Genomic DNA, 104460 nt, shown 5'->3' on the forward strand with positions numbered 1-104460 from the left:
GTTCAATGACAGATGGTTATGACTGCTATCAAAATGCACTGGCTGAGAGAGTAAACGGTATTCTTAAAAACGAATACTTGTTAATGAAACCAAATAACCTAAATGAGGCAAGGGAAATGGTAAAACAATCAGTCGATTTATATAATCAACAAAGGCCACATTCGGCCTTAAAATACAAAACGCCCGATGAAATTCATCAGGCGTTTTAATCAAAAAAGTGTCAACCCATACTAGGATGGGTCACTTTGATAAGCTTTCAACTTAATGGAAGCTATATTTACTCGAAAATTTAAATGAAAAACTTTGAATACTCGTACAGGTTGAGTTGTTATCCGAAGCTTTCACTGTAACGAGGTACTCTCCAAGGTACGGTACTTCTAATGTTATATTACCCACTGTAGCTCCAATTGCTGCACTTGAATCGCCTACAGCTAATGGAAATGCTTCATTTTTTAGTAACCCATCAAAGTTTTTATACCAAGTAGTTTTCAATATTTCGTAGGTATAAGTCGATGTACCCGTTGAAGAGATACTACTCGTACTGACAGTGTAAGGAAACACTTTCTCAAGGTCATTGTATTCTGTTTTACCTACCAAATCGATATCAAACTCATTACCGGCAGGACAGCCTGCAGAAGAGATACTTCCACTAAAGCCTGAACTAGATGCCGTTGCATTACCTTTTAAAGTGTCAACGATAATTGGGCCTGTTGCATTACCAGATGTTAGGTCTACCTTGGCAGCCGGTGCTAGTAACATACCGTGCATGGCAGGTGATTTAATGGATTTTGCACCAGTAAAGTTCAAAATAACTCTAGATGCGAAAGTTGGAGACGTCTCAATTACAGTGTAGCCACCGGAAGTGACTGGGGGTTTACAGTCATGGTAGTCTAAAAAGCCAGAGCCAAAAGTAAAGCCAGCTCTCTCTGAACAATCGGTAGGGTTTGTAGCACCTGTCATGAAAGGCAGCGATGATTGATTCGTTATATCTATATCTTGTCCAGCAGCATCAATTACGTTAATGATGATTGAAACACCATCTGGTTGCCCATCAGTATTGACATCCATAGACTGTATTTCAGTTTTAGTAAAACCGTTTGGCTCTATACTCCAGTTGCTTTGAGTAAGTTGTGCAAGGGTAACATAAGCAACTTGAATGCCTGATTTTTGACCATCATCATTTAGTGTTAGTTGACAACCCCAGCCAAAACAATCTAAAGCAGTATTTGATGGGTAAGCAGTAGGGTCGTTTAAGGTTGAACCTAGATCGAATAAATTTAATCTATCGCTATCTTTAATTCTAAATTTATAAGTCAATCTGTCAGGGTCATTGATACAGTCTGTATCCGATACTTCGGTACCTGTATTACTATCAAAACAGGCCATAAAATAAGGCTTAGTTTGATGATAGGGCGTTGATAGGCTGTTTTCCCAATCAATTGAATAACAATTGGCTTGATCATCAGATGGGCGACCACAAATATTGAGCTTACCTTGATCAATATAGGGCTTACCGACGATACCAATATCAGATACAAGGGTTAACTTTCCACCCTGCCATAAATGCCCTCTGTTAAGCAAAATCGGAGCTGAGCCTTGAACTTCTACATCACCACCTGCAACTAACACCCAAGGCTTGGTTTTGAGAGGATCATAAGGGACGTTACCGCCAATTGTGTTTTTGGTAATGACGTCACCGTTTATTAATGTACTACTATGAAGAGCATTAGTTGTTGCCGACTCAACTGTATCGTCATAATCACCTAACACAATTACACCAAATTCAGAAGTTAGGCCAAGATCAGCAGCAAAAGGGACTGAGGGAACGAATAAAAGGCTTGATGTTATTATTGTATTGAGAGCTGTTTTTTTCATACTGAACTTATTAGTTAAAATTGTCTTAAACACAATCTATATCTTGAGCTTGGGCAGTCATACCATTTGACCAAAACTCGTGTTTGCCATCATCATTGATATCTGCGGACGATCTGGGGCGACCACCCAAATTGATTATCACAGCCCTTGAATGATTAGCTACATTATTAGCATTCGTGCTATGCGGACAGAATTCAAAACGGTAAGGTAAGCCATTTAATTCTTGGTTACTATACGTGCCATCCATGGTGTAACTGAAACTTGTTGCAGGGAAAAATAAATTACCAAATTCAACCAGTTCATTTCGAACAAATAAAAGTTTGTCGTTATCTTGGGTAAATGCACCATCAGCATTACCATCTAAGAAAACCATATAGCCCTCATTCCAGTCATTACCACATTCTGAAGAGTCATTTCTTGCTGCAAGGGGACAAATTGAGGCGGTAGTCTCGTAATTTATTGCGTGGTTACGCGTCGCGATGACATCTTTACTAATTCTGAGGATTTGCTCTTTGACAATGCTATCACGCATTGCGTCTTGCATGCTTGGGATACCGATAGCTAGAGCCACCCCCATAATTGCTATCACGACCATTAGTTCTAATAGAGTAAAACCTTTATTCGCTTGCATGCAAAGCCCCCTGATTGATACAACTGTTCAAAATTTAATTAAGCATTATTACAAACTTGTAAAAATATGTCACTAGGTTAAAGGTAATTTTAGTTTGTTTTTTGTACAATTTGCTGTCCGTTAGCTGCAGGTCAGATCACTTTTCTTATTGGAATAGTACTTTTCATCTACACCATCACCATCAATATCATATGAAGAACGAACTCTGCCTGCTAGAGAAACGATAAGCGCACGGCTCCAAATTGCTTTAGTATCTGTGGGTAAACAAAATTGAAATGTACCAGAGCCACTATCGAGCGTGCCAATACTATCAAATACTATTTTTTTGCCGCCGTTGTATTTCAAACTGAGGTTATTTGAAAGCTGATTCTTTACTAGTAATAGATCTGATTCCTCTGTAAATAACCCCATTTTTTGATTATCAACAAAAATACTATAGCCATTTTTCCAATTACTCTGACATTTACCGAATTTGTCTAGTGGGCAAACCGTAACCCTTGTTCCTAGATGTATAGCTTGAAAGCGAGCATAGTTTAGTTGCTTTTTTAATGTGATGACCTGTTTATCAACCATATAGGTGTTTTGCATGTTTAGTAAGCTGGGCACACCAAGCGATAAACAGACAAAGAGAATTGCTAGTGAAATCAATACTTCTAGTAGTGTAAATCCTTTCATTAAATTTAACCCTTTATTTTTGTTGTTATAAATTTAGAACAAGAAATGGGCAAATGAGCTAGCTTTGGTAGATCTTTATTTTATATAGGAAGGATTTTTTATAACGTCCAAATCAAAGGTGAACTTGGACGTTACAAAATAAATAGCAATTGTAGTTAGGTATTAATCGTAGATTGTTGCGATGGCTTGGCGCTTGTGTTGCGTTTTCATGTATATGTTGATTAATTTTTCAGCTGCATCTTTACTGATGGTTTTACCTTCGAGGAAATCATCAATTTGATCATAAGTAATACCCAGTGCATCTTCATCTTTTTTCTGTGGGCTCAAGCTTTCTAAATCGGCTGTCGGTGCCTTAAACACTAACTTCTCCGGTGCGCCTAAATGGCTTGCTATTTGTCTAACCTGACGTTTGTTCAAGCCAAATAACGGTGCAAGGTCACAAGCTCCATCCCCAAATTTCGTATAAAACCCCGTAATATTTTCTGCAGAGTGGTCAGTGCCCAGTACTAAACCTCTCACTAGGCCTGCGACTTCGTATTGAGCAACCATGCGTGCTCTCGCTTTGACATTACCTTTGACAAAATCAACATGGCTTTCAGACTCAGGCATTAGACCAATTGCTTGCATCGCTGTCGTTGCCTCTTGGTGAATCGCATCACTGCCTGGTTTTACATTAATGGTGATCGTATGAGATGGCTGAATAAAAGTTAAAGCTTGTTGAGCATCGTCTTCGTCGGCTTGCACGTCGTAAGGTAACCTGACTGCTATAAATTGATAACTCTGGCTATTAGTTTCTTGGTTAAGCTCATTAATTGCAATTTGGGCTAAGCGACCAAGTGTTGATGAATCGATACCACCACTAATACCTAATACTAAGCTCTTTAAACCAGATTGGGTTAGTTGATTTTTAATAAAATTAACACGCCTTTGGATTTCAAGTTTGACGTCAATTTCAGGTAAAACTCGCATTTCGGCAACGATTTGATCTTGGTTCATCCGATTATAATTCTCAAGGCTATCAATAAAGGCCTAATTATAACAAAATTTGGAAAATAAACGCAGAAAAGACACATTTTTTCATTGCACTCCTTTGACTATGCTTTAAGCTAAATCTGTAGTTGAATTTCGATGATGGAGATAGAAATGAAGCGCGTAACAGCGGTAATTAAGCCTTTCAAACTAGATGACGTAAGAGAATCTCTTGCCGATTTAGGTATTACGGGTATGACAGTAACTGAAGTTAAAGGTTTTGGACGCCAAAAAGGACATACAGAGCTTTATCGAGGTGCGGAATACAATGTTGACTTTTTGCCTAAAGTTAAATTAGAAATTGTATTAAGTGATGACCAAGTTGATCGCTGTATCGAAGCTATTGTTGAATCGGCTGGCAGTGGCAAAATTGGTGACGGCAAAATATTTGTAACACCTGTCGAGCGCGTAATCCGTATTCGTACTGGGGAAGAGAACGACGAGGCGATTTAATTCGCTAAGTGATATGTGGTTAGCAAACCGTGCTAGCCACTTGTATCGTACTCGAATGGAAGTAGGTGAGTATGACGCCACAACATAGAAGTGTCTAGCACCTCTACTATCCCCATTAACTGTTTCGCAAAATTTTCAATTTCAATTGCTTTGTGCGGGTTAAAAGCCTGAATGTATTTAAAGGCATCTGCTACACAATCTAAATTCATTTCATTGATACTTTGGATATTCATATAAAGACTCGCAAACTCTCCCGTTTTTAACGCGCCTCTGACATAATCAAGGGTTAATTTGGGGTTACCTCCTGCACGGGCATGTTTGGGGATATCAATTCTATTGGGGAGTTTATTAAAGATAAGCTCATCGGATAACGCTTCTGCATTTTTACTAAAACGCGTCAGTGAGCGAATAAACGTTGGGTTGCGTTTAGGGTCATATATTAATTGAAAAACTGAGATTTGATTGTCGCTAATCGGGGATTGTAACTCACTGAGTACTTGCAGCTCATTAACGGATTTACTCGATACTAAAATTCGATTAAACCCAAGTAAGGCTTTATTATCTCGTAAAACGCCAAAAGCAATAGCTGGGTAAAAAGTAACAAATACAGTGCGTAGTGCTTTTTGCAAAAGGATAAACTTGTCATATTTATCATTCACTTTTAATTTAGCTGCATTGGCTTTTAGCACTTTTTTTACAAAATCTGCCGTGGCGTGTTGGTTATTGTCATTCAATAAGCAAAGATGAGCTTGTTTAAGGGCTGGGTTTAAGCCGACAACTCGAAATTTAGCTTTACTAAGCATGTTTGCTCGGCCAAAGCGTTCAAAGCTGGGAATACTGATCTCAACAATATCACCTTGTTCTAGCTGCTCTGTTGCTTTTAACTGTACTCGCATTCCATGACATGACAAATCCAGTGTCGAAGCTGCAAGCTTGGGTTGGTTGGGCTTATTTAAAACGGCTTGCGTTTGGAAAAAATACCTTACTTCGGCGCGTGCACAGCCTGGTTCAACATTGAGCGCTGAAAAGTTAATCGCTTTTAATTTAGGGCATGCAAATTCTGCTAAGTTATTTGCATCAATAGGGGTAGATGAAGGTTTTAACTTCATTAAACTCTCATGCTCAGACATTCTGTGAAGTAACACTAGATGATTGATACGTCCAAGAGGAGATAACGCGATATCTGCTTCTACTGCGGTTTTAAACCAATTGTGTTTTACTTGTTCTAATTGTGCTTCTGTAATTGCTAACTTTTGACAGGTAAACAATCCCAACTCGCCATTTGATTGGGCAAATTGGAAGAAACTTTCTAGTTTGCCTTTATTTGCCAAATTTTGTACTGATCTTGCATAAAAGCTAATTTTTCCTGCTTGTTTGATTTTTGCAACAGCGATGCACTCAGACCGATTTAGTGCTAACTCGGACCAAACTTTGACTAAAAACGTGTGAATGCGTTGAGCTTTAGTTTCATCGGCAAAGAAGTTCAAATCTTTTCTATTGAGTTGGTTGCATAAACCATGCCCCGCTTGACTGAGTTTGTCATCTTGGGCTGAGACATAAATAGAAAACCAGCCTGTCTTTTTGAGCAAATGATCTTCAATTAACCGAGATTCAACCATTTGACTTGCGTTAGTAATATCAACTTGAAATCGGGTTCGGTGCTCTTTGATAAATTTATCGAGAAATTGCGACCACTCAAAGTCGTTATCAACAAGTTGCAGACCTATTTTTTGAGTGCCGTCTTTTTCCGCTTTCGAGGCACAAAAAACTACTCTATATTTGTACTTAGCCGTTTGATTAAAAACGTAATCACGGGTTAAAGCGTGGAAGTTGACTTCGACAATACTGTCTTTTTGTACGCTACCAAAAGGCTCTACTTTTATTAGTAAGCCACTTCTTGAAATATTAGAGCTGAAAACTTGTAACTCATAACCGTTAGGCAGGAATAAACTCACAGGTTTTGAAAGGTAGATACGCTCTTCTAAACGACGAGTTGTCAGGCCAAGTTCTGTGATAGGTACTTCATACTGCTTGATTTTTTGCTCGTAAACGAATTGCTTTTCGAAAGCTTGATAATTAGCTTTGTCCTTAATACGTTCATACACACCTTCTGTGTATTGATCGCCAAAGCGTTCAACTTCGATTAAAAATATTCGCTTAGCAATATCATCAAAGTAAAAGCGTTTGCCGTTCCATTCAAACTCTTCAACTCGGTAATCACTCTCATCTGTTAAATCGATGGTTCGTTCGAAAGGTTTAAATAATCGAGCAAGCTCAGACTTGATTTTAAACTGTTGGCCGCGATCAAGTTTAGCTGTTGATTTTGCAAACACTTGCTCGAACTTTTCAGTTTTGTAAGCAGTCACTAGTGAATCGGCAATTTTCTTTAAATTACCATCCAGTTGGTAAGCCTGACTCTGCATCTCTTTCTTTTATAAGTATTTATTTAATAACTTAACAGTATAGGGTAATAAATCAACAGTTGAAAAGAGGGAGAAAAGTTTTACCAAGGAGTAAATACAATAAAAGCGCCATTAGGCGCTTTTATTTGAATCAATCAGTATGTACTGATTAGTGTAATACGCGGGCGCGAATCGTACCTTCAATTTGCTTTAATTCAGCTAATGCAGCTTGAGAGTCAGCAGTGTCAACTTCAACTACTACATAACCAATATCCGCATTGGTTTGTAAGAACTGAGCAGAGATATTAATACCTTTGTCAGCAAATGCTAAGTTGATTTGTGTTAATACACCAGGCTTGTTTTTGTGAACGTGCAGTAAGCGGCTGCGGCCTTCATGTGCTGGTAAAGATACTTCAGGGAAGTTAACCGCAGAAAGTGTAGAGCCATTATCGCTGTATTTTGCTAATTTCCCCGCTACTTCTAAACCGATATTTTCTTGTGCTTCTTGTGTAGAACCACCGATATGCGGCGTAAGAATAACATTGTCAAGGCCACGTAAAGGCGATTGGAACTCTTCGTCGTTACCTTTGGGCTCAACAGGGAATACGTCAATCGCGGCACCAGAAAGTTTATCCGATTGGATTGCTTCTGCTAATGCATCGATATCTACAACGGTACCACGAGATGCATTAATTAGGATTGAGCTGTGTTTCATCGCATCAATTTCAGCTGGACCAAACATGTTTTGCGTTGATGCTGTTTCAGGCACGTGCAACGAAACGACGTCTGATTGTGCTAACATCTCATTTAACTTCTTAACTTGCTTTGCATTACCAAGCGGTAACTTATCTTCGATATCGTAGAAAATAACATTCATACCGATTGTCTCAGCTAAGATACCAAGCTGAGTACCAATATGGCCGTAGCCGATAATGCCTAATGTCTTACCACGCGCTTCGAAAGAGCCTACTGCTGACTTATCCCAACCACCGCGGTGTGCTTGAGCGTTTTTAGCAGGAATGCGACGAAGTAATAATAAGATCTCACCTAAAACTAATTCAGCGACAGAGCGTGTATTTGAGAAAGGTGCATTGAAAACTGGGATGCCTAAGTTTTGTGCTGCTTGCAAGTCAACTTGGTTAGTACCAATACAGAAACAACCCACTGCTGTTAATTTTTCAGCTGTTGCTAATACTTTCTCTGTTAAGTGTGTACGTGAACGAATACCGATAAAGTGAACGTCTTTGATTTTCTCAATTAGCTCATCTTCTGGTAATGACGTTTTAAGGTACTCAATGTTCGAGTAGCCATTACTGCGTAAGCTTTCTAATGCAGTTTGGTGAACGCCTTCTAATAAAAGGATTTTAATTTTATCTTTCGCTAATGAAAAATTGCTCATAATTCTCTTTGCCGTTATTCGTTTTTATACAGTTAAAAACAAGAGTTAAAATAATAAAATGGGTTTGATTATTCGACGGTATTAACGCCGTTATCATCGGCTACCAATACAACATCTGCGCCACGGTGGGCGAATAAGCCGTTGGTTACGACACCAACCACTTGATTTAATGCTTTCTCTAAAACCATAGGTGCATCAATACGCATGTTGTAAACATCTAATATCACATTGCCGTTGTCAGTGACGACGCCTTCACGATAAACAGGGTCCCCACCAAGTTTAACGATTTCACGTGCAACATAGCTGCGCGCCATCGGAATAACTTCAACGGGTAATGGAAACTCACCTAAAGTTTCGACTTGCTTTGTGTCATCGACGATACAAATGAATTTTTTTGCTACCGCAGCAACAATTTTTTCACGTGTTAAGGCCGCACCACCGCCTTTAATCATGCATTTATCTGCGTCAATTTCATCAGCACCATCAACATAGATATCCATCATATCGACAGAATTCAGATCAAAAACGGGAATTCCCATTGCCTTTAATCGCTTCGTTGATGCTTCTGAGCTTGATACTGCACCTTCAATGTCCAGTTTTATCGGCTCTAATGCATCGATAAAATAATTGACCGTTGAACCTGTACCCACACCAATAATAGTGCCGGGTTCAACATATTTGATCGCAGCTTCAGCTGCAGCGCGCTTTTTATCGTCTTGAGTCATACGCAAATGCCCGTCTTTTTTGGAGCGCGGAGTATAGCAAAAAATGTGCAAATAGCCTACGACAAATATGTATTTTTGTTGAATAAAATTTGAATCAAAGTTAAATCTTATTCACTTAAAATAAATAATTATTCACTGGTGTAATGATTTGTTTCAAAGGTACATCCCAAGTTTCTATCGGTAACTTATCTACTTTTTGACATTCATGGGCAAGCCCAATTAATTGAGTTTTATGGCTTTTTTTTGTTTTCGTCAGGAAGTTAAAGGTTCTGTCATAATAGCCGCCTCCCATTCCAAGCCTATTTCCTGCCAGGTCAAATGCAACAAGGGGAGTAAAAGCAATATCAAGCTCAGCTACAGGGCAGATATTTCTGACATCGAGTACAGGCTCACAAATACCATATTTGTTGTTCTGAAGCTTGTCATTTTCTTGATAGCGCAAAAAGAGTAAATGACCTTTTGCAAAAGGGTGAAGAACAGGCAGGTATACTTCAGCAGATTGCTGCCAGCAAAGTTTAATTGCTTCTGTTACATCTAGCTCTCCATCGTTAGAGAGGTACAAAGCCACTTTTTTATGTTTTAGTTCAACTGCAAAGCGATTTTCTTTGATTACTGAAACCAGCCTACTAGCTGCTTCTTGTTGAAACTCAGGAGTCAGGCTTTGTCTTTTTTGGCGGATGAGTTGCCTGATTTGTTGGCGAGAAGTAGACATATCACTATAGGTTTAGGGCATGATATATCTAGGATAAAAGAAAACTTGCCCAGACAAAAGCAAGATTATGCCTACCACTCATTGTTATTTGGGAGCAGAAAAGCGTTTAGTCTGTCGGGCACTTTTTTTAAATGTCACATAGTCGTCATACAAGCTGCAACTAACAAATACAGTAATTACTGCAACAATAACTATCAATGTTATGAAAAAGTCCATTTTGGCTGTCCATCATTAACTTTTTAACTTTGATGTAAGTTTGGTCAATTGTTACCTTTCTGACAATCGAGGATATCAGCAACAAGCTTGAGACATTTGCTATAGCTAAAGTAGGTCGTTGGCAAATATAGACATGGCTTTTGACTAGGGTTAGTGATTGATAATCAACTACGCCTGTTTGAAAAAACAGAAGGTGTGTTGCGAGTCGCCAAGGAAAATACAGCGATTTAGCTTGAAGTCGAATTACACTTGAAAAGGTTCAACCTAAAGAATAGCTAGATGGATAAGCGTTACTTGTTGCTTTAAAGTCAAAGCGGAATAGAGCACGCTTTAACAAATCAGTCATACGCAAAAAGGGGCAAGTGATATTGCCCCTTTTTCAGTTACCTAGCAGAACAATTAAATTAATTAAAAGTTAACGATTAACTTTGCGTTAAATGAACGGCCAGGCTTTTGTACACCTATGTAATCATATAATTTTTCATCAGTTAAGTTTTGTACTTCAGCACTAATACTAACGTCAAAATCAGCAATATCTGTCGAATATGTTGTTCCTAAAGTATGACTCGTTTGCGATTCAACAGAGGTATCGAGAGATGTCGAGTTATTATTACCTAGCCCACTGAATAGTAGACTGTATTCATCAACAAAGCGCAAATTCCATGTGACACTTAACTCGTCTATATCTCTAAATAAATCCTGCCAATTAGCTCGTAGAGAGGCATTTAGATATTTGTATGGTTCGTTAGGAATTCGTCTATCTTCAAATGGGCTGCCATCAGTAGTATTAGTGAAATCCATTGAAGTAAAATTGACATCAAAATCAACAAAGCCTTCTGGAGACGTCCAACCTAATCCGCCTTGTACACCTTCTGATTTAGCACTGCCTATATTTTGATAGATTGCCGTTCTATCACCTGGCAAAAATCGAATTAAATCATCGATATCTCGTAAGAATAAATTTAACTCGCCTCGCCAATTACCCCATTTTGATTCAAGCTCGGTGATGTTATAGCCTAAATTGAAATTGTGGCTGACTTCCTCTGATAAATCGAGATTCTCAAGAATTAAGACCCCATCACCAAAAATCTCTTTTGGTGTCGGCAAACGTGTAGCATGCTCGTAAGATGCCTTTGCATAAGACCAATCATTTATATTGTAGCGAAAAGCGTTACCCCACCCAGTAAAGTTACTAGTGCGATCTTTTTTATTAATTCGATTGCCAATAAGAGGTTCTTCTGCGCTGACATCTAAATGATAGTGTTTAATGAATAAAATATTTTGAATGCGATCATCGAGTAAGTCTGCAGTGTGTTCGATACCCGAAACAATTGACAACATTTCTTGAGTTGGCGATTTTGCATTGCTTTCGTCATCGGTTAACAACAGATCTCTGTTTGAACGTTCGTTTAAGGTAGGTGCAACTAAAAACTTGATATTGTGGTTGCCATTTATTTGCCAAGCCAGTGATATTCGGGCAAAGCTATCATCACCACTAAAAATAGTGTTGTTAGGCTGGTTGCTGACTTCACCTGGGTTAGGAGCTGGGGTGATAATTTGTTCACCAAACCAGTTGTAATTGTAATCTGCTACATCGATATAATGGGTATCCGTTTCGGCTATGCCCATTGCCAAATTGAAGTTTAGAGCTTCCGATAAGGCATATTCGTAACGAAGATTCACCCCTTTGCTCTCTCTGCTATATTCAACTTCACCGTAAGGCACTGACATATTGATATTGTGTTGAACATCACTTTCAAATTCACTGTTATACAGAGAAATTTGCAAGTGATCTGCCCACTTTTGATCAGTGATACCTAAGTCTAATGTAATACCGTCAGCTGAGTAATCATCGTGAAAACGTTCTACGGTAGCATTGACTGGTCTTGCTTTTTCATCAGGAACAGTTACATCGATTTCATAGTCATTATCTGCGGCATCTGAATAGGCATTAAAGCGAACAAAAAAGCCATTATCGCTTTTGTGATTCAGTGATAAAGTTGTGCGACGGGTCCCAAAATCGCCAAACTGGAGTGAGAAACCACCGTTACTATCCAGTTTTTGGTCGGTAACAACATTAATGGCCCCACCGAGGGCATCAGCGCCAAAATCTATCGGTACTACACCGTGATACACTTCTATTCGTTCAACAAGATTGACCGGGATATTATTAATACCTAGCGAATAACCTGACATTTCAATCGGTACACCATCGACAAAAAAGCGAATTTGGTCATCTGTTAAACCATTTAGTGAAAAACGCGTTCTTGAACCTAAACCACCACTGCGGCGAACAGTTACCCCTGGGGTTCTCGCCATTATTTCAGCAATATCAACGGTGAGCTTTTGATCTTTAGTGGTATCAATTAAATCAACGGCTTTTGCTGAGTCTTTAAGTGTCTGAAATTCGGTTTTTTTTCCGACAACAGAAACACGTTCTAGTTCTGAATCATCAGTTTTAGGCTCGTTAACATTTTGGGCTAAAGCCTGTGTAGAAAAGCTAAAAAGAGCTGGCAATAAAGCCAAGCATGCTGAATGAGATTTACTTAAAGAGAGAGGTTTTTTACTGAACATAGCTGGATTACTCAAAATCTTAGGTTTTGTGATTGAGAAAAAGGGAGGTGAGTGGCTAAATTAAAGTTGATTAATTAAGGTATTATGAAGTTGGAATGCTACCTAAGGTATTCATTACGAATACAAAGGTAACACCCCAAAACATGAGTATCTAAATTAACGTAATCTCGACACTGTTTCTGCATCACCTGGAATTGTTGTTAAAACATTCCAGCTTTCTGTATTTGTTGCATTGTAAAGTGTTGATTCACTCCAATCTGCGCTGATGCGATGTACCCATGGCGTCGTACCATCAGCTTCATTTTTGAAAGAACCAGTTTTGATTCTATGGTTAGTCGGCTGAGTACCTTCGACTTTAGTTGCTGTTGCTAGTGCGTTATCTAACTCAAAACTATTGAATTCCCAGTTGTTAGTCCATGCTGTCGCTTCATAATTAGCAAGCGTAATTGGCTCTGCATCATCCGAGTAAATAAGGGTATAGGCTTTGTTACCATCAGCTGCAATAAGACCATAAGCTGGACGGTTATTGTCTGTTAACTGTGTTAAATCTAAGTAGTAGCTGTCATCCCAACCGTTTGCACCTGATTCCATACGGATGATACAAGGCGTTGGAATACCTGGTAGGCCAACTGTGTAAGCTACAGATTGCTGATGGTGAGTGGCAAAATAAACATTTCCTTCATCATCTTTAGCAGAAGAAGATACACCACCACATGCTGTGTGGCCGTCAACCGTAACACTATTATCATTAGTATCAATAACTAGTAAGTGGCTAACTGGCGCTGGGAATGAAATACCTTGAGCGTTAGTAATAGAGTGAGTCATAGCTGCTACAACGCGATCGCCATCAACAACTGGATAAATAGACCAACGCTCAGGATAACCTTCAACAGCATAATCAGAGATGTCGATCGTCTCAGTTAGCGTCATTTCAGTTGGGTTAAAAACAACGATTTGAAGTGAAGCAAAGTCGACGAAGTAACCTTTTTCAGCATTGAAGATAACTCCGGCACGCATCGCGTTACGCATGTCTGTAACACCTTGCTGAGTAAAATCCATTTCGCCATCTTGGTAAACATCACCATCTTCATCAACAACGTAACGTTGAAGTGTTGGCGTATTATCTACTGCTAAATGGAATGCTGTTTCTTCACCATCTGCTGACTCATTAACAGACACATAGTGGTAGCCTGGTAATACTAATTTTGCTTCAGCAGGGTTGAATACTGTTTCACTGTCTAATGAGTCTGTTACGAAAACCACACTTGTACCTTCGTCAGTTGACCAGTCAGTCGTTTTTACTAAATATAGTGGGCTTTGTTCTACTTCTGTTGCGGTATCAGTAGCTGTTGCCGTTGATGTACGGGCCGAGCTAGATGAGCCGCCACTACCGCCGCCACAGGCTGTTAAAACTGCTGTAATAGATGCGACTAACATGGTTCTTTTGAATGAAGTATTAATGTTCATTTTCCTTGCTCCTTAATCCAATTTATAAATTGTGTATAACGCTTAATAGACTGAACTTGTCCGCAAAATGAACACAGACCCACTAAAGTGTTAGTTGCAATTGAGTCGGCTTCGTTATAGAAGAGAACAGTCATGACTTTAAAAGTGTTAACACAAATGATAACAGTTATCATTTAATGAAACAACAAGTTATAGAGTGTGTCTAAATATTACTGATAATCAGTTACTTAGCCCTACCTAAGGTTTTCAAGGAAAAAACCAAAGGGTTGAAAGTGCAAAAAAGAGCAAAGTTATTTCTTAACCGCACGTAAATTAATGAGGTATTTTGTAATCTCTACTTTCCGTTTTTACACTTGGGTTTTGTACTGGGTTCATTGGTATTAATAGCAACACTTGCTAGCATGCGTGAGTTAAATTGACGATAACTATAAGTGTGTGTAGTGACTTAATGGGCATGGTGCAGTCAGCCAATTACCCGCGTTAATTTTTGCTGAATAACAATTAAAAGCGAGCGTTCAAAAGAGCGCAGCGCTAGTTACTCAACCTACTTGATTAGGTGGCGAGTTAACAATCCAGAAGAGAATACAATGACAATACGAAACTTTAAATTAAAAGCGTCTGCATTATTGTGTGCCAGTGCACTAAGCTTTGCTGCTTTTGCAGCACCTGTTCAAGCTGAAACTACAAGTAACAAACAAGTTGATGAGCAGCACATTTGGGATCTAACGGACTTTTACCCAAACAAGCAAGCTTGGGAAGATGAGCTAAAACGCTTACGCAGCGAAATTGATTCAATCGATGCGTACAAGGGCAAGCTTGGTAAAAGTGCTAAAACGCTGTTAGCTGCACTCGATGCAAAATCGACCTACACAAAAGAAGTGATGCGCGTTTGGACGTATGCATCAAATATGCGTAACACCAATTTAGGTGATGCGACTGGTCAAGAGATGGTTGGTCGCTTACAAGCTCTTTTTCAAGATGCCAGTGCAAAAGCAAGTTTCATGTCACCTGAGATTGTGGCTATTGGCCAAAAGCGCATTGAAAAGTTTATCAAAAGTGAACCAGGCTTAGAAAAGCACGCTTTTTATTTACGCAATGTGATTCGCAAAGGCGCACATGTTTTATCTCCTGAAACTGAAAAAGTACTATCTATGATGGGTACTGCACTTTCTGCTTCACAAAATGCACGTGACTTTTTAGCTAATGCTGAAATTGAGTGGCCACGCATTACTTTAAGCGATGGTACAGAAGCACACTTAACAAACGCTGGTTACTCATTGCACAGAGCTGCGGCTAATCGCGACGATCGCGTTGCGGTATTTGATGCGTTTTGGGGCACATATAAAGACTTCGAAAGTACATTAGGTGCAACACTTAATGGTGAAGTTCAAGCAAACGTTGCTATGGGTAAAGCCCGCAAATATGACAACACGCTACAATATTTCTTGTCAGGCGATAATATTCCTGAAGAGGTTTATCGCACCTTAGTTAAAGTAACGAATGAAAGAATTGATGTATTACACCGTTACTTTGAATTACGCGCTCGTATGTTGGGTGTCGACGATTTAGGTTATCACGATATTTACCCTGATTTAGTCGAAACAGACCTTACTTTCCCTATTGATAAAACGCGTGAATACATGTTGGCGTCTTTAGATATCATGGGTCAAGACTACAAAGACAAATTCGCTAAAGCGTCGGTTGATCGCTGGATGCACGTATACCCTCAACCAGGTAAGCGTTCTGGTGCTTATATGTCGGGCAGTGCTTATGATGTGCATCCACTGGTTTTATTAAACCATTTAGACAATTACAACAGTGCTTCAACTTATGCTCATGAGTGGGGACACGCACTTCACCAAGTGCTGACTAACGAAAACCAACCATACGAGTTATCGGGTTTTTCTATTTTTACCACTGAAATCGCAGCAATTGCCAAAGAAATTATCTTACAAGAGCACTTGTTAGAACAGGCAAAAACCGAAGAAGAAAAGCTATTTTATTTAGGTTACGCATTAGAGCAAATGCGCGGTACTTTCTTCCGTCAGGTCATGTTCTCTGAGTTTGAATTAGCAACGCATGAAGCTGTTGAGCGAGGTGAAGCATTAACGGGTGCTCGCATGACTCAAATCTACGGTGAGATCTTAAAGCGTTATCACGGTCATGATAAAGGTGTGATGAAAATAGAAGAAAGAGATATGATTGAATGGGCTTACATTCCTCATTTCTACTATAACTTCTATGTTTATCAGTATGCGACTTCAATTGCAGGTGCTGCCTATTTTGTTGATCAGTTAAAAACGGGTGGTGATGAAGCGCGTGAAACTTACCTTAATTTCTTAAAAGCTGGTGGTTCAGATTATCCTGTTGAAATCTTAAAAGATGCAGGCTTGGATATGACAAGCGCAGCACCATACAATTCTGTTATTAATCGTATGGATGCCGTAATGGATGAAATCGAAGCGATTCTAAACAAACGTGAAAAATAAACGCTGATTATTAATGCGTGTTAATTTAAAAGCCACATCCGTTGATGTGGCTTTTTTGTATCTATCAACGATTGCTTTTAGCGAACAATCAGCCAAGTGGTTACATTGTCAGTTCGGTAGTGACAGGTTATTTGATATTGGGTTCCTTTTTTTATCTCTGAAGTCAAAGATTGCAGCAAGATTAAAGTGACGGTATTGCTGTCAATACTTACTACTTGGGCATTTAAAAAATCAAAGTAGCGATTGACGCTTGGAAATAGGGCTTTAAATAAACTTTCTTTAGCTGAAAATACACAGGTGAGCAGTTCAGTAAAAGGAATTGATGATTGTTTGATTAATTTCTTTTCCTCTTCGTTAATAATAAGGTCTGTCATTTCTTCAGCTTGCTCATCATTGACATAGCTTTCTATATCGACACCTATTCCCCTTACGGTCGAACTATCTGTAATAACGCATATTGCACAACTTTCGTTGTGAGTGATAGAACCCTTAATGCCTTCAGGCCAGAGTGGCTCTCGCTGCTCACCAATATTGATTTGATGGTTGATGACCCCTAATTTTTTCAGGGCCAATTGGGCACAATATCGTCCGGCCAAAAACTCTGCTTTGCGCTTGGTTACCGCGTTAGATAGCGATAAAGGTTGGCTGATTACTAATTGCTGAAAAAAAGAGTCTTGGTAGTGTGCAGGGTTAAATTGACAGGTAAAAGCAATCGTATCATTCGCTATTTTCTGGTAGGGCTCTGTACTATGAATATAATCCGTTAATTGAAACATAAAATCCGCTTGGTAATGTATTCTCACTGTGCAAACTTAGCTTCTAGTTGAGTCTTAAGTTTGAATAAGTGTCTGCATCTTGTATGCAAGGGTATCAAATTTACGCCGCTTAATCGTAAAGCTTGTTAAGCTAAATATTGATTTTTTCTAAACCACTTGTAGCTGATTCATCAGTACTAAAATCGGCGCTGCAAGGTAGTGAATTTCAATTTTGCTGAAGTCTAACACTGTCCTATTAGTAACCCCTTTTTATATCTGTTTTTGCACTCTTCATCTTTTCATTAATTGAAAAAAGATATCTGCCAGAGCGCACTGATTTTAAGCGAAAAAAGAGAGCTTTTTAGTCTAGTTTTGTGAAATAAGACTCAGGTTATCAAAAAACATTCTGATAGAATAAGCCCAAAGTCACATATAAATCGTTGATTTGTATATGGATAAAATAATAAAAACCTAGGGTTCAAGGGTAGTAAGGAGACTTTGATGAAGAATGGTTACGCAGTAAATAGTCGCAGTGAAGAGCAGCAATTGGGAGAGCACTTTAAGCTACATCCCGCCCAAGAAAATATTCATCTCGAACAGTTACTGAATCCAAATAACCCATTATTTAATTTAGCTTGGTGTCAACGTGTCGAAAGCCATATTGATCCAGCGTTATTTCAGCAAGCTTGGCACTTATTGTTCCAGCATCTAGACGTACTGCGCACCCAATTCACTGCATCTGATGCCGCATTACCACTGCAATCATTTGATAGACAAGCTCTACCTGAACCTGCGTTACAATTTTTAGATTTTTCAGCAAAAAATAACCCTGAGCAAAGTATTCATCAATGGATGAAAGAGGACCTTCACCAAGTTAGGGACTATTTATCGGAATGTGTTTTCCAGATCACCTTATTTAAACAAAGTGACAGCGTTAGCATTATTTATTTTCGCTTTCATCACATTATTAACGACGGTGTTGGCATTTATGAACTATCAGAACTGTTTCATAAACTCTATGATTGCCTCGCTAATCAAAAATCAACAAGTTGGTTAGCAGACTTACCACAGTACCGAGAAGAGATCGATCTGGCACAGCGCTACATGCATTCACCTCGGTTCACCAAAGACCAAGCCTACTGGCAACAATTTGTTGAACAACATACCTTTTCGCGCTTACCTGTTCGCTATGAATCTAAGATTTCTGATATTCATAGCTTTGATTTATCAGCCCAGCTCGATAGCGAGTTAACCGCATTTTGTCAGCAGTACAGTCTCAGTCCACTTGCGGTCATTATCAGTATCGTTAGCCTGTATTTTAGCCGCACCACAGATCAAAATCAGTTTGCTGTCGGCACAGTAGTGCATGGGCGTAGGAGAAAAGGGAAAGTACCCGCTTTAGGTATGTGCTCAAATGGTATTCCAGTGTCATGTGAGCGATTAGAAGCGATGAGTTTTCTTGAGCACGCTCAATTAATCGCTAAATCGATCAGACAGGCTTGGCGTCATAGTCAATTTCCTGCTAGCCATATCGCGCGTTTGAGTAACGAAGAGCAAAATAATTTATGTGACATTCAGGTTTTATATGATGCATTTTCATCTTCGTTAAATGCCACCAATGTTAAATCTGTTCACCTTAATAACAATGCCGATATTCAACCTCTGCAAATTCGATTGCTCAATTATGAAGTTGATCCAGGGTTTAAGCTGAGAATTACTTACTCAACTCAATATTTTAATAAACAAGATATTACTCAACTCAGTGAACGACTCGTTTATTTATTACAAAGTGCTCTGGCTAAACCTGAGTTAGCTATTGAATCATTGCCTCTCATGCTAGAAAGAGAAGCCGATCTTTTATTAACTTCCCAAACCCGGTTAGCTAAAGTTTCTAACCAAAGTACAACGGTACATCAATGTTTTGCTGAACAAGCGCAAAACACACCAGATGCGATAGCGCTTACTTATCAAGATGAGTCTTTGACGTATCAAGCGTTAGATGAAAAAGCCAATAAGCTTGCTCAGGTGATTCGGGATACCTTTGAGCAAGGTCCAAAAGCCGATTCACTTATCGCGCTTTATTTAGATCGCAGTATAGATATGGTCGTCAGCATGTTGGCGATAATGAAAGCAGGCGCTGCTTATGTGCCTATTGACCCTAGCTTTCCAAGTGAACGTGTCGCATTTATCTTAAATGATACTAAGACTGAAATGGTATTAACTCAGCGTCACTTATTAACTGAACTGGAAGCTATCGCTGAAGATATACCAAGAAATATTCACCTCAATGCTCTTGATACGTTGGATTTATCTAATATTCAGTACCGTGATTTTGATGATAGTGATAACGCGGCAAGCGATCTGGCTTATGTCATTTACACCTCGGGCACAACGGGACAGCCCAAAGGGGTAATGGTAGAGCATCGAAATCTGTGCCATTTAGTTGATGCGCAATCTAAAGCGTTTAATGCCAATCAGTGTCAAAGTGCTTTGGCTTTTGCTTCTTATGTTTTTGATGCCAGCGTGTCAGAAATCTTTGTTAGTTTATTGCAAGGCCACCAGCTTTATATCTGTGATGAAGCGCAGCGCCAAGACCCTTATTTATTGGGACAACTCATCGTATCAGAACAAATCGAACTGGCCACGATACCACCTATCTTTTTAGCTCAAATGCAGCTGAACGACTTATCTTCGCTAAAAACTTTAGTCAGTGCGGGTGAATCGCCATCATTAGGGTTACTCGAAAAGTTAAGTCAGGTTTGCAGTGTAATTAATGCGTATGGACCAACAGAGATAACCGTATGTGCCAGTGCGCATTCGTTTAAACCGGGTGACATTGCAAACAACATAGGTTTGGCATTAGATAATGTCGATCTTTATATCTTAAATGCACAAGGTCAATTACAACCACCAGGCGAAGTCGGAGAGCTTTATATTGGTGGTGCCGGTGTTGCTAGGGGGTATTTAAATCGCGATGATTTAACTTCGCGCAATTTTATTGCTAACCCTTTTTCAGCTGATTCAAAAACGGGTGCTCGCCTATACCGCACTGGCGACTTAGTTCGTTGGTTGATGGATGAAACAGGGGTACTAATCGGCTTGGAATACTTAGGGCGTAATGACCAGCAAGTTAAGATAAGAGGTCATCGCATCGAGCTAAGTGAGATTGTTCATGCGCTTGATAAGTATCAGGGAATTGAGCAATCAGCTGTTATTGATCTGGATGAAAAGGGCAATAAATCGCTTGCTGCTTATTATGTTGCACAAGCTAATATCGAGATTGATATTAATCAGCTAAATCAATATTTAACGACCTTTTTACCTGATTATATGTTGCCCGCAAGCTTCACCCAAGTTGCGGTTATTCCCCGTACTTTAAATGGTAAGTTAGACAGAGCCGCTTTACCTAAAGTAAACAAAAAAATTACGACTAGCTATCAAGCACCACAATCATCGACAGAAAAACAACTGTGCTCTATTTGGCAGTCCTTGCTCGCAATAGAACCAATCAGCGTTAATGATAACTTCTTCCGAATTGGTGGTGACTCAATTATTGCTATCCAATTAACCTCAAAGTTGCGAAAAGAGGGGCTTGATGTTCGGGTAAAAGATATTTTTGATAACCCAACTGTTTCACAGCTGAGCCGATTTGTAGCTGATGCGTCTGAGAAAGTGAGTATCGATGCAGAGCAAGGTACATTAAAGGGCGACTTTTCTTTATTACCAGTACAGCAATGGTTTTTTGATAAAGCACTTGATAACCCGCATCATTGGAATCAGGCCTTTAGATTAACATTGCCAAGTACTGTTACTGAGCACGCACTAGAGCGTGCACTTAGTGAGTTAGCACTGCAGCACGATATGCTGCGTTGTACCTTTACCCAAACAGCAACGGGTCAGGTTATTCAACGTTACTCGGCTGATAGTCAAGCTAGCATGGGCGAGTTTCTCAAATTTGATGTATCTGGACTCGATAAAAACAGCTTATTTGAACAGTTGTCATCATGGCAAAGCAGCTTTGACATTTTTGATGGTCCCCTTTGGCGAGCTATTCACTTAACAGGAGCTGGTTCAAACCAGCTGTTATTTATATTCCATCACTTAGTGATTGATGCCGTCTCTTGGCGCATTATTAGCGAAGATCTTCAGCGTTTATTAGCAGGTGAGAAGCTAGAACGCAAAACGACGAGCTATCGTCAATGGGTCGATGCTGTTGAGCATTACGCCAAGCGCAATCTAACGGATGTGCAATATTGGCAAGCTGTTTTAGATGATTACAAGCTTAACGCTCCGTTAAATTTGAACAAAACGGGGGCAGAACAAAGTGAATGTTTGACGCTAGATAGCTCAAACACAGCATCGCTTATCAATCAATCAAACAGCGCTTTTAATACTGAAATTAATGACTTGTTGTTAAGTGCTTTGAGTGTGGCTTGTGCGCGCTGTTTTGATACTGAAGTGAATCATATTACTTTGGAAGGACACGGCCGAGAGACCATTGCCGATGAAATTGATGTATCCAATACCTTAGGTTGGTTTACTACGTTGTACCCGGTTAGGCTTAAACACTACACAAATTTAGATGACCTAATTGTCCACACCAAAGAAATGCTCCGAGCTATTCCGAGTAAAGGTTTAACGTATGGCGCATTAAAACAAAGTGGACATTTAGATAAGGCCGTATTACCCAACATTAGTTTCAACTACCTTGGTCAATTGGATGCGGGAAGTCGAGGTGATTGGCAAATTAATGCCCAAGATTGCGGCCCGTTATACGCCGAATCGAGCAGTGAGTTATTGTTGAACATCAATGCCTTTATTCAAGATGGCCAGTTACAGCTTCACCTAGACTCGAAATTACCTGCTGCAACAACAGAGCACTTTATTTCAGCTTATCAAACCGCAATTAATGAGATTATCGAACATACGCTTAAAGTGGCGCAACAAGGTGGCATTTCTACACCAAGTGATTATAAGCTTGATGGCTTATCAGTAGAGGTCTTGCGAAAGTTACAGCAGCAATATCAAATCGAGGCGATTTATCCAGCCACTAGTTTACAGCAAGGTTTTATTTTCCATCACCTAAGTCAACCGAATGATGATGCGTATAGTGTGCAGCTGTTGATGGACTACCATCAAGCACTCGACTTATCGCTTTATCAACAAGCTTGGGAGTTAGCATCTTTGCGTTTCCCAAGTTTGCGTATTGCTTTTGATTGGCAAAGTGACGGCTCTGCACTGCAAATTATAACCGCTGGCGCTAGCATCAAAGATCAACATTTTAGTTTCATTGATATTAGCGATAAACAAGAGTGTGAAAGAGCACGTTTAATTGCTGAAATTGAGCAAAAAGACAGAGCGTTAGGTTTTGATTTAAGTCAACCTGGTTTGTTGCGCATTACTGTTATTAAACAATCTGAGTACTTATTTACCGTTCTAAAAACGGAGCATCACAGTATTGGTGATGGTTGGAGTAGTTCCATTTTAATGCAGGCAGTGCATGATAATTACAACCAACTCAAAAAACAGCAAACGCCTGAACTACTCATTGATAATGCTTATCTTCTGAGCCAAGAGTATAACCAAGAACAAAGTGGCATCAGTGATGCTTTTTGGCAAGAAAATAGTCAGAGTTGGTCGACGGTTAACGATTTAAACGCCTTGTTTACCAATCGCATCGACCTTAATCAAACTAAGGTTTTACATAACCCTGCAGAGCAAGAGTTGTGTTTAGCCGGAGAGCAATATCAACAACTAAAAACGAAATGTCGCCAATTAGGTGTGACAGTCAATGTGGCCTTACAATTTGCCTGGCATAAATTAATACAGGTCTACACTCAAGATACACAAACTATCGTCGGGACAACGGTATCTGGTCGAGATATTCCTGTATTAGATGTAGAGACCAGTGTCGGTTTGTATATCAATACGCTACCACTTGCACTTGAGTGGGACGATAATCAAACGGTTGAGGCCTTACTTAAAACGATTCATCAGAAAATTGCTGACATCAATAGCCACAGTGCGAGTGAGCTTGGTCGCTTACAGCAAAATGGCGAGCGCTTGTTCCACAGCTTATTTGTTTTTGAAAACTATCCACTTGCAAAAGAAAACTCAACTGGGATTGAAACCGATTACCAACTAAAAGCGGCAAGAGAGAAGCTCGACTACCCAATAGCAGTCGTTGCTTTTGAAAAGTCTGATGCCTTAGTCATTAAACTAAAATACGACTTAGATTGGTTGGATGCCTCACATAGCTCGGTGTTATTAAACCAGCTCAATCGCATTTTATCTGTTGTCGTTGAACAATCTGACATTGAGCATCAGCTGATAAGTTTATCGCAGCTTGAACAATATCAAACGTTGGTAAAAGCTGCCGTTAAACCTTGCGAGCAGCAAGATGTAATCAAGCGGTTCGAACACTTTGCAATAGCGCAACCTAACAGCGTAGCGCTGACTTATGAAAATGAAGATATTACTTATCAGGCGTTAAATCAAAAAGCCAACCAGCTAGCAAGAGCCATTAAAAAAGCACAAGGGCAAACTAGTGGTGAGCAATTAGTGGGTTTATATCTAGATTCAAGTCCTGAGCTCATCATCAGTATACTTGCTGTGCTAAAGGCGGGCGCGGCTTATGTGCCTATTTCACCGAGCCAACCGCAAGCTCGTACCCAGTTTATACTTGAAGATACCCAGGCCTGCCTAGTTATCAGCCAAACTAAATACCTTTCTTTACTGAATGACTGTACAAGTAATTTAGTGACACAACCTCAAATAATCGAACTTGAACAGTTTAAATTAAGCACTGATGTCAGTACTGATAATTTAGATGTGCCTATTTCGAGTTCAAACCTTGCTTATATTATTTATACATCGGGGACAACTGGTCGCCCTAAAGGCGTCATGATTGAACGCCGTGCATTGAGTGATCATATTAATGCGATGACTCCACTGTATGGTATTGATGGCGCTGAACGATTATTACTCTTTTCTAATATCGTGTTTGATTGGGCACAAGAGCAAATATTTATAGCATTACTCAACGGTGTGCAATTATCTGTCTTGAAAGATAATCGCTTAACTTGTGAAGCCTTTATCGACCTTATTATTGAGCGAAAACTGACGGGTATTAATATTCCGCCAGTATTTGCTAAGGCAGTATTACCGACTTTATTTGCTGATGCCCAATTACTTGAACGCACTGAATTAAAGCGCATTATTATTGGCGGTGAAGCTTTCCCTAAAACGGTTTTACACCATTGGCAAGCTTCACAAGCGCACCAAAAAATTAAATTATTCAATGCATATGGCCCAACTGAAGCCACGGTAACGAGCCATATTTATCAATTCGATGTTGAAAAAACGCTGCAGACAAATACGCTTGGCTCGCATATTGGAGATGGCTTTAGTTTAGTCTTAGATAAAAACCAAAATATTCAACCAGTTGGTGCAGTAGGGGAACTCTATATCACAGGGTCTCGACTGGCTCGTGGCTACTTAAATAAGCCTGATTTAACCGAACAATTTTTTATTGCTAACCCATTTGAGTCAGGTTCTTCTGTTTATCCCAAAATGTATAAAACAGGGGACTTGGTTCGTCAGTTGCCAAAAGGAAATAAGACTGGCGGTTGCTTTGAATACATTGGACGTATTGATAATCAAGTTAAGATCCGCGGCTATCGTATTGAGCTTGCAGAAATAGAAAGTGTAATTGCTGAGTTAACGTCAGTGAAGCAAGTGGCCGTTATCGATTACACCAAAAATGATAATAAGTATTTGGTTGCCTACTTGGTGCCAGAATTGAGTACTCAACTTGATTTAGCCGCTTGTCAGTCATTACTAGCTGAACGCTTACCAGACTATATGTTGCCGTCTTATTTTGTTGAGTTAGCCCATATTCCGGTCAATAACAGTGGTAAATTAGACCGTTCAAAATTACCTGAACCTGAGTTGTCCCAAAATTCGCAATATGTTGCGCCAACAGGTCAATTAGAGAGCGCGTTATGTGATATTTGGCAGCATTTATTGGGGATAGAAAAAGTCGGTGTCGTTGATAACTTTTTTGCCCTAGGTGGTAACTCCATGGCTGCTTTGAAGTTGATCTCTAAAGTACGTCAAGCATTGTCGATAGATATTGGTTTAAACCTCATTTTTGAATACAAAACGATTAGGGGGATTGCGAACCATATCGATACTGAGCAAGTGATTAATATTCCGCGCTCGGAAAGTAGCCAATACCCGCTGTCTTTTGCTCAGCAAAGGCTGCGTTTTATCGAAGCGTTCGAACAAGGCTCAAGTGCTTATCACATTCCATATTTAGTCAGATTAGATGACGATGTGCAATTGGACGTTTTACGCGATGCAATTAACTATATCGCCGATCGTCATCCAATACTTAAAACCATTTACTCAGATACCCATCAGCAAGTGTTAGATGACCAGGTTAACTTCAAAGCGTGCCAATTTACGGATCAAACATCATTACTGGTTTTATTAAAATCCGAAATAGAACAGGTTTTTGATTTAGGATCTGAACTGCCATTTCGCGTTGTTCACTATCAGGGCATAAATGAGCGCTATTTACTATTGCTTTGGCATCACATTGCTTTTGACGGTTGGTCGATGAACATTTTTGTCGATGAGTTAGCCTGTATTTACCCTGCGATATGTAAACAGCAACCAATCGATTTACCTAAGTTGCCAATCAGCTATGGCGATTACGCAAGTTGGCAGCATGACTATATTCAGGGAGAGGTATTAAATACCCAGATAGAATATTGGCAAAAAACCTTGCTCGATTTTGAGAGCTTGGCACTACCGACTGATAAACCTCGCTTAAAAGAGATGGACTACCAAGGCGCCGATCTTCACTTTGAATTGCCAGAGGTGTTATCAGAACAGCTTCGCGAATTAGCAAAAGAGCAGCAAACAACCTTGTATACGGTTTTACTCAGTGCTTTTTATATTATGATTGGCAGGTTATCTGGTCAGAGTGATTTAATTATAGGGACCCCATCTGACAATCGTGAATTTGCCCAAACCCAGTCTATCATAGGCTTTTTTGTTAACTCATTGGCATTAAGAGCTCAATTTGATGGGGCGGTTTCAGTTGTCGATTTTATTGCTCAAGTACACGATGTTGTCAGACAAGCAAAAGCGCATCAACAGTTGCCATTTGAAAAGCTTCTCGATGTATTAAGCATTGATCGCGATCCATCAAGACACCCTGTTTTTCAAGTTTTGTTCAGCTTACAAGCATCCGCTTCAGTTGATGACGCTGCACTGCCGTTTAAGTCAACCTCATTACTTGAGGATGTGTATAGCCCAGCTAAATTTGATCTGAGTTTGATTCTAGATGACAGTAACGCGACGATAAAAGCTGCATTTAACTATGCGATTAGCTTGTTTGACGAAACTAGTATTGCTCGAATGGCGACTATGTATCAGCTGATCGTACAGAGTTTTGTCGAAGATGCTCGTCAGCCGATAGGTACAATTTCACTGCTATGTGAACAAGACCGTCAGTTACTTCTGCAGATAAACAAACAAGCTTTACCGTATCCCGATAGTAAAAGTTTGGTGCAATTGTTTTCCGAACAAGCGCTCGCAACACCTGATAACACGGCGTTAATTTTGAACGGTAACAAGTTAAGTTATGCCGAACTTGAGCAAAGATCTAACCAATTAGCGCATTACATTGGCCATGTATACCAACAGCAAAAAGCGCAGCCTCTTACGAAAGGAAGTTTGATTGCTACCTACCTAGATCGCAGTTTTGAGCTCGTTATTAGTATGTTAGCAATATTGAAATCAGGTGCGGCCTATGTACCTATATCATCTGATTACCCTGCAGAGCGTTGCCAGTTTATGCTCGAAGATACAGCTGCATCTATGGTGCTCACCGAAGCTGCATTTAACCAACGATTAACTTTGTGGTTAGAGCAAAGCAGTAGTGAAAGTATCTTAATTGATGTTGATCATGTACAGGTTTCGATGCAAGAAAAAACGCCACTAGCGATCCCTGTTACGTCTACTGATCTTGCTTATGTTATGTATACCTCGGGAACAACGGGTAAACCTAAAGGGGTCAAAGTCCCTCATCGCGCGGTTGTTTCGCTTGTTTGCAACAATAATTTCGCTGAGCTTGATGCAAGCGATGTGTTTTTACAATTATCTAACCCTAATTTTGATGCGGCTACTTTTGAAATTTGGGCGCCGCTTTGCCATGGTGCTAGTTTAGTTCTGCCACAAATAGAGGGTACGGTTAGTGTGGCGCAATTGGCGCATTACCTTGAGCATGAAAAGGTCAGTGTGCTTTGGTTGACGCGTGCTTTATTTGATCACTTATACAACCAAGATCATGATTTATTTGCCTCTTTACAATACTTATTAGTGGGTGGCGAAGCGCTAACGGCTAATTTAATTGACCAGCTCATTAAACAGCCAAATCGACCGCATAAGATACTCAATGGCTATGGACCTACAGAAAGTACTACTTTCACTACAATTTATGATTGCGATCAATTTAATTTAGATATATCAGCCAACAACTCGGTACCAATTGGCCAAGCGATCAATACTCGCCAGCTCTATGTTTTATCTCCTGAGCAACAGTTATTACCAATTGGCGCTAAAGGTGAGTTGTATATATCTGGTGCTGGTTTAGCCACAGGTTACCTCAACCGAGAAACACTGACAGCTGAGCGATTTATTGAGAATGTTTTTGCTAGTGAAGACGATCTCGAAAAAGGTTACACGCGTTTGTATAAAACTGGCGATTTGGTCCGTTGGTTAACCGATGAAGAGGGTAAGCCCAACGTTCTTGAGTACTTAGGGCGAAATGATTGCCAAGTGAAAATTCGCGGTTATCGAATCGAACTAGGCGAAGCTGAAGTAGCGCTATGTCAGTTAGACGGAGTAGAACAAGCTATTGCGCTGGATTATCAAAGAGCAGGCAATAACACACTTGTTGCTTATATTTGTGCTCAAGCCGGTGTTAATTTAGATCTAAACAACTTACGCATGGCGCTATCTGAGTCTTTACCCGATTACATGGTACCGGCGAGTTTCACGTTAATTGATGCAATACCGCTGACATTAAATGGCAAATTAGATCGAGCCAAGTTGCCTGAGCCGGTATTTACTAACAGCGATGATTATGTTGCACCAAGAAATGAATTAGAAACCTTACTGTGTCAGGTATGGCAAGAAGTGTTGGGTATAGAAAAAGTGGGTATTCAAGATAACTTTTTCCGTATCGGTGGCGATTCAATTATCAGTATTCAACTGACTTCATCACTTAGAAAGCACGACTTAAATGTCCAGGTTAAGGATATCTTTAATGCATCCACTGTTGAGAAGTTAGCGGTGTTACTCGCTAAACCTACTGACAGTGTTTCGATTGAAGCAGAGCAAGGTGAGTTAACTGGCGAATTTAGCTTATTGCCAATTCAGCAATGGTTTTTCGATAAATCATTGTCAAATCAACAGCACTGGAATCAGGCGTTCATGTTACAGATTCCGGCTGATATTAAAGTAGATGATATCCATAGTGCTATTGCGTCTTTAACTGAGCAGCACGATATATTGCGCTGTGTATTCAATGGCAGCGATAGACAAGAATATCTACCGACAGATTCTCAATTGAACGCACCGCTAGTCGAAGTGGATGTGTCGTCATTAGATAGTGAACAGTTTCAGCAAAAATTAACCCAGTTACAAAGTCACTTTGATATTGAGCGTGGCCCATTATGGCAAATTGCCCATTTAACTGGCTTTGATGATGGTAGCTGCCGATTGTTTTTTGCATTTCATCACTTAATTATTGATGCTGTTTCTTGGCGTATTATTGCTGATGACATGCAAAGTTTATTGACGGGTCAGTCGTTGCCAGAAAAAACCAGCAGCTATCGTCAATGGGTCGATGCGATTAATTCATATGCTAAAAAATACGATAATGAATTAGATTATTGGGAAAGTGTAATAAGCGAAGCTGATTGCAATGTGGTTGCTGAACCTGCAAAGAGCGCTATTACTCTTGACGTAAAACTCGATAGTGAGAAAACAGACCAGTTATTACAACAATCAAATAATACCTACAACACGGAAATTAATGACTTGTTGTTAAGTGCTCTTTGTCTCGCAGCAGAGCGCACATTTAAACAAGATAGTTACCTTGTAAAACTCGAAGGCCATGGTCGAGAAGCGATTGACGAGCGCTTAGATGTATCGAGAACCGTGGGTTGGTTTACTTCACTTTTCCCTGTGAAGCTAACGACTCAGAGCGCGTTATCCGACTTAATTATTCACACCAAAGAAATGCTAAGAGCCATTCCAAATAAAGGGATAGGTTTTGGCGCAATGCAAAATAAAGCGCTTAATTGCGCTGTTGAATCATTGCAAATTAGCTTCAATTACCTTGGGCAGTTAGATGCAAATCAAACGGCTGATTGGCAAATCAATGCGGGGAATTGTGGTCAGCAAATTATCGATAGTACCAGTGATGATGTTTTACTGAATATTAACGGTGCGGTGCAGCTTGGTTGTTTATCTTTCCGTTTAGATTGCCGATTTGATCGTGAACTAAGTCAGCATTTTGCAACCCATTTTGAGCAAGCATTAATTGATGTTATTCAACATACCTGTGATGTTTCTGTTGATGGTGGGCAAGCAACTCCAAGTGATTATCAGGTTGAAAACTTATCGATACCTTTATTAAAGCAGTTGCAACAAACGTATCAAATAGAAGCGATTTATCCTGCTACGAGTTTGCAACAAGGTTTTATTTATCATCATTTAAGTCAGCCTAATGATGATGCATATCGCGTCCAGCTATTAATTGATTATCATCAAGACCTTGATATCCAAGCCTATAAAAAAGCTTGGAGTATGGCATCAATGCGCTTCCCAATTTTGCGTACTGCTTTTAACTGGCAGCAAGATGTTATTCAAATTATCAGCTCACAAAATAGCATTGGTGAAAGCCAGTTCAATTATCTTGATATCAGTGATTTTAGTGAACACGAGCGCGAACAGAAGATTGCTGAGATCCAAGAAAAAGACAGGCTCATTCCATTCGATTTGAGTCAACCTGGGTTAATTCGATTTACCATTATTAAACAAGCTGAGTCGTATTACACGTTACTAAAAACAGAGCACCACAGTATTACTGATGGCTGGAGCACACCTGTTTTAATGCAGGCTGTCCATGATAACTACAATGAGCTGGTAAATGGCCGACTTCCTCAGTTCCAAGAGGATAAGGCTTACACTGCGACACAAGCTTACCTATTTGAACAAAAAGAGACGGCACAAACTTATTGGCAACAAGCCCAACTTGGTTTTGAGCAAGCGAATGATATTAACGGTTTGCTCAGTCAAACCATTGATTTAACGCAAGTTAGAGCGGTTGAGCAACCTGCGGCTGAACAACTTCGTATCGAAGGAGATGACTACGCCAAGCTTAAATCAATGTGTTTATCTGAAGGGGTAACCATAAACGTGGCGTTGCAATTTGCTTGGCACAAGTTGTTGCAAACATATTGTCGCGATTCACAAACGATTGTGGGTACAACAGTATCGGGTCGAGATATTCCTGTTGAAGGCATCGATACGAGTGTTGGTCTTTACATTAATACTTTGCCGCTTTGGGTTAACTGGCAAGATGAAGCAAATGTGTTAACTGTTCTACAGCAAATCCAGAAAAATATTGCTGATATTAATACATATTCAGGCATGTCTCTGGGGCAAATCCAGCAAAATGGTGAGCGACTTTTCCACTCGCTATTTGTTTTTGAAAACTATCCGCTAGACAAATCGGTCAAGACTCAGGGTATTGAAAAAGATGTGGTGCTCAGAGCGGCTATCGAAAAAACAGACTACCCATTGTCACTTATCGCTTATGAGGAATCCGAAGCTCTAGTTGTTAACTTAAAATACAGTGAACAGTGGTTAACTCTTGCTCAATCAAAACGATTACTGAATCAGCTTAACGTGATCATTGAGCAAATTAGTCAATCTGTTGAACAGCCTCATACTCAGTTATCACTGCTTAGTAATACCGAGGTGATGGCAATGCTAGATGAGCAAAGTCAACCGGATAGGGTATTTGCGCAACATCAAAGTCTTGCTCAGTTATTCGAGCAACAAGTTGATTTAACGCCTAATAACGTGGCTTTAGTCTATCAAGGTAAACAATTAACGTATGCTGAACTTAATGGAAAAGCTAACCAACTTGCTCGGTATATCAAGCAGCTTTACCAAGAGCAAACGCACTCTGATATCAGCCCTGATACGTTAATTGGTTTGTATTTCGATACTGGCCTAGAAATGATTATCAGTATGTTGGCTGTGTTGAAAACAGGGGCGGCCTATGTGCCTATATCGCCTCAATATCCTGAGCAACGCACCCAGGTTATTTTGCAAGATACCGCGATGCGTATCATAGTTACCGAGCAAAAATACTTATCTATCTTAGATACCTGTATCGATACGTTAGCATTAAAACCAGGACTTATCGCCGCTGATAATATGGCGCCTTGCTCTGTTGAGAAAAACCTACCGCTTAATATAAAAAGCACTGATTTGGCTTATGTCATTTTTACCTCGGGCACAACAGGAAAGCCTAAAGGGGTTTGTATAGAAAATGCTTCAGTATTAAATACCTTACATGCCATGAGTACGGTTTATGACTTCAATGAAGAGCAAAGTAAAGCAACGCTGTTTAGTAGTTATACCTTTGATGTATCCGTCTCTGAAATATTCAACTGTATTGGTTTTGGTGGTGAGCTACACATTCTCCCTCAGCACATTCGTACCAGTTCAGATCTATTAGTAGATTATGTCAAAGACAATGAAATTAACTTTGTCTTTGTGCCTCCTTCTGTTTTATCCGTGCTACCTCAGGTACCAATGCCAAGTGTTAAAAAGCTTATTTTTGCCGGAGATAAGTGCGAACAAAACCGCTGTGTCTATTGGGCTGAACATTATGATTTATATAATTTTTATGGTCCAACTGAAGCATCTATTTATGCGTCGGGTAAAAAGGCACAAGTTCACAACTTAAATGAAATAGGCCAGTCTCTGACAAATGGCCGTTTATATGTGCTCGATCCGTGGTTAAACATTTTACCGCCAGGTGTTGCTGGTGAGCTTTACATAGGTGGCGCAGGCCTAGCCCGAGGCTACTTCAACAGGCCAGATTTAACCGATGATAAATTTATTGCGAACCCGTTTATTACAGAGGCCGATCGCGTTAAAGGGTTTGAACGCATATACAAAACAGGTGATCTGGTTCGCTGGAGAGTCGATAAACAAGGCCAGACCTGTGACTTAGAGTACCTTGGACGTAATGACAACCAGGTTAAGATCAGAGGGTTCCGTATTGAACTTGGAGAGATTGAAAACGCACTTGCCGCACATGACTCGATACAACAGGCCGTTGTCATTGATTATGAAAGGGAAGGGAGTAAGTGTTTAGTTGCTTATATCATACTAAACCCTGAGCAGGTACTTGACCGAACAGTGTTACGCAATTGGCTACTATCGAGTATGCCAGAATACATGTTACCTGCTAGTTATTGTGAAATTACCCATCTGCCATTAACAATCAATGGCAAGTTAGATAGAAGGGCGTTACCAGAACCTGAATTTGTTGATAAGCAGGATTATGTTGCACCTAGAAGCGCACTCGAAAGATCTATCGCGACTATTTGGCAAGAGGTGTTAGGGCTTAACGAAATTAGCATTCACGATAACTTTTTCCGTATTGGTGGTGATTCAATTATTAGCATTCAATTGACATCGCGTTTAAGAAAAGAAGGTTACAACCTTCAAGTTAAAGATATTTTCTCTGCACCAAATATTGCGCAGCTCGCAGTATTGTTAGCCGCGCAAGCTAAGTCCAATAAAATTGAGGCTGAACAAGGCGTGCTAACGGGAGACTTTAACTTGTTACCTGTTCAGCAATGGTTCTTTGAACAACCTCTGAAGCAGCCAAACCATTGGAATCAAGCCTTTAAATTATTAACACCAGCCAGCGTTTCGAGCCTTGAAATTAAACAAGCATTGAGCGCGTTAGTTGAGCAGCACGACATACTCACTGGCCAGTTTTATCTCGACGAGGGGCCTGTTCCAATGCAGCGCTATACAGGCGCCGTTAGTGACGACATTTTTGATGTCGTTGATATCAGCGAATTCAGCCAAGCCTCTTTACAGCAAAAGCTAACAGACTGGCAAAGTGCGTTTGATATTTATAAAGGCCCGCTTTGGACTGCAAAATTATTGACGGGGTTTGATGATAAGCAGCACCGACTGTTTTTTGCATTCCATCATTTAGTTATCGATGCCGTTTCATGGCGTATTATCGCTGATGATATGCAAACGCTCCTAACTGGCGGTGAGCTCGGCGCTAAAACGAGTAGTTATCGCCAATGGGTCAAAACGGTGAAATCTTATGCCAATCAGCATCAAGATGAAGCTAAATATTGGCAAGCGATTAATGCTAAAACTCAAGCCTTACCGATGCAATCATCACCATCGATGGTAGAGTTGGCATTGACACCTGAGCTGACAACCCATTTGTTAGTTCGCGCCAATAAAGCTTTCAACACTGAAATTAATGATTTGCTACTCAGTGCATTGTCTAAAGCTTTACCAAGTACCTCTTTAAATTCGAGTAATGTTATCACGTTAGAGGGCCATGGCCGTGAAGATATTGATGAGCATATTGATGTGTCGAAAACCCTGGGCTGGTTTACAACCATGTATCCGGTTGAGCTTCAGGCTTACCCAGATTTAACTGAGCAGATCATCAAAACTAAAGAAATGCTGCGCGCGATACCAAATAAAGGAATTGGTTTTGGCGCTTTGTGTCAATCGGGTAAGGTAACACAAGCATCTGTTGCCAATATAAGTTTCAATTATTTAGGGCAGCTAGATACGCATTCCGACTCGGATGACTTTTCGATTATAATGGCTGACTGCGGTAATACGGCAAGTGACGAAAATACTTCAACACTGGCGTTAAATATCAATGGTGCTATTCAAAATTCACGCTTGTATTTTAGAGTGGAATCAAGATTGGGTGATGAGCAAACTCATCGCTTCATTGCCGCTTTCAAAACTGCATTAACTGATGTTATTGAACACACTGCGAAGTTAGCTCAATCTGCTGCGATTAAAACGCCAAGTGATTACCATCTAACAATTAGTTACGAGCATTTAACTCAATTACAAAATAAATACGATGTTGAAGCGATTTACCCGGCAACGAGCTTACAACAGGGCTTTATTTATCATCATTTAAGCCAACCGCAAGATGATGCCTATCGCGTGCAGTTGATGCTCGATTATTGTGACGGCCTTGATATTGAAAAGTATCAGCAGGCTTGGCGTCTTGCTTCAGAGCGCTTTAGTGCACTTAGAATGGCCTTTGATTGGCAGCAAGATATCTTACAAATTGTCACTCGTGACGCGAGTATTAGTTCTGATAATTTCAGCTTAAATGACATCAGCCAGTTTGACAGCAATGTGCAAGCGATAATGTTGGAGAAAATCCAGCAGCAAGATCGCGCTGTGGCATTTGATTTGTCGAAACCTGGTTTAATCCGCTTCACCATTATCAAACGCTCTGACACGTTATTTACCGTATTAAAAACTGAACATCACAGTATTTGTGATGGTTGGAGTAGCACGGTTGTAATGCAAGTGGTGCACAGTTATTACAATCAATTAATGGCAGGCCAAGTAATTGAAGTAACTCCAGAGTCTACATACGGTGAAGCTCAGGATTACTATCGAATTCAAAAGTCTGCAATACAAAAATATTGGCACAAACAAAGTCAGACGTTTGAGCAAACCAATGATATCAATCCGCTATTAAGTCAAGCTATCGACCTTAATAATACATCGAGTATCAGCAAGCCCGGTGAGCGCTCAGTTACCATTACTGGAGACGGTTACAAACAACTTAAAACCATGTGTGCTGAGCAAGGTGTGACAGTGAATGCTGCATTACAGTTCGCTTGGCATAAGTTGCTTCAAACCTACACTCAAGATGATCAAACGATTGTTGGTACAACTGTTTCTGGTCGAGATATTCCCGTCAACGGCATCGAAACGAGTGTGGGCCTATACATCAATACGCTACCACTCAGTGTTGATTGGTTCGGCACAGAGCGATGTATTGATGTGCTTCGTGCTATTTCTCAAAATATCGCAGAGCTCAATAGCTACAGCGCCATGAACTTGAGCAAGTTACAACAACAGGGCGAACGTCTATTCCACAGTTTATTTGTATTTGAGAATTACCCTCAAGCTGATAAATCAGCAGATGGTATCGAGAGTACTGTGAAGTTTAACGCGGCAATTGAAAAAGCTGATTACCCATTATCTGTGCTCGCATTTGAACAAAATGATGGTTTAGTTGTTGGCTTAAAATACGGTGTTGATTGGTTAACAGAACATCAATCCGATAAATTACTAACACAGTTAACTGAAATTTTATCTGTGGTTAGCCAAGCGCCAGAACAAGCGCACCAAGATATAGTGTTAGTGAGTGAACAAGAGCGGCATCAGCAACTAGTACTGTGGAATGAAACCCGTAAGCCTTATCCGCACCAGCTCACTTTGCATCAAGCTTTTGAAGCGCAAGTTGAACTAACGCCAAACCAGCCGGCCATTTGTTTTGGTGAGCTAACCATAACTTACGACGAGCTTAATCAGCGCGCTAATAAATTAGCGCGTTATATTCGCGACCAATATGCAGCTTCGAATCGAGTCGATATTTCAGCGGATACACTTATTGCCTTGTACCTCGATAGAGGTATAGAAATGGTTGTGGCGATATTAGCTGTGTTAAAGGCAGGGGCTGCTTATGTCCCTATTTCACCTGATTACCCTCAAGCACGCACGCGTTATGTACTCGAAGATAGCCAAGCGTCATTAATTATTGGTCATCATCATTATGTTGAGCGTTTGCATGCACTAGAGAAATGCCCTGCATTCGTTGATATTGAAAGCGCGTTCATCAGTCACCAGCAAAGTAATAATCTAGCCCTTAATCATTCCTCTTCAGACCTAGCGTATATCTTATATACCTCTGGGACGACGGGAACACCTAAAGGGGTTATGATTGAACATCGCAATGCCATGCATCTTGCTCATGCTCAAATTTCAGGGTTTGCTGCTGATACATGTCAACGCGCTCTCGCTTTTGCATCTTATGTGTTTGATGCCAGTGTTTCTGAGATCTTTGTGAGCTTGCTTTCAGGCCATCAAGTGTTTATCTGTAGTGAAGAACAACGAAAAGATCCCATGTTGCTAGGTCAATACATTCAGCAACATAAGGTTGAGCTTGCAACACTGCCACCTATTATATTGTCGCAACTAAATGATGCTCATTTAGCATCAGTAAAAACACTGGTCAGTGCTGGTGAATCCGCCTCTGCTGAGCTGCTAGATAGACTCAGCCGTTCTTGTCAGGTGATTAATGCATATGGACCGACTGAAGCCAGTGTCTGTGCAAGCTTGCACTACTACCAATCTGGTGACTTGGCGAGCAACATTGGTAAAGCGATTGATAACGCTAAACTCTATGTATTAGATAAGCATGGTCAGTTACTACCTAATGGTGTTGCAGGTGAGTTATATATTGGTGGTGAAGGTGTTGGCCGAGGTTATTTAAATCGCCCAGAGCTGACCCAAGAGCGCTTTATCAAGAACACTTTTTGCGAAGGCCGTTTATATAAAACCGGTGATCTTGTTAGATGGTTAGATTCAGGAGAGTTACAGTATTTAGGTCGAAACGATAGCCAAGTTAAAATTCGAGGTAACCGAATTGAGCTGGGTGAAATTGAATCTCAACTACTGCAATACCCAGATATTAAACACGCAGCGGTAATCGATTATCGCAAAGGCAACAATGTTACGTTAGCGGCTTATCTGGTATTAGAAGCTGGATGTGAATTGGTTCAAACAGCACTTAGTTCATTCTTGTCTCAGTCCTTAACGGATTACATGTTGCCAACAAGCTTCAATGTACTTGAGCAACTGCCTTTAACTATTAATGGCAAGTTAAATCGCAAAGCACTACCTGAACCCACATTGGTCACTAAGGATTATGTAGCCGCTGGAGATGAATTAGAAAGCTTACTTTGCGAGATTTGGCAGCGCGTTTTAGGATTGGAAAAAGTGGGCGTTAACGACAACTTTTTCCATATCGGTGGTGATTCCATTTTAAGTATTCAGCTCACATCACAATTGCGAAAAGAAGGCTTTAGTCTGCAAGTAAAAGATGTGGTAAGTGCGCCAACTGTAGCTAAGTTGGCTGCTTTATTAGCTAAATCGAAACAAAAAAATATTAATGCTGAGCAAGGTGTGCTGACAGGCGCATTTCCATTAATGCCAATTCAAAAGTGGTTTTTTGATAATAACTACTCGCAACCAAACCACTGGAACCAAGCCTTCACAATTGCTATTCCTGAAGCCATTTCAGCTCAAGCAATTCAAGAGGCGCTGAACGCTCTAGCCAAACAACACGATATGTTGAGGTGTTGTTATCAAGTTAACGAATCAGGGCAAATGACCCAATGTTATCTTGATTCCGGTGCTGAATTAGCAGGTTGTTTGCAGAGTATTGATGTCACAGGGTTAAGTGATAGTGATATTCAGCGCAAGCTTACTGATTTACAGAGTCACTTTGACATTACTAAGGGACCATTATGGCAAGCTACGCATCTTTATGGCTTTAATGATGGGCATGCGCGATTGTTCTTTGCTTTCCATCACTTGATTATTGATGCCGTTTCTTGGCGTATTGTTATTGAGGATATGCGTCAATTGTTAAAGGGTAAAGCACTAGCAGCCAAGACCAGTAGCTATCGTCAATTCTCTGAAGCGATGCAGACTTATGCGAAAACAAGACGCAGTGATGCTCAATATTGGCAGTCTGTATTAGCTTCAGCAGCCCAAGTTGCGCCAGCAACTGTTGCCGATAATCAAGCGACAATTGAGTTATCAGCAGCGCATACTGAACAGTTATTACAACAAGCAAATGCAGGTTACCACACTGATATTAATGACTTGCTGCTGAGTGTATTAGCTCGTTCGCTCTTCGCTCTGACTGGTCATAGACAAAACCTCATCATTCTCGAAGGTCATGGTCGTGAATCAATTGATGATACTTTAGATGTATCCAATACGATTGGTTGGTTTACGAGTCGTTACCCAGTTGTGTTGAGCAATCAAAATGAATTACCGGAATTGATTGTGCAAACGAAAAATATGCTTCGAGCGATTCCTGATAAAGGCCTTAGTTATGGTGCGTTAGTCAATGCAGGTGTGATTGTTGAAAATGAACAAGCTGTTATTGGTTTTAATTACCTAGGTCAGCTTGATACAACAGGGCAGAATCAAACCAACGACTGGCAAATATTAAATACAGCAAGTGGTCAGCAAGTATCTACTGCTAATAAAGACAAGCTGCTGCTCAATATTAATGGCGGTGTTCAAAATGGTCGATTGAGCTTTAATGTTCAATCCAAATTTTCAGTACTCAAAACGTTGAGCTTTAAAACTAACTTCGAAAAAACACTGGTTGCAGTTATTGAGCACACATTACAAGTTGCAGAATCTGGAGGCGTAAAAACCAGCAGTGACTTCTCGGCAAAGACCTTATCTGATGATGGTTTGAAAGCGCTACAGCAGCGACTTGATAAGAATAAAAAAGAAAGCGGGACAGTGAAAAAGACAAAGTCCCCGAAAAATATCATAAGGATTTAAATGATGTTGGAACTATTAAAAGAATTATACAAAGAGACAATCTGTATTTGGGTTGAAGAGCAAGAGCTGAGTTTGGCTTTTGACGATGCTCCAGATGAAGAGGTGATTGATCTGGTTAGGTCTAACAAAAGTGATATTTTAGCTTTTCTTAATGAACATCAAGTATTTAGCCAAGAAGACTTTGAGCATCTAGTCGCTGATGTCAGTACGGATTCTCAGAGTATTCAGGCAATTTACCCTGCAACCAGTTTACAGCAAGGGTTTGTTTACCACTCTTTAAGTCAGCCAGATGACGATGCATATCGCGTACAAACACTGGTTGATTATCACCTAGCGCTTAATATTGCCCATTATCAACAAGCATGGCTGTATGCATCTTTAAAATTTCCCGCTCTTAGAATTGCTTTTGACTGGGAAGAAAGTGAGGAAATTTTACAGATCATTACGTCTGCTGCCAGCATCAATGAAGACAACTTTGATATTGTTGATATTAGCGACTTATCGGTAACGGATAGACAAGCTGCTATTGAGGGCATACAGACAGAAGATAGAAAGCGAGGTTTTGATTTAAAAGAGCCCGGTCTTATCCGGCTAACTCTTATTAAGCAAAGTGAGCAGCTATATACACTGTTAAAAACAGAGCATCACAGTATTGGAGACGGTTGGAGTGGCCCCGTTTTATGGCATACCGTTCATCAGTATTATGACCAGCTACAATCGGGTATTACGCCTGACGTTCAACCTGAAACGGCTTATTTAGAAGCGCAAACGTATTATGGGCAATATGCCGATCAAACTAATCAGTATTGGCAAAATAAAAAGCAACAATGGGGTGATGCAAATGACGTTAATGCATTATTGAGTCGTCAGGTTGATTTGTCACAACTTAGAACCATTGAACAACCTGCTGAGCAGCTGATCTCAATTGAAGGTGAGCAGTATCTCGAACTAAAAAACATGTGTCGTGAGCAGGGTGTCACATTAAATGCGGCTCTACAATTTGCTTGGCATAAGCTGATACAAAGTTACACCCAAGATGAGCAAACCATAGTAGGGACAACCGTTTCTGGCAGGGATATTCCTGTTGCTGGGATTGAAGTCAGTGTCGGTCTTTACATCAATACTTTGCCGATGATGATTGATTGGTTAGCCGATAAACCTGTAAGTGAGATCTTGCAAAACATTCAGCAGACGATTGCAGAACTTAACAGCTTTAGCAGTATGCCGTTAAGTCAGTTGCAAACGGGTGGTGATAGGTTATTTCACTCTCTATTTGTTTTTGAAAATTACCCCGCTTTATCACAAGAGCAACTCGATACTGAATCGATCTCGTCACAGTTAGCTTATCGCTCTGTGGTTGAAAAAATGGATTACCCGCTCAGCTTGATTGCTTACGAACAAGGTGAAAGTTTGAATGTTGGGCTTAAATATGGTGAAGACTGGTTAAGTGAAAATCAAGCTTTGCGCCTTCTTGAGCAAATCGCTCTGATACTCAATTGTATCAGTCAAAACCCTCAACTCTCACATCAGTTCGTTACACCGTTATCAGCAGATGAAAAGCATCTGTTGTTAGATACTTGGAATGACACTTGTGTTCCTTTTCCTGAAAATGACTGCCTGCATCATTTATTTGAACGCCAAGTTGAAAAAACGCCAGATAATATCGCCCTTGTTTTTAACGATGAGCAATTGACCTATCGCGCATTAAATGAAAAAGCGAATCAACTTGCGCGGGTTATTCAATCTCAACTTAGCAAACAATCAAGCGCAGAGTCTAAAACTGATACTTTTGTCGGGCTTTACCTCGATAGAAGTCTAGAAATGGTCATTAGTATTCTTGCCGTACTAAAAGCCGGTGCAGCATATGTGCCTATTTCAGTTGAAAACCCAACTGAGCGTAGCCAATTTATTTTAAGTGATTGTGCCACGAGTGTGCTGATTTGCCAGCAAGGTTTAATTGAGAGTGTAGAGCGCATTTGCGAAGACTTACCACATCAACCTGCGTTAGTTGTTGTTGATCAAGGTGATACCTATTTAGCTGAAGCAACTGAAAACTTGGACGTTGAAACTAACGTTAATGAATTAGCCTATGTGATTTATACATCTGGTACAACTGGACAACCTAAAGGTGTAATGGTACCTCATAGCGGTGTCGTTAACCGTCTAGATTGGATGCAAAAGCAATACCCGTTAACGAGTGGCGATAGGGTGTTACAAAAAACACCTTATAGCTTTGATGTATCTGTTTGGGAGTTGTTGTGGGCTAATCAAGTAGGGGCCTGTATTGTGATGGCGCCACCTAATGTACACAAAGAGCCCGAGCAGTTAGTTTCTTTATTTAATCAAGCGCAAATTACCGTTACTCACTTTGTGCCTTCGATGTTAGATGCTTTTTGTCAGTATTTAACATTGTCATCTTTACCTTTCCCCAAAAGTTTAAGTAAGGTGTTTTGTAGTGGTGAAGCGTTAACGCCTGCTCACATTAATAGCTTTAACCAAGTTGCAGTACATCAACAACAGCTGCATAACTTGTATGGCCCAACTGAAGCATCGATAGATGTGAGCTATTTTGACAATGCACACTTATGTCAGAGCGTGGTGCCTATCGGTAAACCGATTCAAAATACCCAACTGTATGTGCTCAATAGTGCGCTACAACCTGTTGCAATTGGTGCCGTTGGTGAGTTGTATATAGCGGGTGTTTGTTTGGCTCGCGGGTACCTAAATCGCCCTGAATTAACGGCCAATACTTTTATTGCAAACCCATTTTCAAATGATGACTTCAATCGTTCTGGTGTTAGTCAGCTATATAAAACAGGTGATGTTGTACGTTGGCTTGGTGATGGGAACATTGAATACATCGGTCGTAATGATAGCCAGGTTAAGATAAATGGCTTGCGTATTGAACTGGCTGAAATTGAAAGAGTGCTATCTGAATATCCAACAGTTAGTCAAGCTGTTGTCATTGATTTAGAGGTGCATAATCGCAAAGCATTAGTTGCTTATATTGTCAGTAATAATGATAGTCAGCTGAACGCTGATGAATTATCTGAATTCTTACGTCAGCGCTTACCCGAATACATGGTGCCGTCGAGTTTTAACTCAATTACCGATATTCCATTAACTGCAAATGGCAAGTTAAACAGAAAAGCCTTGGCTGTACCTGATATTGAAACTTTAGATGAGTACACCCCTGCAAGTACTGAAACTGAACATTGCTTAGCAGAGATTTGGCAGCAGGTATTGGCGAAGCAACAAATTGGTATTCATGACAATTTCTTTAGAATTGGTGGTGACTCAATTTTAGCTATTCGCGTTATTGCTAAAGCAAAAGCAGCGGGCTTAAATTTCTATGTTAGCGATCTGTTGGCTAAACCAACTATTGCTGAATTATCTAAGCTAGATGGCCAAGAGCAGCGCATTGAAACATATCAGCCTTTCTCTGTCATTAGTCACCAAGATGCGTCGTTATTTGCTTCACCACAAGATCGTACTCTTGTTGATGCTTATCCTGCATCATTAATGCAAACGGCCATGTTGTTGGAGTCAGTTCGTCAGTCTGGGACTTATCACGATGTCTTTAATTATTACATCAACGCGCATTTTGATTTAGCTAAGTTAGAAGCCGTTATTGCTGAACTGACTGAGCAACATGAAGTATTTCGAACGGCATTCTTTGATAACGAAGAGTACGGTTTTATGGCTGCGGTTTATGACTCGGTCGACACCACTATCGATGTGCTTACTCAAGATATATCCGTTGATGAATTAATTGCCCACGAACACGGTCGATTCTTCGAATTTTCAACGCCTGGGCTGTTTCGCTTTATTGTCAGTAAGGTGGGTGACAGTGGGTTTCGTCTGACCTTTTCATTCCACCATGCATTAATGGACGGTTGGAGTGTTGCCAATATGATGAAGCAACTCACTGATCTATATCAGTCGGTTGAGCCAATCGAAAAGGGCGTTCAACTTCACTATGGCCAATATATTCAAAATGAATTGGCTGCGATTAACAATGAGTCACTAACCCAATTTTGGCAATCATACCTTGCGGGTTATCAATTACCTGAATATGGCTTATCAAGTCGCACGTCAGGGCAAGCGCTGGCTTATCAGTACAGTTTAAGTGAAAGTGAATCAGCGGGTATTTTGGCATTGTCGGCCCAGTTGGGTGTGTCTGTTGATACTGTCTTTTTGACGTTATTCCATTCAACTATGTGCCTGATGTATGGCTGTGATGATTTAGCAATTGCGCTAGTAGTGAATAACCGCCTCGAGCAAGATGGCGGTGACAGCCAACTTGGTTTATTCCTCAATACGGTGCCACTGCGTGCTACGTTTGATAAAACTGAAACTGACATTCGCACTCACATCAACAATATTGCAAAGCACAAAGGGGAAGTACTTGCTCATAAACACTTACCTCTGAGTCACATTAAATCGCTTTGGGATGATCAACAAGTATTGTTTGATTGTATTTTCAACTATGTTCACTTCCATATGTTTGATGAACAAAGTCAGGCCGCACCTGTACTTGAAGGTGAGCAGTCTTTTGAAAGAACCGATATTCCCGTGTCGTTAACGGTTGCAAGACATCAGGACCAATTGACGCTATCGCTCAGTGCAAACGAAAACCATATTAGCGCGACCTGTTTTAATCAAATTAAGGCGTACTTAATAGCAAGTGTCGCACGAGCAAACAGTACTCAGGCTAAATCACTATTTGAACTGACTGATGCAGATAATTTACTGCTAAAAAACTGGAATAACACGGATGTTCAATACCCTGCAGTAAGCACGCTGCATCAATGTTTTGAGCAGCAAGCCAATAGTGAACCAGAAGCGATTGCATTGCATTTCGATGGCGCATCGATGACTTATCGTCAGCTCAATGAAAAAGCCAATCAGTTGGCTCATATGATTCAAAGTCATCAGCAACAAAAGGCTGATGGCAAAGACGCAGAGCCATTAGTTGCCTTGTATTTGGAACGCGGCTTTGACATGGTTGTTGCCATGTTAGCGGTACTAAAAGCCGGTGCAGCTTATGTACCTATTTCAACTGCTTACCCTAGTGAAAGAACTGACTTTATTTTGAGTGATACAAAGGCCTCATTAGTCATCACTCACGGTATGCATCGCCAGAGATTTATCCACCAATGCGATACTGTCGAAGTGGATGACGAACAGACCTTGGCATTGTATCAAACAACGAATTTGGGCAAGTCAGTTCAAAGCAGTCACCTAGCTTATGTGATTTATACGTCAGGTACGAGTGGTAAGCCAAAAGGCGTAATGGTAGAGCACAAAAATGCATTACACCTTGTTCAAGCACAAACCAAAGCATTTGATGCTGATAAATGCCAGCGAGCGTTACAGTTTGCTTCTTATGTATTCGATGCCAGTGTTTCAGAGATATTTGTGAGCTTACTCAACGGCCACGAACTATTCATTTGTACCGAGCAAGAGCGCCTAGATACTCAAGCATTGAGCCTCTTGATTGAATCTAATGGTATTGAGCTAGCGACCATTCCACCCATTGTATTAGCTCAAATTGAAACTCAAGTAATGGCTTCGGTTAAAAGCTTGGTCAGCGCGGGTGAGGTGCCAAGTGAGTCTATTCTGGACAGGTTTAGCCAAGTTTGTCAGGTCATTAATGCTTACGGCCCAACTGAAATTAGTGTGTGTGCAACAGCACATCGTTACCAAGTTGGGGATCTCAATACCAATATTGGTTTAGCGCTTGATAACGTTAAGCTTTACGTACTTGATAAACAGTTAAATCCAGTGCCGGTTGGTAGTGTTGGCGAGTTGTATATAGCGGGTGCAGGTGTTGCTCGCGGTTACCTGAACCGCGCGGAATTAACCGCAGAACGCTTTATCGACAACCCTTTTACTGATGCTTTTGATAAAGGCGAGGGGGAGAACCGCATTTACAAAACGGGCGATATTGTCCGTCGGTTAGCAGATGGGTGCTTAGAGTACCTAGGACGGAATGATGCACAAATTAAGATCCGTGGTCATCGAATTGAACCCAGTGAAATTAGCCATGTTATAGAGCAATTTAGTGCGGTTAATCAAGCCATTGTGATTGATAAAGGTGAAGGTACTCACAAATACCTGGCTGCTTATGTTGTACTGGCATCAGATAAAGACTATCAGTTGGCTGAGCTGCAGGCATTTTTAGCTGAAAGATTAGCCGACTATATGTTGCCATCAGCCATTACTGTGCTTGATGAAGTCCCGCTAACGATAAACGGCAAACTGGATATCAGGCGTTTACCTGAACCTGACTTAGTTGCAAATAATCAATATGTCGCGCCTAGAAACGAACTTGAGAGTCAATTGTGTCAAATTTGGCAAGATGTTCTCGTTGTTGAGCAGGTGGGAATTGAGGATAACTTCTTCGGCATTGGTGGTAACTCTATCACGGCGGTTAAATTAACCGCAGCGTGTAGAAAAGAGTTAGGGATGGAGCTATCTCTAACTATGTTATTTGAACATAAAACGATAGCTGCAATAGCCGCTAATTTGGATTCACAGCCTACTATTGTTATTCCTGCCTATCAGCAAGACGATTACCCATTGTCATTTGCTCAGGAGCGCCTTTTATTTATCGAGCGGTTTGAGCAAGGATCAAGTGCTTATCACATTCCGGCATTCTTTAAGCTTAAAGATGACATTAATTGGTCGGCACTAATCAGCGCATTTGAGTATATTGCCCAGCGTCATAAAGTCTTAAAAACAGTATATAAAACCGATAGTCAAGGCGTCGATTATCCATCAGTCGTTAACCATCAAGTAACGGTGGCAGATAAGTTTTTAGCAGAACACGAAGATTTATTTACTGCAGTGCAGCAAGAGATTACAAAGCCTTTCGATTTAAGCGGTGAAATGCCTATGAGGCTTGTTCGTTATGTCGCCAAGGGCCAAGCCTATTTACTGATTCTTTGGCACCATATTGCATTTGATGGCTGGTCGACGGATATATTTTTATCAGAATTAGCGCAAGCTTATCAGGCGGCATCTAATGGTGAAGCCATCAATTTAATCGAACCTGAAATTAGTTATGCCGATTATGCCAAGTGGCAAAGAGAGTATCTGCAAGGTGAGGTATTACAAAACCAATTAGATTATTGGCAAGGGGCATTGTCTGGTTATGAAACACTATCATTGCCAACGGATAAAACGCGCAATAAAGAGAGTGACTACCGAGGTAACGATTTGCACTTTACGTTATCTGAAGGTTTGTCTAATCAACTGCGCATCCTTGCTAAATCTGAGCAAACAACCTTGTACACCGTATTGCTAAGTGGCTTTTATATCACTTTAGCTAATATTTCTGGTCAGTCTGACATCGTAGTTGGGACACCAGCAGATAACCGACATCATGCTCAAACTCAGTCTCTTATTGGCTTTTTTATCAACTCTTTAGCGTTGAGAGCTCAAGTCGATGACGATACTTTAGTGAGTGCGTTTATTCAGCAGGTACACAGAGTTGTTACTTCGGCTAAGCAAAATCAAGATGTACCTTTTGAAAAGCTTGTCGACTTGCTTAAGGTTGAGCGTGAGCCTTCGCGCCATCCTATTTTCCAAGTGTTATTTAGTGTGCAGCATTTTGGTGAAAATGAAGCAGATCAATCTTTATTGCCTTTCATTGAGCAAGCATTTAGCAGTGATGATGCCTTGTACAGTCCTGCCAAGTTTGATTTGAGTTTGTTTTTAGATGATGGCCACCAGCAAATTTCAGGTATGTTTAACTATGCAATTGGCCTTTTTGATAAAGCAACGATTGAGCGTTTTAAACATGCCTTTGAACACGTGCTGGTTAAAATGGTTGAGCAAACCCGTTCGCCAATCTATCAAATTAGTGAATTACCTGACTCACAGCGAGACTACTTGCTTAATCATTTTAACAATAATGATGTTGCCAGAGAAAATCGGTTCACGCTAGCGCAGCAGTTTGAACAACAGGTAAGCGCGAACCCTGACCAAATCGCTTTGGTATGTGGCTCGGAGCCACTGAGTTATCAGGCGCTAAATCAGCAAGCAAATCAGTTAGCTCACCACATTAAGGCGCTTTACTTAGCGAATTCGGGTACTGATATCAAAGGCGATACTTTGATTGGCCTGTATTTCGATCGCGGTATCGATATGATGGTCAGTATGATTGCAGTGCTCAAAGCGGGGGCGGCATATGTCCCTATTTCACCTGATTATCCTGAGCAACGCAGTCAATTCATCCTTTCAGATACGGATACAAGACTGGTCCTAACAAATGACAAATATGTCGATGTACTTGAGCGTTTGTCAAAGCCAGCAGTCGATATTCTATCCGTTGATAAAAAAGCAATATTAGACACCTACAGCGAAGAAAATCCACAAGCGAGTAATGCCCTTAGTGATTTAGCTTATGTCATTTATACCTCTGGCACGACGGGTAAACCTAAAGGGGTGATGATTGAACAGCAAAATGTGAATCATTACTTGCAGGTTATTAACCAAACGTTGCCATCTGCATTTAACAACATCGATTTTTCTTCAAACTATTGTTTTGATTTATCGGTTACGACAACACTTTGCCCATTGATGAGTGGCCAGTGTATATATATTTATCAGGGCGATATCAGTGACATAGAAGCTTACCAACATCACTTAGAACAACACCCGATTAACTTTATTAAAACGACGCCAAGTATTGCGCATTTAGCTTTAGCTCAATCAAACCTTTTTGTTGAGACCTTAATGTTAGGTGGTGAAGCGTTAAGCACAACACATTTAGCTGATTTGTCAGCGCATACCAAGCAGATATTTGACGAATACGGGCCGACTGAAACAACTGTTGGTGCGATGATCTCACAAGTGCATCCGCCGTTGGATAAAGGGATTGGTAAAGGTTATCCGAACGTCAAACTTTATAATCTAAATGACAGGTTGCAGTTAGTGCCACTGGGAACACCTGGGGAGCTTTATATTGCAGGTGCCGGTCTTGCCCGCGGGTATTTGAATCGCCCAGCGTTAACGGCCGAACGATTTATCGACAATCATTTAATGAATGCTCGTGATGAATTACACGGTTACTCACGCTTGTATAAAACAGGTGACATTGTTCGATTCTGCCCTGATGACAATGAAGGTGTTGGTCATGTTGAGTATATGGGGCGAAATGATAGCCAAGTTAAAATACGAGGCTATCGAGTTGAATTACTTGAAATAGAACAAGTATTAGCAACACATCCGGCTATTAATCAGGCTGTAGTGACTACCTATGGTTCAGAAGGTAAACAGGGTGTTGCGGCTTATTACCTGGCTGATGACGCGAATGAGTTGACTCATAATGAGTTAACAGCGTTTATGACCACTCATTTAGCTGAATACATGGTACCAAGTCACTTCATCAAAATTGATAGTATTCCGCTGACTGTTAACGGTAAGATCGATTTTTCAGCGTTACCTGAACCCATATTATTAAGTGAAGATACTTACCTTGAAGCAAGTAATGAACTAGAAGAAAAGTTAGTTGGTATTTGGCAAACGTTACTCGGTTTAGAAAAAATAGGCGTTCAAGATAATTTCTTCCGTATTGGTGGCGACTCCATTCTCAGTATTCAGTTGGTCAGCCGTTTGCGAAAAGCAGGTTACCAATTACAGGTAAGGGATATCTTTAATGCCCCAACGATAGCTCAATTATCAAACTTATTAAGTACTACCAATAATACCCAAGCAATCGAAGCAGAGCAGGGGCTTTTATCGGGTTCATTTGACTTGCACCCTGTTCAGCAATGGTTTTTTGAACGCGGTTTGGCAAAAGAAAACCATTGGAACCAAGCTTTTAGCTTAGCTATACCCAATCAATTAACCCAATTGGCGCTAGAGCAAGCTTTAAATAAATTGATTCATCAGCACGATATGTTGCGCTGTACATTTGAGCGTTCGAGTTCTGGTCAGGTATTACAGCAATATCACGATTATTCAGCCGAACTAGTCGCACAGGTATCACTTGTGTCTATTGCAGGCATGGATTCAACGGCAATACAGCAGCGTTTAACAGAACTGCAAAATGACTTTGACATCACTGACGGTCCGCTTTGGCGAGCAGTGCGGCTAACAGGGTTTACCGATGGCCACGATAGGCTCTTTTTAGCATTTCACCATTTAATTATTGATACTGTTTCTTGGCGAATTATTGCTGATGACTTACGTGATTTTGTGGAGGGGGTAGATTTACCAGAAAAGACCAGTAGCTATCGACAATGGGTTGGTTTTTTAAATGAATATGCCGAAAACTATCCTCAAGAGACGCGTTATTGGCAATCTGTGCTCACAAAGCAAGTGGATACTTGGCTTGTGGCAGGTGCAACACCCAATAGCCACCAATTCAGTTTGTCGAATGAGCTAAGCGAACAGTTATTGCAACATGCCAATAATGCATTCAATACTGAGATTAACGATTTGTTATTAAGTGCTTTAAGCCGAGCATTAACACAAACGTTTAAACGAAGTGAGTGTGTGATCACGTTAGAAGGCCATGGTAGAGAGTCGCTTAATGAGTCTTTAGATGTGTCGAGAACGGTGGGGTGGTTCACCACTATGTATCCTGTTGAGCTGGTTCACTATCAAGACAATGCCGATTTAATTATTCAGACTAAAGAAATGTTACGCCAAATCCCAAATAAAGGGGTGGGGTATGGCGCATTGAAAAAACAAGGTGTACTGGATGCTGCATACACGACTAAGGTGTGTTTTAACTACTTAGGGCAGATTAATTCAGTATCACAAGAGGCTTTATCTGATTGGCAGATTAGTGCTGAGCAAACAGGTGAACACAGTGCCAGGGAAAATCGCGATAACTTTATTATCAACATTAATGGTGCAATTATCGACGGCCGTCTCGGCTTTAAATTGGATACCCAAATAGCCACAGCGCAAGCTAGCCAGCTAGCGGCTGCATTTGAACAGGCACTGAGCGAAATTATAACGTATGCAAGTGATAAGGCAGCACTGGGTACTGAGAGCACGCCAAGTGACTATGCGGTAGATAATTTAAGTTTAACGCACCTTCGCAAGTTACAAACAAACTACGAAATTGAAGCTATTTACCCAGCGACCAGTTTACAGCAAGGTTTTATCTATCATTATTTAAGCCAACCTGACGATGATGCATATCGCGTACAAGTCCTGCTTGATTATGATTACCCGCTTGATATTAACTTGTATCAACAAGCGTGGGCCGCAGCATCACTGCGTTTCCCAATCTTACGAACGTGTTTTGACTGGCAAGACGATGCTTTGCAAATTATTACTGCTAATTGCAGTATCACAGAAGCTAACTTCAATTTTGTTGATATCAGTGAGCTCAATGAGTCTGAGCGTGAACAAGCAATAATCGATATTCAACAACAAGACCGACAAGTCGCTTTTGACTTGAGCCAACCCGGGTTACTGCGTTTTACCATTATCAAGCAATCTGCCAGCAGTTATACCGTTTTGAAATCTGAGCATCACAGCATTGGTGATGGTTGGAGTGGCGCTATTTTATTAGAAGTGGTCCACGACAATTATCAGCAGCTTAGCAAGCAAAGCACTATTTTACCTGTGGTTGATAAGGCTTATGTGGCGGCTCAAGAGCATTATCAGCAAGAAAACCAAGCGACTAAGGATTACTGGTTAAGAACAACTAACCAATTTACCCAAGTAAATGATATTAACCTCTTGTTCAGTCAGCCTATAAACCTAAATCAACCGATTGAAGTAAATACGCCTGCTGAACAAAAGCTGGTGATTTCAGGTTGTGATTACCAATCGATAAAAGCGATGTGTCGAAATATCGGGGTGACCACCAACGCTGCACTGCAGTTTGCATGGCATAAGCTCATTCAAATTTACACGCAAGATGAGCAAACGATAGTTGGTACCACTGTCTCTGGTAGAGATATTCCAATTGAAGGCATAGAGCAAAGTGTTGGTTTGTATATTAATACTCTGCCATTAGCCGTAAATTGGCATAGCACTGATAGTTGTGCTGATGTACTTCAAGGTATTCAACGAAATATTGCAGATATAAACAGCTACAGCGCAATACCATTGAGCCAACTACAACAAAAAGGTGAGCGCTTATTCCACAGCTTATTTGTCTTTGAGAACTACCCACAGCAAACGAACGTCGAGAGTGCTTCGGGCATTTCCTCCAGCGTTTCGCTAAGACAAGTTATTGAAAAAGTAGATTACGCCATTTCAATTATTGCCTTTGAACAGGCTGATAGCCTTATTGTTGAAATGAAATACGGCCAAGAGTGGTTAGCACAATCACACAGTCAAATGCTACTTGAGAAGCTTGCTCTAATTTTGCAATCGATCAGCTCTGATGTGGATAGTGCACAGCAAAGCGTGTCGGCTGTAGTTGCAAAGGAGCAAGATCAGCTACTGCGGGTGTTTAACGATGCTGAGCTAAACGCGATAGACAAGTTGCCGTTAGATAAACAATTTGAAGCGCAGGCTGATAAAACCCCAGAGCACATTGCCTTGCGTTGTCAGTCGCAGCAGTTGACTTATCGAGAGTTAAACCAGCAAGCAGAACAACTGGCTATGGTCATTAGAGCCGAATTTAAAAATAAAAATGGTTTTGAGATGCCCAAGCAGAGCTTGGTGGCCTTGTACTTCGATCGCAGTATTGAAATGTGTATTGCTATGTTAGCGGTGTTAAAAGCAGGAGCGGCTTATGTTCCTTTATCTCCAACACACCCAGAGGAGCGCATTGAGTTTATGCTAGCCGATAGCGCTGCAGAACTCGTATTAACACAATCGCACCATATCGATTCACTACAGGCCCTTTGTCAAAATACTCAGCAAGCGCCTTGTATCATTGATACGAATAAAAAGTCGCAAGTCACTTGTGCTTTAGAGGCGAGCAATGATGCAAATAGTTTGGCATATGTCATCTATACCTCTGGTACTACAGGTAAACCAAAAGGGGTATTAGTCGAGCATCAATCACTGAGCAATTTAATTGCAAGTCAAACCGCTGCTTTTGAATTTACTCAAGATGAAGTCGCCATTTTACTGGCACCTTATATTTTTGATGCATCAGTCGAATCGATTTGGTTACCCCTGCTTAATGGTGCCGAGTTGATTATTCCAACTGAGTCGCAGGTTCAATCTGTTGATGTGATCAAACACGTCATTGCTCAGCAAGGCGTCACACATGTGCTAGCGTCTGCGAGTTATTTACAAGCGTTAGGACAAGTTGAACAAGCGCATGCTATCAAGCGCGTGATCACTGGTGGTGAAGTCTGTAGTGCACAATTAAAAGCTATTTGGGGTGATAAGCTGGTCAATGAGTACGGGCCAACAGAAACGACTGTAACTGCGCTTAGTTGTATCGATTATCATCGACAAGATGCATTAAATATCATTGGTAAACCGCTGAAAAATGTTCAAGCTCTTGTCCTTGATGCAGGCTTGAATTTATTGCCTGTAGGCGCGGTGGGCGAGCTGTATATCGGCGGTGCAGGCGTCACAAGAGGTTACTTAAATCAGCAGCAACTGACCGAAGAACGTTTCATTAAAAACCCCTATGCCCTCTGTTCTGAATACGAAACTATGTACAAAACAGGTGACTTGGTGTGCTGGACTGCAAGCGGTCAGTTGAAATTTATCGGCCGAAAAGACAGCCAAGTAAAAATGCGTGGTTATCGAATTGAGTTAGCTGAAATTGAACTGGCTATCAATGAAATGTCTGATATTTGCCAAGCCGTTGTTGTGATTAAAGAGCAGCCTAGTCACCAGTATTTGGCTGCGTATTGCGTATTTGAACAGTTAGCAATGGATCACAGCCAGCGTGTTAAAGACTTTCTAGCAAGTAAGCTCCCAAGCTATATGGTACCTGAGAGAATTGTCGCGATTGACAAGATCCCACTAACCCCTAATGGCAAGTTGGATGAAACAGCCTTAAATGCGTTAGACGATGAGCTAGAACTGGCCCATCGACTTGTTGTTAATACTGAAACTGAGCAGGCATTGGCCGGTTTATGGTCAGATATATTGTCTGTTCCTGTCAGTGATATTTTTGCCAGCGACAACTTCTTTACCTTAGGTGGGCACTCTCTGTTATTGGTTAAATTAAGAAACCAAATTAGAGAACAGTTTGATATTGAAATGACGATATCCGAGCTGACTCAAATTCAAAGTTTGAGAGCGTTAGCTGAAGTGATAGATAAAAACGCGTTATTAAAAATTGTCGTCAACAACGATAGCGAAACAGATGGTTCAGGTGAATTTGAAGAGTTTGAAATATGATACTAACAGAATTACTTTCTCAATTAGCAAAATTAAATATTTCGTTGTCGTTAGAGCAAGGAAGTTTAAAGTGCAAAGCACCTGTTGGTGCGATGAATAACGAGTTAAAACTCGCATTAAAATCACATAAACAGGAGATTATCGAGTACCTATCTAAACAAAAATCGGATACTCGCATAAACCCCGTTGCGTTAAATAAAGTTAAAGCAAGCTTTAGGATGCTTGACTGGTTTAACGCTGAAATGCAGGGCGGAAAAAACTACCAAATTACCCCAACCATTGTGCATTTTACTCAAGAGTATCAACCTGAGTTATTTGACAAAGCGTTACGCGCACTTTGTCAGCGTCATACTATTTTAAATGCGGTGTTTTCTTGTGAACAAGAGCAATTGCATATCGAGATTGATAGCAATTTTTCTCCTTATATTCGCTATCAGGATATGCGTGAACAAGCTTATGAGCAGGCAGATGTCGATCATGTCATATCCAAAAGCCTAAACTTAGATTGTATAACTAAAGGTAAACCGCTAAATGAGATTGGCGTTCCGCCTTGGTTTGCTCAAGTGATCGAGTTGAAAAACCAAGAGTTTATCTTGGTATTGGTCATTGACCATATGATCACCGATGCGGTATCGAGTTCAATTCTGGCCGAAGAGTTACCTTTGATATACAGCGCTATGTTGCAAGATCAGAAGGCTGATTTACCTAAGCTCGATTTCTCCGTACTCGATTATTGTCATTGGCAATCTGTGGTTTACCCCAGTAGCGATGTTTGGCGAGAAGGCCAGGCCTTTTGGACTGAACTGTATCAACAAAGTGAGAAAGCCCGACTTACTCATCAGCAGACTTTAACACATGAAAAAGCCACCTCTGTGGTGAGTTTTAATACTTATTTACTACCCAAAGTGGCTAGCCAACGTTTTGTTCGTCAAATACAAGAGCGAAAAATTAGTTTATCTCATGCGCTATACGTGCTGACAGCTCAGTGTTTAGCTGAGTTAACCGACACTAATAACCCGTGTTTAGGTAATGTACTGGCAGGGCGTTCAATGGCGGGCATTGAGCGAGTCGTGAATAATTTTGCTGATATGTATTTTATTCCCGTATTTGGTGTGAAAGACACTTGTTTTATTGAGTTGGCTGAGCAAGTCGCTAGCTCAATTGGCAAGGTTAATCACTATCAACATCAAGAGCATAGGGCTTTCATTCCTGAGCACTATTCGCCAGGTGTACATACTGAAATACCAGAGCCAAGCTCAGCTTTTGCTTTTGGTATGGAAGTTAATACTTTCGCCACTATCGAAACGCTCAAGAATGCTCAAGTAGGCAAGCTCTATTCGCATTACTCAGAGCTTGATATTCCATTTGAATGGATTGGTATTCGTTTTAGCGAAAAGGAAGGGTATTTGACCTGTAGCATCAATATAAACGAGCTGCACTTTAGCCAAAATATGGCTGAACAGGTCTTTAATTTGTTAACTGAAAAGCTTAACCAAGTTAACCACGACCTAGAAAAACAATCCCTGTGCTTTGCATAATTTATCAATGTTCATTAATTAAAAATAAATATAAGAGGTTCAATTGAGTAAGGTTTTTTTAATATTTGCTATTGGCCAAATTGTCATTGCATTTGGTTCGGCGATAACTGCTTTTTCCATGTCTGTCTGGATTTATCAGCATACTAATTCTGTTGCTATGTACACCATGGGGATGGTGTTTTTTACGCTACCAGGTGCAATCCTTTCGCCCTTTTTAGGGGTTCTGATTGATAAATACGACCCGAGGAAAGTCGCTTTAATCGCCGATTCTGCTCTAGCTGCTTGTATTAGTATTTTACTGGCTTTATATAGTTTTGACCGATTGGCAATTGAGGTCATATTTGCAATGGGTATCATTTTTTCTATCGCAGGGGTGTTAAAGTTTGCTTCATTGGCGACTGTTGTGCCTATGTTGGTGTCACAAGATAACTTGGCTAAAGCCAATGGTTTGTTATCAATGGGAACCGCATTAACTCAGACTATCGCTCCATTATTGGCCGGCATGCTGTTGTTGATGATTGGGTTAAATGGCATTTTTGTGTTTAATCTTTTTACCTTTATGCTCGGTAGCTTGTCTTTTATCTTTTTGTTTAAGCATTCAATTGCGCAGCAACAGGGTCAAAAGGAAGCGCCTGATTTTACGCTATCCGAAGCATTTAAAATTTTTGACTATTTTAAAGCTCACACTAATCAAACACGTTTTGTTATTTACTTAGCGTTGCAAAATTTTGTGATTTCTTTGGTCGCTATTTTGACGTTACCACTGATCATGGCGATGTACACTGAATACGAGTTAGGCTTAGTGATGACAATTACATCATTTGGTGCGCTTGTTGGTGGTGGGCTTATTTTTATGTTCCCACCTAAGAGCTTTATCCGCTCCATTCTAATTTGTAATTTAATTTTAGGTGCGCTTGTAGCGGTTTTAGGTTGTACCCAATGGTTACCACTTATCATGGCGTGTGGGTTCTTGATTGCTTTATTTGGCCCGTTTATTGATAGCTGTGAGAAAAGTTACTGGCAGATAAAAATACCGAAAAAAATCTTAGGGCGCTTTTTTTCTTTTCGTGCGGCAATTGAGTCATGTACTTTCCCTATCGCAGCGGTGGTTAGTGGTGTATTAGTCGATCAAGTTTTTGCCCCCGCTATGCGTGAAAATGGCAGCTTAGTCCCTATCTTTGGCGATCTTGTCGGGGTCGGAGAAGGAAGAGGAATTGGTGTTTTATTCTTATTAGCAGGTGTGATTTATGCTTTAGTGGCATTACTTATCTTAGTGTTTAATCGCAATAAGTTGGCTGCATCATCAGCTCCCCAACTTGATAAGCTACCTGAAGAAAAGGTCGTATCAGAGTAAAGCTAATCACAACGGGTGTGTCAGCATTTCTTATTTTTCAGAAATGTTGGCACATCAATACTGAAGAGTTAAACCGGCGTAAAGGCACTATTTACTTGTTTAGATAAACGAAAGGTTTGCTTTTTTACGTAAGGGAGATATTTGTATCGTAGTCGGTGTACGTGCCGCATGTGCTTGAGTGGGAGTTGACATTCTCCAGAGTGCCATTTCGGGTGTTAGCCCTTGAACCCATCGGTTCAAGGCGGGACTTATATGTCCACCGTAGGCTTCTCGGTACGAGCCGAGCTTGCTCAATAGCAGTCAAAATAAGACCCTAAGGTGTGATTATCGGCTCAGGGACATAACCTTCCACGAACACTCCAGAGAACAAGCGCAGTATAACAAGCAATAAATACGTATTACCAGTACAGAAAGACCGTTTGTACAAACGATTAACAATAAGAATGTTATCTGACCAAAGCTTGTGGAATATCAAATCAGTAGCGTGATAATTCATCTCATATAATGGCGTGATTTAGGCGCAGATGTTAGCATAAAGCTATTATTGAAATTGCATTTGAGCTAGCTATGAGCGACTTAACTTTACCTGATTACGACGACTTCGATTTTTTACTTTCAACCCAGAAACTTCCTTGTTCAGCTTCTGAATTACACGGCATTTTATGTGGTGCAATTTGTGGTGGTATGGCAAAACAATCACGTGAATGGCTGATGATTATTCGCGACTTTTGTTTAGATGGTGCTGTTGTACCCGATGATATTGTTACTGGCTTAATTGAAATTTACGATTTAACTTTTGCTCAGTTACAAGACGGTGAGTTGAGCTTTCAGTTGTACTTACCAGAAGATGACTGCGCTATGGCTGAAAGAGCTGAGGCGATAACAGAGTGGTTATCGGGCTTTTTGGGCGCATTGGGCGTACAACAAGTTAATATGCAAGCGGCCGATGAAGAAGTTAGAGACAGCTTTAACGACTTAGTTGCGATTAGCCAAATGGATACTGACTTAGATGATGATGATGAAACCTTTGCTTCATTCGAAGAGATCACTGAGTACGTGCGTATGGCTACCATTATGACATTTAGCGAATTTGGCCAAAAGCCAGAAAATCAAGCTGAGAATGTCAAAGCCGATGGTGTAGACGGCAGTAATAAACACTTATTTCATTAATTTTTAGAGTTGGTTTTATGTTAGCAGTATCGACTTTCCAAGCGAGACGCCTAGCTTTTGCTAAGCACATGCAGAATAACAGTGTGGCTATTTTTGCTGCGCATAAAGAGTTAACCCGCAGTCGCGATACCGAATACCTTTTCAGGCAAGATTCTGATTTTCATTATTTAACGAATTTTCCAGAACCAGACGCCTATTGTGTGATCACTAAATCATCAGCAGGCGATGTCGTTTCGCATCTGTTTTGTCGTGAAAAAGATGAATTAGCTGAAATTTGGCACGGGCGTCGAATTGGCGCTGAAAAAGCGAAAGACGATTATTTGTTTGATCAAACCAGCACGATTGAAAATCTAGACGCTAAGCTTATCGACCTCATTAAAGACCGCGTAGCTTGTTACTGGCCTTTAGGTGAGCTTAGTTATGCTGATGAGCTGATTCAAGCTTGTATCAATAAAGTGCGCAGTCAGCACAAATTGATGACTGCACCTAAGCAGTTACTCGATAGCCGAGAGGTACTGCACGAAATGCGCTTAATCAAGTCAGCTGAAGAAATTGAAGTGATGAGCAAAGCAGGCGTTATTTCTGCGAATGCTCATAAACGCGCGATGCAATTTAGCCAAGCGGGAAAGTTTGAATATCAACTTGAAGCTGAAATCTTACATGAATTTGCGATGAACGGTGCGCGATTTGCCGCTTACAATTCAATTGTGGCAAGTGGCGATAACGCCAATATTTTGCATTACACAGAAAACAGCGATGAGCTTGTTGATGGCGATTTAATTCTAATTGATGCAGGTTGTGAGCTTGCTGGTTATGCGGCGGATATTACACGTACCTTTCCAGTTAATGGGCAATTCTCTAGCCAGCAACGAGCTATATATCAGTTGGTATTAGATGCACAATTAGCTTCATTTGAACTGATTAAACCAGGCAATACGCTAAAACAAGCGACAGACAAAGCCATCGAAGTGATCAGTCAAGGGTTAGTCGACTTAGGCATTTTATCTGGCTCGTTAGACGAGGTCATAGAACAGCGTGCTTACCGAGATTATTTTATGCATGGTTTATCACACTGGTTAGGTTTAGATGTCCATGATGTGGGCGCATACAAAGTGGCCAATGAGCAGGGTGAAATGCAAGAGCGTCCATTACTGCCAGGTATGGTGATCACCGTTGAGCCAGGTATTTATATCCCTAAAGGGTGCCAAGCACCGGAGCAGTATCACGGTATTGGTGTGCGGATTGAAGATAACTTAGTGATTACTGAAACGGGTTATCAAAATCTAACGGAAGCGGCACCAAAAACCATCGACGATATTGAAGCGCTAATGCGTAACGCAGATTAACCACCATTTATTATCAAAAGGAATGATAGTTTATAATGTCAGCCCAAACACTCATTAGGTCGCTTATTGCGACCTTTAGTTTACTTTGTACTTTTACTGCTTTTGCTCAGCAAGCAGCACCACACAAGCCTCAACCTTTGTGTCAAAGTGAATGCGCTATGTTGATTAAAGCTAAACGCGGTGACTATGTATATCAGTACAATCATCAGCGAATTAGCCGTCGATATACGCCTTTCTCAAGCTTTAAAATAGCGAATACCTTGATTGCACTAGACTCTGGAAAAATCACCTCACTTAATCAGCCGCTAACGTTTGATTTAACTAAGTATCCCGTTGAGAAGTGGTGGCCAAAAATTTGGTATCAAGCACCAGTAGATATCAGAACTGCCTTTCAGAGTTCTGCGTTACCTGTTTATCAGCAGCTTGCACTTGAGATGGGAGCGAAAACCGTTCAACAATATGTTGATCAATTTGACTATGGCAACAAAGATATTTCATCTGGCATTGATAGTTTTTGGCTCAACGGCAGTATAGAAATCTCAGCCGCTGAACAAGTAGAACTTATCGCGAATATCGAACAACAAAATTACCCATTAAAGGCGACAACCTATTCGCTATTCAAACAAGTTATGCTGGTTGAAAAAACGGATGATTATGCTCTTTATGCTAAAACAGGTACTGGACCTGTTGGGCCTAAAAAATACATAGGTTGGTATGTTGGTTATATTGAACGAGCAGATAATACCTTTTATTTTGCGTTCAATTTAGATGGCACAAACTTTAAAGGTATCGTCAAAGAAAGGGTGCCAACAGCGAAAAAGATCTTGAAACAACAAGGGCTATTATAAGCTTTAAAACTAAAATGACAGCACAAAACACCAATCAAGCCATTGAACATTTTGATATTGCTATTGTAGGTGGCGGTTTAGCAGGCACCACTCTGGCCTTAGCAATTGCTCAGCAATCAAGCCATTATAAGGTGGCCGTGATTGAACCGTTTTCTTTTGATGAAAGTGCTGCTCATCCCAGTTTTGATGGGCGTGCATTAGCGCTCGCTTACGGCTCAGCTAAACTATTCAATCAATGGCAGCTTTGGCAAGACATTCAACCTCATGTTGGGGCCATTGAACAAATACAAGTTTCAGATGCCGGTCATTTAGGTTACACCCAGCTCGATTGTGCCAGTCATCAATTACCTGCATTAGGTTATGTGATTGAAGCTCAAGTACTAGGTGGTCTGCTTGCTAAACGCTATGCTGCACTGTGTAGGCAGTCTTCTCAATTTAGTTTGTTTTGCCCTGAAAAGGTTGAGCAGCTTACACAAGCGAACGAACAAGTCACTTTAAGCCTGTCATCAGGCAAGCAAATCACCAGTCAATTAGTCATTGCTGCTGATGGTGCTGATTCTTTTATCAGGCAGCAAACGGGTATCAATCAAGCTATCGAAGATTACCCACAAGTTGCAATAACGGCAAATGTTGAGGTCGAACGGACTGAGCACTTAGCTCAAGTTAACACGGCCTATGAGCGATTTACCGAATCAGGCCCTCTTGCTATGTTGCCCATGTCGAATAATCGTTATGGTTTAGTTTGGTGCGTTAACCGCTATGATGCTGGCCATTATTTAGCGCTTTGTGATGGTCAATTTACCTCTGCTTTGCAGGCTAAGTTTGGTTTTAAAGCGGGTAAAATATCCAAGGTGGGTAAAAGAGCGAGCTACCCACTTAAAAGGGTTTATGCTGAACAAAACTATCACCACAGGTGTTTATTGATGGCCAATGCTTCTCACACGCTTCATCCTATTGCAGGGCAGGGGCTCAACCTTGGGCTAAGAGATATTGCCAGTATTGTTGAGGTATTAGCAAATGCTGAAGAACAAGATATTGGTTTGTATTCTATATGGCAGCAGCACCTTAGTCAGCGCCAAGTCGATATTGATAGGCTGCTGACAGCCACTGATGGGCTAGTGAGGCTATTCTCTAATCAAACTCAGCCGCAACTATTGGCTAGAAATGCCAGTTTACTTATTTTGAACCAATTATCTTGGTGTAAAGATTCATTTGCCAAAGCCGCTATGGGGTTATAAACACATGATAGAAAAAGTTGATATTGCCATTGTTGGCGCGGGCATGGTGGGGTTGACGTGTGCACTAGCTATCGCCAAAGAATCTGATTTAACCGTTGCCGTTATCGATGTTGCAGAGCAACCCGTTAAAATCCAAAGTGACGATGCGCCACACAACCGAGTCAGTGCAATAAATAAAGCGGCTACCTGTGCATTTGAAAAACTTGATGTCTGGCAAGCCATTGCAGAGCAGCGTATTGCACCTTATCAAGGTATGCAAGTTTGGGATAAGGACAACATTGGTCGAATTGAATTTCATGCTGCTGATGTCAATGAGACAGATCTGGGCCACATTATTGAAAATGACGTGATTCAGGCTGCACTTTGGCAAAATGCGAATACACATCAACAAATTAAAGTTATTAACGGTCCAAGTGCTGAGTTAAAGCAAATAGACAGTGAGTTAGGGCAAAATTTACTTGTTTTACAGTCTGGTCAGTTAATACAGGCTAAATGGGTTATTGCCGCTGATGGTGCCAATTCAAAGCTTCGCCAGTTAATGGATATGCCCTTAACTTTTTCTGATTATGGCCAAAAAGCCATTGTTGCAACGATTAAAACTGAATTACCGCACCAAGGGGTTGCCCGACAAGTCTTTACACCAGACGGCCCATTAGCTTTTTTACCCCTTGCTGATAAACACCTTTGCTCTATCGTTTTTTCACAAACAGCTGATAAAGCCGACGCTTTAATGGCCAGTGATGACGCTGCATTTAATAAAGTATTAAGTGCGACGTTTGACGGTAGTATGGGAAGAGTTGAACTAGTCTCTAAACGACAAACCTTCCCACTGATGATGCGCTACGCCAGAGATTTTATTAAACAAGGTGTTATTTTAATTGGTGATGCAGCGCATACCATACATCCTCTAGCTGGGCAGGGTGCAAACTTAGGCTTGATGGATGCATTAGCTGTTGCTGAATATTTTACTGAACAAGCAAAAGCAAATACGGATATGGCCGAGCTTGATGAGTTAGGCCTAAAACAGGTCATGCGCTGGCGAAAATCAGATGCGTTTGATCGCATTGCTGCGATGCAGGCTTTTCACAATGGTTTTAGCAACGAGATCGCGCCTATCAAAGTGCTGCGCGGTTTAGCACTTTGTGTGGCAGATAAGCTGACGCCGTTGAAAAATACATTGATCAAAGAAGCCATGGGCATCAATGGTCGTTTACCAGCCCTTGCCAAAAATAAGTTATAATCCGCCAGTCTTTTTTACAGGAATCTCTATGTTAAGTTACCGTCATTCATTTCACGCTGGCAATTATGCAGATGTGTTAAAACACACTGTGCAACAAGCTATTCTCGATTATCTTTTATTAAAAGATAAGCCATTTTGTGTAGTGGATACTCACGCAGGTGCTGGTGCTTACCAACTTGATTCTGCACATGCACAAAAGACCAATGAATATGTAGATGGTATTGCTAAAATTTGGCAATACGCAGATAAACACAATGATCTACACGAGTTGATAGAAAACTATTTAAATAGTGTCAAAGCATTTAATCAGGATAATAGTCTAAAGTACTACCCAGGTTCACCATGGTTTAGTCAGCAGGCTTTACGTGCAGGCGATAAACTATTTGCTTATGAATTGCACCCTGCCGATTTTGATTTATTAACGCAAGCAAAAGGCCGTGATCGCAAAGTAAAACTCTTTCACGATGATGGTTTTAAAAGTTGCTTGGGTTTATTACCACCTGAACAAAAACGTGGCTTTATTATTATTGACCCGCCTTACGAAGTAAAAAAAGACTATGACACGGTTGTAAAAACGGTGGCTAAAGCGCATAAAAAGTTTGCTAATGGCGTTTATGCTATTTGGTACCCTGTGGTTGATCGCTATCGTATCAATAAAATGCGCGATGACTTAATTGCATCTGGGATCACACGGATTCACTGTTACGAAATGGGGTTGAGCCAAGATACAGAACAACACGGTATGACATCCGCAGGCATGATTGTCATTAACCCGCCTTGGACATTAAAAGCTCAGATGGAAGAGGTACTGCCCCAGTTGGTTGATATTCTTGCACCTGAGCAGGGTTGCTACCGTTGTGAAGAATGGGTCGGCGAATAACAAGAGACAAAAAAGGCTAGTCGATACTAGTCTTTTTTATTGTTAAATCGTACAGCTCAGTTAAAAACGGTATTCAATACCTAACGTTAAATCAGTTTGAGTGAGGATATCGCTATCCACTTGCATTAAACAGCCTTCAGGGCCACAGAATAGTTCTTTTTCTGTGTTAAAGAAGGTACCGAAAACGCGCGCGTCACCGCGAAGGTGCCAATCTTCGTTGATTTCATAAGCTAGACCTAAGCCCAAGTGACCTGATAACTCGGTTTCGCTATTGTAGTCACCATCTGGTGCGAAATGTGTTGCACCGATACCAGCTGAAACGCTAATTTTAACTACCTTTTGCGGAAACCAAATACGACCGCCAAAGTGTAAATAGGTAATATCAATATCTTCAGATAAAACGACGCTTCTGTCATCATCGCGCACGCGTGCCTCTTGTGAACTGGTGCTAAATAAAACTTCACCTTCTTTTCTTGGTGCGTAATACCAAGACACTTGCACCTGAGATACGGCTTCATCACTGAGGTACATGTTAGTAATTGAAGCGTCGACACTATCATTGCTATCAGTTTGATTGTCTAGTTCGCCGCCTAGACGTTGACCCGCTTGAATCGTGATGCCAATGTACTCTTTGTTTTTATCTGCATCTGTAAATGAAGGATGTTTTTCAACAGGTGCGGCTAGGGCATTTGAAGTGAAACCAAGCGCTAAAGCACAGGCTAAAAAAATCTTATTTTTCATGTGTTTTATCCTAAAACCATTTTCCAAGAGCTGTTGTTTTCTAGTCTATCAGACTCGTTTGCTTTGATAAGTGTTTTTGCTTATTTTATCGAATGGTTTAAATAGGGTTGGGCTCTAAACCATAAATTACAGGCCCATTTTTCTCCTGATACAACGGGAATACTAGCGTGTAAGCTAGCGGGTGCTGGTGTTTGGTTATCGGCTAAACAGTTGTCAAAACTCAGTAAATAACCAGCGCGTGGCTTGATGGCTATATTTAAGTTAGGGAAGCTCGTTTGCCCGCCTTCCGTCACAGTCGATAAATATAGCAACGCCGTATGTAAGCGCTGGCCACCGTGCTTAGTATTATTTTGCCCCGTTGGTGTATTTAAGTCATATGCATCAAAATGGGCTTGATACTCTTGATTTTGTTGATAACGGATAACTTGTAAGCTTTCTGCATGAGATAGTGGACATGAAACTAAATCGGCAATGCGCTGACAGATTGTTTGAATTGTCTGGTCTTTTTGCCAAGACAACCAGGCGACTTGGTTGGTCCTAGCTTGGCTAACAAAACCTTGCTCATCATCGCTAACTTGGGCACGACTTAGCTGAGGTTCTGCTTGTGCCTTGATATAGTTGATTTCTTCGCAAGTGATAACGTCACTAAATAGTCTGATGTTAGGTTGGACGTTAATGGTTTTAGAACGATATTGCTTCATTTGATCCTATAGATAAGGTGAGCTATAGATAAGCCTAGAATGAGTTCTGCTTTGTGTCAGCTTTTAAAGTACAGAGTCTGAAAACACTGAGGATTTGTTAGGGCAAATAAAAAAGCTGGGATAAAAGATCGTTTCTGACGTTTATTCCCAGCTTTTTATTTAGACATTAAGGTCTAACCATCACCTAAAGCCAGTAAGCTTGCATTACCGCCGATAGCTGTAATGTTATTACTGATCGTTTTTTCAGTAATAAAGCGGCTTAAGTAATGAGGGCCACCTGCTTTTGGACCTGTACCTGATAGACCCTGGCCACCAAACGGTTGAACACCTACAACGGCACCAATTTGGTTGCGGTTAATGTACACGTTACCGACATTGACGTTGCGAGCTACATAGTCGGCAAATGTTTCATTGCGTGAATGTATGCCCAATGTTAAGCCAAAACCAGTATTGTTGATGCTATCAATAACTTGCTGTAATTCATCTGCAGCGTAATGAACAACGTGTAAGATCGGACCAAAGTGCTCTTGATCTAATTGCTCAATTGAATCAATGCGAACAGCTGTTGGTGGAACGAAGTAACCATCACTGACACTTAGGTTAGTTTGGTAAATTAATTCACCTTCCATTGAAATTTGATTAATGTGGTGCATTAATTTTTCTTTCGCTGTTGCGTCAATGACCGGACCAACATCCGTACTGTATAGGGCTGGATCGCCTACTTTTAATTCAGCCATTGCACCTTTTAATAGCTCTTCGACTCGCGGTGCAATATCTTTTTGTACAAACAGTACACGTAGAGCTGAACAGCGTTGGCCAGCACTTGCAAAGGCTGAGCTAACCACATCACTGACAACTTGCTCAGGAAGGGCTGTAGAGTCAACAATCATGGCGTTTTGGCCACCTGTTTCGGCGATAAGCGGTGCAATCGCACCTGCTTTATTCGCTAAAACGTGTTGAATGTGTTTTGCTGTTCCGGTAGAACCCGTAAAACAAACACCAGCAATTTTGCTATCACTGGTAAGCGTATCACCAATATCACGACCGACACCTGGTACAAACTGTAAAACGTTCTTAGGAATACCGGCTTGATAGCAAAGATCAACTGCACGGTGGGCAATTAAACTTGTTTGTTCTGCTGGTTTGGCAAGTACAGCATTACCTGTTACAAGTGCAGCCGTTACTTGACCTAAGAAGATGGCTAATGGGAAGTTCCAAGGGCTAACGCAAACAAATACCCCGCGACCCAGTGCATAAAGCGTATTAGTTTCACCGGTAGGACCAGGCATAACCTGTGGTTCAAACAGGGCTCTGGCTTGAACTGCGTAGTAGCGGCAAAAATCGACTGCTTCACGAACTTCATCAATACAGTCTTGTAGGGTTTTACCTGCTTCTTGGTTACAAAGTGCAATTAACTCTGCACTGTGCTTTTCAAGTAAGTCAGCTAATTTATCTAAACATGCAGCACGGGTTTCAACAGGGGTGTCACGCCATTCTGGGTAGGCTTGATAGGCTGTGTTAATCGCATTTTGTGCTTCTGCTGGTGTTGTAAAGTAAACATCGCCAATTTTTGCTTCTGCTTGTGGGCTTAATACGGCTCTAGGCTCACTTGATGTGCGCGTTTTACTGGCGATGACCGGCGCAGCAAAGTAGTCACTGTGCTTGTATTTATCAACACCATCAAAAAATGGTGTACGCAGTGCTTCGATATGTAAGTTATCGCCTTTCGAGTTGGTTCTATCAACGAAGATATTTGCAGGCAACTTAATTTTATCATTGGCAAAAGAAGGGACTTTTTTCAATGATAAATACGGGTGCTCTGCAAGCTCGCCAACAGGCTCTTTTGGATCAATTAACTTATGAACAAATGAACTGTTTGCACCGTTCTCAAGTAACCGTCTTACTAAGTAAGGTAATAAATCTTTGTGTGCCCCCACTGGCGCATAGATACGGCAGTTTGTTGCTGTATTTTGCTCCAGTACAGTGTTGTATAGGTCATCACCCATACCGTGTAAGCGCTGGAATTCATAATCACGGCCATTGGCAACTGCATTAATCGCGACCACAGTATGTGCATTATGAGTAGCAAATTGTGGGTAAATCACACCTTTAGTGTGCTCGCTTAACAAGAATTGAGCACAAGCTAAATAGCTTAAATCTGTTCCCGCTTTGCGTGTATAAACAGGGTAACCAGCAATGCCCATTTGCTGACATAGCTTAATTTCACTATCCCAGTAAGCACCTTTTACTAGGCGAAGTGGGATTAAATCACCTTGCTCTTTAGCGAGTTGAGTGATCCACATAAGAACAGGTAAAGCGCGTTTTGAATAAGCTTGTACCACTAGACCTAATTGGCCCCAGCCTTTGGCTGCTTCTGAGCGATACACTTTGGCAAATAAGTCGAGCGATAACTCTAAACGGTCAGCTTCTTCTGCATCGATTTGAATCGAAACATTTAAAGAGCGTGCTAATTCAATTAAACCAATCAAGCTAGCGGCTAATTCGTTCAATACACCTTCGCGTTGTGCTTCTTCGTATCTTGGGTGCAGTGCTGATAATTTGATAGAAATACTTGGACGTGGCGCATCGCTTTCATCAAACTTTTGTTGACCTATGCTCTCGATAGCGCGGCGGTATGCCTGTAAATACTTTGCAGCATCCGCTTGTGTTAAAGCCGCTTCACCCAACATGTCGTATGAGTGTGTGTAACCCACTTTGCGGTTGTCTTTACTAGTCTTTAAAGCTTCTTCAATATCGCGACCTAATACAAACTGTTTACCCATGATCTTCATGGCTGTGTACATGGCGTTGCGAACAACTGGTTCACCTAGGCGGTTAAGCATACGACCCATTAAGCCTTTTTTCTCTTTTTCGTATTGGCTATCTAGGTTAATGACTTTACCCGTTAACATCAGTCCCCATGTTGAGGCATTAACAAGTAGTGAGTCACTGCTTTTGAGGTGTTTTTCCCAATCGGCTCCATTGAGCTTATCTTTGATTAAGCTGTCAGCTGTTTCGCTGTCAGGAATGCGAAGCAGTGCTTCGGCTAAACACATTAAAATGATGCCTTCTTCAGTATCTAAGCTGTACTGTTGTAAAAACGCATCAATACCGTCACCGCCTTGTGCTTTTTCGCGAACTTTAGCGATAAGTTGCTCTGCACTGCGTGTAAGGGAAGAAATAGCTTGCTCATCGGTTTTAATGAGCTGTGATAGTTCGGCCAAATAGGCACTTTCATCCACACAGTAGTTATGACTGATAATGGATTTTAATTCGTTCAGCGATGGTAGTTGGTAACCATCGGTTAAAACTTGGCTCGCTTTGAACATTCTGACAAAACCTTCGTATATTTTCTCTTTTAATGCTTTGCAGTATAGATTTTTGTCTTCGCTTCAAAAACTCAAAGCTATGAGATGACATTTACACTCGGTGGGGATTTTGTATTAATCATTTTACAGTTGCAGAATAGTTACGCAACTTTAACAGGAAATGTAAAATATAAAATACAAAAGCCCGCGAATGCGGGCTTTTTGTCTAAAAATGGCTCGTTGGACTTACCATTGTTCGCGACGACGCTTTTTCGGTAATAAGGTTAAAATATAACCTAAAAGTACACCGCCGGCTAAAACTCCACCACCTTTTAAGAACCACTGCAGTAAAACTTTTTGCTCAGATTCTTTGTTGTTTGTATCTACTTTGCTCAATGCTTGCTCTTTTTCAGTAAGCAAACTTTGGGTTTCAGATAAGCTTTGCTCTAACTGATTGACTTGCTGTTGTAGCGATAAAATTTGTTCGTCTTTAGCAGCTAACGTTTGTGTTTGTGCTGACAAGTTTGTTGTTTGCTCAGCAAGTTCAGCTTGAGCTGCTTCTAGCTGGCTTTTTAAACCCGCTTGTTGCGTTAAATATTGGCTTTCAACCCAACCCGTTTTGCTGTTGTTATTCACTTGAGTGAATTTAGTTTCAGTGTTGATATCTAAAACTTCAAGTTCAGTGCCTGCTTGAATGGAACCTATGATGCGATATTGACGACTTGGACCCGCGTGTAAAAATACCGTCAGTTTATCTGAGATATAAGCGGTTTCTTGATTGGCGTCTGTAGATTCAACTTCTTCTGCTAGCGTATAGGTCGAGGTTAGAAGCGCTAGGCTTAATGCTAAATGTCTCAACATAAGTGACTGTCCGGTATCGTAAAATTATTATTTGAATTATGCGTCCAAGAGTAACGAGCCAAACCCTTGCCTGCAAGTGATAAATGATTGCAGTTGATAAAAAGTGGCCCTTGGCAGCATAAATCTAGCTTAAACCTTGAGGCTAAGCAATTTAAAGGCTGCTCTGAAGTATTGAACTTACTCGGTTGCTGCGGTATTTTGGAGGTTAATTTATACCTCTGGGTTTACCTTACATTCATTTATGGATACTGAAATAGAACTTAAGTTCTTTATCTCTAAACAAGCTGATATTAGTAATGAAGATATTCAATCTCAGCTCAATACTTTACTTACCGACTTATGTACTGAACCTGCCAATAAAAAACACTTGGTTAACAGCTACTTTGATACCAAAACGCAAACGCTGAGGAGCTTTGACTTTGGTTTAAGAGTTCGCGCGGTTGATGGGCACATTGAACAAACCATCAAAACGGCGGGCAGTGTAGTGGGTGGATTGCACAAAAGACCTGAGTACAATATCGATATCCAACAAATGCGCCCTGAGCTTGGGTTGTTCCCTCAGCACATTTGGCCACAAGACACTGACCTAGATGAATTAGCTCAAGAGCTTATCCCACTATTTACGACAACTTTTGATCGACACAAGTGGTTGTGTTTATTTCAGCAAAGCACCATTGAAGTCGTGCTCGATTTAGGTGAAATCGATGCTGGTAAAGACACGGTTGAAATTCGTGAGATTGAGCTTGAATTAGTTGATGGGGATGTCAGGCACCTGTGTGAACTTGCCGAGCAACTCAGTGCTAAATTACCGCTCAGATTATCAAACGATTCAAAGGCCGCACGTGGTTATCGCTTGTTCACTGAAAAGGCGATGAAAAATAAAGAGTCATTGGGGGCAGTGCCTTTAACACTGGAAGATAGTGTTGAAGCGGCATTTATTAAAACCATTCAACACGGTTTATCGTATTGGCAATACCATGAAGAGGTCTATGTAAATAGTGGCAAGTTAAGTAGCTTAACTGAAATGGCAAAAGGTTTGTGGTTAGTTAAACACGGCTTGTGGTTATATCGCTTTGCTATTCCAGAAGCGGCTACTGGGCAAATTTGGCAAGGGTTGGAATTGATCTTAGCTCAATTTGAATGGCTAGAAGATGAAGAGCGTTTAAAGCGCTTAGTCTCCAAAAAAGGCAGCTTTAGTAAGAAGCTCAGTAACTTTGCTAAGTTTAGAAAGTACCTCTCAAGCTTGAGGGTAACGAAAGACAAAGAAGCCGAGCTATTGACATTCATGCACTCAAAGACCTATTCAAGTTTTATTATTCGTTTGGTTAAGTGGCTATATGAACGCTCGTGGCGTTGTCACTCAGAAGTGGATGAAAAGCTACTCAATTCTGCGGTCATTGAACGCAGCGGTCAGTTTCAAGAAAACAGTTGGGATAAGGTCAGGGAATTAATGCCGGAGCGCATTGAGATGTCAGCCCTCGATTATATGCAAGCAAAATCCAAGCTCGGTCGCAGTTTGTTAACGGGCAATTGTGTTGGGCGTCTGTATCCTGACTCAGAGTGGCAAGACTTTCGTTCGCCTTGGTTAGATATTATCCATGGTATTGAAGAGCTGGGGGCATTTGGCATCTTGTACAAAGCGATGCTTGATTACAAAGACGAAGATACCCAAGCATTGCAAGAGTGGTGCAAAAACAAATCTGAAAATTTAGTTTTTGCGATGGAGCAATCGAGAAAGTCTGCTTATAAGCTCGAAGCCTATTGGTAATTAATTCATCAATTGAAAAAAGCGGGTATTTACCCGCTTTTTTTATTTCAGAACGGGCCTTTGCAGTAGTTGAACTGAGCGATTCACGTTAAAATAAAAACAGATTCAACAATGAAGAACGCGTTTATGTCATCTTGCCAATTATTTTTTATTTACGACACTCATTGCCCATGGAGTTATGCTGCGACCCCTCTAGTCGACGCTATCATTCAGGCGTTTCCTGAAATGGAATTAAACTTACTGCACTGTGCTTATTATGATGGCAGTGCCAATATTGGTGTTAAAACAACTGAGCAAGTAGAAGAGGTTAGTGGTATTACATTAGCGGATGCATATCACCAACAACGCAAAATCGCTGCAGATTCGACCATTAGTGCAAATTTAATGGCTTGGGTCGATCACAAGCTTGAAGAGCAATCTTTCGAAATTTTAAAAGCGTTACAAGCCCTGCATTTTCAGCAAGGTTTATCGTTAAATAGTGCTGAAGACTTTGATAGTTTAATCAAAGACTTCAAATTGTCAGCGCCAAATAAAGTGTTTTCAAGCGATAAACTGAGCAAAGATGCCGAAGCTATTTTTGCTGATATTGGTGAGTTGCAAGAGGTGATTGGTACTCAATCAATACCTGCTTTATTGCTTGCTGTTGATGAAGAACTGGTTCTGTTAAATCACAACTATTATTTGAAAGACCCTCAAGCTATCGTAGAAGCGATCAAGCTTGAATTAAACTAAACATTCAATTGTTTAAGCCTTTCTAAACCCAGCATTCTGAGCTGGGTTTTTTATTTTTTCCAGTATGCCTTTGCTTGTTTTATATTCATTTTTTGCGCTTGTTTTATCCCCTGATAGCGTTTTATAACACGCTCTTTCTGTAATCTTTTCTTTACGCGCGATGTGCTTGTCACACTTGGTCTGGCGAACAATTAATCAGATTCTTCATCGCTATTAAACGGCAAAAACAAGAATGTTAATTTTATGTAATAAGTTGATAAATGTTGTTTCTGAGATTTAATCTGAGATACCTCTTTGAGCTGTGGGGTGGATTTTAATAACAATAATCAGAGGATGCTACGGCTATGAAGCACTTAAGCAACAATCCAAATCAGAAACAAAACAAGCACAAATTTAATCTCAAAAAAGCAATCATCTTAGCGTTAACCGCAGGATATAGCTTATTGCCTACATCAGTCTCGGCTGAATCTCAACAAGTTGTTGACCCGCAAATTGTCGGCGGTAAGCCAACAACTCCGGGTTCACGCCCTTATCAAGTTGCACTCTTGATGAACGGCCGTCAGGGTTGTGGTGGTACCTTAATTTCAAGCCAATGGGTGCTGACTGCGGCACACTGTTTAGACAATGTATCAACGAGTTCTTTAACCGTTAGAGTTGGCGCGCACTCTATCAGTGCCAACGACGGTCAAACCATTGGTGTTAGCCAAATTATTAAACACGAATATTGGGCTGGTGCTAACGGTATTCGCTCTGGTAACGATATCGGTTTACTTCGCCTAGCATCACCAGCACCTGCGAACATCACACCAGCGAGCTTACCAACTCAAGCCTTAGCCGATCAGTATGCGGGTGTTGGTCAATACATCACGGTATCGGGCTGGGGTTTAACATATAACCAAGGTTCACCGTCTGACACTTTAAGGGAAGTCGATTTACCGGTTATTTCTAACTCACAATGTTCGAGTGAATTAAGATTTAATTTACCAAGTTCAGTTATTTGTGGTGGCGGTCCAAATGGTACCTCTGCATGTAATGGTGATTCGGGTGGGCCATATGCCTTTTCAGCAAATGGCAAGTTCTATTCAGCTGGTACGGTCAGTTGGGGCCAAGCTTGCCGCGGAGCAACTGCATTTACCCGTACGACGAGTTATTTAGATTGGATTGAAGGAAAGACAGGTATTAAACCTGATGACGGTTCGGGCTCAGAGGATGCATTACCTGTTGCTAGATTTACCCATTCGGTTAATGGTCTAACGGTCAGCTTTAACAACAGCTCAACTGATGATAAAGGCGTTGTTAGCCACAGTTGGGAGTTGGGTGATGGCAATCGCTCAAGTGATATCAATCCAGTTCATAACTACCAACAAGCTGGTACATACACTGTGGTGTTAACGGTAACGGATACGAAAGGACAAACCGACTCTGTATCAGATACGGTAACAGTATCAGGTGGCGATAATGGTGGCGATGACGGCAATAAAGGCTGTGATGGTTTACCTGCTTGGAATGCAACTACGGGTTATAAATTATCAGATGTAGTGAGTCACAAAGGCAGTAAATACGAAGCAATTTGGTGGTCGACTGGTGCTGACCCGCAAGTCTTTTCTAATGTTTGGAAAAATTTAGGTCAATGTAGCGGTGGTGATAATGGTGGCGATCAAAACCAGGCACCAAATGCTGACTTCACTGTTGCTAAAAATGGTCTTACGGTTTCACTAACGGATAACTCATCTGATGATAAAGGCGTGGTGAGCCATGTTTGGAATTTAGGTGATGGCAGTTCGAGTAACTCAGCGAGCCTAAATCATACTTATGCTCAAGCGGGTACTTACACGGTGACGTTAACGGTTCGCGATGCTGAAGGTTTATCTGATACATCTTCGGTTCAGGTAACGGTAGCTGCAGGTGGTGGCGATAACGGTAGCTGTAATGGCCTAGCTAACTGGCAAGCAACGCAAGTTTACAACAATGGCGATCGCGTTGCTTACCAAGGTCATGAGTACAAAGCGAATTGGTGGACTCAAAACCAAAATCCGGCAGAAAACTCTGGTCCTTGGTCTGTTTGGACTAAGGTCGGTGTTTGTAACTAGTCTTTTACTTTGCTCCTTCGACTAGTTTGGGCGCGGCATTTGCCGCGCCTTTTTTATCTTCAAAGGCTGACTTGTGAGTCATTTTTGGTTAGTGTGTCCGTTTTATTGGCGAGCAACAAAGGACGGAAATGGCACTCAGCGCGGTCGATTTACAAGCCATACATGCAGTAGGAAAGCAACTCAAAGAACAACTTAACCAGATTTTACTGGCCTTGCCTAATCATGCTAAAAGCATTGCCGGGTTGACGGAATATCTCAGTTATAATCGCTCAAATGCTCAACGTGTGATCAAAGCCAGTCAGTGCCTCGACTTTAAATTGGTCTTAACGGCTTGTCCGGGGGTGGCTGCGTTAAGAGAGTTCAGTCATTTATTACAAATCAAATCGCTAGAGTCACTCGACTTAAATGAACTCAATCAAACCATTGACCAAATGGAGCAAATTATTCGTCAGCATGCAAGAAGCCATGCTGAGCTTAAACGTCTGTTATCGGCGCAATCGAGTAAAAAAAGTTCTGGTAAAGGACGTTTAGCAACATCCCAGTTGCGTAAGCAGCACTTTGAAGCATCGAGTCAGTTAATTGGTAATCAGATTGAACAAATGTTCACCTGTCATATTTTAACTGAAAACCGCTTTAATCCCGATTACTTACACGAAGTGGCTATTGTTTCTAAAAACGGTGTTCGTCTAGGTGAGCAAGCGCCGCCTTTTGTGCAATTTTACACTCACCCTAATAATGATAATTTTACCGGGCCAGCGCGCTATAAGCTCGATGATCGCGTTAAAGAAAACCAATTTGAAATAGGCATCATAGATGCATTTAGTTCAGACTTTTTTGCTGACAGTTACACCGAGTATTCAACTAGCAACTCAGGCTTAGTATTTGCTAATTTACCGCGTGAGCAAGCTTTCAACGCTTCTTTTCTCTTTAGTAACCCAGATGAATTGGTCAATCCGATGAGCAACGAAAGCCGATGTAGCTCGACCAGTATTTCCATCAAAAACCCCACTCGTCATTTAGCCATGATGGTGTTTATCGAAAAATCGTTAGATAGACAGAGCAATGTCAATGTGGGCTGTTATTCAGGGAATCAAAAGGTAGAGGAAGGTAAATTAAAAGCGTCAGAGATGTGGACTGAAAAACTACCTGGTTTTCCAGAGCTCAAGGTGTTGGCAAATGGTGCACCGCAAATGCAATCCATTAACGCAATTGAGGTGAGTGATCAAATCGACTTTTTATTTCAGTTTGCCGGATTAAACCAAGCGGATTTTGCTTGTTATTTGATGACGGTTGATTACCCCATTTGGTCATCTACTTATCGCATCTACTTTGAACACGCCTAATAGGCGATTGAGATTATTTGTCTTAAACGCTATGCTATAAACGTCATCACTCAAGGCTTGGTTTATAAGTAACATGTACAAAATTATTTTAATCTTGTTGATGTTAGTCAGTTTTACTGGCCAAGCTTGGGTGTCTGTTGCTAAGCACCAAAGCCAAGATTGTTTAGCCATGCACCAGAGTGCTGACATGCATGCTATGCATCATACAGATGAACACAATATGGATATTGGTACTCATGCCATGCCATGTTGTGACAGTGCATTCAATCACCACAGTGCAATGACTAAACTGAGCGAATTAAATGCGCAAAAAGCCGAAAATAATTGCGGCTGCCAAGACTCTCTATCAAGCCCATTGAGCTTAGTTACCTTTGATTTGGCGGTGCCGAAAAACACCTTTGCCAATGAAAAGATCAGCAGCGGGCTATTTCAAGCAACCTCACTTATCGGCGTTAATCTATTTCGCCCTCCCATCGCCTAATACTCATTTTTCACTTCTTTTTTTACAGCTTTAGTCTATTCGTAGACTGTGTTTATTGATTCCCCCTCAAACTTTTGAGGTCATAGGAAAAATGTATGTCGAGTATTATCAAGCTATGTCTAGCTTGCAGCTTGGGTGTAGCTATTGGCTACTTGGGTTTTCGTTCCTTTAACCCACTTGTCTCTACAACCACTGCCATTGTTGATGAAAATCAGCCTTTGTATTGGGTTGCCCCGATGGACCCTAACTTTAAAAGAGACAAACCGGGTAAATCGCCAATGGGGATGGATTTAATCCCTGTTTACCAAAAAGATTTAGCGGCCAGTTCTTTGCAAGGGGCAGTCTATATTGAACCGCATGTCGTTAATAATTTGGGTGTTAAAGTTGCACCGGTCCGCACCGGGACAATTGAAAGTGAAATTGCAACCGTCGGATATGTGCAATACGACGAAGACAAGTTGGTACACATTCACCCCAGAGTAAATGGCTGGGTTGAAGGTTTGTATGTCAAAGCGGAAGGTGAGCCGGTAAAAAAAGGCGAGGCACTTTATAGCCTTTACTCGCCTGAACTTGTCAATGCCCAAGAAGAGTTTGTGGTAGTGCTCAAGCTAGATGATAAAAGCTTGATCACGGCGGCAAGAGAAAAACTTAGGGCTTTGCATGTATCAGAGCGCGCGATTAAGCAGTTAATGCAAACTAAACAGGTTAGGCAAACCGTTACTTTCTTTGCTCCGCAATCTGGCTTTATCGAAAATTTAAATATTCGAGAAGGTTATTATGTCGAGCCTGGAAAAACCTTGATGAGTATCGGCCAGCTCGATCAAGTTTGGGTTGAGGCAGAAGTGTTTGAACGCGATATTGCGCAAATTAAAACTGGACAACGAGTAGCGATGACACTCGATGCATTACCCAATCAAACATACAATGGCTTGGTTGAATACATTTACCCTACATTGAACCCTCAGACCCGCACATTAAGAGTGCGATTAAAGTTTTCAAATGAAGACTATGCACTCAAACCCAATATGTTTGCCGAGGTTAAGATTTTCAGCCTGTCTTCTATTGAGAGTCTATTAGTTCCTAAACAAGCAGTGATTAGAACCGGTATTCAAGATCGCGTCGTTTTAGCGTTAGGGCAAGGTCAATTTCAATCAGTTGCGGTAACAACGGGTATTGTTAGTAATGATGAGATCCAAATATTAGCGGGTTTGGAAAAAGGTGAGCATGTAGTTACATCGGCCCAGTTTTTAATTGATTCTGAGTCGAGTAAGAATGCTGATTTTTCGAGAATGCAGCCTAGAGAACAAAATACTTACCAGTCAGCCATGGTTAATGGGGTGATCAATAGCATTAATGCAAAGCTGGGCGTGGTTAATATCAGTCGAGATGCAATTGAAAAATGGAATCGAGCTGCGGCGACGATGGACTTTGTGCTCAGTAACCAACTCAATATCAATGACTTTAAAGCTGGCGATCGCATCCATTTTACCTTTGAAGTTAGAGATGATTTGGTCATTACCCAATGGCAGGCTTTGGGGTTAAGCACTGAACAGAGCCACTCTGGTCATGACCACATGGAGCATCACTAATGATTAACGCGATTATTATTTGGTCAGTTAAAAATCGAGTCTTGGTGCTGCTGATGAGTTTGATGTTATTGATTGGTGGCATCTATGCAATTAAGCAAACGCCAGTTGATGCTATTCCCGATTTGTCAGATGTGCAGGTTATTGTCAAAACCAGTTACCCTGGTCAGTCACCACAGGTTGTGCAAGATCAAATCACTTTCCCACTAACAACTGCCATGTTATCTGTGCCTGGTGCAAAAACGGTTAGAGGCTTTTCGTTTTTTGGCGATTCTTACGTTTATATTATTTTTGACGACAATACGGATCTTTATTGGGCCCGTACTCGGGTTTTAGAGTATTTAAGCCAAGTAAGCGCTAGCTTACCTGAAGGTGTAAAGCCAGAGCTTGGTCCTGATGCGACAGGGGTAGGTTGGGTTTATCTTTACGCACTTATTGATAAGTCTGGGCAGCACGATATTAGCCAGTTGCGAAGTATCCAAGATTGGTTTTTAAAATTTGAATTGCAAACGGTCTCAGGGGTATCGGAAGTCGCTGCTATCGGCGGTATGGTTAAACAATATCAAGTGCAAGTTAATCCAGATAAGTTACGCGCCTACGGTATTCCTTTATCGCATCTACAAAATGCATTGAAACGCGGCAATCAAGAGGTGGGGGCATCGGTTGTTGAAATGGCTGAAGCAGAATACATGGTCACAACGAGCGGTTATATTCAATCCATCCGCGATATTGAACAAATACCGCTAGGAATCAACAACATGGGCTCTGCGTTGACGTTAAAGGATGTCGCTGAAGTTTCGCTTGGTCCACAAATGCGACGTGGCATTGCAGAGTTAAATGGCCAAGGTGAAGTCGTTGGGGGCGTTGTTGTGATGCGATTTGGCGAAAATGCCGAAACGACAATAAAGGGCATAAAGCAAAAGTTAGCCAGTTTGCAAGCTTCACTGCCCGATGGTGTTGAGATTGTACCTGTTTATGACAGATCAAACCTAATTCAACGTGCAGTAGAAAACCTGTGGCAAAAACTTGCACAAGAGCTCGTTGTTGTCGCGTTAATCTGTTTATTGTTCTTATTTCATTTTCGTTCTTCGTTAGTTGCTGTCATTGCATTGCCAATGGGCATTTTAGTGGCATTTATCATCATGCAACTTCAAGGTATTAACGCCAATATTATGTCTTTAGGCGGTATTGCTATTGCGATTGGTGCGATGACAGATGGTGCAATTGTGATGATCGAAAATATGTACAAACACATGGAGAAAACCCCAATTACGGCAGCGAACCGTTGGCAGGTTGTCATCAAGGCAAGCACTGAAGTGGGGCCTGCGTTGTTTTTTAGTTTACTGATTATCACAGTGTCATTTCTTCCGGTATTTATTTTAGAGGCGCAAGAGGGACGTATGTTCTCGCCGCTAGCTTTTACCAAAACATATGCAATGGCAGCCTCTGCGGGTTTAGCGATCACTCTCGTTCCTGTACTTATGGGATACTTTATTCGCGGAAAAGTGATCAGCGAAACGAAAAATCCGGTTAATCGCCTCTTGGTAGCAAGCTATCAACCAGTGCTTAATTATTTGCTTAAGTTCCCGATTATCAGTCTGATAATCGTCTTGATGATCAGTGTTGCTGCACTTTACCCAGTCAATAAAATTGGCAGTGAGTTCATTCCTCCACTTGATGAAGGCGATCTGATGTATATGCCAACCACCCATCCTGGTATCTCAATTGGTAAGGCTCGTGAATTGTTGCAACAAACTAATAAACTGATTGCAACTGTACCTGAGGTTGAAAACGTCTTTGGTAAAGTCGGTCGTGCGGAGAGTGCAACTGACCCCGCGCCGTTAACCATGATCGAAACCTTTATCCAACTCAAAGATAAATCACAATGGCGAGAGGGTATGACAACGGAAGCTCTGAAAAAAGAACTCGATAGCTTAGTCCGCTTTCCTGGTTTAACTAATGCTTGGGTGATGCCGATTAAGACGCGAATTGATATGTTGGCAACGGGGATAAAAACGCCCGTGGGCATCAAAGTTGCAGGCCCAGAATTGGCTGAAATTGAAAAAATTGGTCAGCAAATTGAGCAAATACTCGCAACTGTACCAGGAACTGCATCGGTTTATTCTGAGCGAGTTGCAGGTGGTCGTTACATTAAAGTTGATATCCGCCGTGATAAAGCGAGCCGCTACGGATTAAATATTGCTGATATTCAGCAAGTGGTAGCCAGTGCAATAGGCGGCGTTAATGTCACTGAAACGATTGAAGGCCAAGAGCGCTATCCGGTCAATTTAAGGTACCCGCAAGACTATCGCGATTCACCTGAGCAACTAGCAAGATTGCCTGTTGTTACGGCTAACGGACACCGCATAGCATTAGGTGATGTTGCTGATATTAGAATAGAAACAGGGCCGCCCGGTATTAAAAGTGAAAATGCTCGTATAAACGGTTGGACTTATATTGATATTGATGGCGTTGATTTGGGTAATTATGTCGATAATGCCAGAGCGGTATTAGCGGCTCAGTTAAGCTTACCTGCTGGTTATTCAATTAACTGGGCGGGGCAATATGAATACATGCAGCGAGCAAAAGACAAGCTCACTTATGTAGTGCCGTTAACACTCGCTATCATCCTTGTACTGCTGTATTTAAACTTTAGACGTTTTGTTGAAGTAGCATTAATCATTACCACTTTACCTATGGCACTACTGGGTGGTTTGTGGCTGCTGTATTTACAAGGGTTTAACTTTTCTGTGGCCGTTGGGGTTGGCTTTATTGCACTTGCCGGCGTGGCGGTGGAAATTGGCGTATTGATGTTAGTTTATTTAAATCAAGCTTTGCAAAGTGCACAATTGGACAAGCAAAAAGTCGGTCAGTGTTTGACTGAGCAGGACTTAAAACAGGCAATTGTTACCGGGGCAAGTTTGAGAATTCGCCCAGTAGTGATGACGGTGGCGACCATTATCATTGGTTTATTACCTATTTTGTATGCGTCGGGCACGGGTGCAGAGGTGATGAGTCGAATTGCAGCGCCTGTGGTCGGAGGGATGACCAGCGCATTGATATTGGCATTAGTCGTCTTACCAACGAGCTTTTATCTAATTAAAAAGGTTGAGCTTGAGATCTAATTTAATAAGCTAGCTATTTTTAGCTAGCTTATTATTTATTTTTTTCTGCAAAATTAACAAGCTTTTACTACCTTATTTACAAGGGAAATAAAATTGTTAATACAATGAAGTTAAAAACACGTCTTTTGGGTATATTAATAGCTGTTGCCATTATACCTTTGCTTATCAGCCACTATATTTTTTCATATATAGAAAAAGAAACGGTTGAGGCTGACTTTATTGCGCATTTGGATTCTATTGCTAGTATCCAACACAGCCGAATAAGACAGTATTTTGCAAATGAGTTTAAATCTTATGCTTTGATTGCCAGTCGAACAAAATTGCGAACTACACTTCATCAATATAATTCTACTGGTGATAAACAACTTAAGTTACCTATTCGTACTATCCTCAATGATGCAAAAAGATCTGTTAGTACTATCAATAATATTTATATCTATGATTTTAATCAGCGTTTAATTGTAGGAACAAATAGTACAATAACTAAAGAATCTGAGCGTTTACCTGAAAAAATATTAGAAAATATTAACTTAAAACCGAAGATTAATTTCATCAGAGACATAAACGGTAAACTGTTAATTAATCTTCAAGGTTATTTATTTTACGATAATGCGCCACTGGGTATTTTAATTGTCGAAATTTCTTCTAAAGATTTGTTATTAACACTTAATGACTACACAGGCCTTGGTGACACAGGAGAAACCGTACTCGCTGGACGAAATCAAAATGGTGATGCTGAATTTCTTACCCCTACTAGGCATGATCAAAACTCTGCTTTAAATATTATTATTTCGCGAGATAATGAAAGTGTACCCATAATCCATGCGATGAACGGTAAATCTGAAGTTTTAAAAAGCTATTTAGATTATCGAAATACTCCTGTTCTAGCGGTATCTCGCTATATTCCTGAAACAGACTGGGGGATGATCGTCAAAATCGATCTAGATGAAGCCTACCGCTCTATTGGCGCTATGCAAAAACCGCTATTTATCATTGTCTCTGTATCTTGTTTGATTATTTTACTTACAGCTTGGATTGTTGCTGAGCGTTTGGTGACACCGCTAAAAAAATTAGAGAAAACAGCACTTCAAATCAAGAATGGCAACTTTGCATTAAGAGCGGATGAGAGTGGTGATAAAGAACTACAGCATTTAGCTCAGGCTTTCAATGCAATGACGTCATCTTTTGTACAATCTCAAGAGCAGTTAAATGAATCCCTGTCTTTGCTCAGTCATCAACACGAAAAACTAACTGCAGAAACAGCAAGGTTTGAGAGGTGGAAACAAGCGAACTTTATTGGCATTGTGCAATCAAATGCACACGGTCAGATTATTGAAGCTAATCAAGTCATGTTGGAAATGTTAGGTTATCAAGAATCAGATTTGGGGCAGTTGAATTGGAGAGCACTAACACCAGAAGAGTACAGCGTTCTTGACGCCAAAGCGATTGAAGAAGCAAATGAAAAAGGTTACTGGACACCTTTTGAAAAAGAATACTATCACAAAGATGGCCATCGCGTTCCCGTATTGATTGGTGGTTCTATTTTTGAACATAACCGACAAGAGTTTATTGTCTTTGTTGTTGACTTATCAGAACGTCATTTAAAGCAGCAGCAGCTCCTAAAATACGAAGAGATTGTATGCGGTTCAAGCGATTTGTTAGCATTTGTGAGCAAAGAGTATATTTACCAAACGGTCAATCCTGCTTACTTAAAAATGCACGGTTTAGAATCCTGTGATGTCGTCGGAAAAACAGTCTCTGAGGTGTTAGGTACAGACGTATTTTTAGAAAGGATTAAACCTCATTTTGATCTCTGCTTAAGTGGGCAAAAAGCAGAGTTTAAGGTTTGGTTGTCATTTAAGGCTGCGGGTAGGCGTTACCTAGACTGTAGCTATATTCCATATACCAACAAAAAAGGAGAAGTAGAGGGTATCGTTCTACAAGGTTCTGATATAACTGATAGCTACAAACAGCAACTGCTGCTGCAAGCTGCTCAAGATGAAAAAAGTAAAATCATTGATGCCATGTTAGAAGGGTTATTAACCATCAATGAAGACGGGGTAATATTGTCATTTAATAAAGCAGCAGAGTCGATTTTTGGCTACCGTGATACTGAAGTCTTAACAAAAAATATCACCATGTTGATGCCCACAAATGATGCTCTTCATCATGCGAGTTATATTCGCCATTATATTAAAACAGGCCATGGCTCTATTATAGGCAAACCCGAGGGACGTGAACTCCATGCAAAACACAAGAGTGGACAGATTTTTCCAATTCGCCTATCAGTAGCCGAATTAAAAACAAAGGATGGTGAAAAAAGGCGATTTATTGGAACATGCCAAGATCTTACCGAAAATAAGCGTCAAAAAGACCTGTTATTAAGAGGTTTGAAAATGGAATCTCTCGGTAAACTGACCGGAGGTATTGCCCATGATTTTAATAATATTTTAGGTATCATTTCTGGATACAATGATCTTATGCTCAAAAAGCATAACGATGACTTTAGCATAAATAAATATCTTCAAGCGATTGAAAAAGCTTGCTTAAGGGGCAATAAACTCACTCGAAATCTCCTCACTTTTGCTCGAAAAGAAAGCTCCGATGCCGCCGAGCTATCAATTAACGGTGTACTTAAGAAAAACCAAGATATGATCGAGCGAATTTTAACGAGTAAAGTGAAATTGAGTTTAGATTTAGAACCTAACCTTTTTTCTATATTGATCGATGAAGCGTTATTTGAAGATATGCTTATAAATATGTCGATTAACGCCATGCATGCTATGCCTGATGGTGGTGACTTTAGAATTTCAACTGAAAATGTTCATTCGATTAGTATTGGAAGCCAATTTGGTAAAATTCCTGAAGGGGATTATATCAAACTGACCTTTATTGATAACGGATGTGGTATGAATGAAGAGGTCAAGGCTAAGATCTTTGATCCTTTTTTCACTACTAAAGATGATATTGGTAGTGGGTTAGGACTTTCGCAATGTTATGGCTTTATAAAGTCGAGTAATGGCTATATCGATGTTGAATCCACTGAATGGATTGGTACAACCTTTAGTATCTTCCTTCCACGGTACTTAGGAAAAGCTGAAGAGCTTAAAAGAGCTAAAGCAGAACAAGTGAAAAAAGATTATCTACCAGGAGAAAACCAAAAAGTATTGGTTGTCGATGACGAGCATCACATCTGTGATATTTATCAGGAGTACCTCAAAATTGCAGGTTTTGATGTGAGGGTTGCATACAGTGCAAAAGAAGCGATAGAGCAAGCCAGCAAAGAAACTTTTTCCTTGATTATTTCAGATGTCATTATGCCAGAAATGAGTGGGGTTGATTTGTATCAGACCCTTAGAGAAGAACAACCTAAACTTCCATTTCTTTTTGTCAGTGGTTACGTGGGCAACGATAATGAATCAAAACTACCTGATGATGTTAAAGTTTTGAAAAAACCTTGTTCCTCGGAAGTATTACTTAAAGCCGTGAATGAAATTTTAGCCAACAAAACCAGTGAGGAGCACGAGTTACACTGAAACGTGATTTTAAATCATATTTGGTGTAAATTAGCGGCATCAGCTGTAGTGAGTGTATATTTTGGCAAAACGTATAGTAATTTGTTTTTGGTTAATGGTCGCGATTGTTTGTCAGTCGTTTTATGCCGTGGCTGATTCAACTGCTGATATTGCCATTGCTATTGAGCACCTTGATGGTGAGCATATGCAAAACCACACTCATCTACAAAACAGTGGTCATGGCAAAACAAGTGTTAAACATCACTTTGCAAGTGTTGCTGAATCGACCGGTACCTCGACACCCGATAGTGAATTTGACCAACATGACCACAGTGATTGTCATCATTGCGGCCATTGTTCTACACCCCATGTTATCTGGGATATCAATCACGCTTTACCTTCTGTAATTGCTCAAAGTGACGCTGACTTTTTTGTTCGTCAACTCGCATTACAAGACTTTGCCGACAATACTTACCGCCCTCCCATCGTTTAATTCAAAACACATTTTTTAGTTGCTGATTCACAGCAGGCCTTTGCACGTTTGAATTTTGTCTTTGCGAGCTATCGACAGGCTCGATAACAAAGTTTGTGTGTGCTGCCTCTAAATCAGCGGTTGTTTTGATTTAAATGGAGGGTATGCCATGCATATTCTTAGTTATGTGCGCGTTATTTACCCAGTATGTGTACATACGTCTATCGCTTTTTTGATCGTAGTGATGGGCTTATTTTTCCCGAGTTTACCAGCATTTGCTGCTAAACAAGCTCAAGCACATCGAGCGATATCATTAACACAAGCGATTGAGCAAACCTTGCAATATCACCCAGATTTAAAGGCTTACCGCTTTCAAAATCAGGCACTACAAGGCGGTGTTCAGCAAGCACAAGTGCCCGCGCCTTATGAACTTAATATGGGTGTTGAAAATGCCTTTGGTAGTGGTTCATTTTCATCGGTATCTGATATGCAAACCTCTTTGGGTATTGCCTGGGTATTAGATAGTGAATTAACCCAAGCTCGGGTGGCGTTAGCTCAAGCTAAATTGAGTCAAACTGAACTTGAAAAACAAAATAAAACACTGGATGTTGCAGCCGCCACCGCTGTTTTTTACGTCACCTTATTGGCACAAGAGCAAGAGCTTTTACTTGCTAGCTTGGCGATGAAAAATGCCCAAAGTGCTTTAGCTGATGTCAGTAAAAGAGTTTCGGCGGGCCGGGCGCATATTGTCGATCAATACCGCGCCAAAGCGCATCTATCAACTAAAGCGCTCGTCGTTGAAGATCTGCATCATGAAATTGAGGCAACAAAAGCGCAGCTAGCGGCGCAGTGGGGCGAAGTCGTCATCGAACAAGCTGACTTTTTTGCTAGTGGCCAGTTAGCAAATACACCCGAAATTGTCAGCGTTAAACAAGCCTTTGCTAACTTGAAACAACACCCACGTATGCAGTTACTCAGTGTGCAGCAACGCGTGACAGAATCAGCCGTGGCACTGGCTATTGAGGATGAAAAGCCGCTCTGGCAAATCAGTACCGGGTTTAAACATCACAACCGCGAAGATGATGTCAGTCTTATGTTTGGGGTATCTGTACCGCTTTGGACTGAAAATCGCAATCGTGGGCAAGTGGTAAAACTTCAAGCTGAGCAAAATCAGCGCCAAGCTCAAACTGACGCTTGGCAACAAGCTGTCTCAACTCAGCTATTACTGATCATTCACAAACTTAAACACAATCAACATGTTATTGATGGTTTGTCTGAGCAGACCATACCTGCTTTAGAAGCGGCAAATGACCACGCTGAAAAAGCCTACAAACTGGGAAGCTACAGTTACAACGACTGGTATCAAGTCAAAGAGGAGTGGGTTGAAAGTAAACTCGCCCTTATCAGTGCCTATAAAAATATGCATTTGCTCAATATTGAATTAGAGCGACTTACTGGTACGCAAATCACCCAAACTCATACTTTGCAGCAATAGCCGATTAAAGAGAAAAAAATGATATTTAAACAAGCAAAATCGGCAACTTACGCCGTACTTTTTAGTTTTGTACTGTTAGCTAACCAAGTGCTAGCGGGGGGAGATCACGCTCATCACCACGTTGAAGAGCAAGCGCCCACAGGTCCTAATGGCGGAAAACTACTTTCGCAAGGTGAATTAACTCTAGAAGTTGTGTTATTGGAAAATGCTAACCCCGGCTCATTCCGCATTTATCCAAGTATGCACCACGAGCCGATTAACCCTGATACTTTGACGTTGAATATGCAACTTAAGCGCTTAGGCGATACACCGCAAAACATCCCGTTTTCTGCAAAGCACGATCATTTAAAAAGTGATAAGGCCATTACACAACCACACTCATTCGAGGTGTTTATTGCAGCCTTGTACCAAGGTAAAAGCTATCAGTGGCAGTTTGAGCACTTTGAAGGCCGTACACATATTGAAAGCGCAATGGCTGAGCAATTGGCCATCACAACAGAGCAAGTTGGCAATCAAACATTAATAGAAACGCTTGACGTTTTTGGGCAGCTCACACTTAAACCCAATGCTGCACGCCATATTAATGCGCCTTATTCAGGTTTGATCACCCAGCTCAATGTTGAGCTTGGGCAAGTGGTGACAAAAGGCCAAGTGCTGATGACAATCAAGAGTAATGAGTCATTACAAAGCTACCAAATTACGGCGCCAATTAATGGTTTAGTCACTGAGCAAAATATTGCACAGGGTGAGCAAACGCATATTGAAGCGAGTAATGAGAGTCTTTTGACCATAGTGGATACCCAGCAACTTGTTGCTGAGGTTGCAGTGTTTGCCAAAGACCAAGCCAAAGTTAAAGTGGGTCAGAAGGTTAATTTGCAAATAGGTGAGCAAAGATTAGAAGGCAAACTCGATCAGCGTGTATTTGGCTTATCGGCGCAACAAGCAAAGACGTACCGCATTTTTATTGATAACCAGCAAGGTTTATTGCACAGCGGTCAATTTGTCAAAGCTCAGATAGAAACGGGACGATTTGAGGTTCAAAAAGCCGTTAAACGTCAAGCAATTCAAAAACTACAAGCTCACCCAGTGGTTTTTCACAAAGTGGGTGAATACTATCAAGCCGTTAAATTAAAGCTGGGTCGACAAGATGCTATTTGGGCTGAAGTTATTGATGCTGATGATGGCGTCATTGAATTGGGAGCAAATTATGTTACTGAGAACGCGTATTTAATTAAGGCCGATATTGAGAAGTCAGGAGTCGCGCATGCACATTAAAGGGATTAACCTGATATTGCTGTTTTTGGAGCAAAGACTCAAAAGTAGGGAGGGTGTATGTTAGAAGCTATCCTCAAGTTTTCGATTGAACGCGCAAAGCTGGTTTTTTTAGCCGTATTGGCTTTAGCGGCTTTGGGTATCTGGAACTTCAATAAGTTATCGATTGATGCAGTACCCGATATCACCAATGTTCAGGTGACAATTAATACGGAAGTTGCCGGGTTGACCCCGCTTGAAATTGAGCAACGCGTGACATTTCCACTGGAAACCGCTTTAGCCGGTATGCCAAAACTAAGTTATACCCGCTCTATATCTCGCTATGGTCTATCGCAAGTTGTTGCTATTTTTGACGATGGCATTGACATTTTCTTTGCTCGGCAATTGGTCTCTGAAAGGTTGAATGCCGCACAATCTGAATTACCTGTTGGTGCCGAACCCCAATTAGGCCCTACGGCAACAGGCTTAGGCGAGATTTTCATGTTCACGGTCGATGCAATCGAAGGTGCAACCAATGAAAAGGGAGAGCCTGTTGATGCAACTTACCTTCGCACTGTTCACGATTGGATCATTAAACCTCAGTTAATGCAGGTCGATGGTGTAGTCGAAGTGAACCCGAATGGTGGGTTTGAGCGGCAAATTTTAATTACCCTTGAACCAGATAAACTGCTTGGAGCTGGGCTTACGCCTGATGCGATAAGCCAAGCAGTGCTTGCTGATAACCAAAATCAGGGTGCGGGTTTTATTGAAAAAAATGGTGCGCAATATTTAGTTCGCTTGCAAGGTCAAGTAAGTGAGTTAGCCGAACTTGAAAATATCGACATTACCAATGCTGCTGGGCAATATTTTCCGCTATCGCAAGTTGCCAATATCAAAGAGGGAGTTGAACTGAGATCGGGGGCTGCCACACAAGATGGTCGCGAAGTGGTGATGAGTACCGTGATGATGCTGATTGGTGAAAATTCCCAGCAAGTGGCTAAAGCCGTTGGCGCAAAACTTGAAGTGATTCAAACTAGTTTACCCAATGGCGTTGTGATCAACCCCGTTTATGATCGCACTGAATTAGTCAATAAAACCCTCGCTACAGTTAAAACTAATTTAATCGAAGGGGCATTATTGGTCGTCGTTATCCTGTTTTTGCTGTTGGGTAATATTCGCGCCGCGATTTTAACGGCATTAGTGATCCCGCTTGCAATGCTAATGACAGTAACTGGCATGGTGCAAAATCGGGTGAGTGCCAATTTAATGAGTTTGGGAGCACTTGATTTTGGCCTGTTAGTTGATGGTGCGATTATCATCGTCGAAAACTGCTTAAGGCGATTATCTGAGTCTTCTAGGCAAAATAATGCGGCTACTTTAGCACTTAAAGTCAGGCTGGCATTAGTTTTTAGTGCAACTCGAGAAGTGATCCGCCCAGCACTGTTTGGCGTGTTTATTATTACTGCCGTTTACCTGCCCATTTTTGCGCTTGAAGGCACCGAGGGCAAAATGTTCCATCCGATGGCTTTTACTGTCGTAACAGCACTCGTTTGTGCCATGGTGTTATCGATTACTTTTGTGCCAGCTGCCATCGCTTTTTTCTTTAAAAAGCCAGTAAAAGAAAAGCCCAACCCGATTGTCAGTACCGCAGAAAAACTCTATCGACCTTTACTTAGTTTGGCTTTAAAGGCGAGGTGGATAGTAGTGACAGCTGCTGTGGCACTGGTGCTTAGCACAGGCTATATGGGGGCTAAATTGGGGAGCGAGTTTATCCCTAATTTAGATGAAGGCGATATTGCTATGCATGCTCTTAGAATACCAGGCACTTCGCTTAGTCAATCCGTAGAAATGCAAAAGAGTGTAGAGCAGGCGATAAATCAACTAGATGAAGTTGAGCGAGTCTTTTCTAAAATTGGTACTCCAGATGTTGCTACCGACCCTATGCCGCCGAGTGTTGCCGATACTTTTATCATGCTTAAACCCCAAGCAGAATGGCCTGATGCTACTAAAAGTAAGGCTGAGCTTATTGAAGAGATTGAAGCCGCAGTGGAGCAAATACCCGGTAATCGTTATGAGTTTTCTCAGCCTATTCAAATGCGCTTTAATGAATTACTCGCAGGTGTCAGATCTGAACTGGCGATTAAAGTCTTTGGTGATGATCAGCAAGTTTTAGCTCAAACAGCTGAGTCGATAAGGCAAGCAATCGCGTCAATTGACGGTATTCGCGACCTTGGGGTTGAGCAAGTTACCGGATTACCTGTGTTAACGTTGATCCCCAACAAACAAGCAATGGCGCGATACGGTGTGACTCTGGTTGAAGTACAACATCAAGTGGCTAATGCTATGGGTGGGCAACGTTTGGGTAAGCTCTACCAAGGAGATAAGCGCTTTGATATCGTGCTGCGCTTAGATGAAGATAAGCGCCATAACCTTGATTATTTATCGCGTTTACCAATATTTATAGCACAGGCGAATCAAACCAATGCACATATTCCTTTACAAGAGCTGGTGGATATTCAATTAATTGAAGGTGCCAACCAAGTTAATCGGGAAAATGGCAAACGCCGTATTGTGGTGACCGCCAATGTTCGCGAACGCGATTTAGGGCGTTTTGTGGCTGATGTGAAACAGGTCATTGCGCAAAAAGTGGATGTACCCGCTGGTTACTGGCTTGAATACGGTGGAACTTATCAAAAGCTGAGTTCGGCGTCTGAACGTTTACTTATCGTTGTGCCGTTAACCTTGGCTATTATCATTACTTTATTGTTATTGGCACTAGGTTCGTTTAAAGATTCGCTCATCATCTTTAGCGGTGTGCCTTTGGCATTAACGGGCGGTATTTTGGCTTTGATCATGCGCGATATTCCGTTTTCTATATCCGCTGCGGTAGGTTTTATCGCACTATCGGGTATTGCGATATTAAACGGTTTAGTGATGGTGTCTTTTATTCGCGACTTGGTGAAGCAAAAGCTCGCATTAGAGCAGGCTATTATCCAAGGGGCCCTGACGCGATTAAGACCTGTGATAACCACTGCTTTAGTGGCATCTTTAGGTTTTATCCCTATGGCGTTTAATACTGGCATGGGGGCTGAAGTGCAAAGACCACTTGCCACCGTCGTCATTGGGGGCGTGGTTTCATCAACACTATTAACCCTGTTTGTCTTACCTGCGCTTTATCGCTTATTGCACAAAGACAAACGTTAGGGCTGAAATAAAAACGCCCAGTCAAATAGCTGGGCGTTTGTTACTCGTTGATAGCGCAATGGCTTGAAAATGCGATAAACATATTGAGATATTTAATCTTTTTTATTTAAGCCCCAAGGATCCCATGGTTCATTTGCCGATTGCTCGGTATTGTTTGATACGGGTCGGTTGCTTTTGCGTTTTTGTCTGCGTTCAAAAAAGTCTCTGGAAGTATCCTTCTTATTTGTGTAACTACCCGCTGATTTAGGCTTATTAGTGCGTGGTCGACCTTTATCTACCGCTGGTGGCGCTTCACCTGCTATTAGTTCAACAGGCGGTCTTTGTTCCAATCCTTCTGGAATCACGCGTTGCCTTGGTGGTAGTACATAGTTGGCATCATCTGGCTTAGGAAGGTTTTTGTATTTGTACAAATAAAAAATCTCTAGCTTTTCTCTAGCCCATTCGGTCTTTTTAAAAAACTTAATACTCGACTCTAAACTGGGGTTCTTATCAAATACTTTGATACGCGTATATTCAGCGAGTATTTCAAAACCATAAAAGTCGATAAGCTCAGTTAAAATTTGCTTTAGACCGACGCCGTGCAATGGGTTGTTTAGTTGTTCTTCGGTTGCCATATTTGTGTTTATTCCACTTCAACCATGACTTCATAAGCACCGAATTTACGAATGTTTATAACGCCATTATCAAAGATTAAGTACTGTCCTTTTATACCTTTCAAAATACCCGATACGAGTGGGTCTTTATCAAAATTGAATGATTTTACTTTAGTTGGAAATTCTTCGATTGGGTAATCAATTTTTTGAATATCTGCGTCTAATCGTTCAATGGCATATTCGCCTTTTTCCATACATATTTCATTGATAACTTGCTCAACGGTTGGCAATAATTCATCCGCTTTAGCTTTTAAATCAATGTCATCATTATGGCCTTTTAACATGGCTTGCCACTGGGTTTTATCAGCAATATGTTTGGCTAACTCAACTTCTACTCGGCCAGAAATATGGCGTGATTCGACTTTCAAAATAGTTAAACCTTGCGTAGCGCCTTGGTCTATCCAGCGTGTTGGTACTTGAGTATGACGGGTGATGCCAACTTTCAAGCCTGAAGTGTTTGATAAGTATACATAATGTGGCGCATAACAGTTTTCTTCGCCCCATTTGGGTTCACGACAGGTACCTTGCTCATAGTGACAGGTCTCAGGTTTCATAATGCACATGTCGCAACTTGCTAGCTTTCGCATACAGACAAAACAATGGCCCTGCGAGTAGCTCTTTTTTGTTTTGGCGCCGCAGCTTGAGCAGTAAATATTACCTGTGTAAGACAGTTCTAGTTTTTTACCGATTAACTCATTTAAGTTTAGTTCTTGCTCACCTACAGGTAAGACATACTGCGCCACTTGGTTTTCATCCAAGTGGGTACGCATCTTTTGCAAAGTGCCGATCATATTTTTTCTCTCGTGGTCTTATGCCTCTTTGAGGCTGATGGCGATTATATCAAAGTTTAATGGATAGATGTTTGATGGAATTTTACCGCACTAGTTGTTTTTTGAACTATGCTTAAGAGTGCTGTAAAAAGTTATGGAGAGGGGCATGACAGACGCAATAGGGGCGGGTTCTATCCCGCTATCATCTCTAATTGTGCAAACCGCAGGCGAAAAAGCTGAGCAAAATGGCGAAACGTTAGCGACACCTGAAAATGTCAATAAGGTTGCAGATCAAGTCGATGAGCAAGTAGCACAAGCTCAGCAAAATCAGGCTCAGCAACAAGAAGCGAAACGCTCTTTGGCCGTAGGGGTCTCAGCGGCTCAACAACAGCAAGAGCTTGCTGAAATTTATGTTGAACAAAGTACAGGTCAAGAAGTTGAAAACAATTAACCCGACTTTCAACAAGCCGTTGAATTAGCGCAGCAAGCCCAGCGTGCGGACAGGTTAGAAACTTTAAGTTATCGAAGCGATCAGCAACAGGGATTAAACGAAAGCATCAGTGATGCAACTGAGTCTAGGCCGCCTAGAAATAGTTTTGAAATTCAAATCTGAATCCATACCCCAATTGTTTATTCCAATGTTAAAATGCACAGTCTGTGCCTTTTTTATTTTATTAATCAGTTTTTTTTTGCAAGCTTAACTAAAATTTAATAATTTTTTATTGAACATTTTTGATTTTCAGCCGACAAACTTTATAACGCAGTAAATTTTGAATGGTGGAGCAGTCGTGTTCAAAAAAATAATAATTTTATCTTTACTCTTATCTAGTACCGTTATCGCAAGTAACTCTTTTTCGGTAATTAGCCGTGAGGGCATTAACCTTGAGATCGCTCGAGTTGAAATGCAATTAAACTTGTCTGAACAGCAAGCAAAAGCCATGTCACCTATTTTAAAAAATAGCATCAAACAAAAAATTGATGTATTGACCGACTACGGTATTGCTTTTACCAGAGACGCAAAACAACCTGAACTCACTTGGCGTGAAAAGAGTGATATTTACAATCAAATCACACTGATTAATCGCGAAGTGACGATGCAAGCAAGTGGGGTTTTAGATGAAAAACAAATGGCAAAGTTTGTCGAAATTCAGCAACAAAAACGTCGCCAATTGTTTGATTATTTTAAATCACTCGTCAGTTAGAGCATTTGAGCTAGCTTAACTACTTTTGGCTTAGCCTTGATTGGGAAAGCAATACTATCTTTGTATTGCAGGTACTTATCGACAAAAATAGTATCGTTCGTCATTTGAGTTAGGCTATTTACCCACTCAAAACCCGACGTTTTCGCCACTTTGCAGCAAGCGTTGTATCGTTTCATCACTTTCGCCAGTGATAACCCTTTTTGATGTAAGTGGTAATCGACTTCGACAAAAAATGCGGCGCCTGTCCAATGCACGCGCTGAAACGCATTTTGTTGCCACATATCTGCGCTAATTTCACTTAACTTAGTTTGTTGCGCTATCGCTTGACGATGGCCTCTGTCTAAACCCGCTTGTAGTTTCACAATAAACTGTCTTTTATCGTAAATACCGGCCCTTAACATAATAATATTTTGCATGTAGCTAGCAAAGCCTTCGCTTAACCAAAATGAGGCATAATCAAAATAGGGGGTGTAAAGGTGAGAGAGCTCGTGATATAGCGTCCAATCAGCAGACAAGCTTGCGAGGTTAGCTAATGGGCTAACGTGTAAGTCAACTTCATCAAATGGATTCGCAGTATTGATAGCACGATTGACTTGCCCCCAAGGTACAGGTGAATCAGAGGCGGCCTGCATTTTTATATTGATAGGTAATTTGGCTTGTGGCAAATCGCCTAATACTGCTTGAGTAGCTTGCCAGCTTTGATTGATCCAGGTTTTTACTACTTTTTGCTGGGCAACACTTGGAGCAGGGTAAGCTATTTTTAGCTGAAGCTCGGTTGAGTGGCCGTTAAAACTGTATAGGCTCAAAATAAAGAGCAAAAAGCGAATCATCATCTGTTCAATCCTTTGTTTACCCCATAGTGTAACGTATTGCATCAGGCTTCATCGTGCAGGTAATAGGAAAGGTGTACTGAGTTTTTCTATTCATTTTCAATCGCTTTCTTTAGATTAATTACCTGAATTTTTATCATGCTCATATTCGGTGGCGCTAGGGTTAATGATGCTGATTAAAGTACTTCTTTGGGGATACTTTTAACTGTTTTTTAAAGGCGGTGACAAAAGATGAAGCCGATTCGTAACCGAGTTGATAAGCAATCTCCGCTAGGGGGAGTTGAGCATTAATCATGTCGAGTGACTTGAGTATCTTGAGCTTTTGCTTCCAGCGACTAAAGCCCATTCCATAATATTGGTTAAACAAGCGGTTAAGGGTTCTGCTCGATGCACCTACTTTATCAGCCCATTGCTCTAAACTGAGTTTGTTTGCAGGTTGTTCACTCAGTGTTTCGATAATAGGCAACAGTCTTTTATCGTTTATTGTTGGCATAAATAGGTCGTTATCAGGGGCTAGCGCCAATTGGTCTAACAAGACCGCGATTAATCTATCGGTTTGTGGTGTTTGCTGGTAATGCTTGGGCCAACTAGTAATAGTTAAGATCAGTTGTTTTAACAAGGGTTCAACTCTTAAACTGCGTACCTGTTCGCCCAAAAACGCACCTAATTCTGCTTGGATGTGCAAGCTGCGATAGGCAACATGTTGACGACAAAAATGCTGGTGTTCAATATTGGGAGGTAACCAAAGCGCTTGTTCAGGCGGGACGATAAATAAGCCACAGCTCGTTTCAATATGCATTACGCCTTCCGTTGAATAGGCCAGTTGAGACCAAGGGTGAGTATGCTTATTAATTTGCGTCATGGCAGGAAATTCATTACTCAAAGGGACGACTGGGCGGGGTAACGTTTGATATTCTCGGCTAGGTTCACGCGCTTCCCAGCTTTGCCCTTTTTCTTGAGCCAAACTGATATTACTGCTATCTAATGTCTGTTTAGGTAAATTACTTGTCATAATTGACTCTATTAGTCGTATCAGCTGCACTTTATACTGTATTCTCTTAACAATAAAGAGTGAAATCATCAGTATGTCGAGTACTACAGGGAATCGAATCCAACGTCTTTTTCATCCTAGCCCTTTCTTATTTTTGGCTCTCGCGGGCATTGTAATGTCGCTGACTTTTTCCGGTTGGCTTGCAATGCTCAATAACTTCACAATTGAGCAGGCTAACTTTACTGGTGCAGAAATTGGTATGTTGCAATCTCTACGTGAGATACCTGGTTTTCTGGCATTTACTGCTGTGTTTGTATTACTGGTATTAAAAGAACAAACCTTTGCACTGATTTCATTGTGTTTACTATCTATTGGCGTTGCTATTACTGGCTACTTTCCTAGTGTTTATGGCCTTTTCGCCACCACAGTTTTGATGTCGATTGGCTTTCATTATTACGAAACACTTAATACGTCTTTGAGTTTACAGTGGTTTAATAAATCTGAAGCACCGCAACAATTAGGCCGTTTAATGTCGGTAAAAGCAGCTGCTTCACTGACGTGTTATGGCGTCGTTTGGCTAGGTTTCTCCTTTTTTGCCGCCGATTATAAAACCATGTATTTGTTATTTGGCGGTATAGGTTTTGTTATTGTGGTTTATATGGCAATGGCTATGCCTCAGTTTCAAGTGGGGCATGAGCAACATAAAAAATTAATTTTGCGTAAGCGCTATAGTCTTTTTTACACGCTCACTTTTTTATCTGGTGCAAGAAGACAAATATTTGTGGTGTTTGCTGGTTTTTTGATGGTTGAAAAGTTTGGCTATTCAGTTGAGCAAATTGCATTACTCTATATGGTTAACCATATCATCAACATGTTCTTTGCTGCCAAAATTGGAGCTTGGATTGGACGAGTAGGCGAGCGCACAGCGCTGACCGTAGAATACATAGGTTTGATATTCGTATTTGTTGGTTATGCAATCGTTGAATCGGCTAACCTAGCTGCTGCTTTGTATATCATTGACCATGTATTTTTTGCTATGGCGATTGCGCTTAAAACCTATTTTCAAAAAATAGCCGACCCAAAAGATATCGCTTCTAGTGCGGGAGTCAGTTTTAGCATTAATCATATTGCTGCTGTGGTTATACCTGCTAGCTTTGGCCTAATCTGGTTATATGAACACTCATTGGTATTTTATGCCGGTGCGGCTTTAGCTTGCGCATCATTGATATTAAGCCAGTTTATTGACCCTAATCACGTCTATAGTCACACTCAAGATGGGGTAGAAAAAGCAAAGTCGTAACTTAAAAAAAGGGTTTGAACTGGATTCAAACCCTTTTTATCGAATAACTGTGGATCTTTTCTTTCACACTTTAACTTCACCTATTCAGCTCCCGCTCTAAAAACACAGCGCCATCACCTTCTTCAGCAACGTGATCATCTTGGTTGTATATCGGACAATTTTTCATTGATAAACAGCCACAACCAATACAACCTGTGAGTGAGTTTTTTAATTTTTCAAGGTAGCGAATACGAGCAACTAACTCGGCCTGCCATTGATTGGCTAGGTGTTGCCAATCTTCTTGGGTTGGTGTGCGGTTATTTGGCAGATTGGCAAAGGCATGTTTAATACTCTCTAGCGAAACCCCCATTTTTTGCGCCGCTTTGATAACAGATATTCGGCGGATCACTTCTTTTTTGTATCGTCGTTGATTGCCCTGATTACGCCAGCTTCTAATAAGGTCAATCGATTCGTAGTAGTGCAAAGTGGATACTTTAACTCCGCAGCGTTTGGCTACTTGGCCAACGGTTAAATTTGCATCTTCCAACATTTACGCTCCTAAAAAGTTTCAGTTTATTTAAAAAAGTACTTTACCTCAAGTTAGGTTGAGGTTTTAAGCTGACTTCATTCACTATTAAGGAGTAACCCAATGACAGCAAATTCTAATCAGTTTTGGCAGGACGTTTTTCAATTATTTAATCGTGCAATGCAAAACAAATAGGGAGATTTCATGATCACATTCGAACACATTAACTTAGTTGTTAAGGATATGAATAAAACACTGGCTTTTTACCAAGCTGCTATGCCTAATTGGTTCATTCGCGGCCAAGGGAAGCAAAACTGGTACGGTACTGAACGAAAATGGCTACATTTTGGTAATGATTTTCAGTACTTAGCGTTTAATGACAATGGCCTTGGAGAAAACCGTGAGCTTAAAACTAATAACTTAGGCTTAGCTCATTTCGCGTTTACAACCGCTAACCTCGCATTATTGATTAAGCGTTTTGCTGCCATTGGTGTTGAGGTTGATAAAGTAGGAGAGCCAACACCGTATCGAAAAAATGCGTACTTTATTGACCCTAATGGCTATGAAGTTGAGTTTGTCGAATACAGTTCAGATTTAGCCGAACAAAGGAATAATTATTAATGTGACGTTTACTAAGAAAAATACTGAGTGGCAGAGCGTTAATTGGTTTGCTCTATTTTTTGTAAACCTTCATCTAGCTTATCTGCCCATTTTTGAGCCTGTTTGACACGTTTACTAAATGCAGCGTAAATTTTCTTAGTATGGTGCACTTCGCCTTTTTTGATCACGCGAGGAGGTAGCTTCATTCTTGATAAATAATATTGCGCTTCGATATCGAGCATAACGCCGACATCCGCTTTTTTACTAATAATGTTATCTATGCTTTGAAACAATGAAGCAACAATGGTTTCTTTAAAGCGATGTGAGTGTTTGTAGTAATCTTCGCCATAGTCGTAGCCTTTGACTAAAACAACGCGTGTACCGTCGGGTAAATCAGCAAAGTTTCTTGCATCTAATGTTGAATCAGCAGGGTAGAAAAAAGAGGCTTCTGCATCAAATAACGGCTGTTCACCGAAAATAAAATCGTTTTGGTTATTAGGTGTTTTCTCTAAATTTAAAACCGCATCGACCTGACCTGTTCGGGCTAAGTAGATGCCTTTAGATTTGGGGACGATGATAAACGTAGATTGTAAATCAACTAAGTTTAAAGCTTGAGTCACTTTATCTTTGGATAAGCTTTTGCCGCTGAAGTTAGCAAAAGGAGGCCAATTGTTTTCAATTGAGAACTTGATTTGTGTTTGTGCAAAGGCCTTGCCTTGCGACAATACAAATAAAAAACTCAATATGTATAAAACTTTGGTCATACTGCATCCATGGCTAAATTTTCGACCTAACCTTGTCAAAAACTTGATGATAAATGTTGTGATACATAAACGAAAGGTATCAACTAACCGTACTGAAGTCCTTCGTATTGGATAATTTAATCACAGAATAGTTTGTAAAGTATACAGTTCATTGTTAGTTAACATGTTTTATTACAATTATTTTGCAGTAACTGATAATAAAAATTTTTAACTGATTTACTCAGGGTGATAACTTTTGGTTATATTCAGTTACGCTTCATCGTCAAGAAAAGTTTAATTTGTTGTGGGGCTTTATTAGGTGTCTGAACTGATTTTTTTGCGCTGACATGTTAGCTTCGCAACCCATACAAAAAAATTAAATGACTGCTGGTAATCAATAGCAGTTCAACTACATCACAAAAGGATGTTAACAGAGGGTTTATGAAATTTATCAAAACTTCACTGGCAACGGCAGTTGCTGTGGCATGTCTTGGTTTAACGGCTTGTCAAAGTACTGGCGTAGGGCAAACACCTACCCAAGTTATTAATCAGCAAATCAAGCCAGCCGAGCTGACTTATGTTCGAACTGTTGAAGGTATTGAAGAGTACATGCTTGAAAATGGTTTGAAGGTTTTATTATTCAAAGATGATGCTCAGCCTAAAACCTTAGTTAACATCACTTATCGCGTGGGCTCTGTACATGAAGAGTATGGCGAAACGGGGATGGCGCATTTACTTGAACACATGCTATTTAAAGGCTCAAGTAACTACCCTAATGTTGATGAAGAATTTAAAAAGCGTGGCATGGGTATCAATGCGACGACTTGGCTAGATAGAACTAACTATTTTGAATCTTTCGAGAACAACCCTGAATCACTTGAGTGGGCATTGGGCATGGAAGCGGATCGCATGATCAACGCGACCTTTACCGAAGAAGAATTAAAAAGTGAAATGACGGTTGTTCGCAATGAAATGGAGCGCGGTGAAAATAACCCGATCCGTATCTTATTACAGCGTATGGCTTCAACTGGGTTTCTTTGGCACAACTATGGTAAGTCGACTATTGGTGCGCGTTCTGATGTCGAGAATTTCCCTTTCCCTAAATTGAGAGCTTTCTATAAAAAGCATTATCGCCCAGATAATGCGGTATTAACCGTTGCCGGTCGTTTTGATAAAGAACAAACATTAACTTGGATCCAAGAAAAGTTTGGCGTCATCGAACAACCTAGCACACCGATTGAACCTTTGTATACAGTCGAACCGACTCAAGACGGTGAACGAGAAGTCAATATTCGTCGAGCCGGTGAAATTCCTTATGTGGGGCTTATGTATCACATGCCGTCTGGTCTTCATACTGAAGCCGCTGCGGTAAGTGTTCTCGAAGCTATCTTAGCCGACTCTTCTCGTGGACGTTTAAAAACAGAGCTCGTCGACAAAGGAATATCAACTCGTGCAATGGCGTTTTCATTCTTACTAAAAGATAGTTCGCAGCTTTACTTCATTGCACAAGGTGAAAAAGGGCAAAACACTGCTGAATTAGAAGACGCTTTACTCGCTCAAGCTGAACAAATAGGGCAAACACCTATTACAGAACAAGAAGTAAAGCGTGCAAAAGCCGCTATTGCTAAACAAACAGAAATGGCGATGCGCAATGTACAAAATGTTGGCATGGAGTTATCTGAGTTTATTGCCAAAGGCGACTACCGTCACTTGTTCTATTTACGCGATTTAATCGAGCAAGTATCGGTGGAACAAGTTCAAGCCGTTGCTGATAAATACTTAATTCGCAGTAACCGTACATTAGGGCGCTTTATTCCAACTCCTACTCCAGTACGAGCTGATATTCCACGTCCAGAGTCGCTTGATGAAATCTTAAAAGATTACAAAGGGAAAGCGGCTGTTGTTGCGGGTGAAGTTTATGACAACACTGTGAGTAACATCAAAGCGCGTTTGGTTGAGTCAACGTGGCAGCAAGGCACGCAATTTATGGCTTATCCGAAAAAGCTTCGCGGTGACGCTGTTCACATTAGCATGGTATTTCCTGCTGGTAATTCAGCTAATTTAGCGGGCAAATCAACCTTATTTGATTTTGTCGGCGGACAAATTAAATCGGGCAATGCCAATTACAGCAAGGCGGATATTGCCGATAAATTAGATAGTTTGAAAAGCACGGTGAGTTTAGGTTCAGGTGATGGTGAGTTCACCGTTAATATTCAAACCGATAAAGCGAATTTAACGGAAACCATTAACTTTGTAGAAGCGTTATTAGCGAGTCCTACTTTCCCTGAAAATGAGTTGGCTATTGCTAAACGCGCCAGTATTTCATCTTTAGAGCAAGCTAAGACTGAACCAAACAGTATTACATCTGATTTATATAAAAAAGCACTTTACGATTACCCAGAAGGGCACCCTCACGCTTACTTGTCGTTTGATCAACAAATTGCAGCTGTTAAAGCGGTAACACCTGAGCAGTTAAGTGCGTTATACCAGTCTCATTTTTCTATCAATAATGGTTATATTGCTGTTGTGGGTGATGTTGATGCCGAACAGGTATCTTCACAATTACAGGCGGCACTTAAATCATTCAGTAAAGACACTGACTATCAATATATGCCGTCATCTTATAAATCGGCGCAAGGTCAAGTGCACAGTGCTGAAACACCAGACAAAGCTAATGCGTCATTGTTGGTGATGAACCGCCTAGATATGCAGCCTTCTCATCCTGACTATTTAGCTCTGAAGATTGCTAATTCTATTTTTGGCGGTGATACTTTTACCTCTCGTATTGGTAAGCGTATTCGCGTTCAAGAGGGTTACAGCTATGGTGTTGGTTCGGGTATGAGTGTATCTGACTTACAAGACCAAGGTTTGTTTTACGCTTATGCCATTACGGCGCCTGAGAATATGGAAAAAGTGATTGAAGCTTATCAGCAAGAAATTCAAAAAGTGGTTGAGAATGGCTTTACTCAAGATGAAGTGGATAGGGCGGTAGAAGGCTTTATTAATACGCGTAAACGCCGTTGGGCTGAAGATACCGCGGTGACTGGCATTTTAATTGGAGCTAAACAAGCGAATAAAGATTTGTCTGTCTATCAAGAGCAAGATGAAAAAGTCAAAACGTTAACCGTAACGCAAGTTAACAACGCTTTTAAACAATATATCGCAAGTCAAAAGCCAAACTTTTTCAAAGCTGGTGATTTTGCAAAGCTGGCTGAAAAATAACTTAAAAGTTATAAAAAGCTAAATCTAAACAAAGGCTTATTGGTATCTGTTGCCAATAAGCTTTTTTTTTGAAAAAGATTTAAACCTTTTTGCAGTCAGTTTGCGTCTAATACAGTGAACTCAGCCTTTTGGGTTCTATTTTTACAATAATGAAATTAGGGATATGGAAAATTTAGCAAGCAAATCATTGCCAGAGCAGGCTGATAACTTGATATTGCAAGCGCAAATGGGTAACCGTTTTGCGTTTTCTCAAGTTTATCAAAAGCATCATGGTCATGTTTATGCCTTGTGTTTACGACTGACGGCCAATACAACTTTGGCTGAAGATGCGTGTCAGGAAGTGTTTATTCACTTATGGCACAAGTTAGATAGTTTTGACCACCAATCGAAGTTCTCAACTTGGCTTCATACTGTGGCGGTTCGAGTTTGTATTAGTTACTTACGTAAACAAAAATCTTGGTTGCAGCGAGTAGTGCAGTCTGAAGATCAAGGTATTACAGAAGCGGGTTTAGTCGAAATACACGACTTAAACGGTTTAGATAAATTAATTTTAAAGTTGCCAGAAAGAGCAAGACAGGTTTTTGTTTTGGTAGCCGTTGAAGGCTATCGACACGAAGAGGTTGGTCAATTGCTGAATATCGCCGTCGGTAGCTCTAAGTCGCAATATCACAGAGCAAAAGGGTTATTGCAACAATGGTGGCAACAAGCAGGAGGGCAATTTGATGAATAATTCAACTGACCCTAATTTTGAAAAAGCACTTCAGACATCATTAAACAGTATGCCTGAAACTATGGTGCCAAAACGTGATTTATGGCGAGGTATTGACCAAGCTATCACTAAAAAGCAGCAAGACTCTGAAGTTCATAAACCAATTTGGAATGTACTTGGAGCAGTCGGTACAGCAGTGGCTTTGGCCTTGTTTGTTGTCAGTTACTTTAGCTCTTGGTCTGAGCATCAACTCGGTGTAACAGAGCCTGTTAAGTTAATGGCCAATAATTTTGCTAAAGATAAAAAAGCGCTATTGGCGTCATTTGGCAGCCAACCCATAGTGGTTAGTAACTTGGAACAACAACTGAGTGAATTAGCTGAGGCTGAATTGTCGGTAACAGAAGCATTGGAAAAAGATCCAAATAACCCAGCTCTGATCCGCATGTTAGCCAATATTTATAAACAACAGCTAGTGCTGATTCAAAAAGCGCATCAAAACCCAATTAACCAAATTTAAACCAGGTGAAGACAATGAACAATTTTAAAAAGATCATGTTGCTGGCTGCTTTTTCACCGTTAGCATTAGCCAGTCAAGACATTGATAAGACTCTTGAAGTAAGAATTCCAACTGATGTAGAAGTTGAAGTACCAAAAGGCAAAGTAAAAATAGTCGGCTGGGATAAAGCCGAAGTCAGAGTAAAAGGTACGTTAGATGATGGCGTTAAAGATTACCGTTTTAAACGCCTTGGCGGTAAAGTCGTCTTTGAAATTAATAAAGAAAGTGGTTGGAGCTCTAATAGCGACACCAACATCACATTCTATGTGCCTAATACTTTAGATTTAGAATTTGAAGGCACCAATACAGAAGTTGCCCTAAGTAGTATGCAAGGCTCAATTGAAGTAGCAACGGTTAACGGTTCAATTGAAGCGACAGATATCGAAGGCAAAATCGATTTAAATACCGTTAATGGCTCTATCATAGGTCGCAACTTAAGCGGGGTTGTCGAGTATGAAACCGTTAATGGCGATATCATGGATAAGGCTTCAAAAGGCAAGCAGCTAACGGTTGATACTATCAACGGTGAAGTAGAAATTAAGACGGCAATTAACCGAATTGAACTAGAAGGCGTTAATTTAAACGCTGAAGTTATCGCAGAGTCGTTATCAAAATTTGAAGTGAATACGGTTAATGGCGGTGTTGATTTAGAAGTTGATGAGCTTTTGAAAAATGCTAACATTGAAGTCGATAGTGTTCATGCCGACGTCATTATGAAATTGCCAACAGAACAAGGTTTTCAGGCTGAAGTGGTACTCCATAAAGGTGGCACGATTAGCAATCAGTTGAGTGCTGATGAAGTGAGCCGCCATTCTCGTCAAGGCTCTAGAAAACCCAAGATTTTAGAATTTACTTCAGGCAAGGGGGATACCCGCCTAGAGATAAACTCTGTCAGTGGTGATGTTTATTTAAAGTCTAAATAATACCAACATATCACTTATTAAGACCAAGCTCTTCTGGGCTTGGTCTTTTACTATCCCGCCTCACTTATTCGCTTTTTCCTTGGTGTTTTCTTGTTTTTTTAACTGAGCTTTACTGCTGAACGCTTGCTTGTCTCTAATTATTGGCGGTTAATCTGGCACTGCGTCTTTTTAGTTTTCGGCACAGTGATAAGTCGTTAAGATATTGAAAGGAATAAAAATACACTAGGAAGATATATTTATGCGCTTTAAAAACTCAGCCTCCAATGGGATTAAAAATACCTTGTTAATTTTAATGGCGATTTTAGTTTTGACGTTTGGTGGCTGCTCTATCATAGGTAAAAAAGTTCAAGTGCCACCTGCTCACGTAGGAAAAATCCTCACTAAAGATGGCTATAAATTAGAAACGGTTAAACCTTCAAAGTTTCGTTTAGACCCTTGTATTGCTTATTGTGATGCCTTGGTATTGTTAGAAGTTTCTGACAAACCTATGCGTGAAAGTTTTCAATTGTTTATGCCAAAAGATCAGCTCAATATGTCTTTTGACGTCCGAATGACGATGTCGGTTGTCAAAGAGCAAATCGACTCTATTTACGATCGTATTCCGCCGAATCAAGATTTGATTCCGTTTGAAACGGTTTACGTCACCTATGCTCAGCCTGTTATCCGCGATGTGGTTCGTCAAATTATCTCGCGTTATTCAATTAATGAAGTCGCGAGCTCTAGAGAAAGTATTTCTCAAGAGTTATTTCAAGCCGTCAGCAAAGCATTAGATGGTACGGCTTTATCAATTAAGCGATTTGGTTTGGCCGATGTGCAGTTTCCAACTGTGATCACTAATGCTAAGGAAAATGCAGCAAAAAGGCGTGAAGAAATAGAACAAGAGCGCGCACAGCTAGAAAAGCAAAAAATTATTCTAGAACGCGAGCTTGAACAAGCCAAGATGATGCGAGCCATTGAACGAGAAAAAGCCGAGGGCACGCGAGAAGTGAATGAAATACTTGCCAAATCAGTAAATGATAAATATTTGGCTTATCGAGGTTTAGAAGTGCTCGAGAAAATGGCGCAAAGTGATAATAAGGTCTTCGTGCCTGTTGAAGCATTAGGTACGGTGGGCTTACAGCAGGCGCTCTTTGAGCAGCAGGTTAAAAAAGCGAATAAAGGCCGGTAACCAAACTCGAAAAAGAAAAAAGCCCGTATTTGAATACGGGCTTTTTTTGTACCTATGACCCGTCCTGAATAAGGTTGACACTTTTCCAACTTCAATTTGGAGAAGATAATGAAACCAATAACTAAGCGTACACAAAAAGATTATTCACTTGCCTTTAAATTATCCGTCGTTGATAAAGTAGAAAAAGGCGAATGTACTTACAAACAAGCGCAAGACCACTACGGTATTCAAGGTGCTTCAACCGTTTTAACTTGGCTTCGCCGATATGGTCAACTAGATTGGAGTAAAGGTACTCCCAATCATATGAATGAGCTTCCCCTTATGTCTAAACCCAATGACTTAACACCTGAGCAAAAAATCAAAGCCCTCGAAAAAGAGCTAGAAGATACCAAGATAAAAGCACAATTCTTTGAAACGATAGTCGATGTACTTGATAAAGATTTCGGAGTACGTATCACAAAAAAGCAACGCAACGCGTTATTGAAGAAAAAAACATAACCAAGCTATCTGTCAGTAGAGCTTGT

At 40.8% G+C, this 104460-nt stretch carries 55 protein-coding genes, 1 other RNA gene and 1 pseudogene; 35 read left to right on the top strand and 22 right to left on the bottom strand.

Annotation, left to right across the window (positions count from 1 at the left end; translation table 11 throughout):
- A partial coding sequence (locus HR060_RS09820) for an integrase core domain-containing protein (protein WP_174198709.1) occupies positions 1-209 on the top strand: 209 nt, incomplete at its 5' end.
- 52 nt (positions 210-261) lie between these two features.
- Here HR060_RS09820 and HR060_RS09825 read toward each other — a convergent pair.
- The 4 genes from HR060_RS09825 to nadE form a co-directional block, all read right to left on the bottom strand.
- Positions 262-1875, bottom strand: coding sequence for a collagen-binding domain-containing protein (locus HR060_RS09825; RefSeq protein ID WP_174200124.1), 1614 nt, complete (start codon positions 1873-1875; stop codon positions 262-264).
- 25 nt (positions 1876-1900) lie between these two features.
- Positions 1901-2506, bottom strand: coding sequence for a GspH/FimT family pseudopilin (locus HR060_RS19385; protein ID WP_174200175.1), 606 nt, complete (start codon positions 2504-2506; stop codon positions 1901-1903).
- 120 nt (positions 2507-2626) lie between these two features.
- Positions 2627-3181 carry a GspH/FimT family pseudopilin gene (locus tag HR060_RS09835; protein ID WP_174200176.1) on the bottom strand — a complete coding sequence of 185 codons (555 nt, stop codon included), beginning with the start codon at positions 3179-3181 and terminating at the stop codon, positions 2627-2629.
- A gap of 162 nt (positions 3182-3343) precedes the next feature.
- Positions 3344-4177, bottom strand: a complete 834-nt coding sequence (gene nadE / locus HR060_RS09840; RefSeq protein ID WP_174200125.1) for an ammonia-dependent NAD(+) synthetase — start codon at positions 4175-4177, stop codon at positions 3344-3346.
- A 147-nt stretch (positions 4178-4324) separates the two neighbouring features.
- Here nadE and HR060_RS09845 point away from each other — a divergent pair, with 147 nt between their 5' ends.
- Positions 4325-4663, top strand: a complete 339-nt coding sequence (locus HR060_RS09845) for a P-II family nitrogen regulator (RefSeq protein ID WP_174200126.1) — start codon at positions 4325-4327, stop codon at positions 4661-4663.
- Between the two features lie 32 nt (positions 4664-4695).
- On the opposite strand, the gene HR060_RS09850 is transcribed toward HR060_RS09845, so the two are convergent.
- The 6 genes from HR060_RS09850 to HR060_RS09875 all read right to left on the bottom strand — a co-directional run bounded on the left by HR060_RS09850 (position 4696) and on the right by HR060_RS09875 (position 14158).
- Positions 4696-7086 (bottom strand): PilZ domain-containing protein, encoded by a 2391-nt coding sequence (locus tag HR060_RS09850; protein ID WP_174200127.1) that lies wholly within the window; start codon positions 7084-7086, stop codon positions 4696-4698.
- 148 nt (positions 7087-7234) lie between these two features.
- Positions 7235-8464, bottom strand: coding sequence for a phosphoglycerate dehydrogenase (serA, locus tag HR060_RS09855; protein WP_174200128.1), 1230 nt, complete (start codon positions 8462-8464; stop codon positions 7235-7237).
- Between the two features lie 68 nt (positions 8465-8532).
- A complete protein-coding gene (gene rpiA, locus HR060_RS09860; RefSeq protein WP_174200129.1) occupies positions 8533-9189 on the bottom strand; it encodes a ribose-5-phosphate isomerase RpiA in 657 nt (218 codons plus the stop codon).
- A 115-nt stretch (positions 9190-9304) separates the two neighbouring features.
- Positions 9305-9901, bottom strand: coding sequence for a 5-formyltetrahydrofolate cyclo-ligase (locus HR060_RS09865; protein WP_174200130.1), 597 nt, complete (start codon positions 9899-9901; stop codon positions 9305-9307).
- Positions 9902-10525: 624 nt separating this feature from the next.
- Positions 10526-12691: a TonB-dependent receptor plug domain-containing protein gene (locus HR060_RS09870; RefSeq protein ID WP_174200131.1), complete on the bottom strand. Its 2166-nt coding sequence runs from the start codon at positions 12689-12691 to the stop codon at positions 10526-10528.
- 156 nt (positions 12692-12847) lie between these two features.
- On the bottom strand, positions 12848-14158 hold the full coding sequence (locus HR060_RS09875; RefSeq protein WP_174200132.1) for a hypothetical protein: 1311 nt from the start codon (positions 14156-14158) through the stop codon (positions 12848-12850).
- Positions 14159-14745: 587 nt separating this feature from the next.
- Between HR060_RS09875 and pepF the strand changes: the two genes are divergently transcribed.
- Entirely contained in the window at positions 14746-16647 is a 1902-nt protein-coding gene (gene pepF / locus HR060_RS09880) for an oligoendopeptidase F (protein WP_174200133.1), read from the top strand.
- 77 nt (positions 16648-16724) lie between these two features.
- Here pepF and HR060_RS09885 read toward each other — a convergent pair whose 3' ends face one another.
- Positions 16725-17423, bottom strand: coding sequence for a 4'-phosphopantetheinyl transferase family protein (locus HR060_RS09885; protein WP_174200134.1), 699 nt, complete (start codon positions 17421-17423; stop codon positions 16725-16727).
- A gap of 480 nt (positions 17424-17903) precedes the next feature.
- On the opposite strand from HR060_RS09885, the gene HR060_RS09890 reads away from it, so the two are divergent.
- From HR060_RS09890 to HR060_RS09905, 4 genes are read left to right on the top strand one after another with little or no spacing between them, the layout of a single operon-like run.
- On the top strand, positions 17904-39182 hold the full coding sequence (locus tag HR060_RS09890) for a non-ribosomal peptide synthase/polyketide synthase (RefSeq protein ID WP_174200135.1): 21279 nt from the start codon (positions 17904-17906) through the stop codon (positions 39180-39182).
- Positions 39183-53477 carry a non-ribosomal peptide synthetase gene (locus HR060_RS09895; RefSeq protein WP_174200136.1) on the top strand — a complete coding sequence of 4765 codons (14295 nt, stop codon included), beginning with the start codon at positions 39183-39185 and terminating at the stop codon, positions 53475-53477.
- Positions 53474-55015 carry a condensation domain-containing protein gene (locus HR060_RS09900; protein ID WP_174200137.1) on the top strand — a complete coding sequence of 514 codons (1542 nt, stop codon included), beginning with the start codon at positions 53474-53476 and terminating at the stop codon, positions 55013-55015. Before HR060_RS09895 ends, HR060_RS09900 begins: the two co-directional genes overlap by 4 nt.
- A 43-nt stretch (positions 55016-55058) precedes the next feature.
- The gene (locus HR060_RS09905) at positions 55059-56369 is read left to right on the top strand and encodes an MFS transporter (protein WP_174200138.1); all 1311 of its coding nucleotides are present in this window, start codon (positions 55059-55061) and stop codon (positions 56367-56369) included.
- A 188-nt stretch (positions 56370-56557) separates the two neighbouring features.
- On the opposite strand, the gene ssrS is transcribed toward HR060_RS09905, so the two are convergent.
- Positions 56558-56738: non-coding RNA, 6S RNA (gene ssrS / locus HR060_RS09910), on the bottom strand.
- Between the two features lie 198 nt (positions 56739-56936).
- On the opposite strand from ssrS, the gene HR060_RS09915 reads away from it, so the two are divergent.
- The 6 genes from HR060_RS09915 to HR060_RS09940 are packed head-to-tail and all read left to right on the top strand — an operon-like array spanning position 56937 to position 63091.
- Positions 56937-57539 carry a UPF0149 family protein gene (locus tag HR060_RS09915; protein ID WP_174200139.1) on the top strand — a complete coding sequence of 201 codons (603 nt, stop codon included), beginning with the start codon at positions 56937-56939 and terminating at the stop codon, positions 57537-57539.
- A 17-nt stretch (positions 57540-57556) separates the two neighbouring features.
- Entirely contained in the window at positions 57557-58885 is a 1329-nt protein-coding gene (gene pepP, locus HR060_RS09920) for a Xaa-Pro aminopeptidase (RefSeq protein WP_174200140.1), read from the top strand.
- A 35-nt stretch (positions 58886-58920) separates the two neighbouring features.
- The gene (locus HR060_RS09925; RefSeq protein WP_174200141.1) at positions 58921-59733 is read left to right on the top strand and encodes a class D beta-lactamase; all 813 of its coding nucleotides are present in this window, start codon (positions 58921-58923) and stop codon (positions 59731-59733) included.
- Positions 59734-59747: 14 nt separating this feature from the next.
- The gene (gene ubiH, locus HR060_RS09930; RefSeq protein WP_174200142.1) at positions 59748-60971 is read left to right on the top strand and encodes a 2-octaprenyl-6-methoxyphenyl hydroxylase; all 1224 of its coding nucleotides are present in this window, start codon (positions 59748-59750) and stop codon (positions 60969-60971) included.
- Positions 60972-60975: 4 nt separating this feature from the next.
- Entirely contained in the window at positions 60976-62211 is a 1236-nt protein-coding gene (locus HR060_RS09935; protein ID WP_174200143.1) for an FAD-dependent monooxygenase, read from the top strand.
- A gap of 28 nt (positions 62212-62239) precedes the next feature.
- Positions 62240-63091: a 23S rRNA (adenine(2030)-N(6))-methyltransferase RlmJ gene (locus tag HR060_RS09940; RefSeq protein ID WP_174200144.1), complete on the top strand. Its 852-nt coding sequence runs from the start codon at positions 62240-62242 to the stop codon at positions 63089-63091.
- A 60-nt stretch (positions 63092-63151) separates the two neighbouring features.
- Here HR060_RS09940 and HR060_RS09945 read toward each other — a convergent pair whose 3' ends face one another.
- From HR060_RS09945 to HR060_RS09960, 4 genes are all read right to left on the bottom strand, one after another.
- On the bottom strand, positions 63152-63832 hold the full coding sequence (locus HR060_RS09945) for an outer membrane beta-barrel protein (protein ID WP_174200145.1): 681 nt from the start codon (positions 63830-63832) through the stop codon (positions 63152-63154).
- Between the two features lie 80 nt (positions 63833-63912).
- Positions 63913-64533 carry a 2OG-Fe(II) oxygenase gene (locus HR060_RS09950; protein WP_174200146.1) on the bottom strand — a complete coding sequence of 207 codons (621 nt, stop codon included), beginning with the start codon at positions 64531-64533 and terminating at the stop codon, positions 63913-63915.
- A 173-nt stretch (positions 64534-64706) separates the two neighbouring features.
- The gene (putA, locus tag HR060_RS09955; RefSeq protein WP_174200147.1) at positions 64707-67862 is read right to left on the bottom strand and encodes a bifunctional proline dehydrogenase/L-glutamate gamma-semialdehyde dehydrogenase PutA; all 3156 of its coding nucleotides are present in this window, start codon (positions 67860-67862) and stop codon (positions 64707-64709) included.
- Positions 67863-68087: 225 nt separating this feature from the next.
- Entirely contained in the window at positions 68088-68702 is a 615-nt protein-coding gene (locus HR060_RS09960; protein ID WP_174200148.1) for a TIGR04211 family SH3 domain-containing protein, read from the bottom strand.
- A 241-nt stretch (positions 68703-68943) separates the two neighbouring features.
- Between HR060_RS09960 and HR060_RS09965 the strand changes: the two genes are divergently transcribed.
- The 12 genes from HR060_RS09965 (at position 68944) to HR060_RS10020 (ending at position 89764) form a co-directional block, all read left to right on the top strand.
- On the top strand, positions 68944-70470 hold the full coding sequence (locus HR060_RS09965) for a CYTH domain-containing protein (RefSeq protein ID WP_174200149.1): 1527 nt from the start codon (positions 68944-68946) through the stop codon (positions 70468-70470).
- 111 nt (positions 70471-70581) lie between these two features.
- Positions 70582-71202, top strand: coding sequence for a thioredoxin domain-containing protein (locus tag HR060_RS09970; RefSeq protein WP_246283136.1), 621 nt, complete (start codon positions 70582-70584; stop codon positions 71200-71202).
- Between the two features lie 344 nt (positions 71203-71546).
- Positions 71547-73292 (top strand): trypsin-like serine protease, encoded by a 1746-nt coding sequence (locus tag HR060_RS09975; protein WP_174200150.1) that lies wholly within the window; start codon positions 71547-71549, stop codon positions 73290-73292.
- 128 nt (positions 73293-73420) lie between these two features.
- Positions 73421-74635 carry a hypothetical protein gene (locus tag HR060_RS09980; RefSeq protein WP_174200151.1) on the top strand — a complete coding sequence of 405 codons (1215 nt, stop codon included), beginning with the start codon at positions 73421-73423 and terminating at the stop codon, positions 74633-74635.
- 73 nt (positions 74636-74708) lie between these two features.
- Positions 74709-75116, top strand: a complete 408-nt coding sequence (locus HR060_RS09985; RefSeq protein WP_174200152.1) for a hypothetical protein — start codon at positions 74709-74711, stop codon at positions 75114-75116.
- Between the two features lie 95 nt (positions 75117-75211).
- Positions 75212-76705 carry an efflux RND transporter periplasmic adaptor subunit gene (locus HR060_RS09990; RefSeq protein WP_174200153.1) on the top strand — a complete coding sequence of 498 codons (1494 nt, stop codon included), beginning with the start codon at positions 75212-75214 and terminating at the stop codon, positions 76703-76705.
- A complete protein-coding gene (locus HR060_RS09995; RefSeq protein WP_174200154.1) occupies positions 76705-79827 on the top strand; it encodes an efflux RND transporter permease subunit in 3123 nt (1040 codons plus the stop codon). The genes HR060_RS09990 and HR060_RS09995 overlap by 1 nt, the downstream gene beginning before the upstream one ends.
- 104 nt (positions 79828-79931) lie before the next feature.
- On the top strand, positions 79932-83363 hold the full coding sequence (locus HR060_RS10000; RefSeq protein WP_174200155.1) for a PAS domain S-box protein: 3432 nt from the start codon (positions 79932-79934) through the stop codon (positions 83361-83363).
- A 61-nt stretch (positions 83364-83424) separates the two neighbouring features.
- On the top strand, positions 83425-83835 hold the full coding sequence (locus HR060_RS10005) for a hypothetical protein (RefSeq protein ID WP_174200156.1): 411 nt from the start codon (positions 83425-83427) through the stop codon (positions 83833-83835).
- Between the two features lie 148 nt (positions 83836-83983).
- On the top strand, positions 83984-85309 hold the full coding sequence (locus HR060_RS10010) for a TolC family protein (RefSeq protein WP_174200157.1): 1326 nt from the start codon (positions 83984-83986) through the stop codon (positions 85307-85309).
- A gap of 18 nt (positions 85310-85327) precedes the next feature.
- Complete coding sequence (locus HR060_RS10015; RefSeq protein ID WP_174200158.1) at positions 85328-86584, top strand: efflux RND transporter periplasmic adaptor subunit; 1257 nt, start codon at positions 85328-85330, stop codon at positions 86582-86584.
- Between the two features lie 57 nt (positions 86585-86641).
- Entirely contained in the window at positions 86642-89764 is a 3123-nt protein-coding gene (locus tag HR060_RS10020; protein WP_174200159.1) for an efflux RND transporter permease subunit, read from the top strand.
- 92 nt (positions 89765-89856) lie between these two features.
- On the opposite strand, the gene HR060_RS10025 is transcribed toward HR060_RS10020, so the two are convergent.
- Positions 89857-90378 carry a VF530 family protein gene (locus tag HR060_RS10025; RefSeq protein WP_174200160.1) on the bottom strand — a complete coding sequence of 174 codons (522 nt, stop codon included), beginning with the start codon at positions 90376-90378 and terminating at the stop codon, positions 89857-89859.
- Between the two features lie 8 nt (positions 90379-90386).
- On the bottom strand, positions 90387-91208 hold the full coding sequence (locus tag HR060_RS10030; RefSeq protein WP_174200161.1) for a DUF2797 domain-containing protein: 822 nt from the start codon (positions 91206-91208) through the stop codon (positions 90387-90389).
- A gap of 145 nt (positions 91209-91353) precedes the next feature.
- Here HR060_RS10030 and HR060_RS10035 point away from each other — a divergent pair, with 145 nt between their 5' ends.
- Complete coding sequence (locus tag HR060_RS10035; protein ID WP_174200162.1) at positions 91354-91638, top strand: hypothetical protein; 285 nt, start codon at positions 91354-91356, stop codon at positions 91636-91638.
- 337 nt (positions 91639-91975) lie between these two features.
- Positions 91976-92389: a hypothetical protein gene (locus HR060_RS10040; protein ID WP_174200163.1), complete on the top strand. Its 414-nt coding sequence runs from the start codon at positions 91976-91978 to the stop codon at positions 92387-92389.
- On the opposite strand, the gene HR060_RS10045 is transcribed toward HR060_RS10040, so the two are convergent.
- Positions 92386-93264: a M61 family metallopeptidase gene (locus tag HR060_RS10045; protein WP_174200164.1), complete on the bottom strand. Its 879-nt coding sequence runs from the start codon at positions 93262-93264 to the stop codon at positions 92386-92388. The two genes, HR060_RS10040 and HR060_RS10045, sit on opposite strands and share 4 nt — an antisense overlap.
- 118 nt (positions 93265-93382) lie before the next feature.
- Positions 93383-94231: an AraC family transcriptional regulator gene (locus HR060_RS10050; protein ID WP_174200165.1), complete on the bottom strand. Its 849-nt coding sequence runs from the start codon at positions 94229-94231 to the stop codon at positions 93383-93385.
- A gap of 73 nt (positions 94232-94304) precedes the next feature.
- Between HR060_RS10050 and HR060_RS10055 the strand changes: the two genes are divergently transcribed.
- A complete protein-coding gene (locus HR060_RS10055) occupies positions 94305-95510 on the top strand; it encodes an MFS transporter (protein ID WP_174200166.1) in 1206 nt (401 codons plus the stop codon).
- A gap of 76 nt (positions 95511-95586) precedes the next feature.
- On the opposite strand, the gene soxR is transcribed toward HR060_RS10055, so the two are convergent.
- Positions 95587-96039 (bottom strand): redox-sensitive transcriptional activator SoxR, encoded by a 453-nt coding sequence (gene soxR, locus HR060_RS10060; protein ID WP_174200167.1) that lies wholly within the window; start codon positions 96037-96039, stop codon positions 95587-95589.
- A gap of 180 nt (positions 96040-96219) precedes the next feature.
- Here soxR and HR060_RS10065 point away from each other — a divergent pair, with 180 nt between their 5' ends.
- Positions 96220-96636, top strand: coding sequence for a VOC family protein (locus HR060_RS10065; protein ID WP_174200168.1), 417 nt, complete (start codon positions 96220-96222; stop codon positions 96634-96636).
- Between the two features lie 38 nt (positions 96637-96674).
- Here the strand turns inward: HR060_RS10065 and HR060_RS10070 are convergent, their stop codons facing one another.
- Positions 96675-97379: a substrate-binding periplasmic protein gene (locus HR060_RS10070; RefSeq protein WP_174200169.1), complete on the bottom strand. Its 705-nt coding sequence runs from the start codon at positions 97377-97379 to the stop codon at positions 96675-96677.
- A 420-nt stretch (positions 97380-97799) separates the two neighbouring features.
- Between HR060_RS10070 and HR060_RS10075 the strand changes: the two genes are divergently transcribed.
- From HR060_RS10075 to HR060_RS10100, 6 genes and pseudogenes are all read left to right on the top strand, one after another.
- A complete protein-coding gene (locus HR060_RS10075) occupies positions 97800-100580 on the top strand; it encodes a M16 family metallopeptidase (RefSeq protein ID WP_174200170.1) in 2781 nt (926 codons plus the stop codon).
- Positions 100581-100743: 163 nt separating this feature from the next.
- Positions 100744-101310, top strand: coding sequence for an RNA polymerase sigma factor (locus HR060_RS10080; protein WP_174200171.1), 567 nt, complete (start codon positions 100744-100746; stop codon positions 101308-101310).
- Positions 101303-101806, top strand: coding sequence for a hypothetical protein (locus HR060_RS10085; RefSeq protein WP_174200172.1), 504 nt, complete (start codon positions 101303-101305; stop codon positions 101804-101806). The genes HR060_RS10080 and HR060_RS10085 overlap by 8 nt, the downstream gene beginning before the upstream one ends.
- Before the next feature lie 14 nt (positions 101807-101820).
- Positions 101821-102768, top strand: a complete 948-nt coding sequence (locus HR060_RS10090; protein WP_174200173.1) for a DUF4097 family beta strand repeat-containing protein — start codon at positions 101821-101823, stop codon at positions 102766-102768.
- A gap of 238 nt (positions 102769-103006) precedes the next feature.
- Complete coding sequence (locus tag HR060_RS10095) at positions 103007-103936, top strand: SPFH domain-containing protein (RefSeq protein ID WP_174200174.1); 930 nt, start codon at positions 103007-103009, stop codon at positions 103934-103936.
- Positions 103937-104044: 108 nt separating this feature from the next.
- Positions 104045-104431, top strand: a pseudogene (locus HR060_RS10100) (IS3 family transposase); the annotation flags it as partial.
- Between the last annotated feature and the right edge of the window lie 29 nt (positions 104432-104460).

This window comes from Marinifaba aquimaris (assembly GCF_013328345.1).
GTDB classification, from domain to species: Bacteria; Pseudomonadota; Gammaproteobacteria; order Enterobacterales; family Alteromonadaceae; genus Marinifaba; species Marinifaba aquimaris.

Coding starts and splice junctions, on each gene's coding strand:
- HR060_RS09825 (WP_174200124.1), bottom strand. CDS start 1,875: ATGAAAAAAACAGCTCTCAATACAATAATAACATCAAGCCTTTTATTC.
- HR060_RS19385 (WP_174200175.1), bottom strand. CDS start 2,506: ATGCAAGCGAATAAAGGTTTTACTCTATTAGAACTAATGGTCGTGATA.
- HR060_RS09835 (WP_174200176.1), bottom strand. CDS start 3,181: ATGAAAGGATTTACACTACTAGAAGTATTGATTTCACTAGCAATTCTC.
- nadE (WP_174200125.1), bottom strand. CDS start 4,177: ATGAACCAAGATCAAATCGTTGCCGAAATGCGAGTTTTACCTGAAATT.
- HR060_RS09845 (WP_174200126.1), top strand. CDS start 4,325: ATGAAGCGCGTAACAGCGGTAATTAAGCCTTTCAAACTAGATGACGTA.
- HR060_RS09850 (WP_174200127.1), bottom strand. CDS start 7,086: ATGCAGAGTCAGGCTTACCAACTGGATGGTAATTTAAAGAAAATTGCC.
- serA (WP_174200128.1), bottom strand. CDS start 8,464: ATGAGCAATTTTTCATTAGCGAAAGATAAAATTAAAATCCTTTTATTA.
- rpiA (WP_174200129.1), bottom strand. CDS start 9,189: ATGACTCAAGACGATAAAAAGCGCGCTGCAGCTGAAGCTGCGATCAAA.
- HR060_RS09865 (WP_174200130.1), bottom strand. CDS start 9,901: ATGTCTACTTCTCGCCAACAAATCAGGCAACTCATCCGCCAAAAAAGA.
- HR060_RS09870 (WP_174200131.1), bottom strand. CDS start 12,691: ATGTTCAGTAAAAAACCTCTCTCTTTAAGTAAATCTCATTCAGCATGC.
- HR060_RS09875 (WP_174200132.1), bottom strand. CDS start 14,158: ATGAACATTAATACTTCATTCAAAAGAACCATGTTAGTCGCATCTATT.
- pepF (WP_174200133.1), top strand. CDS start 14,746: ATGACAATACGAAACTTTAAATTAAAAGCGTCTGCATTATTGTGTGCC.
- HR060_RS09885 (WP_174200134.1), bottom strand. CDS start 17,423: ATGTTTCAATTAACGGATTATATTCATAGTACAGAGCCCTACCAGAAA.
- HR060_RS09890 (WP_174200135.1), top strand. CDS start 17,904: ATGAAGAATGGTTACGCAGTAAATAGTCGCAGTGAAGAGCAGCAATTG.
- HR060_RS09895 (WP_174200136.1), top strand. CDS start 39,183: ATGATGTTGGAACTATTAAAAGAATTATACAAAGAGACAATCTGTATT.
- HR060_RS09900 (WP_174200137.1), top strand. CDS start 53,474: ATGATACTAACAGAATTACTTTCTCAATTAGCAAAATTAAATATTTCG.
- HR060_RS09915 (WP_174200139.1), top strand. CDS start 56,937: ATGAGCGACTTAACTTTACCTGATTACGACGACTTCGATTTTTTACTT.
- pepP (WP_174200140.1), top strand. CDS start 57,557: ATGTTAGCAGTATCGACTTTCCAAGCGAGACGCCTAGCTTTTGCTAAG.
- HR060_RS09925 (WP_174200141.1), top strand. CDS start 58,921: ATGTCAGCCCAAACACTCATTAGGTCGCTTATTGCGACCTTTAGTTTA.
- ubiH (WP_174200142.1), top strand. CDS start 59,748: ATGACAGCACAAAACACCAATCAAGCCATTGAACATTTTGATATTGCT.
- HR060_RS09935 (WP_174200143.1), top strand. CDS start 60,976: ATGATAGAAAAAGTTGATATTGCCATTGTTGGCGCGGGCATGGTGGGG.
- HR060_RS09940 (WP_174200144.1), top strand. CDS start 62,240: ATGTTAAGTTACCGTCATTCATTTCACGCTGGCAATTATGCAGATGTG.
- HR060_RS09945 (WP_174200145.1), bottom strand. CDS start 63,832: ATGAAAAATAAGATTTTTTTAGCCTGTGCTTTAGCGCTTGGTTTCACT.
- HR060_RS09950 (WP_174200146.1), bottom strand. CDS start 64,533: ATGAAGCAATATCGTTCTAAAACCATTAACGTCCAACCTAACATCAGA.
- putA (WP_174200147.1), bottom strand. CDS start 67,862: ATGTTCAAAGCGAGCCAAGTTTTAACCGATGGTTACCAACTACCATCG.
- HR060_RS09960 (WP_174200148.1), bottom strand. CDS start 68,702: ATGTTGAGACATTTAGCATTAAGCCTAGCGCTTCTAACCTCGACCTAT.
- HR060_RS09965 (WP_174200149.1), top strand. CDS start 68,944: ATGGATACTGAAATAGAACTTAAGTTCTTTATCTCTAAACAAGCTGAT.
- HR060_RS09970 (WP_246283136.1), top strand. CDS start 70,582: ATGAAGAACGCGTTTATGTCATCTTGCCAATTATTTTTTATTTACGAC.
- HR060_RS09975 (WP_174200150.1), top strand. CDS start 71,547: ATGAAGCACTTAAGCAACAATCCAAATCAGAAACAAAACAAGCACAAA.
- HR060_RS09980 (WP_174200151.1), top strand. CDS start 73,421: ATGGCACTCAGCGCGGTCGATTTACAAGCCATACATGCAGTAGGAAAG.
- HR060_RS09985 (WP_174200152.1), top strand. CDS start 74,709: ATGTACAAAATTATTTTAATCTTGTTGATGTTAGTCAGTTTTACTGGC.
- HR060_RS09990 (WP_174200153.1), top strand. CDS start 75,212: ATGTCGAGTATTATCAAGCTATGTCTAGCTTGCAGCTTGGGTGTAGCT.
- HR060_RS09995 (WP_174200154.1), top strand. CDS start 76,705: ATGATTAACGCGATTATTATTTGGTCAGTTAAAAATCGAGTCTTGGTG.
- HR060_RS10000 (WP_174200155.1), top strand. CDS start 79,932: ATGAAGTTAAAAACACGTCTTTTGGGTATATTAATAGCTGTTGCCATT.
- HR060_RS10010 (WP_174200157.1), top strand. CDS start 83,984: ATGCATATTCTTAGTTATGTGCGCGTTATTTACCCAGTATGTGTACAT.
- HR060_RS10015 (WP_174200158.1), top strand. CDS start 85,328: ATGATATTTAAACAAGCAAAATCGGCAACTTACGCCGTACTTTTTAGT.
- HR060_RS10020 (WP_174200159.1), top strand. CDS start 86,642: ATGTTAGAAGCTATCCTCAAGTTTTCGATTGAACGCGCAAAGCTGGTT.
- HR060_RS10025 (WP_174200160.1), bottom strand. CDS start 90,378: ATGGCAACCGAAGAACAACTAAACAACCCATTGCACGGCGTCGGTCTA.
- HR060_RS10030 (WP_174200161.1), bottom strand. CDS start 91,208: ATGATCGGCACTTTGCAAAAGATGCGTACCCACTTGGATGAAAACCAA.
- HR060_RS10035 (WP_174200162.1), top strand. CDS start 91,354: ATGACAGACGCAATAGGGGCGGGTTCTATCCCGCTATCATCTCTAATT.
- HR060_RS10045 (WP_174200164.1), bottom strand. CDS start 93,264: ATGCAATACGTTACACTATGGGGTAAACAAAGGATTGAACAGATGATG.
- HR060_RS10050 (WP_174200165.1), bottom strand. CDS start 94,231: ATGACAAGTAATTTACCTAAACAGACATTAGATAGCAGTAATATCAGT.
- HR060_RS10055 (WP_174200166.1), top strand. CDS start 94,305: ATGTCGAGTACTACAGGGAATCGAATCCAACGTCTTTTTCATCCTAGC.
- soxR (WP_174200167.1), bottom strand. CDS start 96,039: ATGTTGGAAGATGCAAATTTAACCGTTGGCCAAGTAGCCAAACGCTGC.
- HR060_RS10065 (WP_174200168.1), top strand. CDS start 96,220: ATGATCACATTCGAACACATTAACTTAGTTGTTAAGGATATGAATAAA.
- HR060_RS10070 (WP_174200169.1), bottom strand. CDS start 97,379: ATGACCAAAGTTTTATACATATTGAGTTTTTTATTTGTATTGTCGCAA.
- HR060_RS10075 (WP_174200170.1), top strand. CDS start 97,800: ATGAAATTTATCAAAACTTCACTGGCAACGGCAGTTGCTGTGGCATGT.
- HR060_RS10080 (WP_174200171.1), top strand. CDS start 100,744: ATGGAAAATTTAGCAAGCAAATCATTGCCAGAGCAGGCTGATAACTTG.
- HR060_RS10085 (WP_174200172.1), top strand. CDS start 101,303: ATGAATAATTCAACTGACCCTAATTTTGAAAAAGCACTTCAGACATCA.
- HR060_RS10090 (WP_174200173.1), top strand. CDS start 101,821: ATGAACAATTTTAAAAAGATCATGTTGCTGGCTGCTTTTTCACCGTTA.
- HR060_RS10095 (WP_174200174.1), top strand. CDS start 103,007: ATGCGCTTTAAAAACTCAGCCTCCAATGGGATTAAAAATACCTTGTTA.